The organism is Aliiroseovarius sp. S1339, from assembly GCF_023195695.1.
Lineage (GTDB): Bacteria > Pseudomonadota > Alphaproteobacteria > Rhodobacterales > Rhodobacteraceae > Aliiroseovarius.
Map to the genome: position 1 here is coordinate 224,216 of NZ_JALPQG010000003.1, position 115,343 is coordinate 339,558.

Annotated in this window: 101 protein-coding genes, 2 tRNA genes and 1 riboswitch (2 of these 104 running past the window's edge); of the genes, 55 read left to right on the plus strand and 48 right to left on the minus strand. The window is 58.6% G+C overall.

Annotation, left to right across the window (positions count from 1 at the left end):
* The 5 genes from glgA to MUY35_RS05940 all read right to left on the minus strand — a co-directional run.
* Positions 1-524, minus strand: partial view of a glycogen synthase GlgA gene (glgA, locus tag MUY35_RS05920; protein ID WP_248364727.1) — the beginning only. It extends 919 nt beyond the left edge of the window; the window shows 524 of its 1,443 coding nt (coding positions 1-524); the start codon lies at positions 522-524; the stop codon falls past the left edge of the window.
* A gap of 1 nt (position 525) precedes the next feature.
* Positions 526-1,785: a glucose-1-phosphate adenylyltransferase gene (glgC, locus tag MUY35_RS05925; RefSeq protein WP_248364729.1), complete on the minus strand. Its 1,260-nt coding sequence runs from the start codon at positions 1,783-1,785 to the stop codon at positions 526-528.
* A gap of 36 nt (positions 1,786-1,821) precedes the next feature.
* Positions 1,822-4,020 (minus strand): 1,4-alpha-glucan branching protein GlgB, encoded by a 2,199-nt coding sequence (gene glgB, locus MUY35_RS05930; protein WP_248364732.1) that lies wholly within the window; start codon positions 4,018-4,020, stop codon positions 1,822-1,824.
* Positions 4,021-4,064: 44 nt separating this feature from the next.
* Complete coding sequence (locus tag MUY35_RS05935; RefSeq protein ID WP_248364735.1) at positions 4,065-6,458, minus strand: glycogen/starch/alpha-glucan phosphorylase; 2,394 nt, start codon at positions 6,456-6,458, stop codon at positions 4,065-4,067.
* A gap of 79 nt (positions 6,459-6,537) precedes the next feature.
* A complete protein-coding gene (locus MUY35_RS05940; RefSeq protein ID WP_248364737.1) occupies positions 6,538-7,467 on the minus strand; it encodes a carbohydrate kinase in 930 nt (309 codons plus the stop codon).
* A gap of 344 nt (positions 7,468-7,811) precedes the next feature.
* On the opposite strand from MUY35_RS05940, the gene iadA reads away from it, so the two are divergent.
* Genes iadA through MUY35_RS05960 form a run of 4 tightly spaced genes read left to right on the plus strand, consistent with a single transcriptional unit; the run spans position 7,812 to position 14,486 of the window.
* Positions 7,812-8,978, plus strand: a complete 1,167-nt coding sequence (iadA, locus tag MUY35_RS05945) for a beta-aspartyl-peptidase (protein ID WP_248364739.1) — start codon at positions 7,812-7,814, stop codon at positions 8,976-8,978.
* A gap of 45 nt (positions 8,979-9,023) precedes the next feature.
* Positions 9,024-9,899 carry a cyanophycinase gene (locus MUY35_RS05950; RefSeq protein WP_248364741.1) on the plus strand — a complete coding sequence of 292 codons (876 nt, stop codon included), beginning with the start codon at positions 9,024-9,026 and terminating at the stop codon, positions 9,897-9,899.
* A 37-nt stretch (positions 9,900-9,936) separates the two neighbouring features.
* Positions 9,937-12,738, plus strand: a complete 2,802-nt coding sequence (gene cphA, locus MUY35_RS05955; protein WP_248364743.1) for a cyanophycin synthetase — start codon at positions 9,937-9,939, stop codon at positions 12,736-12,738.
* 14 nt (positions 12,739-12,752) lie between these two features.
* A complete protein-coding gene (locus MUY35_RS05960; RefSeq protein ID WP_248364744.1) occupies positions 12,753-14,486 on the plus strand; it encodes a Mur ligase family protein in 1,734 nt (577 codons plus the stop codon).
* A gap of 30 nt (positions 14,487-14,516) precedes the next feature.
* Here the strand turns inward: MUY35_RS05960 and MUY35_RS05965 are convergent, their stop codons facing one another.
* The 3 genes from MUY35_RS05965 to MUY35_RS05975 form a co-directional block, all read right to left on the minus strand.
* Positions 14,517-15,347: an alpha/beta hydrolase gene (locus MUY35_RS05965; RefSeq protein WP_248364745.1), complete on the minus strand. Its 831-nt coding sequence runs from the start codon at positions 15,345-15,347 to the stop codon at positions 14,517-14,519.
* A gap of 3 nt (positions 15,348-15,350) precedes the next feature.
* On the minus strand, positions 15,351-16,973 hold the full coding sequence (locus MUY35_RS05970; RefSeq protein ID WP_248364746.1) for an alpha/beta fold hydrolase: 1,623 nt from the start codon (positions 16,971-16,973) through the stop codon (positions 15,351-15,353).
* A 194-nt stretch (positions 16,974-17,167) separates the two neighbouring features.
* Positions 17,168-17,254: transfer RNA gene (locus MUY35_RS05975), tRNA-Leu, on the minus strand.
* A gap of 141 nt (positions 17,255-17,395) precedes the next feature.
* Here MUY35_RS05975 and MUY35_RS05980 point away from each other — a divergent pair.
* The gene (locus MUY35_RS05980; protein WP_248364747.1) at positions 17,396-18,382 is read left to right on the plus strand and encodes a complex I NDUFA9 subunit family protein; all 987 of its coding nucleotides are present in this window, start codon (positions 17,396-17,398) and stop codon (positions 18,380-18,382) included.
* Positions 18,383-18,430: 48 nt separating this feature from the next.
* Here MUY35_RS05980 and MUY35_RS05985 read toward each other — a convergent pair whose 3' ends face one another.
* The gene (locus MUY35_RS05985) at positions 18,431-19,234 is read right to left on the minus strand and encodes an undecaprenyl-diphosphate phosphatase (protein ID WP_248364748.1); all 804 of its coding nucleotides are present in this window, start codon (positions 19,232-19,234) and stop codon (positions 18,431-18,433) included.
* A 220-nt stretch (positions 19,235-19,454) separates the two neighbouring features.
* Between MUY35_RS05985 and MUY35_RS05990 the strand changes: the two genes are divergently transcribed.
* From MUY35_RS05990 to queG, 6 genes are all read left to right on the plus strand, one after another.
* Entirely contained in the window at positions 19,455-20,888 is a 1,434-nt protein-coding gene (locus tag MUY35_RS05990; protein ID WP_248364749.1) for an NAD(P)-dependent oxidoreductase, read from the plus strand.
* A 4-nt stretch (positions 20,889-20,892) separates the two neighbouring features.
* Positions 20,893-21,321, plus strand: a complete 429-nt coding sequence (locus tag MUY35_RS05995) for a GFA family protein (protein WP_248364750.1) — start codon at positions 20,893-20,895, stop codon at positions 21,319-21,321.
* A complete protein-coding gene (gene gltB / locus MUY35_RS06000) occupies positions 21,318-25,856 on the plus strand; it encodes a glutamate synthase large subunit (RefSeq protein WP_248364752.1) in 4,539 nt (1,512 codons plus the stop codon). Before MUY35_RS05995 ends, gltB begins: the two co-directional genes overlap by 4 nt.
* 108 nt (positions 25,857-25,964) lie before the next feature.
* Positions 25,965-26,708, plus strand: a complete 744-nt coding sequence (gene mtgA / locus MUY35_RS06005) for a monofunctional biosynthetic peptidoglycan transglycosylase (RefSeq protein ID WP_248364753.1) — start codon at positions 25,965-25,967, stop codon at positions 26,706-26,708.
* A 54-nt stretch (positions 26,709-26,762) separates the two neighbouring features.
* Positions 26,763-27,428 (plus strand): glutathione S-transferase family protein, encoded by a 666-nt coding sequence (locus MUY35_RS06010; protein WP_248364754.1) that lies wholly within the window; start codon positions 26,763-26,765, stop codon positions 27,426-27,428.
* Positions 27,425-28,465, plus strand: coding sequence for a tRNA epoxyqueuosine(34) reductase QueG (gene queG, locus MUY35_RS06015; protein WP_248364755.1), 1,041 nt, complete (start codon positions 27,425-27,427; stop codon positions 28,463-28,465). The genes MUY35_RS06010 and queG overlap by 4 nt, the downstream gene beginning before the upstream one ends.
* Here queG and MUY35_RS06020 read toward each other — a convergent pair.
* Together MUY35_RS06020 and MUY35_RS06025 are read right to left on the minus strand one after the other, a co-directional pair.
* Positions 28,462-28,899 (minus strand): hypothetical protein, encoded by a 438-nt coding sequence (locus MUY35_RS06020; RefSeq protein ID WP_248364756.1) that lies wholly within the window; start codon positions 28,897-28,899, stop codon positions 28,462-28,464. The genes queG and MUY35_RS06020 overlap by 4 nt on opposite strands.
* A 65-nt stretch (positions 28,900-28,964) precedes the next feature.
* Positions 28,965-29,831, minus strand: coding sequence for a branched-chain amino acid aminotransferase (locus MUY35_RS06025; protein WP_248364757.1), 867 nt, complete (start codon positions 29,829-29,831; stop codon positions 28,965-28,967).
* Between the two features lie 177 nt (positions 29,832-30,008).
* On the opposite strand from MUY35_RS06025, the gene MUY35_RS06030 reads away from it, so the two are divergent.
* The 6 genes from MUY35_RS06030 (at position 30,009) to dxs (ending at position 35,251) form a co-directional block, all read left to right on the plus strand.
* Entirely contained in the window at positions 30,009-30,515 is a 507-nt protein-coding gene (locus MUY35_RS06030; RefSeq protein ID WP_248364758.1) for a MarR family transcriptional regulator, read from the plus strand.
* Positions 30,508-31,209 (plus strand): response regulator, encoded by a 702-nt coding sequence (locus MUY35_RS06035; RefSeq protein ID WP_248364760.1) that lies wholly within the window; start codon positions 30,508-30,510, stop codon positions 31,207-31,209. Before MUY35_RS06030 ends, MUY35_RS06035 begins: the two co-directional genes overlap by 8 nt.
* A 69-nt stretch (positions 31,210-31,278) precedes the next feature.
* The gene (locus tag MUY35_RS06040; RefSeq protein WP_248364762.1) at positions 31,279-32,214 is read left to right on the plus strand and encodes a histone deacetylase family protein; all 936 of its coding nucleotides are present in this window, start codon (positions 31,279-31,281) and stop codon (positions 32,212-32,214) included.
* A complete protein-coding gene (locus MUY35_RS06045; protein WP_248364763.1) occupies positions 32,211-32,453 on the plus strand; it encodes an exodeoxyribonuclease VII small subunit in 243 nt (80 codons plus the stop codon). The genes MUY35_RS06040 and MUY35_RS06045 overlap by 4 nt, the downstream gene beginning before the upstream one ends.
* A complete protein-coding gene (locus MUY35_RS06050) occupies positions 32,454-33,308 on the plus strand; it encodes a polyprenyl synthetase family protein (RefSeq protein WP_248364765.1) in 855 nt (284 codons plus the stop codon).
* A 14-nt stretch (positions 33,309-33,322) separates the two neighbouring features.
* Complete coding sequence (gene dxs / locus MUY35_RS06055) at positions 33,323-35,251, plus strand: 1-deoxy-D-xylulose-5-phosphate synthase (RefSeq protein WP_248364767.1); 1,929 nt, start codon at positions 33,323-33,325, stop codon at positions 35,249-35,251.
* Here the strand turns inward: dxs and MUY35_RS06060 are convergent.
* Positions 35,248-36,081, minus strand: a complete 834-nt coding sequence (locus MUY35_RS06060; RefSeq protein ID WP_248364769.1) for an SDR family oxidoreductase — start codon at positions 36,079-36,081, stop codon at positions 35,248-35,250. The two genes, dxs and MUY35_RS06060, sit on opposite strands and share 4 nt — an antisense overlap.
* Positions 36,082-36,175: 94 nt before the next feature.
* Between MUY35_RS06060 and ade the strand changes: the two genes are divergently transcribed.
* The 6 genes from ade to MUY35_RS06090 all read left to right on the plus strand — a co-directional run bounded on the left by ade (position 36,176) and on the right by MUY35_RS06090 (position 42,046).
* Positions 36,176-37,981, plus strand: coding sequence for an adenine deaminase (gene ade / locus MUY35_RS06065; protein WP_248364771.1), 1,806 nt, complete (start codon positions 36,176-36,178; stop codon positions 37,979-37,981).
* Complete coding sequence (locus MUY35_RS06070; protein ID WP_248364773.1) at positions 37,981-39,465, plus strand: AMP nucleosidase; 1,485 nt, start codon at positions 37,981-37,983, stop codon at positions 39,463-39,465. Before ade ends, MUY35_RS06070 begins: the two co-directional genes overlap by 1 nt.
* A 139-nt stretch (positions 39,466-39,604) precedes the next feature.
* Positions 39,605-39,892, plus strand: coding sequence for an HU family DNA-binding protein (locus tag MUY35_RS06075; protein ID WP_248364775.1), 288 nt, complete (start codon positions 39,605-39,607; stop codon positions 39,890-39,892).
* An 85-nt stretch (positions 39,893-39,977) separates the two neighbouring features.
* The gene (locus MUY35_RS06080) at positions 39,978-40,853 is read left to right on the plus strand and encodes a DMT family transporter (RefSeq protein WP_248364776.1); all 876 of its coding nucleotides are present in this window, start codon (positions 39,978-39,980) and stop codon (positions 40,851-40,853) included.
* Positions 40,854-40,910: 57 nt separating this feature from the next.
* On the plus strand, positions 40,911-41,624 hold the full coding sequence (locus tag MUY35_RS06085) for a cytochrome c biogenesis CcdA family protein (RefSeq protein WP_248364778.1): 714 nt from the start codon (positions 40,911-40,913) through the stop codon (positions 41,622-41,624).
* Positions 41,625-41,635: 11 nt separating this feature from the next.
* Positions 41,636-42,046, plus strand: coding sequence for a thioredoxin family protein (locus MUY35_RS06090; RefSeq protein WP_248364780.1), 411 nt, complete (start codon positions 41,636-41,638; stop codon positions 42,044-42,046).
* Between the two features lie 3 nt (positions 42,047-42,049).
* Here the strand turns inward: MUY35_RS06090 and aroC are convergent, their stop codons facing one another.
* Positions 42,050-43,156, minus strand: a complete 1,107-nt coding sequence (aroC, locus tag MUY35_RS06095) for a chorismate synthase (RefSeq protein WP_248364782.1) — start codon at positions 43,154-43,156, stop codon at positions 42,050-42,052.
* 63 nt (positions 43,157-43,219) lie between these two features.
* Positions 43,220-44,176, minus strand: coding sequence for a DMT family transporter (locus MUY35_RS06100; protein ID WP_248364783.1), 957 nt, complete (start codon positions 44,174-44,176; stop codon positions 43,220-43,222).
* A gap of 97 nt (positions 44,177-44,273) precedes the next feature.
* Positions 44,274-44,379: riboswitch (TPP riboswitch) on the plus strand.
* A 36-nt stretch (positions 44,380-44,415) separates the two neighbouring features.
* Between MUY35_RS06100 and MUY35_RS06105 the strand changes: the two genes are divergently transcribed.
* From MUY35_RS06105 to MUY35_RS06115, 3 genes are read left to right on the plus strand one after another with little or no spacing between them, the layout of a single operon-like run.
* On the plus strand, positions 44,416-45,402 hold the full coding sequence (locus MUY35_RS06105) for a thiamine ABC transporter substrate binding subunit (protein ID WP_248364784.1): 987 nt from the start codon (positions 44,416-44,418) through the stop codon (positions 45,400-45,402).
* A gap of 1 nt (position 45,403) precedes the next feature.
* Positions 45,404-46,972, plus strand: coding sequence for a thiamine/thiamine pyrophosphate ABC transporter permease ThiP (locus MUY35_RS06110; RefSeq protein ID WP_248364785.1), 1,569 nt, complete (start codon positions 45,404-45,406; stop codon positions 46,970-46,972).
* On the plus strand, positions 46,959-47,651 hold the full coding sequence (locus tag MUY35_RS06115) for an ATP-binding cassette domain-containing protein (protein ID WP_248364786.1): 693 nt from the start codon (positions 46,959-46,961) through the stop codon (positions 47,649-47,651). Before MUY35_RS06110 ends, MUY35_RS06115 begins: the two co-directional genes overlap by 14 nt.
* A gap of 69 nt (positions 47,652-47,720) precedes the next feature.
* On the opposite strand, the gene MUY35_RS06120 is transcribed toward MUY35_RS06115, so the two are convergent.
* The 7 genes from MUY35_RS06120 to dapF all read right to left on the minus strand — a co-directional run bounded on the left by MUY35_RS06120 (position 47,721) and on the right by dapF (position 53,713).
* Positions 47,721-48,518 (minus strand): cytochrome c1, encoded by a 798-nt coding sequence (locus tag MUY35_RS06120; protein WP_248364787.1) that lies wholly within the window; start codon positions 48,516-48,518, stop codon positions 47,721-47,723.
* Positions 48,519-48,535: 17 nt separating this feature from the next.
* A complete protein-coding gene (gene petB, locus MUY35_RS06125; protein ID WP_248364788.1) occupies positions 48,536-49,849 on the minus strand; it encodes a cytochrome b/b6 in 1,314 nt (437 codons plus the stop codon).
* 11 nt (positions 49,850-49,860) lie between these two features.
* Positions 49,861-50,424 (minus strand): ubiquinol-cytochrome c reductase iron-sulfur subunit, encoded by a 564-nt coding sequence (petA, locus tag MUY35_RS06130; RefSeq protein WP_248364790.1) that lies wholly within the window; start codon positions 50,422-50,424, stop codon positions 49,861-49,863.
* A gap of 219 nt (positions 50,425-50,643) precedes the next feature.
* Positions 50,644-51,246 carry a glutathione S-transferase gene (locus MUY35_RS06135; RefSeq protein WP_248364792.1) on the minus strand — a complete coding sequence of 201 codons (603 nt, stop codon included), beginning with the start codon at positions 51,244-51,246 and terminating at the stop codon, positions 50,644-50,646.
* A 3-nt stretch (positions 51,247-51,249) separates the two neighbouring features.
* On the minus strand, positions 51,250-51,528 hold the full coding sequence (locus tag MUY35_RS06140) for a hypothetical protein (RefSeq protein ID WP_248364793.1): 279 nt from the start codon (positions 51,526-51,528) through the stop codon (positions 51,250-51,252).
* Between the two features lie 84 nt (positions 51,529-51,612).
* Positions 51,613-52,875, minus strand: a complete 1,263-nt coding sequence (gene mtaB, locus MUY35_RS06145) for a tRNA (N(6)-L-threonylcarbamoyladenosine(37)-C(2))-methylthiotransferase MtaB (protein ID WP_248364794.1) — start codon at positions 52,873-52,875, stop codon at positions 51,613-51,615.
* 1 nt (position 52,876) lies between these two features.
* A complete protein-coding gene (gene dapF / locus MUY35_RS06150) occupies positions 52,877-53,713 on the minus strand; it encodes a diaminopimelate epimerase (protein ID WP_248364795.1) in 837 nt (278 codons plus the stop codon).
* A gap of 110 nt (positions 53,714-53,823) precedes the next feature.
* On the opposite strand from dapF, the gene MUY35_RS06155 reads away from it, so the two are divergent.
* A tRNA-Lys gene (locus tag MUY35_RS06155) sits at positions 53,824-53,899 on the plus strand.
* A 213-nt stretch (positions 53,900-54,112) separates the two neighbouring features.
* Here MUY35_RS06155 and MUY35_RS06160 read toward each other — a convergent pair.
* The 4 genes from MUY35_RS06160 to MUY35_RS06175 are packed head-to-tail and all read right to left on the minus strand — an operon-like array spanning position 54,113 to position 59,569.
* Positions 54,113-57,202 carry an efflux RND transporter permease subunit gene (locus MUY35_RS06160; RefSeq protein WP_248364796.1) on the minus strand — a complete coding sequence of 1,030 codons (3,090 nt, stop codon included), beginning with the start codon at positions 57,200-57,202 and terminating at the stop codon, positions 54,113-54,115.
* Positions 57,199-58,557, minus strand: coding sequence for a hypothetical protein (locus MUY35_RS06165; RefSeq protein ID WP_248364797.1), 1,359 nt, complete (start codon positions 58,555-58,557; stop codon positions 57,199-57,201). The genes MUY35_RS06160 and MUY35_RS06165 overlap by 4 nt, the downstream gene beginning before the upstream one ends.
* Entirely contained in the window at positions 58,554-59,162 is a 609-nt protein-coding gene (locus tag MUY35_RS06170) for a TetR/AcrR family transcriptional regulator (RefSeq protein ID WP_248364798.1), read from the minus strand. The genes MUY35_RS06165 and MUY35_RS06170 overlap by 4 nt, the downstream gene beginning before the upstream one ends.
* Entirely contained in the window at positions 59,159-59,569 is a 411-nt protein-coding gene (locus MUY35_RS06175; RefSeq protein WP_248364799.1) for a hypothetical protein, read from the minus strand. Before MUY35_RS06175 ends, MUY35_RS06170 begins: the two co-directional genes overlap by 4 nt.
* A gap of 220 nt (positions 59,570-59,789) precedes the next feature.
* Between MUY35_RS06175 and MUY35_RS06180 the strand changes: the two genes are divergently transcribed.
* The 11 genes from MUY35_RS06180 (at position 59,790) to MUY35_RS06230 (ending at position 70,844) form a co-directional block, all read left to right on the plus strand.
* Positions 59,790-61,346 (plus strand): ABC transporter substrate-binding protein, encoded by a 1,557-nt coding sequence (locus MUY35_RS06180; RefSeq protein WP_248364800.1) that lies wholly within the window; start codon positions 59,790-59,792, stop codon positions 61,344-61,346.
* Positions 61,347-61,482: 136 nt separating this feature from the next.
* Positions 61,483-62,463 carry an ABC transporter permease gene (locus MUY35_RS06185; protein WP_248364801.1) on the plus strand — a complete coding sequence of 327 codons (981 nt, stop codon included), beginning with the start codon at positions 61,483-61,485 and terminating at the stop codon, positions 62,461-62,463.
* Positions 62,460-63,410, plus strand: a complete 951-nt coding sequence (locus MUY35_RS06190; protein ID WP_248364802.1) for an ABC transporter permease — start codon at positions 62,460-62,462, stop codon at positions 63,408-63,410. Before MUY35_RS06185 ends, MUY35_RS06190 begins: the two co-directional genes overlap by 4 nt.
* Before the next feature lie 4 nt (positions 63,411-63,414).
* Positions 63,415-64,410: an ABC transporter ATP-binding protein gene (locus MUY35_RS06195; protein ID WP_248364803.1), complete on the plus strand. Its 996-nt coding sequence runs from the start codon at positions 63,415-63,417 to the stop codon at positions 64,408-64,410.
* Entirely contained in the window at positions 64,407-65,441 is a 1,035-nt protein-coding gene (locus tag MUY35_RS06200) for an oligopeptide/dipeptide ABC transporter ATP-binding protein (protein WP_248364804.1), read from the plus strand. The genes MUY35_RS06195 and MUY35_RS06200 overlap by 4 nt, the downstream gene beginning before the upstream one ends.
* A 26-nt stretch (positions 65,442-65,467) precedes the next feature.
* Positions 65,468-66,418, plus strand: coding sequence for a LysR family transcriptional regulator (locus MUY35_RS06205; protein ID WP_248364805.1), 951 nt, complete (start codon positions 65,468-65,470; stop codon positions 66,416-66,418).
* An 83-nt stretch (positions 66,419-66,501) separates the two neighbouring features.
* Complete coding sequence (locus MUY35_RS06210; RefSeq protein ID WP_248364806.1) at positions 66,502-66,831, plus strand: hypothetical protein; 330 nt, start codon at positions 66,502-66,504, stop codon at positions 66,829-66,831.
* A gap of 35 nt (positions 66,832-66,866) precedes the next feature.
* Positions 66,867-67,643 carry a hypothetical protein gene (locus MUY35_RS06215; RefSeq protein ID WP_248364807.1) on the plus strand — a complete coding sequence of 259 codons (777 nt, stop codon included), beginning with the start codon at positions 66,867-66,869 and terminating at the stop codon, positions 67,641-67,643.
* A complete protein-coding gene (locus MUY35_RS06220; protein ID WP_248364809.1) occupies positions 67,640-68,032 on the plus strand; it encodes a hypothetical protein in 393 nt (130 codons plus the stop codon). The genes MUY35_RS06215 and MUY35_RS06220 overlap by 4 nt, the downstream gene beginning before the upstream one ends.
* Positions 68,033-68,176: 144 nt before the next feature.
* Complete coding sequence (locus MUY35_RS06225; RefSeq protein WP_248364811.1) at positions 68,177-68,836, plus strand: sugar transferase; 660 nt, start codon at positions 68,177-68,179, stop codon at positions 68,834-68,836.
* Positions 68,837-68,879: 43 nt separating this feature from the next.
* Positions 68,880-70,844 carry an AAA family ATPase gene (locus MUY35_RS06230; RefSeq protein WP_248364813.1) on the plus strand — a complete coding sequence of 655 codons (1,965 nt, stop codon included), beginning with the start codon at positions 68,880-68,882 and terminating at the stop codon, positions 70,842-70,844.
* Here MUY35_RS06230 and MUY35_RS06235 read toward each other — a convergent pair.
* The 10 genes from MUY35_RS06235 to MUY35_RS06280 all read right to left on the minus strand — a co-directional run bounded on the left by MUY35_RS06235 (position 70,841) and on the right by MUY35_RS06280 (position 82,688).
* A complete protein-coding gene (locus MUY35_RS06235) occupies positions 70,841-72,208 on the minus strand; it encodes a polysaccharide biosynthesis/export family protein (RefSeq protein ID WP_248364815.1) in 1,368 nt (455 codons plus the stop codon). The two genes, MUY35_RS06230 and MUY35_RS06235, sit on opposite strands and share 4 nt — an antisense overlap.
* 162 nt (positions 72,209-72,370) lie before the next feature.
* Positions 72,371-73,522, minus strand: coding sequence for a glycosyltransferase family 4 protein (locus MUY35_RS06240; RefSeq protein ID WP_248364817.1), 1,152 nt, complete (start codon positions 73,520-73,522; stop codon positions 72,371-72,373).
* 9 nt (positions 73,523-73,531) lie between these two features.
* The gene (locus tag MUY35_RS06245; RefSeq protein WP_248364818.1) at positions 73,532-74,602 is read right to left on the minus strand and encodes an EpsG family protein; all 1,071 of its coding nucleotides are present in this window, start codon (positions 74,600-74,602) and stop codon (positions 73,532-73,534) included.
* A complete protein-coding gene (locus MUY35_RS06250; RefSeq protein WP_248364819.1) occupies positions 74,599-75,420 on the minus strand; it encodes a hypothetical protein in 822 nt (273 codons plus the stop codon). Before MUY35_RS06250 ends, MUY35_RS06245 begins: the two co-directional genes overlap by 4 nt.
* Positions 75,398-76,069 carry a haloacid dehalogenase-like hydrolase gene (locus MUY35_RS06255; RefSeq protein WP_248364820.1) on the minus strand — a complete coding sequence of 224 codons (672 nt, stop codon included), beginning with the start codon at positions 76,067-76,069 and terminating at the stop codon, positions 75,398-75,400. Before MUY35_RS06255 ends, MUY35_RS06250 begins: the two co-directional genes overlap by 23 nt.
* Positions 76,066-77,307, minus strand: coding sequence for a glycosyltransferase (locus MUY35_RS06260; RefSeq protein ID WP_248364821.1), 1,242 nt, complete (start codon positions 77,305-77,307; stop codon positions 76,066-76,068). The genes MUY35_RS06255 and MUY35_RS06260 overlap by 4 nt, the downstream gene beginning before the upstream one ends.
* Entirely contained in the window at positions 77,304-78,449 is a 1,146-nt protein-coding gene (locus MUY35_RS06265; protein WP_248364822.1) for a glycosyltransferase, read from the minus strand. The genes MUY35_RS06260 and MUY35_RS06265 overlap by 4 nt, the downstream gene beginning before the upstream one ends.
* A complete protein-coding gene (locus tag MUY35_RS06270; protein WP_248364823.1) occupies positions 78,446-80,245 on the minus strand; it encodes an ABC transporter ATP-binding protein in 1,800 nt (599 codons plus the stop codon). Before MUY35_RS06270 ends, MUY35_RS06265 begins: the two co-directional genes overlap by 4 nt.
* Positions 80,245-81,525 carry a Vi polysaccharide biosynthesis UDP-N-acetylglucosamine C-6 dehydrogenase TviB gene (gene tviB / locus MUY35_RS06275; RefSeq protein ID WP_248364825.1) on the minus strand — a complete coding sequence of 427 codons (1,281 nt, stop codon included), beginning with the start codon at positions 81,523-81,525 and terminating at the stop codon, positions 80,245-80,247. Before tviB ends, MUY35_RS06270 begins: the two co-directional genes overlap by 1 nt.
* A gap of 143 nt (positions 81,526-81,668) precedes the next feature.
* A complete protein-coding gene (locus MUY35_RS06280) occupies positions 81,669-82,688 on the minus strand; it encodes an SDR family NAD(P)-dependent oxidoreductase (protein ID WP_248364827.1) in 1,020 nt (339 codons plus the stop codon).
* A gap of 155 nt (positions 82,689-82,843) precedes the next feature.
* On the opposite strand from MUY35_RS06280, the gene ilvD reads away from it, so the two are divergent.
* Positions 82,844-84,679, plus strand: coding sequence for a dihydroxy-acid dehydratase (gene ilvD / locus MUY35_RS06285; protein ID WP_248364829.1), 1,836 nt, complete (start codon positions 82,844-82,846; stop codon positions 84,677-84,679).
* 49 nt (positions 84,680-84,728) lie between these two features.
* On the opposite strand, the gene MUY35_RS06290 is transcribed toward ilvD, so the two are convergent.
* Genes MUY35_RS06290 through MUY35_RS06300 form a run of 3 tightly spaced genes read right to left on the minus strand, consistent with a single transcriptional unit; the run spans position 84,729 to position 87,783 of the window.
* Positions 84,729-85,778 (minus strand): extracellular solute-binding protein, encoded by a 1,050-nt coding sequence (locus MUY35_RS06290; protein WP_248364830.1) that lies wholly within the window; start codon positions 85,776-85,778, stop codon positions 84,729-84,731.
* Positions 85,748-87,121, minus strand: a complete 1,374-nt coding sequence (locus MUY35_RS06295; protein ID WP_248364831.1) for a sensor histidine kinase — start codon at positions 87,119-87,121, stop codon at positions 85,748-85,750. The genes MUY35_RS06290 and MUY35_RS06295 overlap by 31 nt, the downstream gene beginning before the upstream one ends.
* Positions 87,118-87,783: a response regulator transcription factor gene (locus tag MUY35_RS06300; protein ID WP_248364832.1), complete on the minus strand. Its 666-nt coding sequence runs from the start codon at positions 87,781-87,783 to the stop codon at positions 87,118-87,120. The genes MUY35_RS06295 and MUY35_RS06300 overlap by 4 nt, the downstream gene beginning before the upstream one ends.
* Before the next feature lie 102 nt (positions 87,784-87,885).
* Between MUY35_RS06300 and MUY35_RS06305 the strand changes: the two genes are divergently transcribed.
* From MUY35_RS06305 to MUY35_RS06330, 6 genes are all read left to right on the plus strand, one after another.
* Positions 87,886-88,854: a tripartite tricarboxylate transporter substrate-binding protein gene (locus MUY35_RS06305; protein WP_248364833.1), complete on the plus strand. Its 969-nt coding sequence runs from the start codon at positions 87,886-87,888 to the stop codon at positions 88,852-88,854.
* Entirely contained in the window at positions 88,854-89,294 is a 441-nt protein-coding gene (locus MUY35_RS06310) for a tripartite tricarboxylate transporter TctB family protein (RefSeq protein ID WP_248364834.1), read from the plus strand. Before MUY35_RS06305 ends, MUY35_RS06310 begins: the two co-directional genes overlap by 1 nt.
* Before the next feature lie 10 nt (positions 89,295-89,304).
* Entirely contained in the window at positions 89,305-90,810 is a 1,506-nt protein-coding gene (locus MUY35_RS06315) for a tripartite tricarboxylate transporter permease (protein WP_248364835.1), read from the plus strand.
* Positions 90,810-92,159: an acyclic terpene utilization AtuA family protein gene (locus MUY35_RS06320; RefSeq protein WP_248364836.1), complete on the plus strand. Its 1,350-nt coding sequence runs from the start codon at positions 90,810-90,812 to the stop codon at positions 92,157-92,159. The genes MUY35_RS06315 and MUY35_RS06320 overlap by 1 nt, the downstream gene beginning before the upstream one ends.
* Entirely contained in the window at positions 92,156-92,458 is a 303-nt protein-coding gene (locus MUY35_RS06325) for a DUF4387 family protein (RefSeq protein ID WP_248364838.1), read from the plus strand. Before MUY35_RS06320 ends, MUY35_RS06325 begins: the two co-directional genes overlap by 4 nt.
* Before the next feature lie 80 nt (positions 92,459-92,538).
* Positions 92,539-93,210 carry a haloacid dehalogenase type II gene (locus tag MUY35_RS06330; protein ID WP_248364840.1) on the plus strand — a complete coding sequence of 224 codons (672 nt, stop codon included), beginning with the start codon at positions 92,539-92,541 and terminating at the stop codon, positions 93,208-93,210.
* On the opposite strand, the gene MUY35_RS06335 is transcribed toward MUY35_RS06330, so the two are convergent.
* Entirely contained in the window at positions 93,195-94,724 is a 1,530-nt protein-coding gene (locus tag MUY35_RS06335; RefSeq protein WP_248364842.1) for an alkaline phosphatase family protein, read from the minus strand. The two genes, MUY35_RS06330 and MUY35_RS06335, sit on opposite strands and share 16 nt — an antisense overlap.
* A 521-nt stretch (positions 94,725-95,245) precedes the next feature.
* Here MUY35_RS06335 and MUY35_RS06340 point away from each other — a divergent pair.
* The 4 genes from MUY35_RS06340 (at position 95,246) to MUY35_RS06355 (ending at position 99,811) form a co-directional block, all read left to right on the plus strand.
* A complete protein-coding gene (locus MUY35_RS06340; protein ID WP_248364843.1) occupies positions 95,246-96,379 on the plus strand; it encodes an extracellular solute-binding protein in 1,134 nt (377 codons plus the stop codon).
* Between the two features lie 124 nt (positions 96,380-96,503).
* Positions 96,504-97,616: an ABC transporter ATP-binding protein gene (locus tag MUY35_RS06345; RefSeq protein WP_248364845.1), complete on the plus strand. Its 1,113-nt coding sequence runs from the start codon at positions 96,504-96,506 to the stop codon at positions 97,614-97,616.
* A 12-nt stretch (positions 97,617-97,628) separates the two neighbouring features.
* Positions 97,629-98,549: an ABC transporter permease gene (locus MUY35_RS06350; protein WP_248364846.1), complete on the plus strand. Its 921-nt coding sequence runs from the start codon at positions 97,629-97,631 to the stop codon at positions 98,547-98,549.
* Positions 98,546-99,811 carry an ABC transporter permease gene (locus tag MUY35_RS06355; protein WP_248364847.1) on the plus strand — a complete coding sequence of 422 codons (1,266 nt, stop codon included), beginning with the start codon at positions 98,546-98,548 and terminating at the stop codon, positions 99,809-99,811. The genes MUY35_RS06350 and MUY35_RS06355 overlap by 4 nt, the downstream gene beginning before the upstream one ends.
* 140 nt (positions 99,812-99,951) lie before the next feature.
* Here MUY35_RS06355 and MUY35_RS06360 read toward each other — a convergent pair whose 3' ends face one another.
* The 5 genes from MUY35_RS06360 to MUY35_RS06380 form a co-directional block, all read right to left on the minus strand.
* Positions 99,952-101,910 (minus strand): M10 family metallopeptidase, encoded by a 1,959-nt coding sequence (locus MUY35_RS06360; protein ID WP_248364848.1) that lies wholly within the window; start codon positions 101,908-101,910, stop codon positions 99,952-99,954.
* Between the two features lie 198 nt (positions 101,911-102,108).
* Positions 102,109-104,256, minus strand: coding sequence for a polyribonucleotide nucleotidyltransferase (gene pnp / locus MUY35_RS06365; RefSeq protein ID WP_248364849.1), 2,148 nt, complete (start codon positions 104,254-104,256; stop codon positions 102,109-102,111).
* 205 nt (positions 104,257-104,461) lie between these two features.
* Entirely contained in the window at positions 104,462-105,202 is a 741-nt protein-coding gene (locus MUY35_RS06370) for a sterol desaturase family protein (protein ID WP_248364850.1), read from the minus strand.
* A 144-nt stretch (positions 105,203-105,346) separates the two neighbouring features.
* Positions 105,347-105,616 (minus strand): 30S ribosomal protein S15, encoded by a 270-nt coding sequence (gene rpsO / locus MUY35_RS06375; protein WP_248364921.1) that lies wholly within the window; start codon positions 105,614-105,616, stop codon positions 105,347-105,349.
* Between the two features lie 156 nt (positions 105,617-105,772).
* The gene (locus MUY35_RS06380; RefSeq protein ID WP_248364851.1) at positions 105,773-106,060 is read right to left on the minus strand and encodes a DUF5665 domain-containing protein; all 288 of its coding nucleotides are present in this window, start codon (positions 106,058-106,060) and stop codon (positions 105,773-105,775) included.
* A gap of 192 nt (positions 106,061-106,252) precedes the next feature.
* Here MUY35_RS06380 and MUY35_RS06385 point away from each other — a divergent pair, with 192 nt between their 5' ends.
* Positions 106,253-107,563 carry a hypothetical protein gene (locus MUY35_RS06385; RefSeq protein WP_248364852.1) on the plus strand — a complete coding sequence of 437 codons (1,311 nt, stop codon included), beginning with the start codon at positions 106,253-106,255 and terminating at the stop codon, positions 107,561-107,563.
* Positions 107,564-107,589: 26 nt separating this feature from the next.
* On the opposite strand, the gene MUY35_RS06390 is transcribed toward MUY35_RS06385, so the two are convergent.
* Positions 107,590-108,096 (minus strand): DUF1643 domain-containing protein, encoded by a 507-nt coding sequence (locus MUY35_RS06390; protein WP_248364853.1) that lies wholly within the window; start codon positions 108,094-108,096, stop codon positions 107,590-107,592.
* A 92-nt stretch (positions 108,097-108,188) separates the two neighbouring features.
* On the opposite strand from MUY35_RS06390, the gene deoA reads away from it, so the two are divergent.
* The gene (gene deoA, locus MUY35_RS06395) at positions 108,189-109,496 is read left to right on the plus strand and encodes a thymidine phosphorylase (RefSeq protein ID WP_248364854.1); all 1,308 of its coding nucleotides are present in this window, start codon (positions 108,189-108,191) and stop codon (positions 109,494-109,496) included.
* Here deoA and truB read toward each other — a convergent pair.
* Positions 109,486-110,391 carry a tRNA pseudouridine(55) synthase TruB gene (gene truB / locus MUY35_RS06400; protein ID WP_248364855.1) on the minus strand — a complete coding sequence of 302 codons (906 nt, stop codon included), beginning with the start codon at positions 110,389-110,391 and terminating at the stop codon, positions 109,486-109,488. The genes deoA and truB overlap by 11 nt on opposite strands.
* On the minus strand, positions 110,391-110,822 hold the full coding sequence (gene rbfA / locus MUY35_RS06405; RefSeq protein ID WP_248364856.1) for a 30S ribosome-binding factor RbfA: 432 nt from the start codon (positions 110,820-110,822) through the stop codon (positions 110,391-110,393). Before rbfA ends, truB begins: the two co-directional genes overlap by 1 nt.
* Before the next feature lie 94 nt (positions 110,823-110,916).
* On the opposite strand from rbfA, the gene dapB reads away from it, so the two are divergent.
* The gene (gene dapB / locus MUY35_RS06410) at positions 110,917-111,726 is read left to right on the plus strand and encodes a 4-hydroxy-tetrahydrodipicolinate reductase (RefSeq protein ID WP_248364857.1); all 810 of its coding nucleotides are present in this window, start codon (positions 110,917-110,919) and stop codon (positions 111,724-111,726) included.
* A 20-nt stretch (positions 111,727-111,746) separates the two neighbouring features.
* On the opposite strand, the gene MUY35_RS06415 is transcribed toward dapB, so the two are convergent.
* Positions 111,747-111,950 (minus strand): DUF1674 domain-containing protein, encoded by a 204-nt coding sequence (locus MUY35_RS06415; protein WP_248364858.1) that lies wholly within the window; start codon positions 111,948-111,950, stop codon positions 111,747-111,749.
* A gap of 69 nt (positions 111,951-112,019) precedes the next feature.
* On the opposite strand from MUY35_RS06415, the gene MUY35_RS06420 reads away from it, so the two are divergent.
* The 3 genes from MUY35_RS06420 to purH form a co-directional block, all read left to right on the plus strand.
* On the plus strand, positions 112,020-113,279 hold the full coding sequence (locus tag MUY35_RS06420; protein WP_248364859.1) for a transcription antitermination factor NusB: 1,260 nt from the start codon (positions 112,020-112,022) through the stop codon (positions 113,277-113,279).
* 118 nt (positions 113,280-113,397) lie between these two features.
* On the plus strand, positions 113,398-115,149 hold the full coding sequence (locus tag MUY35_RS06425) for a heparinase II/III family protein (protein ID WP_248364860.1): 1,752 nt from the start codon (positions 113,398-113,400) through the stop codon (positions 115,147-115,149).
* Positions 115,150-115,171: 22 nt separating this feature from the next.
* A protein-coding gene (purH, locus tag MUY35_RS06430) for a bifunctional phosphoribosylaminoimidazolecarboxamide formyltransferase/IMP cyclohydrolase (protein WP_248364861.1) crosses the window boundary here: on the plus strand, positions 115,172-115,343 show its 5' end (the start). Its footprint extends 1,418 nt past the window's final position; the window shows 172 of its 1,590 coding nt (coding positions 1-172); the start codon lies at positions 115,172-115,174; the stop codon falls past the right edge of the window.

Here is a 115,343-nt window from a genome sequence, read left to right on the forward strand (position 1 = left end):
CGCGTGGCGTCAAACACGCCCTGAAACGCGATGTTGTGAATGGTCATGACCACCGGTGGGCAAGCCTTGCCCGTTTGACGCAAGTAAGCAGGCACGAGCCCTGCCTGCCAATCATGTGCATTGACGACCTCGGGCATCCAGCCCCCAACACCGTCCGTTGCAACCTTAGCACCGGCGAATGACAACGCGGCAAAGCGCAAATCATTGTCCGACCAGTCCTGGCCATTAGGGCCCAGATAAATGCCGCCCGCGCGGTCATAAAGATGCGGTGCGACCAGCAAAAGCAGGTCAATCCCGGTTGCGGTCACTTCAACAATCTCAGCCGGACCGCCGAACAGGTCATCAAATTGGACCACCGTTTTTGCGTCCGACACCAAGGGGGCCAATTCAGGATAGGCCGGGATCAATACTTTGACGTTTGCGCCCGAATTGGCCAACACTTTTGGCACCGCACCGATTACATCGGCAAGGCCTCCGGTCTTGATGAACGGCGCGCATTCAGAGGCAACGAAAAGAATGTTCACATCACAGGTCCAGTTTATCAATCATCGGTTGGGTTATCAGGCAAACGCCATTCTGGGATCGCCGGAACCGCTTTGCATCCAGTTCGGCATCTTCACCAACAACCAAGTCACTAGGGATGATCACACCGCGATCAATCACAACGTTGCGCAGGCGCGCCTTTCGGTTGATTTCGACATAAGGCATGGCGACCACCCCTTCGAGCTGCGAAAACGAATGTGTGCGCACGCCGGTAAACATCAGACACCGATCAAGGGTGGAGCCGGAAATGATACAGCCGCCAGAGACCATGGACGATACCGCATGGCCGCGCCGCCCTTCTTCATTGTGAATGAACTTCGCGGGAGCGGTCAGTTCCGAATAGGTCCAGATCGGCCAAGTCGTATCATAAAGGTCCAGTTCCGGCTCGAAATCGGTCAGATCGATATTCGCCTGCCAAAACGCATCAATCGTCCCCACATCGCGCCAATAGGCTTGTTCCTCCATATCCGACCGCACGCACGAGCGGCTGAAGGGATGGGCGATGGCCTTGCCTTCTTTCACGATTTTGGGGATCACATCGCCGCCAAAATCATGACCGTAACCCGGCGTGGCCGCGCATTCTGCAAGCAGCTTAAAAAGGTATTCCGTCTCAAATACGTAGATGCCCATGCTTGCCAGCGCCATATCTGGGTGACCGGGCATCGCGGGCGGGTCGGCTGGTTTTTCGACGAAATCAAGGATGCGATCTTCGGTGTCGACCTTCATCACACCAAAACCGCTTGCCTCGGCGCGTGGAACTTCAATACAGCCGACCGTCACATCCGCACCACTTTCGACATGATGGTTGATCATCAGCGAATAGTCCTGCTTGTAGATATGGTCGCCCGCAAGGATCACGATGTATTTGGGCGCATAGCCCTTGATGATGTCTTCGTTTTGGGTGACCGCATCGGCGGTGCCCTTGTACCAATTCTCGTTATCGAGCTGTTGCGATGCCGGTAGAATGTCCAGAGATTCATTGCGCTCTTCGCGAAAGAAGCTCCAGCCGCGCTGCAAGTGCCGGATCAACGAATGGGCCTTGTACTGGGTCGCCACGCCGATGCGTCGGATACCCGAGTTGACGGCATTGGACAGCGGAAAGTCTATGATCCGACTTTTCCCACCAAAATACATCGCCGGCTTCGCGCGCCTGTCCGTCAGTTCGTAAAGTCGACTGCCGCGCCCTCCCGCCAAGACAAAGGCCATCGATTGTTGCGCCAGTCGCTGAGACTCTCGGTCCATGGTTTCCCTCCCGGTAAACAGTAAGAATAGTGTCGATCACTCGTCCTTTTTCAGCTCGAAAAATAGCGTTGATAGTGGCGGCAACGTCAAAGAAATGGAATGTGCGCGGCCTGATGCGGCGATTTGTTCGCTGTCGGCGGACCCCATGTTGCCCCGATCCCCACCACCGTAAATCGCGGCGTCGGTATTCAATCGTTCGATCCAATGCCCGGCTTGGGGAACCCCAATGCGCCGCCCTTGGCGTTCGACGGGGGTGAAGTTGCCGACCACCAGAACGGGCGGCGCATCCTTTGTCCCGTGTCGCACCCACGCGAGTATTGACTCGTCCGCCGCGCCGTCCTCGATCCATTCAAACCCCTCGGGTTTGCAATCCAGTTGGTGCAGGCCGGGGGTGCTGCGATAAAGTGTGTTCAAATCGCGGACCAATCGCTGCATCCCGCCATGCAGATCATTTTCGATCAGATGCCAGTCAAGTGACGCATCGTGGTTCCACTCTACCCCCTGCGCAAACTCGCATCCCATAAAGAGCAATTTTTTGCCGGGATGCCCCCACATGAACCCGTAATAGGCCCGCAGGTTGGCGAATTTTTCCAACCCATCGCCGGGCATCTTTTCGATCATCGACCCTTTGCCATGCACAACTTCGTCGTGGCTGATTGGCAGGATGAAATTTTCCGAAAAGGCATAGTGCAGCCCAAAGGTCATTTTGTGGTGATGATATTTGCGATGGATGGGGTCTTCGCTCATGTATGACAGCGTGTCGTTCATCCAGCCCATATTCCACTTATACCCAAAGCCAAGCCCGCCTTGGTCCGCCGGGCCGCTGACACCGGGAAAGGCTGTGCTTTCTTCTGCAATGGTCATGATGCCCGGCATTTCGCCATAGGCCACCGTGTTGGTACGTTGCAAAAACGCGATCGCTTCAAGGTTTTCGCGCCCGCCGTCCTTGTTAGGGACCCATTCGCCATCTTTACGTGAATAGTCCCGGTAAAGCATCGAGGCCACGGCATCCACGCGCAGACCATCGATGTGATGTTCTTTCAGCCAATAAAGACCATTTGCGACAAGATAGTTTGAGACTTCTCGCCGACCATAATTATAGACCAGCGTGTTCCAATCCGGGTGAAAGCCTTCCCGGCGATCTTGGTGTTCATAAAGCGGCGTGCCGTCAAACTTGCCCAAGCCATGTTGATCTTCCGGAAAATGGCCCGGAACCCAATCCAGGATCACGCCCAGATCGGCGGCGTGGCAGGCTTCAACGAACGCACGAAACTCTTCCAGTGTTCCGTGGCGAATGGTGGGCGCGTAAAGCCCGACCGGCTGATACCCCCACGAGCCGTCAAAGGGATATTCGGACACTGGCATCAGTTCGATATGGGTGAACCCCATGTCCTTTGCATATGCCACCAATTGTTCGGCATGTTCCTGATATGACAGCGGTCGATTGCCGTCGTCAGGTACGCGCCGCCAAGACCCAAGATGCACCTCATAGACAGAAATGGGTTGGTCAATGCGATGTAAAGCTTCGCGCTTGGTCATCCATTTCTTATCCGACCATTTGTGACCTTCGAGCGTGCGCACCACTGATGCGGTCTTTGGGGGGTGTTCTGCGCCAAACCCAAAGGGATCAGCCTTTTGGGGCAATAGATGACCGCTGGCGTCATGCAGTTCGTATTTGTACGGTTCGCCTTCGCCGATGTTCGGAACGAAGATTTCCCAAACCCCGGTCTGCCCGCGCTTGCGCATTGGATTGCGCCGACCGTCCCAGCCGTTGAAATCGCCAACAACCGCGACGCGTTTGGCATTGGGCGCCCAGACGGCAAAATGTGTGCCTAACGTTCCCTCATGGGTCATGACATGTGCGCCCAACACCTTCCAAAGGTTCAGATGCGCGCCTTCGCCAATCAGGTATTCGTCCATCTCGCCCAAAACAGGCCCATAGCGGTAGGGGTCGCCAGCCACCCAGCTGTGCCCGTCTTTGGTAATCCGCAGAACATAGGCAAACGCCTTTTTGCGCCGGGCCGCCTGCCCGACAAACACATCGGGCGCGTTTTCAGCGGGGGTCAGCGACATGATTTTGCGGTTGGTTTTGGCGTCCAGAACCTCGATCTTGGACGCGCCGGGGACAAAGGCGCGCACGACGAACTTGCCGTCGACCTCGTGCAGCCCCAAAACAGAGAACGGGTCGGAATGTTCACCGTCGTTGATTAGCTTTGCGTCAACTGGATCGATCATTGTGACAGCCCTTTCCGGAACTGGACCGCAGGTGTTGGTCAGTTTTACTTTAGCGACGTGACGTTCCAAATGTCCTTTGCATATCCAAGGATCGTGCGATCCGACGAAAACCACCCCATGCCGGCGGTGTTCAGCGCGGCCATCTTGGTCCAGCCTTCAACATCCTGATAGGCGGTATCAACCTTGCGCTGAGCGTCGAAATAGCTGTCGTAATCACAGGTCACTAGGAAATAGTCGTGATCATACAAGTTGCGCAGCAGGCCTTGATAGCGGTCCCTGTCACCGCCAGAAAACACACCGTCGGCGATTTGACCCAGAACGCGGGTCAAACCGGGGCTTGCCTGAATGGCTTTGCGTGCGAAGTCAGGTTGTTTGCGGCGCTTCACCACCTCTTCTGCGGTTAGGCCAAACAGGAAGAAGTTGTCAGCCCCGACATGTTCACGAATTTCGACATTTGCGCCATCAAGCGTACCAATTGTCGGGCTGCCGTTCAGGGACAGCTTCATGTTGCCCGTGCCTGACGCTTCTTTCCCGGCCGTCGATATCTGCTCTGACAGATCAGAGGCTGGAATAAGCATCTCTGCCATTGAGACGTTGTAGTTCTCAGGAAAAACCACCTGTAGATAGTCGCGGGTTACCTTGTCAGTATTGATCGTCTTGGCCACATCGTTGATCAAATGGATGATGGATTTGGCCATCACATATCCCGGCGCCGCCTTGCCGCCGAACAGTTTGACCCTTGGGGTCCAGTTGCCATGCGGATTGTCGCGGATGTCATTCCACAAGGCGACCGTTTCCAGAATGTTCAAAAGTTGGCGCTTGTATTCATGGATGCGCTTAATCTGCACGTCGAACATGGCGTTGGGGTCAATAACCGTGCCGTCGCGGGTCTTCAGCCATGCCGCAAGTTGTTGCTTGTTTTGGGCCTTCGCCGCACGGAAACGTTCTTGAAAACTGGCGTCATTCACATGGTCGCGCAATTCGGTCAGTCGTTCCAGATCATCTGGCCACCCGTCGCCGATTGTCTCGTTGATCAGATTGCGCAGCGGGGGGTTGCACGAATACAGCCAGCGGCGCGGCGTAACACCATTGGTCTGATTGATGATCCGGCCCGGATAGACTTTGTTCAGATCAGAAAACACCGTCTTCTTGACCAGATCAGAGTGAAGCGCTGAAACGCCATTGACGCAATGGGCCATGATAAACGCCAGCTCGCCCATCTTCACTTCGCCATCTTCGATGATCCGAATGTTGCTTCCGGAGACAAAGGCGTGGGTGTCCTGGATCATCTCGATAATCCGGTGGTGGCGCGGCAGGATGCGGGCGAACAACCCCTCTGGCCAGCGCTCAAGCGCTTCGGGCAAAAGCGTGTGATTGGTAAACCCAAGGCAGGCGCGTGCCGTTTCAATCGCCTTGTCCATCGGCATGGCGTGAACATCGGCCAGAAGCCGCACCAGTTCAGGCCCCGCAATGGCCGGATGGGTGTCGTTCAGTTGGATCGCAACATGATCCGCCAGATCGTCCAGCGCATAGCCTTCAGAAATCAGACGCCGCAACACGTCCTGAATGGATGCGGAGGTGAAAAAATACTCCTGCTTCAGCCGAAGCTCTTTGCCTTTGTCGGTGGTATCATCAGGATAAAGCACGCGCGAGATTGTACGGGCGAGGCTTTCTGGGGCATTCGCCGCCAGATAGTCACCTCTGTTAAAGCTCTCAAGATCAAAGAGTTTTTGCGGTTTTGCCGCCCAAAGTCGCAAGGTATTGGCCCATTTGCCTTTCCAGCCAATGATCGGCGTATCATAGGCCGAGGCAAGGACGGTTTCGTCTGGATGCCAAATGGTTTTGCCCTTTGTCTCGCTGACATAGCCGCCAAATCCAATCGGATACGAAACCTCTGGACGCTCGAATTCCCACGCGTGGCGTTGTGACAGCCAACCCTCAGCAGCTTCGACCTGTTCGCCGTCCTTAAAATGTTGCTCAAATAACCCGTGCTCATATCGGATGCCATAGCCATAGGCCGGGATCGCGAGCGTTGACATGCTATCAAGAAAACACGCTGCAAGGCGGCCCAGCCCACCATTGCCCAAGGCGGCGTCCGGTTCATCTGCCACGACCCGCTCGTAGTCTTGCCCCAACGCTTCCATTGCGTCGCGTGCCAGATCTTCAATGCCCAGATTGATGGCAACATCTTCGATCAAGCGCCCGATCAGGAACTCCATCGAAAGGTAATAGACCCGCTTTGAGTTACGGTCATAGGTTTCGCGGGTCGAGGCGAACCAGGGATCAACCACCAGATCCCTCATTGTCAGCGACAAGGACATGCGCCAGTCATAGACCGAGGCATGTTCGGCGTCCTTGCCGAGCGAGGTCTTCAGGTGGCGGCAAATGCTGTCTTTGAACACATTTACATCGACATTTGTCAGGGCGTCTTTCGGCATCACTATCGCTTTTCTGGGTTTTGGCAGCCTTACCATAAGGCGGCTACCAGGCGTCGGGTTGCAACTGCTTATTCTAGTGTCATTCGATCTCGTGCGCCCAAGGCGGGTTAGCGCCGGGTCGTGACACGGTAATTGCGGCCACTTTGGCACCATGTTCAAGCGCGCGTGTCAGATCGCCTGCCTCTATTGTCTTGATGCGGCTTCGGTCCAGCAGATGATTGTTCGCCAGGTCCGCCAAAAATCCGGCGTTGAACGTGTCGCCAGCACCAACTGTATCCGCGACTTTGACCTTTTTAACCGCAACTTCCACCATTTTATCATCGCCAAAAAAGGCGCAAGCCCCGGCGCTTCCGCGTGTCAGAACCACCACTTCTGGTCCTCTTTCGCGCAAAGCCTTTGCTTTCTCGATCTGGGTCAGGGGTCCGGGAACGATCCAATCCAGATCCTCGTCGGATACTTTTAGGATGTCGACGCAGGCGATCAAGTTATCAAGCCGTGCGCGATATCGCTTTTCGTTCGAAATGAAGTTTGCCCGAATATTCGGGTCAGCAACGATGACACGGCGACGGGATTCGCGCATTGCGAGGGCAAGATAGAAATCTGCGGCAGGTTCATTGATCAGGCTGATGCCACCAAAATACATCGCCTTCGCGGCCTGTGGGATGGTCGGCAAATCATTTGGGTCCAGCATTCTGCCAGCGGTGTTTTCGTCATAGAATACATACGTGGCATGCCCATCGGTCAGTTCGACGAAAGCCAAGGTCGTCGGGCGGTCAGAGAGTTGCACGAGGTCGGTGGCGACGTTACTTTTGTGCAGCTCGCCCAGAAGGATTTTTCCGAATAAGTCCGTCGAAATGCCGGATAAGAAGTCAGACCGAACGCCAAGGCGGCCCAGCGCAATGGCTGTGTTGAACACTGCCCCACCGGCATGCGGTTTGAAGGTTTGTTCGCCTGACCGATCAAGCGACGGGATCATATCAATCAAGGCTTCGCCACAACACACAATCATATTGTTGTCTTCCGTTTTTCAACCCAAAAGTCGGGCAGTTCCAGTCTCACAAGTGCGCGACGTATGCAGCGTCTGTGGATCAACGATCCAAGTTAATTTCTACAGGCGGCCTCTGTCCCGCGCTCCGGACCAAGCGAGGCCGAAGCTCAAAACTATCGGCAAAGGCGCGATTTGGCAAAGGCCGCCTTAGGATATCCGCGGCGCGGGCCAATTCATTCGAGAGCGACCTGCTTAAAGTCAAATGCAGGGCATCCACAACAGGATATCCCTAGTCCGCTTGCTGATTTGTGTTCTGAGCAACTAACCACTACTAGGAATACCTAAATTCCTTCAGGGCTCGACACGTGCTTACACTTCTAAAAAACGCTCACATTTTTGCTCCAACCCCTATGGGGCTTGGTCATATTCTAACTGCTGGCGAAAAAATCGTCTATCTGGGTGCCGAACTGCCAGAGCTGGCGGCGCCCTTGGATGTTGCCGTGCATGACGTGGCCGGGGCAGCCGTTGTGCCGGGTTTCATCGACGGTCACGCCCATATTACCGGGGGTGGCGGCGAAACCGGGCCGTCAAGCCGTGTACCGCCGATGGTTCTGTCGTCCTTCACGCGTGCGGGCGTGACCTCGGTGGTTGGGGTGCTAGGAACCGACGACCTGACGCGCAACACGCAAACGCTGGTCACGCAGGCCTATGGTCTGCGCGAAGAAGGGTTGTCGGCGTGGTGTCATACGGGCGGCTATCACGTGCCTTTGACCACGCTGACGGGCTCAGCGCGCGGCGATATCGTCTTTCTGGATCCGGTGATCGGCGTGGGGGAGCTTGCGATCAGTGACCATCGCTCTAGCCAGCCGACGCTGGACGAGTTCATGCGCATCGCCAGTGAAGCGCATGTGGCGGGTCTGATGACCGGTAAGGCGGGGATTGTGCATTGCCATATGGGTGATGGCGACCGTGGGCTGGCGATGTTGGAGCAGACGATCAAAACCTGCGAAATTCCGGCCCGTGTGTTCAACCCGACCCATGTGAATCGCAACAAGCCGCTGTTTGATCAGGCTGTCGCGTTGGCGCGGCACGGCTGCTATATTGACGCGACCGCGTTTCCAGATGGGCATGTCGAACCCGGCATTTCTGCCGCTGACGCTTATTTGCAGTTCAAAGCTGCGGGTTGCCGGACGGATCGTTTCACCATCAGCTCTGACGGTGGCGGCTGTCTGCCCGCCTTTGATCGCGACGGCAATCTGACCCGTTTTGGTGTCGGCTTGTCACAAACATTGCCAGATACGTTGGCAGAGTTGGCGCGCGCAGGCGTTGAGTTGGGCGAAGCCCTAGCACCGCTGACCAGCAACGTGGCCGACCTGCTGAAGCTGCGCCAAAAAGGTCGACTGGCGGTCGGTATGGACGCCGATATTCTTGTGCTTGAAGCTGATCTGCGTGTGCGCGATGTCATGGCGCGCGGCGCATGGCATGTCCGCGACCACAATGCGGTTCGCTTGGGCACCTACGAAGAAATGTAAGCCCCTTCGGGTCACGATAAAAATTAGAAAAGAAAGAACAGCAACATGTGCCCAGCACCAGTGTCAGAGGATTTAGACCGCGGATACATCATTCCCATTGGCGGGGGCGAGGATCGGGTCAAGGAAATGCAAATCCACCGGAAGTTCGTTGAGCTTTCGGGCGGAGAGGACGCGGATATTGTGGTCATTCCCACGGCCTCTATGCTGGAGAAAACAGGCCCGGACTATCACCGGATATTTTCTGATCTGGGGGCGGGTCAGGTCGAGTTCTTGCCAATCTCGCGCCGGGCAGACTGTGACAACCCTGATTTTGCCGGGATGCTGGACCGGGCGACCGGCATATTCATGACCGGGGGTAATCAATTACGTCTGTCCGCCATTCTGGGCGGCACGCTGGTGGCGCAAAAGATTCGTCGTCGCAATGCAGAGGGCGTTCCGATTGCAGGCACCTCGGCCGGGGCATCGATCATGTCCGAGCACATGATCGCAGGGGGCAGCAGCAATTCGGGGCCAGCTGAAGGAAATATCACCTTGGCGCCCGGAATGGGGCTGACCAATGCGGTGATTATCGACCAGCACTTTACCCAGCGCAATCGGCTTGGCCGCTTGTTAACCGCCTCGTCTTACAACCCTTTTCTGATCGGGCTTGGGGTCGACGAAGATACGGCGGCCTTCATCGGGCCCGACAATGTGTTGGAGGTTGTGGGCAGCGGAACCGTGACGGTTGTTGATGCCAACCACCTGACTCATTCCTCAATGTGGGACGCGCGCGAGGGCGAGGCGATTAGCCTTCTGGGCCTTCGCCTTGACGTTCTTGGTGAAGGATGCCGTTATGATCTGATTGGACGCCTTGCTTATCCGCCGGATGAACACGTGGCGTTCTGCACCCTTCCGGTGCCAAATGACGCAGATAGCGCGTGAGCCGGGGGAAATAACAAGCTTTCGAACGGGGGAACGCATGAAGATAATCTCAACCAATGTATTTGTCGGCCCAAATGTCTGGGCAAGCTTTCCGGTCATCCGACACGTCATTGATTTGGGATTTCTCGAAAACTGGCCGTCGGCGAAAATCGGGCCCGACTATATTGATCACTTGGTCGAGGCGCTACCCGGCCTAGAAGAACATGGCTGTTCCTATCGCGAGCCGGGAGGATTTATTCGCCGCCTGCGCGAGGATGAGGGCACTTGGCTGGGCCACGTTCTGGAACATTGCGCGCTGGAAATTCAGGGCGTCGCCGGAACCGATGTGTCGTTCGGCCGTACCCGTTCGACCGGCGAGCCGGGCCACTACAACATGGTTTACCAATACCGCCAGCGCGATGTTGGGCTGGCTGCCGGGGAATTGGCGATCCGCCTGTTGATGCATCTGCTGCCGCAATCGCTGAAAGATCAGGCCGACTATAAATTCGATCCCGATTTCGACTGGGAAGATGAATTGCGCACCTTCGTCTTGCGTGCGCAGCGCAAGGAATTTGGCCCTTCAACCGGGTCGCTGGTCAAGGCCGCCGAAGAACGCGACATTCCGTGGATTCGCCTGAACGAACATTCATTGGTTCAGTTCGGCCATGGCAAATACCAAAAGCGTATTCAGGCCACGATCACCTCGGAAACCAAGCATATCGCCGTCGAGATTTCCTGCGACAAGGAAGACACCCACAACCTTCTGAACGATCTTGGCCTGCCCGTACCGCTTCAACGCATGGTCTATAGCGAACGCGAAGCGATCCGCGCCGCGCGCAGCATTGGCCACCCGGTTGTCGTGAAGCCGCTGGACGCCAATCACGGACGCGGCGTGTCGATCAACCTCAATACCGACGAAGAAGTCGCCGCAGGCTTTGAAGAAGCCAAGCTGCATTCCAAAAGCCGCGCAATTCTGGTCGAAAGCTTTGTCACCGGGTTTGACCACCGGATGCTCGTGGTGAACAACAAGCTAGAAGCGGTTGCCAAGCGCGTTCCGGGCCACGTCATCGGAGATGGCAAAAACACAATCGCCGGGCTGGTCGATATCGTAAACGAAGACCCGCGACGCGGTATTGGTCACGAAAAAGTACTGACCCATCTTGAGCTGGACACCCAGGCCAACAGGCTGCTGGCTGAGGCTGGGCATGACGCCGAAACCGTGTTGCCCAAGGGCGAGGTGTTTTTCCTGCGTTCGACCGCCAACCTGTCAACTGGCGGCACCGCTATCGATATGACCGATGTGGTGCATCCCGACAACCGCGACATGGCCGAACGTGCGATCAAAGCGGTCGGTCTGGATGTTGGCGGCGTCGATTTTCTGATTGATGACATCACCAAATCCTACAAGGAAATCGGCGGCGCGATCGTCGAGGTGAACGCAGCCCCCGGCTTCCGTATGCACGTGGCACCTTCAGAAGGGCAGCCGCGCGATGTCTCGGGCCGGGTGATCGACATGTTGTTCCCGGTTGGCGAAGAAAGCCGCATTCCGATTGCTGCGATCACCGGGACCAACGGGAAAACGACGACCGCGCGGATGCTGGGCCATATCATGAAGACCAGCGGAAAGGTCGTTGGCATGACCTCGACCGATGGGGTTTATGTGGACGGTAAACTGAGTGTCAAAGGTGACATGACCGGCCCGAAATCGGCGCAGATTGTATTGCGCGATCCATCGGTGGATTTTGCGGTGATGGAAACCGCGCGCGGCGGGTTGGTGCGGGCCGGGCTTGGATACAATCGCTCGGACGTGGCGGCCTGTTTGAACGTGTCTGCTGATCACCTTGGTCTGGGCGGGATCGACACCGTCGAAGATCTGGCGGTCGTGAAACGCGTGGTGGTGGAAAGTGCCACTGACACGGCGGTCTTGAACGCAGACGATATCAACTGTTTGAAGATGGCCGATTATGCCGATGTCGAGACGATTTTCTACGTCACCACCAACCCGGCCCACACGCTTGTAAAAGAACACATCAAGGCCGGGGGCAAGGCGATCGTGCTGGAAAGCGGCATGAATGGCGACATGCTGACGATCTACGACCACGGGTTGCATATGCCCGTTCTGTGGTCGCATCTGATTCCCGCGGCGCTGGAAGGCAAGGCGATGTTCAACGTGCAAAACGCGATGTTCGCCGCCGCGATGGCCTATAGTTTTGGCGTTGATCTGGACAATATCCGTCATGGGTTGCGGACATTTGACACCAGCTATTTCCAAGCGCCGGGCCGAATGAACGTCTATGACGAATATCCGTTCAAGGTCATTCTGGACTACGCCCATAACCCGGCGGCGATCGGGGCTATGACCGGGTTGTCCGACCAACTTGACGTGAAGAACCGCCGTATTGTCGTGGCCGCCATGCCGGGGGATCGGCGTGACGAAGATATCATCGACAGCGCCCGGATATTGGCTGGACACTTTGACCACTACATCTGCAAGGCGGATGACCGACGTCGCGGGCGCGGACCTGACGAAGTGCCCCAGATGATCAAGGCCGAACTGATGCGTCAAGGCGTGGCCGAAAGCGCGATCAGTGTCATTCCGGACGAGGTTGAAGCGGTGGACACCGGGCTTGAGATGGCTGAACCGGGCGATCTTTTGGTGATCCTTGGCGATGACAGCGCGCGGTGTTGGAAGCAGATCATCTATCACAATGCGGACGAAGCCGGTGATGAGACGCACGCGACCACCACAACGCCGGCGACAGCGATAGAATTTGAAGAGATGTTCGAAACCCAACAAAAGCTGGTCCGCGATGAACGCGGCGTGCGCTTGGCGCGCGAAGTCTCCGAAGACGCTGATTGATCGGGGGGCGGGCGATGGACCGGATCGAAGAACTGGAAAACGCGCTTGATATTCCCTGCGCGCAGTCGGACCATATTCGCGTGGATGATGTCCGCCGCCTGACCGGGCCGGGGCTTTTGTGGGATTATCCCGGCGCAGTGATCGACATATTCTTTGAGGATGACAGCGGCGACCGCATCGTCGCTTTGTGGCAAACCCATGCCCGACGGGTGCTGGACGCGCTGGGCTGGCAAGCGCAACACCTCACCTCGCGCCGGTTTCAGGGGGGCGTTAACCTCGCCATATCGGCGCCGATGGATCAGTTATATTCCTCAATCTTCGCGGCGCAGACGGCTTGGCATTTCTGCGCCGCTGATCTGCTGGGCGAGGCGCCCGGCGATTTCGACAGCAGGATCGCCGATGTCGCCGCCGTGATGGAGAAAGAGAAGAACCCGCCATTGATCGCGCTGATCGCCGCGGCGGATGCGCATGGTGTGGATATCCTGTGTGATGACGACGAAATTTCGATAGGGCATGGCATCGGTAGCAAGGTCTGGCCTGTGGATGCCCTGCCGCAACCAGATCAAGTCGATTGGGCCGCACTTCACGACGTGCCGATCGCGTTTATCACTGGCACCAATGGCAAAACTACGACCACCCGGCTGTGCGCCGCCATAGTCAAAGCGGCTGGCAAGGTTGGCGGCCTGACCTCGACCGATTTTGTGCGGGTGGGTGATGATATTCTGGATCGCGGGGATTATTCCGGGCCCGGCGGCGCGCGCATGTTGTTGCGCGACCCGCGGCTCGAGGTCGCCTGTCTTGAGGTGGCACGCGGCGGCATACTGCGCCGCGGATTGCCAACCAGACGCGCCCGCGTGGCCGTCGTGACAAATGTCGCCAATGACCATCTGGGGCAATACGGCGTGAACACGGTTCCGGAACTGGCGCAGGCGAAGTTTGCGGTGCACAGGACGTTGGCCGAGGATGGTGTGCTGGTTCTGAACGCCGACGACGCCTTTGTCGTTGCTGAAGCCGCCAACACGGCGGCGACAATCTGGTGGGTGTCCTTGGACTCCGAAAACCTGCAGGTGAAAAGCGCCCGAGACAATGGCGATCCCTGCGCCTATTTGCGCGACGACGCGTTGGTATTCTTTGACGGACAGTCGGAACAGGCGATGATTTCTGTGGCGGAGGTGCCGATCACGATGAACGGGGCCGCGAAATACAATGTCTCGAACGTGTTGGAAGCGATCTGTGCCGCGAAAGCAATGGACCTGTCGGACGATGCCATCTGCAAGGGTTTGTCAACTTTCAGGCCTGATCCGAAGGACAACCCCGGTCGTTGCAACGAATTTGCACATAACGGCGCACGGGTGTTCGTGGATTTCGCCCACAACCCGCATTCGATTGCAGCGGTCTGCGAGGCCTTGTCGAGCCTGCCCGCCAAGCGCCGCTTCATCATGCTCAGCCACGCTGGCGACAGGTCGGATCAGGACATACAGGACCTGACTTTGACGGCCTTGCAATTTCAGCCAGACATTGTGGTTACCGCCGAACTGGCGGGCTATCTGCGCGGTCGTGAACTGGGCGACGTGCCCAACTTGATTGAAAAAGCCGCCATTGGGGCGGGGTTAAGCGCGGACCAAATGCAAGGCGCCGATAGCCCAACGCAGGGCGTGCGCATGATCATGGATCAGTTGCAACCAGGAGATCTGGCGTTGTTGCTTGTCTTGTCGGAACGCGATGAGGTGTTCGAACTTCTGGCATAGTCGGTTGCCGTCCGACCGACCCGGCGCATCTTACCCGTCCAGAAATGCTCCGATAGTCACGCCCACATCGTGCCGTTGCGTGTACATCAGCAGGTGGCCAGCCGAATATACCTCTAACCGGGCGGATTGCATCATATTGGCCAACAAGATTTGGTTGGTGATCGGGATCAACGCGTCGTACTTCCCCGCAATGATCAGTGCTTTCTGCGGCAGGCTACGCAGCCATGGCAGACTGGTCCAGCTGCACATCGCGCGCACTTGCGAGAAATAGCCCTCTGGGCTGGGCGCGATGGCATGCTTGGAATACTCGCGGAAGTCGTCGGGCGCGAAGATCGCTTCGCCACCATACATCAGGGGGCCGATAAAGTTACCATAGGCTTTGCTCATATACCGCATGGGGAACATGATTTCGGACAGGGCGATCGGAGTGCCCCACCAACTGCCAATTCCGCCGGCCGAGGTGATGGCAAGCACCAGTTTGCGCACCCGGTCTGGTGCATCAAAAGCCATTTGTTGCGCCAGTGAGCCGCCCCATGAAATGCCCAGGATGTCGAAACGGTCTATCTTGAGCTGATCCATAATCTGCATCGCGAAGGCAGCATAATCCGGGATCGTGGAGATGTCGTCGACCATCGGTGTGCGCCCGATACCCGGCATGTCAAACGCGACGACAGTGCGATCTTCCAACTCGTCAATCAGCGGCAAAAGCACTTCCATCGACTGGCCAAGCCCGTTGCAGACCAGCAAGGGCGGCTCGTCATTCGAGCCTTCGCGCAGCAGATACCGCACGAGCGTGTTGCCGATCTTGATGGCTTGAAATGTTATTTCGGGGTGCGGATTTTTGACGTTCAGATCTTTCATATCCTACACGCCCTCCAGCACATAGGTGCCGGGTGCCGGGTCCATTGGCGTATAGGTTTTGTTGCCAAGCGCCTTCGGTTTGGGGCCGCGTTCGGCGGCGTTGTGGGTGTCGAGCCAGTCCAGCCAATGCGGCCACCAGCTGCCATCGGTCAGCTTAGCCGTCTCGTGCCAGTTGTCCGCATCCCCACCTGTTTTGCCGCCGGTCCAGAATTTGCGGCGGGTCTTAGCGGGGTGGTTGATCACCGTGCCGGACACGTGCCCGCCGGTGGTCAGCACGAACTCGGTCGGGCCGGACACCAGCTTGGTCGCTGTAAAGGACGTTTTCCACGGCACGATATGGTCGCCGTCGGCGGCAAGGAAATAGCACGGCAGGTCGATGTTATGCGTATCAACCGGGACGCCGCACAAGGTAAGCGCTCCGGGCTTTTTCAGCTTGTTCGCGATATACATTTCTTCAACGAAATAGCTGTACCATTTCGCCGGCAGGTTCGAGGTATCGGCGTTCCAATACAGCACATCGAACGGCGCAGGCGATTTGCCCATCAGGTAATTGGAGACGACGAAGTTCCAGATCGACTCGTTCACATGCAGCATCGCCATCGCATTGGCAATGTCGCGGCCCGGTGCGACTTTCTCGGCTTTCAGGCGTTGGTTATAGGCTTCGACCTGCGGCTGGTCGATGAACACCTTGATCTGACCCGGATCGGAAAAGTCGATCAGCGATGACAGGAATGTCGCGGTGCCCAGCTTGGCTTTCAGGTCCTTGGGCATCACCGCAAGGGCCGCCGTCAACATCGTGCCGCCATTGCACCAGCCCAAAATGTCGATCGCGTTGGATTTGCTGACCGCGGATGTAACCTTCACCGCTTCAAATATCCCGTCTTCGATGTAATCATCCCAGCTGTGATCGCCCATCTCTGGCCCCGGATTGCGCCATGCGATGGTGTAAACGCTCTGCCCTTGTTCCAGCAGATAGCGGATCATCGACTTCTTTTCGTTCAGGTCAAAGATGTAGAATTTGTTGACGCAGGGTGGCACGATCAGGATCGGCGCTTTGCGCGTCTTGGCAGTCATCGGCTCGTATTGGATCAGCTCGATCAATTCGTTGCGGAAGATCACCGAACCGGGGGTTGTGGCAAGGTTCTTGCCCACCTCGAACGCTTCTTCGTCGGTGGTGGAGATATAGCCCTTCTCAAGGTCCGCCAGAAGGTTTTGATAGCCATCAAGCAGGCTCTGCCCACCGGTTTCCTTGGCAAGCTGCTGGGCTTCGGGGTTGGTCAGTAGAAAGTTGGACGGCGCCATGTTGTCTGCTGCAACGCGGGCATAAAAGCTTAGTTTTTGCTGTTCTTGATCTGGCAAATTCGCCTTATCGGCCATATCAACCATGGCTTTGGCGGTCAGCTCGTAAGAATGGCGCAGGATTGGGAAAATCCCTTCATCCCATGCCTCGGCCCCGAACCGGCGATCGCGCGTCTCATCGGCGGCGTCTTCACCATGCAGCGCAGTGCCCAGCCAAAGCTTTGCCATGTCGCTTTGGTATCTCAGCATCGTGTTCGTCCACTCTGCAAAGGCGGGGCCTTCGGTTTTACTCATAGCTTCAAACAGCTTGAAGAGATCTTTGGACATGTTCCGCGCCTTTCCGGTTTCGAAGCGTTCGCGTGCGACCCTCTCAGCGAAATGCTTCACGAATTTTGCAAGCACCGCGATTGCACGCAGTTTTTTGTAGCAGTGGAAGGGAAAATAAAGAAGCAGGTCGCACAAATAGTGCGGTGCTGCCTGACCTGACGTCGGCGCAAAGGTGTTGCGATATTTGAGAGAAATGGTGCCCAGAAGAGGACTCGAACCTCCACGTCCATACGGACACTAGCACCTGAAGCTAGCGCGTCTACCAATTCCGCCATCTGGGCACGGTTGGTCAGGCCGCGATGTAAAGTGACCTGCTGGGACTGTCAACTGCAATCCGCGGGGTTTTCAAGAATTCGGTTTGCACCTTGCTCTGAGCGCCGCGGAAAGCTATTCAAACCATAAGGTTTTCAAGGAGAGCTACCATGTCCAAGCTTGTCACCATCTATGGCGGTTCTGGCTTTGTCGGGCGCTATATTGCGCGCCGCATGGCCATGCAGGGGTGGCGTGTGCGCGTCGCTGTTCGCCGGCCAAACGAAGCCCTGTTCGTGCGACCCTATGGCGTCGTCGGGCAGGTCGAGCCGGTTTTGTGCAACATCCGCGATGACGCGTCGGTGCGCGATGCGATGATCGGTGCGGATGCGGTGGTCAACTGCGTTGGTGTCCTGAACTCAATCGGCAAAAACAACTTTGACGCCGTTCACCATGAAGGTGCTGAGCGTATCGCACGGATTGCAGCGGAGCAGGGCGTGGGGCAGTTGGTCCAACTGTCGGCGATTGGTGCGGATGCAGACAGCAACAGCGAATATGCGCAGACCAAAGCGCAGGGCGAAGCAGGCGTTTTGGCTGCGTTTCCCGATGCCGTTATCCTGCGCCCCTCGGTGATCTTTGGTCACGAGGACGAGTTCTTTAACCGCTTTGCTGGCATGACCCGCTTTGGGCCGATCCTTCCTATTACCGGTGGCGACACGCGTTTTCAGCCGGTTTTTGTGGATGATGTGGCCGCCGCCGCCGAAAAAGCCGTTCTTGGGGAAGCTAAGCCGGGCATTTACGAGCTTGGCGGGCCGGAAGTCGAAACCCTGCGTGAATCGATTGACCGGATGCTGGACGTGGTTCAGCGTCGTCGGGCTGTGATCAACCTGCCCTTTGGGATTGCCAAGTTGCAGGCTGCGATCTTTGATTTCATTCAATGGATTTCAGGCGGCTTGATCAAATCGCCACTGACGCGCGATCAGGTGCGCTCGCTGGCGCATGACAACGTCGTCGCGGATGACGCCAAAGGGTTCGCTGATCTGGGGATTACCCCGACGGCGATGGAGGCGATCTTACCGGATTACCTCTGGCGCTTCCGTCACAATGGTCAGTTCGCGGCCATTCAGGATTCGGCAAAGAACCTGCGCACCAACGGTTAGGCTCGGTTGCGCGAGGTCGGGAAAGGCGCGGCATCGACCGCGCCTTTTTCATAAATAGGCAATGCCCAACAGCACGACGCCCAAGGCGATTCGATAGATCACGTAGGGCGTGAAGCTGACGGACCGCAGCAAGCGCATCATCAGGCTGAGCGCCAAAAGCGCCGACACAAAGGCCAGCACCGCAGCAATGGCACCGTCCTTGGCAACTTGAAGGTTGGCGGTTGCCGCGACCTCGGCCCCCAGCAGGACACCGGATGCGAAGATGGTGGGGATCGACATGAGCATGGACAGCTTTGCCGCGTCAGGACGTTCGTATCCAAGCGCGCGGGCACCCGAAATCGTGGCACCCGACCGTGATGTGCCGGGAATCAGCGCCAGCGCTTGCCAAAGCCCCATGATAATCGCGTCGCGCAGCATCCAGTCATCGGCTCTTTTTTCGGCCGGGCCTTTCTGGTCGACCCAATACAGGACCAGCCCGAACAAGATCATGGTCCATGCAATGACCTTGACCGACCGCATGGCATCATCCAGCCCCGAAAGTTTCAGCAGAAGGCCAAATCCAATCGCCGGTATGGTCGCAATTGCCAGCAGGAAGGCGAGCTTCGCGCCGGGCGTGTCGATCCGCCCGGTCAACATGCGTGGAATACCGGCCAGCCCCATGCGGACGTCGGCCCAAAAGAACAGCACCACCGCGCCCAACGTCCCCAAATGCACGGCCACGTCGATGGTTTGCCCTTGATCCGGCAGGCCGGTCAGGTGGGGAATCAAGGCAAGGTGTCCAGAGGATGAAACCGGCAGAAACTCGGTGATTCCCTGTATCACTGCGACAAGAAACAGATGGGCAAGGGTCATGTGCGGCTTTCTAAAATGGGTTGCTGGGCAAGCTAAACCAGCGGTCTGGAAAGGGAAGAGCGATAAAGGGGAAGTATATATGACCTAAAAATTGAAAATAATTGCGCATCGGGGAGGTTTTCTGTTATATAAACTACATAAAGGTCAGATATACTGTCTTTTATTTCGTCCAAACCCCAATTAGAAGCTCAGGTTCGAGCTAATTTGACGGAGAGCCAGGATGGCAAAGCAGCCGATGTTGAAATTCGTGAGTGTCGAGCGGGATATGCCCGAAAAACGCGCCGCCGAGGCGCGGCGTGAAGACTTCCACGAAATCTATGCCGAATATGCCGCCCAAAAGGCCGCCGAGCAAGCCAGCCGGTGCAGCCAATGTGGTGTGCCATATTGCCAGTCGCACTGCCCGTTGCACAACAATATTCCCGACTGGTTGCACATGACAGCCACAGGCCGTCTGAAAGAAGCTTATGAACTGAGCCAATCCACCAACACCTTTCCGGAAATCTGTGGTCGCATCTGCCCGCAGGACCGTCTGTGCGAAGGCAATTGTGTGATCGAACAATCAGGACATGGCACTGTCACCATCGGCGCGGTTGAAAAATATATCACTGACACGGCGTGGGACAATGGATGGGTCGAACCGATCACACCCTCTGCCGCGCGCGACGAAAGTGTTGCGATCATCGGCTCGGGGCCGGGTGGTTTGGCCGCCGCCGATGTTCTGGTGCGCGCCGGGGTCAAGGTAACGGTCTATGATCGTCACGACCGCGCGGGTGGTTTGATGACCTATGGCATTCCCGGCTTTAAATTAGAAAAAGACATCGTCATGCGGCGCGTCAAGTTGCTAGAAGATGCAGGCGTTGAATTCGTTTTGAATTGCAATGTTGGCGAAGACCTCAGCTTTCAGGATATCCGCGCAAAACACGATGCGGTCCTGCTGGCAACCGGAGTTTACAAAGGCCGTGATCTGTCCGGTCCGGGCGCGGGTGGCAAAGGGATCGTCCCGGCGCTTGACTACCTGACATGTTCGAACAAGCTAAGCTTCGGCGACACTGTGCCAGAATTCGAAAGCGGAGAGCTGAACGCAGAGGGCAAAGAAGTCGTTGTCATCGGTGGTGGCGACACCGCGATGGACTGCGTGCGCACAGCGATCCGTCAGGGCGCGAAATCGGTCAAATGCCTTTATCGGCGTGACCGCGCGAATATGCCCGGATCGCAACGTGAAACACAAAACGCCGAAGAAGAGGGTGTGGAATTCGTCTGGCTCACCGCCCCGAAGGGTTTTGTCGGCGACCCCGTCACCGACGTGATGGTGCAGAAAATGCGCCTTGGTGCGCCCGATGCCACGGGCCGTCGCAGCCCAGAAGTGATCGAAGGTGCGGATTACACCGAAAACGCTGATCTGGTCATCAAAGCACTTGGGTTTGAGCCCGAAGACCTGCCCACGCTTTGGGGCGAAAAGGACCTTGTCGTGACCCGCTGGGGCACGGTCAAAGCCGCATTCGAGACACATCAGACCGATCTGGATGGCGTCTGGGCCGTAGGTGACATCGTGCGCGGTGCGTCGCTGGTCGTTTGGGCCATTCGCGACGGGCGGGAAGCCGGGGCGAACATTTTGGAACATCTGAGCCTGGCGGCTCGGATCGCAGCGGAGTAAAGCGATGAACGGACATTGCCTATGCGGAGCGGTTCAGCTTTCGTTTGAGCCAAAAGCCCCGGAACTTCATGCCTGCCACTGCGATATGTGTCGCCGCTGGGCTGGCTCTGCCTTTGTCGAAATTGATGTCGAACCCGGCACGCTTGAAGTCGAGGGCCCGGTGAAAGCGTTTGCGTCATCCGATTGGGCAGAACGCGCGTGGTGCGACACCTGCGGCACAACGCTTTGGTATCATCTGACCTTGCCGGGACATGACGATTTTTATGCCATCTCGGCAGGGTTGGTCGACGACATGGGCGGTCTGTCGATGACGAAAGAAATTTACATAGATCGAAAGCCAGACGGGTTTGCCTTTGCGGGCAATCACGTCACGCAAACAAAAGCCGAAGTAGAGGCACAATTTGCCTCCTTCGCGGAAGGAGAACCGGAATGACGAAATATGATGCCGATTGGGTCCGCCGCGAGGAAGCCAAACGCAAGTTCATGAGCGAACACAGCCTGTATCGCGAAGAAGACGAACACAGCTCGTGTGGTGTTGGTCTGGTCGTGTCGATTGAAGGCAAGGCGTCGCGCGCTGTTGTCGAGGCAGGGATCGCCGCGCTGAAGGCCATCTGGCACCGTGGCGCTGTTGACGCAGACGGCAAGACGGGTGACGGTGCGGGTATCCATGTTCAGATCCCGGTTCCGTTCTTCCATGACCAGATCCGTCGCACTGGGCACGAGCCGCGTGAAGATCAGTTGATTGCCGTTGGCCAAGTGTTCCTGCCACGCACCGATTTCGGCGCGCAAGAAGCGTGTCGGACCATTGTTGAATCCGAAATTCTGCGTTTGGGCTATCACATCTATGGCTGGCGCCACGTCCCGGTGGACATCACCTGCCTTGGTGAAAAAGCCAACGCCACACGGCCCGAGATTGAACAGATCATGATCTCGAACTCGAAAGGCGTGGACGAAGACACGTTCGAACGCGAGCTTTACGTGATCCGCCGTCGGATCGAAAAAGCCGTGGCAAGCGCACATATCAACGGGCTTTATATTGCGTCGCTCAGCTGCCGCTCGATCATCTATAAAGGCATGATGCTGGCCGAGCAGGTGGCCGAATTTTACCCCGATTTGATGGACGAACGGTTCACGTCGACCTTCGCGATTTATCACCAGCGTTATTCGACCAACACGTTCCCCCAATGGTGGTTGGCGCAGCCGTTCCGGATGCTGGCCCATAACGGCGAGATCAATACGCTTAAGGGCAACCTGAACTGGATGAAAAGCCACGAGATCCGCATGGCCTCCAGCGCCTTTGGTGATCTGGCGGAAGATATCAAACCGATCGTTCCGGGTGGGTCGTCAGACTCGGCGGCTTTGGATGCAGTGTTTGAGGTGCTTGTGCGCGCAGGCCGCTCGGCCCCGATGGCGAAAACCATGCTGGTGCCGGAAAGCTGGTCCAAGCAGGCGGTCGAACTGCCCGAGGCCTGGAAAGACATGTATTCCTATTGCAACTCGGTGATGGAGCCGTGGGACGGCCCCGCCGCTTTGGCGATGACAGATGGTCGTTGGGTCTGTGCGGGGCTTGACCGCAACGGCTTGCGCCCTATGCGTTATGTTGTGACAGGCGACGGTCTTGTGATTGCTGGTTCCGAGGCTGGCATGGTGCCGATTGACGAAGCAGGTATTGTGGAAAAAGGCGCGCTTGGGCCGGGGCAACTTCTGGCTGTCGATACGGTTGACGGCAAGCTGTATCACGATACCGAAATTAAGAACAAATTGGCGGATTCGCGACCCTTTGGCGAATGGGTCGGCAAGATCAATGATCTGGGCGAAGGCTTTACCGAGGTCGAAGAAAAGCCGGTCTATTCCGGTGACGAACTGCGTCGCCGTCAGTTGGCCGCCGGCTATACCTTGGAAGAGCTGGAACAGATCCTTGCGCCGATGGCCGAGGATGGGAAAGAAGCGCTGGCCTCAATGGGTGATGATACGCCCTCGGCTGTTCTTTCGACGAAATACCGCCCGCTTAGCCATTTTTTCCGCCAGAATTTCAGTCAGGTGACAAACCCGCCCATCGACTCGTTGCGCGAGTTCCGCGTGATGTCGTTGAAGACTCGGTTTGGCAACCTGAAGAACGTGCTGGACGAAAGCAGCGCACAGACCGAGATTATCGTGCTGGAAAGCCCCTTTGTTGGCAACGAACAGTTCGCAAAGATGACCGAAGTGTTCAACGCGCAGATGGTCGAGATTGACTGCACTTTCCCGGTTGGTGGTGACGAAGGCGCTTTGCGTATCGCGCTGGGCGAAATCCGTGCCAAAGCCGAAGATGCGGTGCGTTCGGGCGCCGGGCACCTTGTGCTTACCGATCAGGCTCAAGGCGAAAACCGTATCGCGATGCCGATGATCCTTGCGACATCCGCTGTCCACAGCTGGCTGGTCAAGAAAGGCCTGCGCACGTTCTGTTCGATCAATATCCGTTCGGCCGAATGTCTGGACCCGCATTATTTTGCTGTGCTTGTTGGCTGTGGCGCAACCACGGTGAACGCCTATCTGGCCGAGGATTCGCTGGCGGACCGGATTGATCGCGGTCTGTTGGACTGCACGTTGACCCAAGCTGTGCGCCGCTATCGCGAAGCGATTGATCAGGGTCTTTTGAAGATCATGGCGAAGATGGGAATCTCGGTCATCTCGTCCTATCGTGGCGGGCTGAACTTTGAAGCCGTTGGGCTAAGCCGCGCCACGGTTGCCGAATATTTCCCCGGTATGACCTCGCGTATTTCGGGCATTGGTGTGAACGGCATCCAAAAGAAATTGGAAGAAGTGCACGCCGCAGGTTTTGGCGGTGGTAATCAGGTCCTGCCGGTAGGTGGTTTCTATAAAGCCCGCCGGTCAGGTGAGACACACGCATGGGAAGCGCAGACCATGCACCTGTTGCAATCTGCCTGTGACAGTGCGTCGTTTCAGATGTGGAAGCAGTATTCAGCGCGGATGCGGGCCAATCCTCCGATCCATTTGCGCGATTTGCTGGACATCAAACCGTTGGGCAAGGAAGTCCCGATTGAAGAGGTCGAAAGCATTAACGCGATCCGCAAACGGTTCGTGACACCCGGCATGTCGCTGGGCGCGTTGTCGCCCGAGGCGCATAAGACGCTGAATGTTGCGATGAACCGCATCGGCGCCAAGTCGGATTCGGGCGAGGGCGGCGAAGACCCCGCACACTTCCATCCGGAACCGAATGGTGACAACCCGTCAGCCAAGATCAAGCAGGTGGCGTCGGGCCGTTTCGGTGTGACCGCCGAATATCTGAACCAGTGTGAAGAGTTGGAAATCAAGGTCGCCCAAGGTGCCAAACCCGGCGAGGGCGGGCAGTTGCCCGGCATGAAGGTCACGGACCTGATTGCGCGTCTGCGCCATTCGACCAAGGGTGTAACTCTGATTTCACCGCCGCCGCACCACGATATCTATTCGATCGAGGATCTGGCCCAGTTGATCTATGACCTCAAGCAGATCAACCCGCGCTGCAAGGTGACGGTGAAGCTGGTTGCGGCCTCGGGCGTTGGTACGATTGCCGCGGGTGTGGCGAAGGCCAAGGCCGACGTGATCCTGATTTCGGGCCACAATGGTGGCACAGGCGCGTCGCCGGCGACCTCGATCAAATTCGCGGGACTGCCGTGGGAAATGGGTCTGACCGAAGCGCACCAAGTGTTGGCGATGAACAACCTGCGCGACCGTGTGACGTTGCGCACCGATGGTGGTCTGCGCACCGGTCGTGACATCGTCATGGCTGCGATGATGGGGGCTGAGGAATACGGCATCGGCACCGCCGCCCTGATCGCGATGGGCTGTATCATGGTGCGTCAGTGCCAGTCGAACACCTGCCCCGTGGGCGTCTGCACGCAGGATGAAGACCTACGCAAGAAGTTCACCGGCAGCGCGGACAAGGTGGTCAACCTGATCACCTTCTATGCGCAGGAAGTGCGCGAGATCCTCGCCTCGATCGGTGCGCGGTCGCTGGATGAGGTGATCGGGCGTGCTGATCTGCTGAGCCAGGTCAGCCGTGGTTCGGCACATCTGGATGACCTTGACCTGAACCCGCTTCTGCTGGTCGTCGATGGCGCGGATAAGATTGTGTACAACCGCAATCGCGACCGGAATCCGGTGCCTGATACGCTGGATGCAGAAATCGTGCGCGACGCGCATCGCTTCCTTGAAGATGGCGAGAAGATGCAGCTTTCCTATACGGTGCAGAATACGCACCGGACGGTCGGCACGCGCATTTCTAGCCATATCGTTAAACGGTTTGGCATGCGCAACAGCCTGCAACCTGACCACCTGACGGTGAAGCTGCAAGGCTCGGCCGGACAGTCTCTGGGGGCGTTCGCCGCTCCGGGCTTGAAGATCGAGGTGTCGGGCGACGCCAACGATTATGTCGGCAAAGGCCTGTCTGGTGGCACGATTGTGGTGCGCCCGCCGCTGTCCAGCCCGTTAGTGGCCTGTGAAAATACGATCATCGGCAACACGGTGCTTTATGGTGCAACGGACGGCTACCTGTTTGCCGCTGGGCGTGCGGGCGAACGTTTCGCCGTGCGAAACTCTGGCGCGCATGTGGTGATCGAAGGCTGTGGCTCGAACGGGTGCGAGTATATGACCGGCGGTGTCGCGGTGATCCTTGGGTCCATCGGGTCCAACTTTGGCGCGGGTATGACGGGCGGCATGGCCTATCTGTATGACCCCGATGGCGTTGCGCAGAAATACATGAACATGGAAAGCCTTGTGACCAACCCGGTCACAGTCGACCATTGGGAAGCCCAGCTAAAATCGCTGATCGAACGCCACGCCGAAGAAACCCGCAGCCTGTTGGCGACGGAAATCCTGCGGCATTGGGATCTTGAGAAAGGTAACTTCCTTCAGGTCTGCCCGATTGAGATGCTGGAAAGACTGCCCGCGCCGCTGAGCCATGAGGCGGACGCCATACTGGCAGAGTAACACCAGACAAAAGCACAAGCGCCCGCCTCATCGGTGGGCGCTTTGTTTTGCACCCATCGCCATCCCGCGCGCCTTGACCGGATCGCCGCATCATGGTCTGAAAGATGCGTGGCACGAGCAGCAAAAAAAAAGAAGCCAGCGGGCAAAAGAAAGGCGCAAAAGAAAAAGCGCCTAAAGCTTCATCCCATCGCGTGGATCAGGCTTTGGTTAAAGCGTGCGCTTCTGGCGGTCATTGCGTTCTTTGCGCTGGGCATTGTGGGCTATGCGTTCGTCAATCCCCCCACCACCCCCCACATTATTGGGGAAAAAATGCGTCTGGGTTGGGCTGATCACCAATGGGTTGATCTGGACGAGGTCGCACCTGTTATGGCGCGCTCGGTCGTGGCGGCAGAGGATGCGAATTTTTGCCAGCACTGGGGCTTTGATATGCGCGCCATCCGGGCCGCGATTGACGCCGGCGGCGCGCGGGGGGCCTCGACGCTGACCCAGCAAGTCGTCAAGAACGTTTATCTTTGGCACGGGCGGTCCTGGCCGCGCAAGGTGTTGGAGGCCAGCTTCACGCCCTTTGTCGAACTGTTCTGGTCCAAACGACGTATCGTCGAGGTCTATTTGAACATTGCCGAATTTGATGAAGGGGTGTTTGGCGTGGAGGCCGCGGCGCATCATTATTTCGGCGTTGGCCCGGATAAGCTAACAGCGGTGCAGGCCGCGCGTCTGGCGGCGTTACTGCCCAATCCCAAGGAGCGTTCGGCCTCTCGTCCATCGCCATTTGTGCGCAAACGCGCGCAATCGATCCTTGACGGGGCGGCTACGATCCGCGCGGATGGGCGTGCTTCTTGTTTCGAGGATTGATCCCAAGGCGCAAAAGCGGCAATACGGGACAAAGAAAGAATTCTGATAAACGCCATGAACCGACTTTTTCACGTCCCCCTGTCCCCGTTTTGCCGCAAGGTGCGCCTGTCGCTTGCCGAAAAGAAGATCGAGGTCGAACTGGTCGAGGAAAAGTATTGGGAGCGCAGCAAAGATTTTCTGCTTCGTAACCCGGCTGGCAAAGTGCCGATCCTGAAGATGGACGGCAAGCTGCTAAGTGAAAGCGGCCCGATCTGCGAATATATCGAAGAACGCCACCCAACGCCGGCCTTGCTGCCCACCGACCCCGAAGGTCGGTATGAAGTGCGCCGTCTGGTCAGTTGGTTTGACGACAAGTTCCATAACGAAGTCACCGCAAACCTGCTTTACGAGCGGGTCAACAAAAAGGTGATGGGGGCGGGCTATCCAGAAAGTCGCAACATCAAGGCCGGGGCGAAGGCGATCAAGTATCACCTTGACTATATGGATTGGTTGTTGGAACAGCGCCGCTGGCTTGCTGGCAATGCGATGACGCTTGCCGATTTTGCTGCGGCTGCCCATCTGTCGTCACTGGATTATATCAATGACGTGGACTGGAACCGGAACGAGAACGTGCGCGAATGGTATGCCAAGATAAAATCACGCCCCGCGTTCCGGTCGATCCTTGCCGATCAGATCCCCGGCTTTCCGCAGCCTCCGCACTATTCGGACCTTGATTTTTGACCGCCGAGATACGGCAGGCCATCATCGACACAGCCCAGAACGAAGGGTTCGCGCAGCTCGGGTTCTGCCGCCCTGACTCTGTGCCCGAAATTGCAAACCGGCTGGAATCCTTTGTGGCACAAGGTCGCCACGGCGATATGGGATGGATGGGCGATCGGATGAACTGGCGGGGAAATCCTGCTGCTTTGTGGCCAGAGTCCCGCACCGTCATCATGCTGGCCGAACCCTATACGCCTGCGCATGATCCGATGCAGGTGGTGGGGATGCCCGACCGCGCGGCCATCAGCGTTTATGCGCAAAACCGCGACTACCACGATATCGTCAAAAAACGCCTGAAACGGGTGGGGCGATGGATGATCGACAGTTTCGGTGGCGAGATCAAAGTGTTCGTAGATACCGCCCCGGTGATGGAAAAACCCCTTGCCGCGGCCGCCGGGCTGGGCTGGCAGGGCAAACATACGAACCTTCTGTCACGAGAGCTTGGAAGCTGGTTTTTCCTTGGCGCGATCTTCACCACGCTTGAGTTGCCGACCGACCGACCGGCGGATGAGAATTGCGGGTCTTGCACCGCGTGTCTGGACGCCTGCCCGACAGACGCGTTCCCCGCGCCGTTCCAACTGGATGCGCGCCGATGCATTTCTTATCTGACAATCGAGCATAAGGGCCCGGTCGACGAACCGCTCAGGTCGCAATTGGGCAATCACATTTACGGCTGCGATGATTGCCTGGCTGCCTGCCCTTGGAACAAGTTCGCAGTCGAGGCGTCCGAGATGCGGTATGCGGCACGCGCAGACCTCGTTGCCCCCCGGCTTGCCGAGTTGACTGGGTTCGACGATGCGGGCTTCCGGGCGCACTTTTCTGGCAATCCGATCAAACGCATCGGGTTGTCGCGGTTTTTGCGTAATGTGCTTTATGCCATCGGCAATTCGGATGATCCGGCATTACTGCCCCATGCGCAGGCGCATACAGAAAACGACGATGCAGTCGTGTCGGATGCCGCGCGCTGGGCTGTTGGAAAGCTGTCCAGCCGCGACTAGTCGCTCGTCGGCGCGGACGGGCGGGCTGCGAGCATATAAAATGCTGCGATTGCGGCGTTTACGCCTTTGACAGCCCTAGCTTTCTTAAACGGTCCGATACGCGAGGCACCGACCTCATAGGTGACCGACGTGCCTTGGTTTGGCGCGTCAGTGACGATCGCATGTAAATCGACGTTTTTGATGTCAAACGCTTGAATCAGCGATTGCCTAAAGGTGTCGCTTGATTGGGCTTCAGTTATCCCGTCCCATCGGACATGTGCGATGATGTCGGCCCGCCTGCCTTCGTCCTGTTTGTCCCGGTCTGCCTTGGTGACGCCGAGGGGGCGAAACGTCGGGTCTTTGGTATACGAATACCACCCTAGCGCCGCCGCACCGGGAAGTGCGACCACACAGATGATCACCACCAACAAAATTACCCCGCGGCGTGCGAACATGCCCGGCTCCTACCCCGTTTTGTTGGCAGGATAGGGCGGGCACGTTCACGAAGTGTTAATGCGCGTTAGCTGCGCACCAGTTTTTCATAGCTTTCCGCGATGTCGCGGGTCAGGGCGCCCACTTCGAAGGTGTGTTCGCCGATCTGGCCGACAGGGGTCACTTCAGCGGCGGAACCGGTCAGCCAGCATTGCTCAAAGCCTTCCAGTTCTTCCGGCATGATATGGCGTTCGTGCACCGTGACACCTTTCTCTTGCAACATACCAATAACCGTTTGGCGCGTCAGGCCGTTCAGGATCGCATCTGGCAGCGGCGTATGCACTTCACCGTCTTTCACGAAAAAGACGTTGGCACCGGTCGCTTCGGCCACATAGCCGCGATAGTCCATGAACAGCGCGTCCGAGCAGCCTTTGGCTTCGGCAGCATGCTTTGACATGGTGCAGATCATGTAAAGACCGGCGGCCTTGGCGGCGGTCGGGATGGTTTCAGGCGACGGGCGCTTCCACTTCGCGATGTCCAGCTTGGCACCTTGCATCTTGGCGTCACCGTAATAGTCGCCCCAAGCCCAGGCCGCGACGGCCATCCGCACCGGATTGCGCGCGGACGAGACTCCCATATCTTCGCCCGCCCCACGCCACGCCACGACACGCACATAGGCGTTGGTCAGGTTGTTTGCCTCAACCACGGCCTGCTTTGCGGCTTCGATTTCGTCAACGGTATAGGGGATCGGCATATCCATCATCTCGCCCGACTTCAAAAGCCGTTCAGAATGCTTGCGCGACAAGAAGATCTTGCCGTCATACAAGCGCTCGCCTTCAAATACCGACGAGGCATAATGCAGCGCGTGGCTTAGGATGTGGATGTTTGCGTCACGCCATTCGACCAACTGGCCGTCCATCCAGATTTTACCGTCACGGTCATCATATCCGCTCATGTCCCAGTCCTTTCCAGTTCGTCGCCCGCAGGCCTGTTTGCGAAAGTTGCGCAGATTAGGTCCGGTTCGGATATAAAATTACGCAAAATCAGCATTTCGCTAACAATTGATTCTTGGAAAGTCAACAACACTGACATAAAACTAGTTCCTGTAACATGAATTGTGATGAGGTCGGCAATGGCGGACATGCAGACACCGGGCGGGCAATCGCTGCTATTTCTGACCGATGAACAGTTGCGCAAGGGCATCGAGGCGATGTTCTTTGCCTATCGCGGATTTACCGCCGACCCGGACCGCATCCTTGATCAATATCGGCTTGGCCGCGCGCATCATCGCGCGCTGCATTTTATCAGCCGGGCGCCGGGCACAACGGTGAACAATCTTCTGTCCATTTTGGGCGTGACCAAGCAGTCTCTAAACAGGGTTCTGCGCACATTGATCGACGACGGGTTGGTTGAAAGCCGTGTTGGCACGCGTGACAAGCGTGAGCGGCACTTGTTTTTGACGGAAAGCGGCGCTGCGCTTGAGCAGGAATTGTCCACTGCCCAACGCGAACGTATGCGACAGGCCTATCGCGAGGCGGGGCCAGAGGCGGTGCAGGGTTTTCGCTCTGTGCTGGAAGCCATGATGGACCCCGAGTTGCGACGCCACTTTAACCGGGCAAAGGATGAACGTGATGAGTGATCTGGCCGAAGCGCATCTTCTTATCGTTGATGATGATGAACGCATTCGCAGACTATTGCAGAAATACCTGATCCGGCAGGGGTTTTGGGTCAGTGCGGCGCGCGATGCAGCCCATGCGCGACGCCTGCTTGAGGGGTTGGATTTCGACATGATCGTCATGGATGTGATGATGCCGGGCGAAGACGGGATCAGCCTGACCCGATCGCTGCGCGAGACTTTGGCGACGCCGATCCTGTTGCTGACGGCAAAAGGCGATACCGAGGATCGGATCAAGGGGCTGGAAGCGGGCGCGGATGACTATTTGGCAAAACCGTTTGAGCCCAAAGAGCTGCTGTTGCGCATCAACGCCATTTTGCGCCGCATGCCGACGACCACGGAAGAGGTCGCGCCGAAAGTGCTGAACCTGGGCGAAAAATACTATGACACGGAACGAGGCGAGTTGTGGCATGGCGAACAGCTTGTGCGTCTGACCGCGACCGAAGCGCAACTGATGAAAATTTTTTCGACGACCCCCGGCGATGCGGTCAGTCGCACGTCGCTGGTCGAACAATTGGGTCGCGATCAGGGGCAAGCGCAGGAACGGGCGGTGGATGTGCAGATCACTCGGCTGCGCCGCAAGCTGGAAGCTGACCCCAAGCAGCCGCGTTATTTGCAGACGGTGCGGGGTGCGGGATACATGCTTGCGCCGGATTGATTGTGAGGGCGCGATTGCCCGATCAGACATCGGCTTGTTGTGCCGTCCGTATTGTCCTAGCGTCGCGCCATGACAACTTTGCTATACACACACCCGGTCTGCCTTGAACATGTAACGCCGCCGGGCCACCCCGAACAAGTTGCGCGGCTGGAGGCTATCGAAGCCGCGCTGTCTGTGCCTGGCTTTGCCGCGCTTGATCGCCGGACTGCACCGATGGGAACGGTGGATCATGTGCGCCTTGGGCATTCGCGCCGATATTTTGAGAAACTTGATGACGCCGCGCCGGTCGAAGGCTGGGCACAGCTGGATGGCGATACGTTCATGGCCCCCGGCTCGCTGGAGGCTGCGTTTCGCGCCATTGGGGCGAATGTGGCTGCAATAGACACTATTTTGGCAGGTGAGGCGCAAAATGCCTTCGTCGCCTGTCGTCCGCCCGGCCATCATGCCGAAAAGGCGACCCCGATGGGGTTCTGTCTGTTTTCCACCGTCGCCATCGCCGCGCGCCATGCGGCCGAGCATCATGGGCTTGACCGGATTGCTGTGCTGGATTTCGACGTACATCACGGGAACGGGACGCAGGACGTGCTGTGGCATGAATCGCGGGTGCGGTTTGTGTCGTCTCACCAGATGCCGCTTTATCCCGGTTCGGGCGGGCTGCACCAGAAGGGCGCGTTCGGGCAGATTTTCAACATGCCCTTGGAAGAGGCGACCGGCGGCGAGGTCATGCAAGAGGCGTGGGAGAATGCGTTTTCCGCTGTGTTAGAGCCTTATGAGCCGCAACTGGTGCTCGTATCGGCTGGGTTCGACGCCCATCGCCGTGACCCGCTGGCGGGGCTTCAATGGGAAACCGAGGACTTCGCGTGGATGGCGCATCGGATTTGCGATCTGGCGGATAAATGCTGTGATGGCCGGGTGGTATCGTCGCTTGAGGGCGGTTATGATCTGCAGGCCCTCGGCGACAGTGTCGGGGCCTATGTAAACGTGATGATGGAGCGAGGCGCATGAGCGATAAACCCGTAGGCGAGATGAGTTTTGAAGAGGCCATGCGTGCGCTGGAAGCCGTGGTCGGCCAGTTGGAGCGCGGCGACGTGGCGCTTGAGGATTCGATCAAGCTCTATGAACGTGGGGCCGAATTGAAGGCGCGCTGCGAGACGAAGTTGAAAGAGGCCGAAGAAAAGGTCGCTGCCATCACGCTTGATCCCAATGGAACCCCGATCGGGGCAACGCCCGTCGAAGGGCTGTAAATGTTCGCCGAACGGCTGACGGAAACCCGTGCACTGGCGCGTGCCTGTCTGCACGGGGCCATCCGCGACGGCGGCGTTCTGGCAGAGCCGATGCGCTATGCAACTGGCGGCGGCAAAGGATTGCGTGGGTTTCTGGTGATGGAATCTGCTCGGCTTCACGGCGTTGGGGACGCGCGATCTGTTTGGCCCGCCGCCGCGATCGAGGCCATTCATGCCTATTCTCTGGTGCATGATGATCTGCCTTGCATGGACAACGACGATCTGCGTCGTGGCCTGCCCACCGTTCACAAGAAATGGGACGAGGCGACGGCAGTTCTGGTCGGTGACGCCTTGCAAAGCTTAGCGTTCGAGCTGATCACCAATGATGCGGTTGGTGACGCGCGGGTGGGGTTGGTCGCAACGCTGGCGCGGGCGGCGGGGCAAGTGGGGATGGTGCACGGACAAGCTCTGGACATCGCCGCCGAAACTGCTGCGGACCCGTTGACGCTGGACGAGATTACCACGCTTCAGGCTGGCAAAACCGGGGCGTTGATCCGCTGGTCTGCCGAGGCCGGGGCGCTGTTGGCGGGGCTAGACCCCAAACCAATGCGCGATTACGCGGCCGCTTTGGGTCTGGCCTTTCAGATTGCAGATGACATTTTGGATGTCGAAGGCGACGCACGTGCTGTCGGTAAGGCCGTCGGCAAGGATGCCGACGCTGGCAAGGCCACTTTCGTGTCTTTGTTGGGTCTGCAAGCGGCGAAAACCCGCGCAACCGAACTTGTGGAACAGGCCTGTGACGCTTTAGCGCCGTATGGTGAGGATCCCGAAACCTTGCGGGAAGCCGCCCGTTTCGTTATCCAGCGCGACAGATAGGCAGCGGGGCGAATATGGCCGACACACCCGAAACACCCATTCTGGACCGCGTGACGGTTCCGGCAGATATGAAATCGCTGTCTGATCGCGAGATTTTGGCGCTGGCCAAGGAAGTGCGGGCCGAGACGATTTCGGCTGTGTCCGAAACTGGCGGCCATCTGGGGGCTGGGCTTGGTGTTGTCGAACTGACAGTGGCGTTGCACGCGGTGTTTGATACGCCGCGCGACCGGATCATCTGGGACGTGGGCCACCAATGCTATCCGCACAAAATTCTGACCGGACGGCGCGACCGTATCCGCACCTTGCGTTGCGAAGGTGGGTTGTCGGGCTTCACCAAGCGCTCGGAAAGCCCGTTTGACCCGTTCGGGGCTGGGCACAGCTCGACCTCGATCTCGGCGGCATTGGGCTTTGCGGTGGCGCGCGATCTTGGGGGTGCACCAGAACATGGGATCGGCGATGCGATTGCCGTCATTGGCGACGGATCAATGTCCGCCGGGATGGCGTTCGAGGCGATGAACAATGCAGGCCATTTGGGGCGCCGCTTGTTTGTGATCCTGAATGACAACGAAATGTCGATTGCTCCGCCCGTGGGTGCGATGTCGAACTATCTCAGCCGCCTTTACGCGGGCGAACCGTTTCAGGAGTTGAAAGCTGCTGCCAAGGGCGCAGTTAGCCTGCTGCCCGAGCCGCTCCAAGAAGGCGCGCGCCGGGCCAAGGAAATGGTCAAGTCGATGACCGTCGGCGGCACACTATTTGAAGAACTTGGCTTTTCCTATGTCGGTCCGATTGATGGGCATGACATGGAAAGCCTGCTGTCGATCCTGCGCACGGTTCATGATCGCGCGACCGGACCGATGCTGATCCATGTGATCACCAAGAAGGGCAAAGGCTATGCACCGGCTGAGGCTGCACGCGATCGCGGCCATGCCACCGCCAAGTTCGATGTGGCAAGCGGCAGGCAGCACAAGGCACCGTCGAATGCGCCCAGCTATACCTCGGTGTTTGGCAAGACGCTGGTCGATCTGGCCGGGAAAGACGACAAGGTTTGTGCCGTGACGGCAGCCATGCCGGATGGCACCGGATTGAACCTGATGGCGGAACGCTATCCGTCGCGGTGCTTTGACGTGGGCATTGCCGAACAGCACGGCGTGACCTTTTCGGCGGCGCTGGCCGCCGGCGGCATGAAGCCCTTCTGCGCGATGTATTCGACCTTCCTTCAGCGTGGTTATGATCAGGTTGTGCACGATGTGGCGGTCCAGCGTCTGCCTGTGCGCTTTGCCATCGACCGCGCCGGTCTGGTCGGGGCCGATGGTGCGACCCATGCCGGCGCATATGACATCGCTTTCATGTCTAACCTGCCCGGAATGGTCGTCATGGCCGCCGCAGACGAGGCCGAATTGATGCACATGGTCGCCACCGCGCATTCCATCAATGACGGCCCGTCCGCCTTCCGCTATCCGCGTGGTGAAGGTGTTGGGGTTGATCTGCCCGAACAGGGCGAGGTGCTGGAAATCGGCAAAGGGCGCATGATCCGTGAAGGGTCGCGTGTGGCGATCCTGTCGTTTGGCACGCGTCTTTCCGAGGTTGAGAAAGCCGCCGAAAAGCTCGACGCGCGTGGTATCACGCCAACGATTGCCGACGCCCGTTTTGCCAAGCCGCTGGATCGCGACCTGATCCTGAAGCTGGCAGCAGACCACGAAGCGCTGATTACCATTGAAGAAGGCGCAATTGGCGGCTTCGGCAGCCATGTCGCGCAGCTTTTGGCGGAAGAGGGCGCGTTCGACGCCGGCCTTAAATACCGATCTATGGTGCTGCCCGACACGTTCATCGACCACGCCAGCCCGGCCCGGATGTATGAAGAGGCCAAACTGTCCGCCAAAGATATCGAAGCGAAAGTGCTGGATGTCCTAGGCGTGGCGCAGATCGGCGAAAAGCGGGCCTAACCCTCAGCTTTTAGCAGCGCGGCAAGGCCCTCGCGATATGTCGGGTAAAGCAGCTTAACGCCAAGTTCGCCCTTGATCCGATCGTTACGCACCCGTTTGCTTTCCGCATAGAAACTGCGCGCCATGGGCGTCATCTCGGCGGTCTCATAGTCTTCTGCGGGCGGGTGTGGCAGGCCCAGAAGGTCTGCGGCGTGGGACAGCACATCCTCGGGTGGGGCGGCAAGGTCGTCACAGACGTTGTAGATGCGACCCGGATTAGGGGTAGCGATGGACGCTGCAAGCACTTGCGCGATGTCATCCACATGGATGCGCGAAAAGACCTGATTTTCTTTGATGATCCGCCGTGCCGCGCCGCGCCGCACTTTTGCAAATGGCCCCCGACCGGGGCCATAGATGCCAGCAAGCCGAAAGATATGCAGGGGCAGACCGGTGTCAGCGGCAAGTTCTTGCCACGCGGCTTCTGCCTTGACCCTTTGTTGCCCGCGCTTTGTGGACGGCGACAGGGCTGTGTCCTCGCTGACCCAACCACCACCGTGATCGCCGTAAACCCCTGTGGTTGACAGGTAACCGACCCACTGAAGTTGCGGCGCGATGCGGGCAATATCGTCTCTAACCTGGCGTAATACCGGGTCTCCATCTGCGCCAGGTCCAGCAGAAATCAACAGATGCGTGGTGCGCGACAACGCCGGGCCAATGTCGCCGCCCGGCCATTGAATGACGCCCTCGCCGGGCTCGCGCGAGGTGCCAATGATGGTGAAATCACCGCCCAATTTCCGCGCCAATGCGCGTGCAGAGTAGCCAAAGCCGAAGATGAAAAGCGTCTTATCCATGTGCGCAGTATCGCTGTGCAGACCTGATTGGAAAGCGCAAATTTCCGGGTGTTTTGGGGGTTGCGCTAACATTGGAAATTTGAACAATGGGTCAATGGAAAAACCAGCTATCAAAACTTGGTCAGAATGCGCCGCCCGCCTTGTCGCGGTGGCCGCAGGACGCGAACCCGCCGATCTGGTGATCCGGGGCGGGCGCGTGGTAAATGTTCACAGCCGCGAGGTGCTGGACGGCTGGCAGGTCGCCATTGCCGATGGCCGATTTGCCTATGTCGGGCCCGACGCTAGTCACTGTATTGGCGACACGACAGAGGTGATCGAGGCCGATGGCCAACACCTGATCCCCGGCCTGTGTGACGCGCATATGCATATCGAAAGCGGGATGCTGACACCTGCTGAATTCGCCCGTGCCGTGATCCCACATGGCACGACGACAATGTTCACCGACCCCCACGAGATCGCGAATGTGATGGGGCTTGAGGGCGTGAAATTGATGCATGATGAGGCTCTAATGCAGCCCGTTAACATCTTTACGCAGATGCCGTCCTGCGCACCGTCTGCACCGGGATTAGAGACGACTGGCTATGAGATCACGCCCGAGGATGTGGCCGAGGCGATGGAATGGCCGGGCATCATCGGGCTGGGTGAGATGATGAATTTCCCCGGCGTGGTGAACGGTGATGCAAAAATGCTGGCCGAGATTGCAGCGACGCAGGTTGCGGGCAAAACCGTGGGCGGGCATTATGCCAGCCCCGATCTTGGCCCCGCGTTTCATGCCTATGCGGCGGGTGGCCCGGCGGATGATCACGAAGGCACGTGCGAGGCGGACGCCATTGCGCGGGTGCGCCAAGGGATGCGGTCGATGATGCGGCTGGGATCTGCCTGGTATGACATTGAAACCCAGATCACGGCGGTCACGGAAAAGGGTCTGGACCCGCGCAACTTCATCCTTTGCACGGATGATTGCCACTCGGGCACGCTGGTCAATGACGGCCATATGAACCGCGTGGTGCGTCACGCGATTTCCTGCGGGTGTGATCCGCTCATCGCGCTGCAAATGGCGACGATCAACACGGCCACGCATTTCGGGTTAGAGCGTGAATTAGGCTCTATTACACCCGGAAGGCGGGCAGATGTCATCCTGACCGATGATCTGACGACGCTGCCGATCAACCGCGTGATCGCGCGCGGCGTGACAGTGGCCGAGGGCGGAGAGGTCACGGTTGAGTGCCCGCATCTGGACTGGCCCGAATATGCACGCAAGACCGTCCATCTGGGCAAAACGCTCGGGGCTGCTGATTTCGAGATCACGGCCCCAGAGGGCGCAAACTCGATCCGGGCCAAGGTCATTGGTGTGGTGGAAAATCAGGCGCCAACCAAAGCACTGGTCCGCGATCTTGGCATCGCGGATGGGTTGGTGCAAATGGATGAAACGCAGGATGTTTGTCAGATCGCCCTTGTTGAACGCCACCGTGCAACGGGTGACGTGGTCAACGGGCTGGTATCGGGCTTTGGGTATCAAGGCCGGATGGCGATTGCGTCGACCGTCGCGCATGACAGCCACCATATGATCGTCGTCGGCACCAGCCGCGAAGATATGGCGCTGGCCGCGAACCGTCTAGGCGAGGTTGGCGGCGGCATCACCGTGTTCAAGGACGGCGAAGAGCTGGCTTTGGTCGAGCTTCCGGTCGCGGGCCTGATGTCGGACGCGCCAGCGAAAGAGGTCGCAGCGAAAGCGGATGCGATGGTCGAAGCCATGGCCGCCTGTGGCTGCACATTGAACAACGCCTATATGCAACATTCGCTTCTGGCGCTTGTTGTCATCCCCGAGTTACGCATTTCTGATCTGGGTCTTGTGGACGTGACCCGATTTGAACTGACCAACCTGATTGAGGAGCATTGATGCCTGCTAACGGACACTCCATTCCTGTGATTACGCCCCCAAGCGGCGCGCATGAAACGTTCACTGACGCCAAGGCTGCCGTTCGGCGGCTGAAAGAGCTGTATGATCAAGCTTGCACATTTTTGTGCGAGACGTTTGAGCAGTCAGTCTCTGGCGATCAACCCGACACGCGGTTTCGCGCCTTTTACCCTGAGATCAGCCTGACCACGACCAGCCACGCGCAAATCGACACGCGTCTGAGTTTTGGCCACGTTTCCGCGCCGGGCACTTACAGCACCACAATCACGCGCCCGGACCTGTTCGAAAACTATTTAATCCAGCAAATATCGCTGTTGTTCGAACATCATGGCGTCGCGGTTTGGATCGGCCTCTCAGATACGCCGATCCCGGTGCACTTTGCTGTGGCAAATGAACCAGACATAACCGTACCACAAGAAGGTGCGATGAGCTTCCCGCTGCGCGACGTGTTTGACGTGCCCGACCTGTCCAGCACCAATGATGACATCGTAAATGGTGTCGCGCAGATCGGTGAAAACGGTGCGGGTCCGCTTGCGCCGTTCACTGCGCAGCGGGTGGATTATTCGCTCGCGCGCCTGTCGCATTATACTGCAACCAAGCCCGAAGATTTCCAAAACTACGTTCTGTTCACCAACTATCAGTTCTATGTTGAAGAGTTCGAAGCCTTTGCACGCCAGATGCTGGCCGATCCGAACAGCGGCTATAATGCGTTTGTCGGACCCGGACACCACGAAATTACAACACACGATCAAGTGTTGCCGGTGCTGGAAAAGCTGCCCCAAATGCCATCCTATCACCTGAAACGGGTGGATGGATCCGGCGTTACTCTGGTGAATATCGGGGTGGGACCATCTAATGCGAAAACGGCGACCGACCACATTGCGGTTCTGCGCCCTCATGCTTGGTTGATGGTCGGCCATTGCGCGGGGCTTCGCAACAGCCAGCGGCTGGGTGACTTTGTGCTGGCGCATGCCTATCTGCGCGAAGACAAGGTTCTGGATGATGATCTGCCCCTTTGGGTGCCGATCCCGCCACTTGCCGAAATCCAGATTGCGCTGGAACAGGCCGTTGCCGAAGTGACCGAGCTAAAGGGGTACGAGCTGAAGCGTATCATGCGGACTGGCACCGTCGCGACGCTTGATAACCGCAACTGGGAACTTCGGGACCAGTCGGGGCCGGTGCAACGGCTAAGCCAGTCGCGCGCGATTGCGTTGGATATGGAAAGTGCGACCATTGCCGCCAACGGGTTTCGCTTCCGCGTGCCCTATGGCACGCTGCTGTGTGTGTCCGACAAACCGCTGCACGGAGAGCTGAAATTGCCCGGTATGGCATCCGATTTTTACAAGTCACAGGTGTCACGCCATCTGCTTATTGGGATACAGGCGATGGAAACTTTACGCGATATGCCGATCGAGCGAATCCACAGTCGGAAACTCAGAAGCTTCGAAGAGACTGCCTTCCTTTAGGGAAGGTAGGGCAAAAACAGGCAAAAAAGCGCTATTTATTGGGGAAAGGGGCGCAACAAATCGTTGTGTCCCCCCGCTACATACAGTTAAATGCGCCCAATGAAGCCCAACAAATGGGTAAATGTGAGGAGTGTATTATATGTCGAAACCTATGACGAAGACCCAACTGGTCGCTGCTTTGGCCGAAGAAATGGGCTCGGACAAGAAATCGGCGTCGAGCGCGCTGGACGGTGTTATCAACATCATCACCAAAGAAGTTTCTGGTGGTGGCGCTGTGACCCTTCCGGGTGTTGGCAAGATTTACTGCCGCGAGCGTCCCGCACGCATGGTGCGCAACCCCGCCACCGGCGAGCAGATCCACAAAGATGCCGACAAGGTCGTGAAGATGACCATTGCGAAGGCTTTGAAAGACAGCGTGAACGGCTGATCTTGGTGCCTTCGGGGCTTGTCCCCGGACACGAATTCGGAAAGGGTCGCCCAAGTGGCGGCCCTTTTCTTTTGCCGGAGGTGACATGGATCTGCGCGCGATTCTGATGGGGCTGGGTTTTGCCCTGATGTGGAGTTCGGCCTTCACGTCCGCGCGCATCATCGTGGCGGACGCGCCCCCGCTCTCTTCTCTGGCTCTGCGTTTTCTGATTTCTGGCCTGCTTGCCGTGATCATTGCACGCGCCCTTGGGCAAAGCTGGAAATTGACCCGCAACCAGTGGCGGGCGGTGATCATCTTCGGCGTCTGCCAGAACGCGCTGTATCTGGGTCTGAATTTCGTGGCCATGCAATGGATCGAAGCCGGATTGGCGTCGATCATCGCCTCGACCATGCCCCTGATGGTGGCCTTGGCGGGGTGGATCCTGATGGGTGACAGGATGCGCCCGCTGGCGATGGTCGGGCTGTTGGCGGGGATGATTGGTGTCGCCCTGATCATGGGGTCGCGGTTGTCTGGCGGCGTTGATGTGACCGGCGTGGTGCTTTGCTTTATCGCCGCCGCCGCCCTGACTGCCGCCACTTTGGCCGTGCGCACAGCCTCGTCCGGCGGCAATCTGATGATGATCGTCGGCTTGCAAATGTTTGTGGGGTCCGCCGTGCTGGCCGTCGTCGCCCTGTTTCTGGAAAGCCCGGCGTTCGAACCCAGCCTGCGCTTGGGTCTTGCGTTCACCTATACCGTCCTTGTGCCCGGCGTGCTGGCCACTTGGGTCTGGTTCGCGCTGGTGGGTCGCATAGGCGCGGTGAAGGCAGCAACCTTCCATTTCCTCAACCCGTTCTTTGGCGTCGCAATTGCCTGGCTCTTGCTGGGTGAAGCGCTGACCACCACCGATTTTATCGGTGTTGCCATCATCACGTTTGGCATCCTTGCGGTGCAGCTTTCGAAACAAAACCCCACACAGACGTGAAGGCGCGCGTTGCCATCGTGAGATGACATTTGCGGCCATTTCCATAGGTTTGATGCCATGGAGCTTTTGTTCGGATATCTTGCGGGCCTGCTGACCCTGATTAACCCGTGCGTCTTGCCGGTGTTGCCGATTGTGCTGGCGACAGCGCTGCAAGCCAGCCGTTACGGACCCCTCGCGGTTGCAGCAGGGATGAGCGTGTCTTTCGTCACGCTGGGCCTTGTCGTCACCGTGGCAGGCTATTCGATTGGCCTGACCGAAGACATGGTCGCGCGTGGCGGCGCGATCTTGATGGTCGCTTTCGGGCTTATCCTTATGACGCCCGTCTTGTCAGAGCGATTTGCAACAGCAACCACAGGCGTGTCCGCCCACGCCGATACAAGTTTTGACGATGTCGACCGCTCAAGCCTTGGTGGGCAATTCCTTGGTGGCATGTTGCTGGGTGCGGTTTGGAGCCCCTGTATCGGCCCGACGCTTGGCGGCGCAATCTCGCTGGCGTCACAAGGCAAAAGCATTCCTTGGGCGGCCGCAATCATGGTCGCGTTTGCACTGGGCGTGTCGACCATCATCATTGCGCTGGGCTATGGCGCGCGGTCTGCGATCATGCGCAGACAGGCTCTAATGCGCCGGATTGCGCAGAAATCCCGCCCCATCATGGGGGCGATCTTTCTGGCCGTCGGTCTGGCGATCCTGTTCCGTTTTCACCATGTCGTTGAAGCCTGGGCGGTGAACGCCCTGCCAGCTTGGCTAAACGATCTTTCCGTATCCCTTTGAAGGAGACCCCAATGAAACGCCGTGACTTTCTAACTCTGACCGCCGCTGCGGCCTTTGCACCACTGACCCTGCGCGCCGCGATTGCCGACTATGCGCCGGGTCTTGTGACCAAGGCTCTTGAGAATGGTGAAACCGTCTTTCTGGACTTCAAAGCCAGTTGGTGCAGCACCTGTGCGGCACAGGAGCGTGTGATCAATGCGCTTTTGGAAGAAAACCCGGCTTACGACCAATCCATCACCTTCATCAATGTTGACTGGGACGAACACGGGAAGTCCGAGCTTGCGAAATCCCTGCGTATCCCGCGGCGTTCGACACTTGTTGTGCTGAAAGGCAATCAGGAACTTGGGCGGATCGTGGCGGGCACCTCGGTGTCTGATATCAAGGCGCTGATGGATACGGCGCTTTCAGCGGCGACGGCTTAAGCCTTATCCGATCTTGCCGCGCACGCCTTCGCCCATCTGGGCGCGGTGCAGCATGACGTGATCAAGGATGACACAAGCCGCCATCGCCTCGCCCACGGGCACGGCGCGAATGCCAACACAAGGGTCGTGACGGCCCTTGGTGGTAACCTCGATCGGCTCGCCTGACTTGGTGATCGACTGGCGTGGAGTCAGGATCGAACTGGTTGGCTTCACGGCAAAGCGCACGACAATGTCCTGACCGCTTGAGATACCGCCCAGAATGCCGCCTGCGTGGTTCGAGTTGAAGAGAGGGCCGTCCGGTCCCATCGAAATCTCGTCCGCGTTCTCGGTCCCTCGCAGCCCCGCAGCCGCCATGCCTTCGCCGATCTCAACACCCTTGACGGCGTTGATCGACATCATCGCAGCGGCCAGATCAGTGTCTAACTTGGCGTAAATCGGGGCACCAAGGCCAGCAGGGGCGCCGCGCACGACGACCTCGACCGCCGCGCCGACGCTGTCGTTTTCTTTGGTGCGCAGGTGCTGCAGGTAATCTTCCCATTCCTGCACAGCCGTATTGTCGGGCAGCCAGAATGGGTTTTGGTCAATCGCGTCCCAGTCGAACTTCTCACGATCCAGATGCAAAGCGCCCATCTGGGTCATGTAGCCCTTGATCTGAAGCCCCGGCAGCAGCGTCTTCAGCGCCTCACGCGCCACGCCACCAGCGGCCACACGGGCTGCCGTTTCGCGGGCGGACGAGCGTCCGCCGCCGCGCGGGTCGCGGATACCATATTTCTGCCAATAGGTGATGTCGGCATGACCGGGGCGGAAGGTCTTTTCGATCTCGCCATAGTCTTTCGAGCGCTGATCGGTGTTTTCGATCATCAACTGAATGGGCGTGCCAGTGGTCTGACCCTCATACACACCCGACAGGATGCGCACCTGATCGGGTTCGTTGCGCTGGGTCATGTTCTTGTTCTGACCGGGCCGGCGTTTGTCGAGCCAGACCTGTATCATCTCAGCCTCCAGCGGCACGCCCGGAGGGCAGCCATCGACCGTCGCACCCAATGCAGGTCCGTGGCTTTCACCCCATGTGGTGACGCGGAAGATATGACCAAAACTGTTCATCGACATGCGCAGGCTCCTTCGTTGCAAGCGTGATAGCGAAGGCCCGCGCGAAAGGGAAGCGCATCGGCGTCAGGTCTGTTCGCGGCGGTGTTTGGGTTTCGGGCTGGGACCAGCGTCATAGCGCGGGTTGGGGTCTCGCAAAATCGGGTTGCGTTTGGACACCGATGGGCGGCTTTCGCGCCACACAATGAATATCCCTGAGGCAATGATAACCGACGCACCCACACCCACCCACATGTCGGGCAGTTCCTCAAAGAACAGCGCGCCAAACAGGGTTGCCCACAGGATTTGGCTGTATTGGCTGGGCGCCACCACCGCGGCGGGTGCGGCACGATAGGCTGCAATGATCATTACCTGTGCACCGACGGACAACACGCCGAGGCTGGCAAACATGCCCAGTTCTGCAACTTCCATTGGGCGATAGACGAACGGCAAAACAAGCGCCATGAACAGGATCGACGACAGCATGGGATACAGGATCATCACGGCCGTGCGTTCTTCGCCACCGATCTTGCGCATGATGACGGACCCAAGGCTGGAACAGAACGCCGCGATCAAGGCGCAGATATGGCCGAACGAGATCTGCGTGACGCCGGGCCTGAGCACGATCAGAACGCCGATCAGGCCGACCACGACCGCAGCCCATCGCTGCGCCCGCACCGTTTCACCCAGCACAAGCGCGGACATCGCGGTGATCAGAAGGGGGGTGGCGAACAGCAGGGCATAGACCTCGGCCAATGGCAGGACCGTGAAGGCGTAGAAGGCTGTGGACATGGCCAGAACCGATGTGGCCGACCGCAGAAGGATCAGCCACGGGTGACGTGGGCGGAAGTTGTCCACTTGTCGATCCGCCAGCATCAGGACCGACATCGGCACAAACGCAAAGAGCATCGCGAAGAAGATGATCTGAAACACTGAAAAGTTCACGCCGAGTGTCTTGATGACAGCATCGTGAGTGGCGAAAACGGCGAAGGCGGCGAAGGCAAAGCCCAGCCCCCTGGCGGGTGTATTTTGTGCGTTCGGCATGGAACGGCTCCGATATAGCGGTGTTAGCGTTCACATCGCCGATCAAACCCCCAACGTCAAGGGGGGCTTGCCAAGCCGGGGCAAACCCGTCAGGAATGGCCCCACCTCGGGGTGCCAGATCAAACTGGCTGAGATGCAAGACTTGCGAACCCGTAGAACCTGAACCGGCTAGAACCGGCGGAGGGAAGGTAATTTGGTCGCCCCAAATGCCACTCCGTTCGGCGCATTTGGAGGATACCATGAAAAAGACCCTTTCATTTGTTGCAGGACTTGCACTGATGGCCCATTCGGCCGCAGCGGATACGCCCGTGCTTCAAGTCTATGCACCTGATTATTTCGCCTCGGAATGGGGGCCCGGCCCCGGCATCGAGCAGGGGTTCGAGGCCCAGTGCGACTGCGACCTGCAGTTCATCACCGGCGACGTTCTGCCCCGTATCCTGTTAGAAGGTGAACGCACCGACGCCGACGTTGTGATCGGTCTGAATACGGATGTAACGGCGCGTGCGCGGGCCTCTGGCTTGTTTGCTGCGCACGAGCAGGACACCAGCGCCCTGACGATGCCGGTCGCGTGGACCGACGATGTCTTCCTGCCGTTTAATTTCAGCTACATGGCCTTCATCTTTGACAACACCAAGATGGAAACACCGCCCGCCAGTTTTGAAGCGCTGCTGGACATGCCCGATGACGTTAAGATTGTCATTCAGGACCCGCGCAGCTCGATCTCTGGTCTGGCGCTGCTGCTTTGGGTCAAGTCGATCTATGGTGACAAGGCCCCCGAGGCTTGGGAGCGTTTGGCCCCAAAAATCCTGACGGTGACGCAGGGCTGGTCGCAAGCTTACGGAATGTTCACGGATGGCGAGGCTGACATGGTTCTGTCCTACACCACCTCGCCTGCCTATCACATCATCGCCGAGGACGACATGACCAAGTCTGCGGCGATATTTGAAGAAGGGCATTATCTGTTTGTGGAAATGGCGGCGAAGCTCAAGACCACAGATCAGCCCGAACTGGCAGACGCCTTTCTTGACTATGTGCTGACCGAGGAATTCCAGACGGCAATCGCGACATCGAACTGGTCGTATCCGTCGAAACTGGATGCCTCTCTGTTGCCTGAAAAGTTCAACCTGCTGGGTGTGCCGCAAAAGGCGATCTTCTATTCGGAAGACGAGGCTGAAGCGTTGCGCAAGCCTGCGTTGGACGAGTGGCTGACGGCGTTCTCAAAATAAAATGGCACAGTCGGGCCGTATAAGTCGCCCCGCTTGGCTGTCGCACTGGCCCGGCCTTGTGGCCGCACTGCTACTGGTGGTGTTGGTGTTCGGCACCCTTTTGGCGGTGGCGCTGCGGGCGGAAGGCGGGCGGGGATTGGGGCCAGCGGACTGGGCCGCAATCCGTTTTACCCTATGGCAAGCGGTTTTGTCGGCGGGCGTCAGCGTTGTGCTAGCCATTCCGGTCGCACGGGCGCTGGCGCGACGCAGTTTCACGGGGCGCACGGCGCTTGTCACACTGTTGGGTGCGCCGTTCATCCTGCCGATCATCGTTGTCGTGCTGGGTCTGATCGCGGTTTTTGGGAACAAAGGGATCATCAGCATAACGCTGAGTGTATTCGGGTTTGAGCCGATTTCGATCTATGGATACCACGGAGTCATTCTGGCCCATGTGTTCTTTAACCTGCCCCTGGCGACCCGGCTAATCCTGCAAGGCTGGTTGTCGATCCCGGCCGAGCGGTTTCGTCTGGCCGCATCCCTTGGCATGGGTCCGACCGACATCGCACGCCTATTGGAACGCCCGATGCTGCGTGAGGTAATACCGGGCGCGTTTCTGGTAATCTTCCTGATCTGCCTGACCTCCTTCGCCGTGGCTTTGACACTGGGTGGGGGGCCGCGCGCGACGACGGTTGAGCTTGCGATCTATGAAGCCTTTAAGTTCGATTTCAACCTTGGCCGCGCCGCACTTCTGGCGCTGATACAATTTGCGATGGGGGCAGGTGGGGCGCTGATCGCGTTTCGGATAGCCATGCCCGGCGATATGGGCACCGGGCTTGATCGCGCGGTGCAGCGTTGGGACGACAGCCCGATCCAACGCGTGATGGATGTTGTGTTCATCACATTGGCCAGTTTGTTTCTGTTGCTGCCGTTAATGATGGTGGTGCTGAATGGTGTGCCGGGTCTGTTGTCGCTGCCCCCTTCAGTGTTTCAGGCTGCGATACGGTCACTTGTTGTAGCGCTGGGGTCGGCGTTCTTGACCCTGACGCTGGCGATGTCGATTGCGGCACTGGTTGTCCAGCGGGGGGCGTGGTTGGTCGAAGGCTTAGGGTATCTGACCATTGCAGCGTCGCCGTTGGTTGTTGGAACGGGGTTGTTTCTGATTCTGTTTCCCTTCGTAAAGCCGTCGGACCTTGCGCTGCCGGTCACGGCCCTTGTGAATGCCGCGATGAGCCTGCCCTTTGCCCTGCGCGCCTTGGTGCCTGCACTGACCAGTGTTGAACGGGACTATGGCGCGCTGGCGGATGGGCTGGGGCTGCATGGGCTTACTCGCGTGCGCCTATTGTGGTTGCCGCGTATGCGCCAGCCGATCGGCTTTGCGCTTGGTCTGGCGGCGGCCTTGTCGATGGGCGATCTTGGCGTCATTGCAATGTTCGCCGATTCACAGGGTGTTACGCTTCCTTTGCAGCTTTATCGCTTGATGGGGGCGTACCGGATGGAGGACGCAGCGGCAGCTGCTGTGCTTCTACTCGGCCTGTCGCTTTTGCTGTTCTGGATATTTGACCGCGGAGGTCGCGTGAATGCTGACACTTGAAGATACATGGGTTGATATGGGAGACTTCACGCTCGCCGCGGACCTTAGCGTGCCAGAGGGGCGGCGCGTCGCCGTGTTGGGGCCGTCAGGCGCGGGCAAGTCGACCTTGCTGGCGATGATTGCAGGGTTCCAGCCGCTGACGCGTGGCCGTGTGATGTGGCGCGGTGCGCCGATGACCGATGATCCGGCGGCGCGCCCGATCAGCATGGTGTTTCAGGACAACAACCTGTTTCCGCACCTGACGGTCACGCAAAATGTCGGCTTGGGGCTGCGGCCCGATTTGCGGTTGACGCGTGAGGATCGCAATCGGGTAGAGGCCGCGCTAGCTCGCGTAGGGTTGACGGGCAAAGGCGCGCGCAAGCCTGCGCAATTGTCAGGCGGCCAGATCGCGCGTGTGGCGCTTGCACGGGTCTTGCTGCGTGATCGCCCGATACTGTTGCTGGATGAACCCTTTGACGCGTTGGGACCAGCGCTGAGGGCTGAAATGTTAGACTTGGTTGGCGAATTGGCACGCGAGACGAAGGCCACGCTTCTGATGGTCAGCCACAACCCCGAAGATGCTCGGGTGATGTCGGATGATGTAATTCTGGTGGTCGATGGGCGCGCGTATGCTCCGGTACCGACTGCACAGATTTTTGACAACCCGCCAGACGCCTTGCGCGATTATCTGGGTAGGTAAGACCAACCAGTCCCGCGAAGCAGAAAAGGGCGCCCGAAGGCGCCCTTTGTTGTTCAGAGTTAACTGGAATTACAGGTCCAGATGTTTGCCCTTATGCGGCGCCCAGATCTTCTTGTTGGTCAGATACAGCAGCGATGTCAGCAGCACCAACAGCAAGACCGAGACGAAGCCAGCTTGTTTGCGGGCCATCATCTTGGGCTCGGCAGTCCACATCAGGAAGGCGGAAAGGTCTTCAGCAATGTGGTGGGCAGAATTGTTGTGCCCATCGTCATACTCGACGCTTTCATCTTCGATCTGCGGAGGCATCGACACCCAGCCGCCCGGGAAGGCGGTGTTGCCATAAAGCACGCTGCCAGCCACTTCTTGTTCTTCACCGGTGAACCCGGTCAGGAAGCTGGCGATGTATTCCGCGCCACCGATACCGCGGAATAGCTGGTTCAGACCTGTGCCAGCGGGACCGTGGAAGCCCGCGCGGGCTTTGGCCATCAGCGACAGGTCAGGGCCCATGCCTTCACCCGACACGGTCGGGAAGAAGTCCGCCGGTATGGCCGGGCGATCTTCGTCTAGCTCTGCGTCATAGACCGAGAAGTTTTCGGCAGCATAGGCGCGCACTTCGTCTTCGGTGAAGTTCGGGCCACCTTCGTCAGCCAGCGAACGCAAGGGTACGTAACGCAGACCGTGGCAGGCCGAACAGACCTCGGTATAGACTTTCAGGCCGCGACGCAGCTGTTCTTGGTCATATTTGCCGAAGGGACCTTCGAACGAGAAGGCGATGTCTTCGATGTGACCTTCGTCGCCAGCTGCCAACGCACCACCAGTGGTGAGCGCCAGCGCGATGACGGCGGATGTTGCGAGTTTCTTGATCATTGATCCTCGATCCTTTCTCACTCGGCTGCGCCGGGATAGTGGGCGTTGAAGTCTTCCTCGATGGTGGCCGGTGGCGTCGTGGGTTTTTCAAACAGACCCAGAAGCGGCAGGATGACCAGGAAGTATGCGAACCAGTAGGTCGCGCCAATCAGCGAAATCCAGTCATGCGGGAATTCCGTGTCGCGTGCCCCGACCCACATCAGAACGATGAAGTCGATGATCAGCAGACGGAACCACCACTTGAACGCTGGACGATACTGGCCCGAACGAACCGATGAGGTGTCGAGCCACGGCACCAGAGCCATCACGAAGATGGAGCCGAACATGGCCAGCACACCGAAGAACTTCGCATCGACGATACCGCCGGTCAGGAAGCTTGCAGCTTGCACGGCCCAAACGTCGGCGGTGAAGGCACGCAGGATCGCGTAGAAGGGCAGGTAATACCATTCCGGAACGATGTGTGCAGGCGTCGATAGCGGGTTCGCTTCGATATAGTTGTCGGGGTGACCCAGATAGTTGGGCATGAAGCCGACAATGGCGAAGAAGATGATCAGCACGATGCCAAGGCCAACCAGGTCTTTGATGACGAAGTAGGGCCAGAACGGCAGGGTGTCTTTCTCGGCTTCTTCTTTCGACCCGGTGCGTACGTCAACACCGGTCGGGTTGTTGTTGCCCGTGGTGTGGAAGGCCCAGATGTGAACGGCAACAAGCGCTGCGATCACGAAGGGCAGCAGATAGTGCAGCGAGAAGAAGCGGTTCAGCGTGGCGTTGTCGACAGCCGGGCCGCCCAGAAGCCATGTTTGCAGGCCTTCACCGATGAACGGGATCGCCCCGAACAAGCCGGTGATAACCGTGGCACCCCAGAAGGACATCTGACCCCAAGGTAGAACATAGCCAAGGAAGCCGGTCGCCATCATCATAAGGTAGATCAGCATACCGATGATCCACGTCACTTCGCGTGGTGCTTTGTAAGAACCGTAGAACAGGCCGCGGAAGATGTGGATATAAACCGCCACAAAGAACAGCGACGCGCCGTTGGAATGAACATAGCGCAGCATATGCCCGCCGTTCACGTTACGCATGATGTGTTCGATAGACGCAAAGGCCATATCGACATGCGGTGTGTAGTGCATCACCAGAATGATGCCTGTCACAATTTGCATCACCAGACAGAAGGTCAGCACGATGCCCCAGATCCACCACCAGTTCAGGTTCTTGGGCGTGGGGATCATCAGCGTATCATATAGCAGACCAACGACGGGAAGCCGTTTGTTCAGCCATTTTTCGAACCCCGACTTGGGTTCGTAATGATCATGAGGAATTCCGGACATATAAGCCTCCCTTAGCCCAGTTTGATCGTCGTTTCGTCGACAAACTCGGCGACGGGAACGGGCAGGTTTTCGGGTGCGGGACCCTTACGGATACGACCAGATGCGTCGTAATGCGAACCGTGGCATGGGCAATACCAGCCACCGTAGTCACCAGCGCCATCACCCAAAGGCACGCAGCCCAAGTGGGTGCAGACACCCATCATGACCAGCCATTCGCCCTTTTCGTCCATTGTGCGGTTTTCGTCGGCAGCGGAAAGTGTCGCATCCCGGTTGTCGTTGCGTGCGAGGCTATCTGGCAGAGAGGCTTCGTCATCGGCGCGGGCGGCGGCGATTTCTTCGTCGTTGCGGCGACGGATGAAAACCGGCTTGCCCAGCCATTTCACGGTGATTTGGCTGCCAACTTCAACGCCCGAGATATCCACACGGATCGAGCTGAGCGCTTTCACGTCAGCCGAGGGGTTCATCTGGTTGACCATTGGCCAAACTGCGGCACCGGCCGTAACGGCTGCGGCACCACCTGTTGCATAATAAAGGAAGTCCCGGCGGGATCCTTGGTGGTCGTCGGCTTGTGACAAGAGCGCATCTCCCTAGCTAGGTCGCAGAATTGCAACCGACACGACAGTAGACCGCCCAAAAGAGCAGTCCGTTTCGCGGCTGTTTATCCAAGGAATTGCGCCCCGTCCAGAAGTCATTAGGGCGCAGGCGCGGCTTTTCAAGGTTATGTTGCCGCATGTCAGCGCGCATAGTGTGGGAAAACCCGGCCAGATCGAGCTGCGTTTTGCGGTTTGAGCGACTCAGCTAGGGGTCGTGGCCTTAAAGCTGTCGCGGGCAGAAAACACGGCGAACCAATCGTCCAATGCATCACGCCCTTTGCGCCATTCACGGTCCGCGTGGCGAAAGTCGAGGTACCCCAACGCGCAGGCGACAGAAATTTGCGCCATATCCAAAGGGCCGGACAGATGGCTTATCCAGCGGGTGTTCAAGGCGTCAAGCGCACCTTCGATCTTACCCCATTGTGCGTCCATCCAGCCGCCAAACTGCATGTCTTCAGGGCGGCAACGGTTTTCATAGACCATCAAGACGCCTGCATCCATGATGGCGTCGCCCGTTGCCTCAAGGGTCAGAACCTCCCAGATGCGGTCATCGGGGTAAAGATTGCTTCCGGCGCGCGCATCCAGAAACCGTGTCACAACGCGACTGTCATAAAGCGTCGGCCCGTCGCTGCGGATAAGCGCTGGGATTTTTGACATCGGGTTGGCTGCAGTCAATTGTGGGTTTGGGTCGGTTGGCGAGGACACGACCTCAACCAGCTCAACACCGTCCTGCTGGCCCGTTTCCAGAATCATCATCCGAACTTTGCGCGCGAATGGCGATGCGGGCGAATAGATGAGCTGCATGGATCAGACCTTCCGAAAACGGATACGGGTCAGGCTAACGGCGTCAATCTCGATTCCGGGGCCATCCGTGCCAAGTCGAATCACACGCCGCACGCGTGCGGTGGCGTTCATCTGCTCGTTGTCACGGTGGGCGGTCATGCCTTCAGGGGCATCATCCAATGCATCTTCGTGACGCTGATCGCGCCGCCCAGGTTCGATAGAACGGGCAAAAGCATAAGTAGCAACAGCAACAGTGCCATAACGGATGGCAAAGGCCGCAATAGGGGCAAGCGGTAGGGGCATGTGATCCTCCTTCACATTAAATGTAGGGGCGAGGGGGCCGCATGTCCACTTTTCCCGTCAAAACGGCAGTCAATCGCCGATGAATCAGACCACCAGCCGGTGGTCGTCAATTCTGGTTGCGGTGGCTGTGACGATGGAGCCTTCTACCTGCGCGGTCTGAAAACTGACCTCGGCAAACTGTTCGGTCCGCCCCATATTGGGATTTTCCATCAGGATGCGGTGTTCTTGTCCAAGTTGGGCGGTCAGGTGCTGGTGGGCTTGTGCGTCACCGGCCGCGCGCAGGCGCGCGGCGCGCTCTTTGATGATCGTTCCGTTGATCTGCGTGGGAATCTTTGCCGCCGGGGTGCCTTCACGTTTCGAATAAGGAAAGACGTGCAGCCATGTCAGGTCGCAATCTTCAACCAATTTCAGGCTGTTTTCGAAATGGGCGTCAGTTTCGGTCGGGAAGCCCGCAATGATATCGGCCCCGAACGTAATGTCAGGCCGAAGCCGCCGCGCTTCTTCACAAAAGGCAATGGCGTCGTCGCGCAGGTGGCGGCGTTTCATCCGTTTTAGGATCAGATCGTCGCCGTGCTGTAAGCTCAGGTGCAAATGCGGCATCAGGCGCGGCTCAGAGGCGATGGCCAGCATCAGGTTGTCGTCCGCTTCAATGGAGTCGATCGAACTGATGCGCAGGCGTGGCAGGTCCGGCACAAGGCGCAGGATACGCATGATCAAATCACCCAAACGCGGCTCGCCCGGCAGGTCTGCCCCCCAACTGGTCAGGTCCACGCCGGTCAGCACGACCTCGTTGAAGCCCTTGTCCACAAGGCGCTTGATTTGCTCGACAATGACGCCAGCGGGCACGCTGCGCGAATTGCCCCGGCCATAGGGGATAATGCAGAAGGTACAGCGGTGGTCGCAACCGTTTTGTACCTGAACATAGGCGCGGGAGCGGGTGCCGAACCCATCAATCAGATGGCTGGCGGTTTCCGTCACGGACATGATGTCGTTGACCTGCACACGCTCGGTTTCGCCGATCAGATCAGGGGCAAGGCCCGCCCAAGTCGCGGGTTCCATCTTTTCGTGGTTGCCGATCACGGCGTCCACTTCGTCCATGGCCGCGAAGGTTTCAGGCTCGGTCTGTGCCGCGCAACCGGTGACGATCACCTTGGCGTCGGGGTTTTCGCGGCGCAGTTTGCGGATTTCCTGACGGGCTTTGCGCACAGCCTCGGCGGTGACGGCACATGTGTTCACCACAACAGCGCTTTCAACGCCCGCCTCGTCAGCAAGCCGCTTCATCGCCTCGGTCTCATAGGCGTTCAGGCGACAGCCCAGCGTCGCGAAAACAGGGGGAGTTGTGGCCATGCTACAGCCCCTTCAGGAAGGCGGGCGTAAGTTGGCCATTGTAAACAAAGGCTGTCGGTCCGGTCATCCAGACCCCATCGTCGCGCCAGTCAATGGTTAGCCAACCGCCATCTAGCTCCATCCGCACGCGCTTGTCGGTCAGGCCGCGCTGATGCGCTGCAATGGCGGTCGCACACGCACCTGATCCGCAGGCCAGCGTAATCCCGGTGCCGCGTTCCCAGACGCGCATTCTGATCTCGTCTCGGGCGCGGATTTCGGCAAACTCTACATTGGTGGCTTGCGGAAACAGTGGGTCGTGTTCGATGCGCGGGCCGATGGCCGCGACATCCACCGCGTCGGCATCCCCGACGAAGAAAACACAATGCGGGTTGCCCATTCCGACAGCAGCGGGGTCGCCGTCTAGCGGCAGGTGGGCCGTATCGACGTTATGAGACAAAGGCACCTCGTCCCAAGCCAATTGCGGCGTACCCATGTTCACTGAGACTTGATCGCCATCAGTTCGAGCCTCGAGAATGCCGCGCGCGGTGCGGATGGTCAGGGCGGTATTGCCGGTCTCGTCCATCAAATACCGCGCCACGCAGCGCGTAGCATTGCCACAAGCCCCCGCGCGACTGCCGTCTGCGTTCCAGAAATCAAGGTCGATATCGGCGGCGTCCGAGCTTCGGATATCGGCCAGTTGGTCGAACCCGACACCCCGGTTCCTGTCGCCCAGCCCAGCCGCCAATTCGCGTGTCACCACGGCATCTTTCCCCCGTGAATCGATGATCACGAAGTCATTGCCCGCCCCATGCCATTTCATGAAGTCGAGTGCTTGGGTTTTTGTGCCGTCAGATGCCATAACGCGCGATATAAGCCCTTGTTAAAACTTTTGCCAGAGTTCGAACAGATTCCGCGGAAATTGGGGTTGACCTGCTAAACTGGCAGCTATAGTCACCGCGCTCATAGTGTGGGCCGTTAGCTCAGTTGGTAGAGCAACTGACTTTTAATCAGTAGGTCGATGGTTCGAACCCATCACGGCTCACCACTTTCACCTCAAGTATCCGGGTGCTGCGAGCCGTGCCGAAAGGCGCGGCTTTCGTGTTTCTGTTGGTCGGAAACCAAACGGAAGCAATCGGAACACCGTGGCAAGCCGGATACGACTAAGCGTTGGAATCAGTTTGTATCTTTCGCCTGTGGTGGGCATCGTCACCGAACAGCGGTTTGAGTTGGTGCCCGGGCATTCGATCTTTCAACCCTTTCACATCTTCGCCAGAGTGCTCAATTTGAGGTCATCCAGAATGGCGTAAATTGCTGGCAGCACGAACAGCACGACGAGGCTGGCGCTGAGCAGGCCAAACACCAGACTGGAAACCAACGGAATCAGAATCTGCGCTTGCAGGCTGGTTTCCGTCAGGATCGGCAAAAGCCCTGCGGTGGTCGTGGTGGTGGTCAGAAAGATCGCCCTGAACCGCGCCCGCGCAGCCAGCGCGGCCGCTTGCGACACGTTTGCAGTGCCTTCGTGTTCGTGTTTGATGAAATCTACCAGCAGGATCGAGTTGTTGACCACAACCCCGGCCAGCGCGACGAAACCCAACATGCTGGGCATCGAGAAATCCAGTCCCATCGCCATATGGCCAAAGATCGCGCCAGGCAATGACAGTGGAATAACCAGCATCACCACGATCGGTTCAACATAGGATCGGAACAGGAAGCTGAGCAGCAGGAACACGCCCAGAAGTCCGATTACGAACCCTTTGAGCATGGATTGCTGCGTTTTGCCCGCCTCGGCGTTCTGACCTTCGACGTCAAGTGTGACGGTTGGGTGGCGTTGCAGAAGGCCCGGTACGAACCGGGTCATCGTATCACCGACAATGGCGCTCGCGTTTGCTGTGCGGGTGTCGATTGAGCCTTGCACGGTCACGCTGCGCACGCCGTCTTCGCGGTTGATCCGGCTGTATCCCTGACCGATCTCGACATCAGCCACGACCGTCAGCGGCACGTAAGAACCATCGGCACGGGTCACGTTGAAACCGTCAAACACATCACGGCTGCCGCGTTCTCGTGCGCCGAATTGGGCGGTGACCTCAACCAAGCTGCCTTCGATCTGCATTTCGCTGATCGTGCTGCCAAGATAGGCCGCCCTAAGCTGGTCTGCGACCATCGCCGCAGTGATCCCCATTGGTCCGGCAGCATCCTTCAGCGTGATGCGCATTTCACGCTTGCCCGGACGCAGGTCATCCAGGATCGAGGTCACGCCCTGATATTGCCACAGCCAGTCCTGCAGTTCGACCGATGCCGCCTTAAGCGCCTCCAGATCATCGCCTTTCAGGTGCAGGTCAATCGCGATCCCGGCGGGGCCGATGGTGCTTTCGGCATATTTCAAACTGATCACATCGGGCACGGGTCCGACGGTGTCGCGCCAAAGCTCCATGATTTCATCCGGTGTGCTGACCCGGTCAGCGGAGGGCAGAAGATCAACGCTGAGCGTGACTACATGCGCGCCAGTTTCAAATGCGTCCCGATTCAGGCCGTAAAAGACGGAAGTATGGCGGATCAGGGTCGCGCTTTCGGGTTGTTCGGGTGTCAGGGTGGTGTTCACCTCGTCCAGACCGTCCTGCAACTGGGATATGACTTGTTCGGTGCGTGACAGGGGTGTGCCTTGCGGCAGCAGAACCCGCGCGACAATTGTATCGCCATCCAGTTCGGGGAAGGCGGTGAATTTCAGATACCCGCCAGCCAACATGCTTGCCGAAATCAACAGCACCGACAGGCTAAGACCCGCGACGACATACCGCCAACGGATGCACAGATCGACAAGCGGCCCGACAAGGCGGTCGCGGGTCCAGTCCACCGCGCTTTCAACGCGCGCCCGGATGCCGGTGTCGTGGGTGGACACCTCGAGGCTGTGTATCAGGTGGTGGGGCAGGATCAGAAACGCCTCGACCAGAGATACCATCAGGACGAACAGCATCACCACCGGCACGACCCGCAGCACCGCGCCCAGATCGCCAGACAGAAACGCGAGCGAGCCGAAGATCATCGCGGTTGTGCCAAACGAGGCAAGCACGTTGGGGAACACCTGCGTTGCGCCTTCGACGGCGGCATCCAGCGCGCTTCGGCCCTTTTCGCGCAGGCGGGCGATGTTTTCGGCAATGACAATGGCGTCGTCCATCAGCAGCCCGATTACGATCAACAGGCCCAGTGTTGTCATCAGGTTCAGCGAATAGCCGATCAATCCCATCAACGCGACGCCACCCATGAACGACACCGGCAGTCCCATCGCGACCCAGAACGAAAACCGGAAACCGAAGAACAGCCACAGCACAAGGAACACAAGCGCCAGCCCTTGCAGCCCGTTGACCACCACCAATGTCAGCCTGTCACGCACGACCGAAACGCCGTCGGCGGTGATCGCAAGCGTCACGCCGGGCGGGGCCTGCGCGCGTTCAGCGTCAAGAAACGCCTTCAACGCGTCCATGGTGCGCAGGCTGTCATCCGCGCGGGTCTTGGTGATGTCTAGGATCGCGGCAGGTCGGCCATCGAACAAGATCACGTCATCGTCCAGCGCAAACCCTTCCGAAATATCGGCGATATCACCCAGCCGGACCTGTCCGCCTTGCGCGGAGGAGCGAACGATCAAAGCAGCCAAAGTGCTGGTGTCGCGCCGTTCTTCGGCAACGCGCACCAGAAGGGTCTCATTGGTCGCCTCTATACTACCGGCGGGCAGGTCCAAACTTCCTGCCTGAATGGCGCGCGCGATGTCCGCGACCGAGACTCCGAATTTCTGCAGGTCGCCAGGGTGCAGGTCGATTTGCAATTCGCGGGTGGAAAAGCCGCGGATGTCGACCTTGGGAATACCGCCCCAACGCAACATGCCGGTGCGAACCTGTTCGGCGTAGTCCTTCAGATCCGTGCGCATCTCTGGCCCGGTGATGGCGACTGAGGCGACGAAATCGGTCAGGCCCAGAGGTCTGACCGTGGCGGCCTCGGCCCGATCAGGGAAATCGGTGATTGCGTCAACTTCTGACTTCACGTCCGCGACAAAGGCTTGGAAGTCGTCGCCTTCGCGCATCTTCACCACGGCACGCGCAGAGTTTTCGCGCGCTTCACAAGACTGCCGGTCGATGCCCGTTACAGCGTTCATCGCGTTTTCAATTCGCTCGCAAATGGCGGTCTCGACTTCCTCTGGGCGGGCGCCGGGATAGGGCACGCTGATCTCGACCTCGCTTGGGGTGGCGCGGGGGAAGGTTTCGCGCAGCAGCGTGGGGCTGACGAACAGACCAGCCGCTAGGAACAGGATCATCAGAAGGTTGGCGATGGTCGGGTGCGCCGCGAAGAAACGGATCATTGTGCTGCGTCCTCGACCATCAAGCGGTTCATCAATTCGGTGTCCGGGTGCAGGTCCAACAATGCGCCTTCGATCACAGGATTAGGAGGGCTGAGGACAATCTGGCTGCCTTCGCCAATTTCATCGCCCAACATGGCGATCGCGCCTTGCACCAGTTGCGGCGTGACCGGAACGATGCGCAGCCGGTTGTCGGCCTCGGCAAGAAAAATCTGCCCGTCGCGCAAAGCACTGCGCGGCACGACGATGCCGGAAACTGGCTCGGAGCTGAGCACGACATCCACAAACATGCCCTTGGTCAGGGGCGGACGGTTGCCGTTGCCGGACTGACCATAGGCGTTGTTCACCTGTACCACCACGCCGACAGTGCCGGTTTTGGGGTCAATGCCGTCACTGATACGGTCAACCTGGGCAGGCCAGGTCACGACCTCGTCGCCCAGTCGCAATCGCACCAGCGCGTTCAAGCCCAATTCATGCAGCGTTTCGGTCATCCTTGACGGGTCCAACGGCAACGTTGCCGTGCCGCGTTGGCCAGACCGCACAAGGGTGCGAAAGCTGTCCATCGACACCTGAACGACGACTTCGGCCTGATCAACTCCGTCAAGCGTGGCGGCGGCTTGACCGGCTTTTAGAAATTGCCCGACCTCAACCGAATGGGTGGCCACCCGCGCAATGAATGGCACCGTCATTTCGCTGCGTACAAGGTTCCGTTGCGCGGTGGCAAGGTTTGTTCGATAGAGCGCGATCTGTTCGGTCTGCACCGCACGCTGGGTCGGTAGCAGCGCAAGCGTGCCGTCGATGCCTTGCACCTTTTGACGCTGCGCCAGATGCGCTGACCGTGCAGCGTCGCGGGCGGTTTGCGTTATGGTGCCTGCGGTGAACAATTTATCGGCCCGGGCCAGATCGGCTGCCTTTACGGCCAGCGCTTCACGCTCGATCTCTAGGGCGGCGCGTTGGTTCGCCTCGGATATGTCCAGTTCAGCCAAGCGCGCTTCGGCGGCGCGAATGTTGGCATTGGCTTGTGCGATGGCAAGGTTGAAATCTGTCGGTGACAGCCGCAGCAACACCGAACCTGCGGGCAATATCTGCCCGTCACGCAACGCGGGGTTTACATAGTCGACGGTGCCGCCAACCTCGGCGATGGCTTGAAATGTGCGGGCGGGCGCAACAACACCAAAACCGACAAGCGTAGGGGCAATTTGCCGGGTTTCGGCGGCAACCACACGCACCGCGCTGGCGCGTTCGGCAAGCTCTATTCGTTCCGGCGGGGCCTTGTTTGATATCACGTAGGCCAGAATAGCTGCGCCGATCAAAGCAATGGGAAGGGTGATCAGGGCCAATTTCAAACCGGTTTTCATGGCTGGCTTCCTTCGGGTTCAAACAGCGATAATTGGAGGTCAAGAAGGCGTGTTCCTTCTTGCACAAGGGGGGTTGGGTCGCGTGTCACGATCAGGCGCAATACCAAGCTTTGGATTATTCCGACCAGCAAGGTCACACCGTCTTCGGTGCGCAAATCGGGGCGAAGCTTCCCCGCCGTGCGCAGTTTTTCGAGGCAGAGCGCCAATGCGTTGCGTAAACTGCTCATCGCCGCCTGAATGCGACGGCGAGTATCCGTCAGCCTGCCGGTCGGATCACGGGTCACCATAATTTCCGGCAGGGCCGGGAATTCTGTAACCAGATGCAGGTGGCGCAGAACCATGCCGCGAAGGGCTTCTAAAGGCGGCGTGTCTGGCAGGTTGCCCTGAGCAGTGTTTTCGGAAATCCGGGCGCACAGCGTTTCTGTGATGGCCTGCCAGATATCTTCTTTCTTAGGAAAGTGTTTGTAAATTGCCGGTTGCGTCAAACCAAGTCGCCCGGCGATCTTGCCGGTTGTCACGTGGTCAGGTCCGACTTCGAACGCCAAGTCCAAGGTCGCGGTCAGGATTTCGGCCTTGCGATCATCGGAGGATTTGCGGGCCTTCATGGCTGCTTGACCCCCCGGCGCATTACCAGCGCGATTGCTGTCCAGAACGAGAACCGGAGGGCCAAGGCACCGACGGTGCGCATCTCAAACGCGCTGCCGCTTAGTATGGCGAGGATGAACCCTAGGATGGCGATCGCGGTCGCTGCTGCGATCAATCCAGCAAGTCGGATTGCCCAGCCCTTGCCCAGCCACAAACCAACAGCCGCTGCAATGTATGCAAAGCCTGCCAGAAAGTTGAACCAGACGACGAAGCCGATGTAGTTGCCCGCCATATCCCGTGCCTCTGCAGGGCCAAAAAGCACGTTGCCGCCGGAAAAGACCGTCATCACGCCAAAGATCAGTGCCAAAACGGCAATTGGTTTTGACCAACGAAGTGGCGTGGATTGCTGTGGGGTTTGGGTGTTCATCGGGTGCCTCGCTTGCAAGGTTATAGTTCTATAACTACACGCGATGCCGTTGGGTTTCAATACCGAACTGGCGTAACTACCGGCAGAACTCTGTCGCCCCGTGGCCGACAGAGTTTCGCGCATCTCATGCGTCCGCTGCATTGGCTATTCGATTTGAGCATTTGCGCTTGTGGCCGACACAGGGCTAGCGTCGCCGTCACAAACACAGGGGAGTAATTCAATGACGAAATTTGTCAGAAGCCTGACGGCTGCGGCCGTCGTGGCGACAATGGCGTCGGCAGCATTTGCCGAGAATACCGTGCGCGTTGCCTATGACGCCGATCCGGTATCGCTGGATCCGCACGAACAGCTTTCGGGTGGCACGCTTCAATTGTCGCATATGGTCTTTGACCCGCTGGTGCGCTGGACGCAGGATCTTCAGTTCGAAGCACGCCTTGCTGAAAGCTGGGAGCAGATCGACGACACCACCATGCGTTTCAAGCTGAAAAGCGGTGTGAAGTTCCACAGCGGCAACATGCTGACCGCGAAAGACGTGGACTGGACCTTTGATCGTCTGAAGCAAAGTGACGACTTCAAAGGAATTTTTGCACAGTTCACCGATGTTGAAGTCATCGACGACATGACCTTCGACCTGAAAACATCCGAGCCTTATCCGTTGGTGCTGCACACCGCGACGTACATCTTCCCGATGGACAGCGCGTTTTACACAGGCGAAACCGATGATGGCAAAGACAAGGCTGAAATCGTCAAGCACGGTGACAGCTTCGCGTCGCGCAACGTGTCGGGCACTGGCCCCTACACCATCAGCGAACGTGAGCAGGGCGTGAAAGTCGTGTTCAACCGTTTTGCGGATTACTGGGACACCGACAGCAAAGGCAACGTGGACACAATCGTCCTGACCCCGATCAAAGAAGACCCGACCCGTGTAGCCGCGCTTCTGTCGGGCGACGTTGATTTCATCGCGCCGGTTCCGCCGACCGATCTGCAACGTGTGGCCGATGCCGAAGGCGTTGACCTGATCACCATGGCAGGCACCCGGATCATCACGTTTCAGATGAACCAGGATCGTGTCGAGGCGTTCAAGGATGCACGCGTTCGTCAGGCGATTGACTATGCCGTGAACAACGCCGGTATTGTTGACCGCATCATGCGTGGCTTCGGTACCGTTGGTGCGCAAGCAAGCCCTGCAGGCTATCTGGGCCACGACCCGGCTTTGACACCGCGTTTCGACGTGGAAAAAGCCAAGGCTCTGATGGCAGAGGCTGGTTATGCCGATGGCTTCTCGATCACCATGATGGCGCCGAACAACCGCTATGTGAACGACGACAAGATCGCACAGGCTGTTGCGTCGATGCTGGCACAGATCAACATCAAAGTTGACCTGCAAACCATGCCGAAAGCGCAATACTGGCCCGCGTTTGATGAACGTGCGGCTGATATGATGATGATCGGCTGGCATGCGGACACGGAAGATTCTGCAAACTTCCACCAGTTCCTGTCGGCTTGTCCTGATGAGGCGACTGGCAACGGTCAGTATAACTCGGGAGCTTACTGCAACGAGGAAGCTGATGCGCTGATGATCGCCACGAATACGGAAACCGACCAAGCAAAACGCGGCGAAATGCTGAAAAAGCTGGAAGGCATTCTGTATGAAGAGGCCGCCTTCATCCCGCTGCACTGGCAGAACCTGGCTTGGGGTTCAAAGGCTGGCATGAACACGGGTGAAATCGTGAACGCGCTGAACTTCCCCTATTTCGGTGACTTGGTCGTCGAATAAGGAAAACAGCAACCGGGCTGGTGCATGTCACTGGCCCGGTTTGCACTTTGGTTGCGCTTTGATTGCCTGAACGGCTTGTCTTCGGCTTGTCAGCCTGACCCGCGCGACACAACCTCTATCGAATAAGGTAGTTCTGATGTTTGCCTATCTCGTGAAGCGAGTTTTTCAGGCGATAGCGGTGATGTTCGTCATCTCGTTGATCGCGTTTGCCATCCAAGGCAATCTTGGCGACCCATTGCGTGAGCTGGTTGGTCAGTCGGTGTCAGAAGAGGTTCGCCAGCAGTTGCGCGACGAGTTGGGCCTGAATGACAGTTTTATGACCCAATACCTGCGCTTTGCCGGCAATGCGCTTCAGGGCGATCTGGGCACGTCCTACTTTTTCAAAGAGCCGGCGCTTGATGTGATCATGAAGAAACTGCCCGCCACGCTAGAGCTGGTGCTGGGCGCCACGATCATCATCATCGGCCTATCCATTCCGCTTGGCGTTTATACTGCGATCAAACCGGACTCGATCCTGAGCCGCATTATCATGGGCCTGTCGATCATCGGTATTTCGGTGCCCGTGTTCCTGACCGCCATCCTGATGATCTTTGTCTTTTCGGTCAATTACGGATGGTTCCCGTCTTTTGGGCGCGGTGACGTCGTGCATGTCTGGGGCTATTGGGAAACCAACTTTGCAACAGCCGATGGCTGGATGCACATCATTCTGCCGTCAATCGCGCTGGCGTCGATCATGTTGCCGTTGTTTGTGCGGCTGATCCGGGCCGAGATGATGGAAGTGCTGCAATCGGAATACGTGAAATACGCGGTCGCCAAAGGTATCAGACCGTGGCGCATCTATTTCGTGCACGCGCTGAAAAATACGCTTCTGCCGGTGATTACGGTGGGCGGTGTGCAAATCGGCACCATGGTGGCCTATACCATCCTGACCGAGACCGTGTTCCAGTGGCCGGGCATGGGCTTCATGTTCCTTGAAGCTGTGAACCGCGTCGACACCCCGCTGATCGTCGCCTATCTGATCGTGGTCGGCTTCATCTTCGTGGTGACCAACACAATCGTCGATCTGATCTATGGCTTGGTCAACCCGACCGTAAATCTGGCGAGGATGGGCGCATGAGTACCGAGACGATTTCCCCGAATATGGAACCCTCGCGTTGGTCAAAGATCGTGAATTCGAACATGGCCTACAGCTTTCGGCGCAACCCGGTGGCGATGGTCAGTATGGTCATATTCCTGTTGATCGCAGGCGCGGCCTTCCTGTCGCCGTTGATCGCGCCATACGACCCTTATGATCCCGCGCAGATTAACATCATGAATTCCGAATATCCGCCGGCGTGGATTGATGGCGCGTTGCCCGAGTTCGTTCTTGGCACAGATGATCAGGGCCGCGATCTGTGGTCCACGATCCTGTATGGCACGCGCCTTTCGTTGCTGATCGGTATCTGCGCCGTCGCGTTGCAGGCCTTCCTTGGTATCTCGATCGGCCTGATTGCAGGCTATATCGGCGGGCGCTTGGACAGCTTGCTGATGCGGATGGCAGACATTCAACTATCGTTCTCGACGTTGATGGTTGCGATTATCTTTCTGGCCGTCACGCAGGCGATGTTCGGGACGGAGGTGTTTAACAGATATGCGGTGTTCTTTCTGATTGCGGTGATCGGCGTGGCTGAATGGCCGCAATATGCACGGACCGTGCGGGCAACCGTGTTGGCTGAAAAGAAGAAAGAATATGTCGACAGCGCGCGCGTGCTGGGATTTGGCCCCGGACGGATCATGGTGCGCCACATCCTGCCAAATTCACTGTCGCCGATCTTCGTCATCTCGACGGTGCAGGTGGCCAACGCGATCATTTCGGAAGCCTCGCTTAGCTTTCTTGGCTTGGGTATGCCGCCCAGCCAACCGTCACTTGGGTCGCTGATCTCGTCCGGGTTCGACTATATCTTCTCGGGCAGCTGGTGGATCACCGTGATCCCCGGTGTTGTGCTGGTTGTTCTGGTGCTGGTGATTAACCTGCTGGGTGATTGGATGCGCGATGTCCTGAACCCGAAACTTTATAAGGGGTAACGCGATGTCATTGCTTTCCGTTCGCGACCTGACCGTCAAATTCGCCATGCGCGACGAAACCGTGACCGCCTTGAACGGCATCTCGTTCGATGTGGCCAAGGGGGAACGTCTGGGCATTGTTGGCGAAAGTGGCGCGGGTAAGTCAATCACCGGCTTTGCGTTGATGAAGCTGATCAGTCGCCCCGGCTATGTGGATCGCGGCGAGATCCTGCTTGACGGTGAAGACGTCGTCAAGATGAGCGACCAGCGCCTGCGCGAATTGCGCGGCGACAAGATGTCGATGATCTTTCAGGACCCAATGGTGACGCTGAACCCGGTTTTAACAATCGGCCAACAGATGGTCGAAACGCTGCTGGCGCATCGCAAGCTCAGCCGGGAAGAGGCGCGTCAGATCGCCATCGTGAAGCTGCGCGAGGTCTATATTAACTCTCCGGAAGAGCGTTTGGACCAATACCCCCATGAGCTGTCTGGCGGGATGCGCCAGCGGATTATCATCGCAATCGCGCTTCTGCTGGACCCGGAACTGATTATCGCGGACGAGCCGACGACGGCGTTGGATGTGACCATTCAGGCCGACATTATGGAACTGCTGTTGGAGTTGTGTCAGTCCAACAAGGTCGGCCTGATCCTGATCACCCATGACCTTGGCGTCGTCAGTCAGATGACCGAACGCACCTTGGTCATGTATGCAGGCCGCATCATTGAAGCCGGGCGAACCCGCGAGATTATTAACGACCCGCAGCACCCCTATACGCAAGGGCTGATCAACGCCTTGCCGCAACAGACCCTGCCGGGACACAAGCTGCGCCAAATTCCGGGCAACATGCCGTCGCTCACGAACATTCCGCCCGGATGCCCTTTCAATCCCCGGTGCGAATACGCAACCGACCTGTGCCGCACGCGGATACCCGAAATTGCCCAATACGGTGAGGTTCAGGTCGCTTGCCACGAGGTTCAACGGCTTCAGGCCGAAGGCGAGCGACAGGAGCAGAACGCATGAAAGACATGAATGTTCGGACCCCGCTGGTCGAAATCAAGGGGCTGGAAAAACAGTTCGACCTTGATCAGGGCTGGCTTGAAACGCTCAAGTTTCGGAACGGTCGCATCACCCGCGAAAAGCGCGCTGTGCATGCGGTTAATAACGTGACGCTGGATGTAAACCGGGGCGAGGCACTATGCGTCGTTGGTGAAAGCGGTTGCGGTAAATCCACCGTCGCGCGCTTGGTTGCGGGCTTGCTGACCCCGACCAGCGGCGAGATCCACTATGACGGATCGCGCATCGACGATTTGTCACGCGCCCAGATGCAGCCATTGCGCAATAGAATTCAGATGATCTTTCAGAACCCTTATGCGTCGCTAAACCCGCGCATGACCATTCGCCAAGCGTTGGAAGAACCTGTTCGCCACCACAACCCCTCGTTTTCGGCGGCAGAAGTGCGTGAAAAGGTGACCGAGGTGATGATGTCTGTGGGTGTCGATCCCACGTGGGCCAAGCGATACCCGCACGAATTTTCCGGCGGCCAGCGCCAACGGATCGCCATTGCGCGCGCGTTGACCGTGGACCCTGAGTTCATCATCGCGGACGAGCCGATCAGCGCGCTGGACGTCTCTATCCAGGCGCAGGTTCTGAACCTGATGCTGGAGGCCAAGGAAAGTCGCGGGCTGACCTATCTGTTCATCACCCATGATCTGAGCGTCGTTGAACATTTCGGCACACGGGTTGCGGTGCTGTATCTTGGATCGGTTTGTGAAGTCGCTGACACGGCCACCCTGTTTTCCAATCCAAAACACCCCTATACTCGGGCTTTGTTGTCCGCGGTGCCGCAGCTGAAGGACGATCGACCGAACCATATCCGCCTGAAAGGTGAGATACCGACGCCGATCAACATGCCGCAAGGTTGCCCCTTCCAAAGTCGCTGCGCGTTTGCGAATAACAGATGTGATAGTGAAAAGCCGAAAGCCATTCACCAGCCCGACGGCAGCCTCGTGGCGTGCCACGCAGTCGAGGAAAATCGGTTGGACGAAGGGTGACCGGCGCCTGATTTGGATCTGCGTCTTTGGATATTATCTGGCTCCGAGATTTTGAAGCATTGGTCGCGTACAAGAATTTTTCGCGCGCGGCGGAAGATCGCAATGTAAGCCAACCGGCTTTCTCGCGGCGCATTCGTGCGCTGGAGAATGAGATTGGCGTGCGTCTGATCAACCGCGAAATCCTGCCCTTGGCGCTGACGCCAGCGGGCGAGGTGTTTCTGTCGCAAGCCCGCATTATGTTGCGCACCTATGAAGCGACGATCGAACGGTGCCAGACCATTGATGCGGCCAGCGAGAATGTCATTCGCTTCGCCACGTCGCAATCGCTTTACATGACGCATTACAAGAACCTGATCGCGCCTCTGGTCAGCAAAGGTGGCGTGGATACGGATTTGAACTCGACCTCGTGGGCGGCGGATCAATTTGTCAGCGCGCTTCAGCAAAGCTATTGCGATGTCATCCTGACCTATTGGCACCCGTCGATGGATTTCCTTGGCCCGCTTGAGGTGGCGAACTTCGAACATCTGACGCTGTCGTCGGATCGCTTCATCCCGGTGTCCCGCACAAAGGCAGACGGAAAGGCCGAGTTTATTTTTAAGGCAGGCAGCAAGGATGCGATGCCGCTTTTGTCTTATGGGGCGGTGTCTGCATTACGCGCGGTACAGGACTTCGTAGTAGAAAAAGCCATCACGCCGCAAAAGATGCTGGTCGTGAACCAAAACGCATTGGCCAACAGTGTGAAAGCCATGATTCTTGAGGGTTTTGGCATTGGGTGGCTGCCGCTGAGCCTGTGCAAGACCGAGTTGGCCGACGGTCGGTTGGCCATTGTCGACGAAAGGCTTGCGACCGATCTTGAGGTGCGCATCTACCGTGACCCGAAGAACAGAAAGGGCACGCTGGACGGTTTGTGGACGCAATTGCTGGAAAATCAGCCGTCGCGCGTGCGGCCGCGACCGAGCACAGGCGCACCGCTGTAGCCGCATTGGTTAACAGAACTTTGCGCCGACGTTCGGGCGGGTTAGCCCCTCTCAACCCAGTATCCATAGGACTCTGACGATCCGTGACCGCCGTCGATCTGTTCGGCATGGCGGTGATCAACGTGCGAAACTGTCAGGAGCATATGATGACCAACCCCTTCGAAAACCGCTCGCTTTCCCTGCGTGGACCCGCAACCGATATGGCACCCGTCGCCCCCTCTGACGCCGTGGACCTTAGCAATGTAGCCGTCGCACTTTATGTCGAAACGGGCGGCGCGGTTGCGTTTGTCTCTGTTGGCGGGCACAGCCGGACGGTTATGGTGGGTGACAATGCGATTTTGCCTGTTGGGGTTAGCCGCGTGTTGGCAACCGGGACAACGGCCACCGGTATTCATGCCTTTGTGCTCGTCTAATGATGGGGCTGGGTTATGATATTCCGGCGCTTGCGATGCGCCGACCTGCGGGGTCCGCGCCGACCCCGTTTTCACCCTTGGCTTTGTCGCCGTCCGTCTTTTTCGACCCGTCGCAGACGGGCGGACTGTTTCAAGATGCGGCCGCCACATTGGCCGTAACTGCCGACAGCCAACCGGTCGGGCTTTGGCAGGATTTGTCCCCCAACGGCCATGATCTGTCGCAGGCGGTTAGCGCGGCACGACCGACGTATCGCACCGATGGCACCGCCCATTGGATCGAGGCCGACGGTGTCGATGATGGATTGCTGACCGCCGCTGTTTTTGACGTGAAGAACCCGGTCACGATGGTTCTGGGCTATCAGATGCTGTCGAATTCGGGCACGGCGCGTGTCAATATTGCTGAGATCAGCAAGACAAGCACGAACGGCATGTCGGTTGGCGTGCGGCCGAATATTGACCGCTTGCAGTATTACAGCCGCATGGCGCAGCAGGGGGTGTCGGCCACCAATGTTGCGTCGCCCTCAATCTGGGGAGATCACGAAAAGCACGTCGTGACGGTTCAAGCAGTCGCTGGGCATGTCACGGCGCGGTTGGACGGTGCGGTCGTTATCGACACCGCCCAGAATCTGACAACTCAGTCGGTCGCAGCGCAACCGCTTCGCGTTGGACTGGGCAAGGTGACAGGTAGTATTCCGGGCGCATTTCGCCTGTTTGGTTTGCAGGTTTGGGCAGCAGAGGCGGCACTACCCAATGCGACGCAGGTCTCGGATCTTGAAGCGTGGTTGGCGAGTCGGATGGGAGTGTCCATATGAGCATCCGTATCACCATTGCCTGCCCCGAAAACATGATTGCCGAGGCAAACCAATTCGCGTTGTGTATCGGCAGCACGCCCGCAGATGCCCAGACATTTGGCAGCGCGACATGGGAAGATGGGCAGGGCGAGCGTTACGCGTTGGCGTCCCTTCTTGCCGGGCCGCAGTTTGCGCAGACCGCCGCAGAACCGCTGCGCGCGCCGGACCATACCGAACACGCAGATGTCACGGCGGCGGCGTTTGCGCAATCCGCGCTGCGCATCTGGTCGCCGCTGTCACCGGGCAGTTTTCCCAGCCTTAGCGCTGACCGGTTGATCGCGGTTATCGGGCTTGACGCAGGGTTGGCGATACCATTGCTTGGCCTGTCCCCCGTGCCGATCGAAGATTAGATATCCAATCTCTGCCCGCTCATTTTGTGGGCAGAGAGACCACCCCATTTCATGTGGCGTTCGAATTGTTTTGCAGTTTATTCAAATCGTGATAACAACCTAGAGGTGATATAAAGAGGCAATTGCGCAACCATGAGGCATCTCATGTCTGATTTCGGCACGACTCCCGGCCAGATGAACGGTTTGGACCCAACGCAGGCAATGCCTCGCGTTTTTACGCCGGTCGGTTATGCCGTCGGAAAACGTGCCTTTGACATCCTTTTCTGCCTGCTTCTTCTTCCGATCCTGTGCGCAGTTGCGTTTTTCCTTTTGCTGGCAAACAGGGTTGTCAATCCGGGACCGATCTTGTTCATGCAACCCCGGATGGGTCGAAACTGTGCCCCATTCATGGCGTATAAATTTCGCACAATGACGCCATCGGCCCGGATGCGGCGTGCGAATGATCCGCTGGAACAAGAGCGGATCACCTGTCTGGGCGCGACTTTGCGACAAAGCCGCCTTGACGAACTTCCCCAGATTATCAACGTCCTGCGTGGAGAGATGAGCCTGATCGGCCCACGCCCCGACTGCTACGACCACGCGATTACTTTTCTGCGCGATATTCCCGGCTACAGGGATCGTCATGCCGTTCTGCCGGGTATCAGCGGCTTTGCGCAGACCGAAATCGGCTATGCCGAAGGTACCGCCGCCACGGTCAAAAAGGTCGAGGCTGACTTGCATTACATCGCCAATCGCAGCCTGCGTTTTGAGGCTTGGATCTTCTGGCGCACGCTGGTGACCGTCATCGGACGCGCTGGGCGATAGCGGGGCAAGCAACCATGGTCACATATTTTTCGAGGGTCTTTGAATGAACATACGGCACGGGTTTTCCGGCCCTTACGGCTCTGCTGCGCAGAACAGGCTTGCGCCTGCAAAGGATCTGGATCTTTTGCACATTGGGCGGGTACTCTGGCGGGGTCGCGCGACGATCGTTGCGCTGGGCATGGTTGGTCTGCTGCTGGGTGCAATTTACAGTTTTGGCATTGCCCGGCCCAAATATGCAGCGACGGCTTTGCTTGTGTTGCAACAGCCACGCGACCCGATAATGGACCGGAACAGCGATATACAGGCATTGTCGTCCGATCTGTCAGACATGAATACCGAACTGCACATCATCCGGTCACGAGGTTTGGTTCGGGGGTTGGTTGAGCAACTTGACCTGACACGTGATGCGGAGTTCAACCCGGCGCTGCGGTCGGGCATGGGTTTTCTGCCCAACGCGAGCAACGGACCCTTGGCTGCGGCGGACACAGACGCCGATGAGCGGGTGTTGCGTAATGTCCAGAACGCAATCTCGGCGCGGGTCCAGCGGAACACGCGCATTTTTTCGATTTCTGCAACCTCGGAAGATCGAAACAAGGCCGCGCAAATGGCCAATGCACTCGCCGCGCTTTACCTTCAGGATCAGGTGGAAACCAAGTTTTCTGCGGCCGAGGACGCGGTCACGTGGCTGTCTGATCGCGTGGGTGTGTTGCAGCAAGAGCTGGCGGCGCGTGAAGAAGCTGTTGCGGCGATGAGTGCGCGAATGGCTCTGACCTCGGTCGAGGGGCTGGCGATCGCGAACGCCAGATTGAAAGATGCGCGTGCGCGATTGAATGGTTTGCAACGCAACGCGGCTATGGATCAGGTCAAGGGGCAGAGCAACACGACGCAGCAGCGGCTGGAATTGCAAAAGGCGGCGCTACAACGCTCGATCATCGAATTGGAAAGCGCTGTCGCGGCGCAGGGGGCCGATCTGACTCAATTGCAACAGCTTGAGCGCGAAGCGCAGGCGACGCGCGTTCTGTATGAAACGCTTCTATCGCGCCTGAAAGAAGCCAGCGCGCTTGGCGGGCTGCAACAGGCAGATGCGCGCGTGCTGTCGGCGGCGTCAGTGGGAACGTATCAGTCACTCCAGAAAGGGTTGATCATGCTTCTGTCGATGCTGGCCGGTATGTTTGCGGCAGGCATCTATGTTTTGTCAAAGCAGTTCCTCCATGCTGGATTTCGCACGGCAGACGAGTTGGAGCAGGCCACAGGCAAGCCCGTATTGGGCCAAATCCCCGTCATTCCTGTCGAAGATCGCAGCGAATTGGTGCCGTTTTTGGCCGATCACCCGACCGCTGCTGTGGTTGAGGCTGTTCGCAACCTACGTACCTCGCTTTTAATGTCGAACATTGACCAGCCGCCGCAAGTAATTCTGACAGCCTCGGCTATGCCGGGCGAGGGGAAGACCACGCAGGCTGTCGCGCTTGCGCAGAACCTAGCCGGGCTGGGCAAACGCGTTCTGCTGATCGAAGGTGACATTCGTCGTCGCACTCTGACGCAATATGTTGCGGACGCGCCCGAACGCGGGATCGTTTCCGTTTTGGCAGGCGATTTGTCTTTGTCAGACGGCGCGCACCACGTTCCCGCATTGGGCGCAGATGTTTTGTTGGGGGAAGTCACGCAAACCAGCGCGGCAGACATCTTTGCCTCGCGCCGGTTTGAAGAGCTGATGAAAGAAGCCCGCGCGGCCTATGACATGATTGTCATAGATAGCCCGCCGGTGCTTGTGGTGCCGGACGCACGGGTGATCGCCCGTCATGCGGATGCGATTATCTTCATGGTGGCATGGGACAAGACGACCCGCCGACAGGTTGGCGAAGGGTTGAGGCAGTTCCAAATGGCAAATTGCGCGGTCACCGGGCTGGTGTTGTCGCAGGTCAGGCCGGGCGAAATGGCGCGCTATGGATATGGAGACGCCAACCCGGTCTATGCTGGGTTTGGCGACGGCTATTATGGTGCAACCTAAGGCACGCCGCTATCGCCATTGACCGACTTGTTGATCAAGATCGGGAAGGCCTGTTCGAGGGCGCGCGACCACTTGGTGATCGGTTGTTCTTCGATGAACACAATGTCGTTGGGGCGCATCTGCATCCGGGTGGCCAGCGTGATATTTATGACGTTGGTGGCATCCAGATGCCAGGCCGTGACCTTGGTTTCATCCGCGCCAGTGCCGGGGCGAATGACATAGATCTGCGCCGGGTCACCGGTTTTTGTATCAAACCCGCCTTCATCATAAAGCACATCCGCAAGGCTGGCTTGTCGCCCATAGGGCAGTGCCACGCGACCCTGCTGCGCGACCTCGCCAGCCAAATAGACATAGTCGCGTTTCTCTGCGCCCAGCTCGCGGCGGGCGGCAAAATTTGTGCGTTGCTCGTCCAGTGCGTCGCGGTTTACGGACATTTCCGCTTCAAGTTCCGAGATTGCCTGAAGGCGCGCACCGCGTTTCAGGCCAATCGCAGCGATTTGCATTTCGTAAGAGGCCATCGCTCGGTCCAAGTTATAGTTTTCGTCAACATAGATTGCGTCACCCGGCAGCAGGGTTAGGTTGCGGGCTTTGGCATCTGATCGAAGGGTCGCGGCGGGCAGCTGATAAAGCGTTCCATCGCGATACAGCCGAACCGCCGTTGTATCCACGTCGCTGGCCGTGACGCCCCCCGCATGGGCCAGTGCGTCGCCAAGGCGCAGTGGTTTCAGGGTGATGGGCGCAAGGCCCGCCCGCGCGACTTTGCCACCAATCGCGACATGCTGTGAATTGAACTCGGTGATTTCCAAGCTGAAGGCCGGGTCGACATTCTTGGCGACAAGGGCTTGGAACAGAGCGTCCTCGGCGTCCTCCAGCGTCTTTCCGGCGACCGCGACTTGCCCGATGTCTGGTAGAGCGATCATGCCATTGTCACGCACGGTAAACCCTTTCCGTTGGGTCTGCGAGGTCAGAAGCCCGCCGAGCTCCTCAATCGTGCTGGCCGCCCCTTTGGTGACCAGCATTACGACATCCCCGACGCCGATTTGATATCGGGGCGGGGCCACCTGTGCGGGCAGCTTGGTGGTGATCTTTTGGCGCGATTGGTCAGGGCTGGCTGGCATGTCCGGTAACGCCCCCGCGCCGCGCAGGCCCGACCCGCTGGCAATTGAATGAAACGCATCGGGCAAGTCCAAAGGGCTATAGGGTGCGCGGTTCGCCTGCTTTACCGAGCTTGCGGTGATTGGCACCACCTTCACGTCCAGCCCAGCCGCTTGGCTTTGCACAGTAGGGCTGTGATAGGTCACGCCGCAGCCCGACATAAGTAGGCTTGTGCCAAGAAAAAGTGCGCGCAATCCGCTGTGGTGCATAATGTCCTCCGTCCGTCTGATCGGTGGATCAGAGCATTTGGTTAATACATATCAAAATTGCAAATAATCAACATTAAAAACCCTTAGGTTGTATGTGAGAAATGTACGGTAGACCCATAGTGTTGCCAATTTGCGGCGTGATGAGTGTTGCAAGGTTTGCGGCTAAGCGCGCAAGCGGATCGCTGGTTGTGCTGTCGACTGGGTCAAGCCCGGCGTCAGGTCAGAAATGGCGGCCAAGTAGGCGTCGACCACGATCGACTGGTCGTATTCGCGCTGCATCTTGTCCCGCCCAGCGCGCCCCATGGCGGTGCGGGCATCGGTGGGCATGTTCGCGAAATCCTCCATCGTTTGGCGAAGGCTTTCGACATCGCGCGCTTTGCACAACAGGCCCGAAACACCGTCATTCACCACATGCCGACAGCCCGGCACATCGGTGGCGATCAGGGGGCGGGCCATGCTTGCGGCTTCCAGCAATGTGCGGGGCGCACCTTCGCGGTAGGACGGCAGCACCACGCAATCTGCCTGCGTAATGAACGGGCGCACGTCGGTGTGCTCGCTAAGATGCTCGATGATGCCGTCCTTGACCCAGCGATCCAGATCAGCGGCCCCAAGAGCCGACCGGTTTGCTGCCCCAACCGGGCCAAGAATCTGAAACCGCACATTATCGCGCCGGGCCCGCATTTGTTGCGCGGCTAGGACATATTCCGCCACGCCCTTATCGCGCAAGAGGCGCGAGATCATCAGAAAAACGGTGTCTTGACTGGCGGGCAGTGGCGTCGGTGCAAAATGGATCAGATCAACACCAGAGCCCGGCAGAAGGCGTGGTTGATCAGCCGTTATCAGCCGTCGTTTCAGAAACAGATCGCGGTCGTCTGGGTTTTGAAAAAATAAGATTGGCAGGTCCCGGAACGCAAACCGATACAAAGTTTCCACCACCAGTCTAAGCGTCCCGCCCGACAGAAACCCGGTTCCAAGGCCCGAGATGTTAGGCAGAAACGGGATTCCCAGACGTTTTGCTGCGACCGCGCCGAAGATGTTGTTTTTCACCGTGTAGCTTAGGATCACATCCGGCCGCAGCGTTGAGAAATGGCGCGCAAACCGGCCCACCAATTTGGCATCTTGGCGCGGCGACAGACCTTGCACGTCTATTTGCAGATCAGTCACATCGCATCCCATGGCGCGCAGCGCCTCGGTGGATTTGTCCAGCGGGGCCAGAACGGTGACGTGGTGGCCTTGGCGTAACAACGCCTCGATAATTGGGCGACGGAAATTCAGGGCGTTCCACGCGGCGTTGACGGTTAGAAGAACTCTCATAGGCAAACCTCAATTCGGGAACTGGTAAATCTCGGGCAATGCGAAAAGCCAGTTGTCATAGGGCAGATAGCAGTAATGGAAATGGGTCGAGAAAACGGTCCAGACGGTCAGCATCGACAGCAGAACGGCGTAAAGTGCAGCGGACAGGATCGCGCCTGATCGACCTAGCGCAAGAAACGGGATGCGGGCGAAAATCACGGCCTGAAGCGGGACGAGGTAATATCCAAGCCGGTCTGCAATCACGCTTGAGACGCCGACCAGCGGCAGGGCAGCCAACATCATCAACGCACCCAATACGACGATCCGGTGATCGCTCGAGAATCGAGCACACCATGCGGGGCGCAGGGCTACGAAATACAAGATCGCGGTCAGTGTCAAAAGCCCGGCGCGATACAGCGCGCCGTGGGCGTCGACCCCGCTGTTGACATAGCGCGATATCGCAAGTTGCGCACCGTCACCGCTTGCCAAAAGAAGCACTCCTGGCACGGCGAGTGCGAGCGATGCCAGCACCCGCGCTTTGATCCAATCTCGCCCGACCAAAGGGGCCATCAAAAGGAAAACACCGGCGCTGGCGTGACAGCCGGTAGCGACTAGCGCATGAAGGCTGAAGGCCACAGCCCGACCTTTGCTGAACGCGGCGAAGGCCATGCACATCATCCCAATGGCTGCGGCCTGCCGGATGCCGGACATGGGCATGTTGATGATTAGAACGGGAAACAGAAGGATCAGAAAACCCAGCCTGTCGGGCTGCTGTCGCGCCAACATATGCACACCCGCAAAGAAGATCACAGCCGAGGCGACGTTCAGCCACGGATACCCCAAGCCCAACTGCCCAACCAATTGAACCAACGCCCACCACAGCGGCTCGCGGTGGGACAGGGCGTCGGCAAGGCCAAGGTCCAACTGGATCAGGAAGTGACGATAATAGCCGTTCCAGTCGCACCCGACCTCAAGCCGGAATGCGACGAAAGCGAACAGGGCTGCCAGCACGATAGGATAGGTTTGATCGCGCAGGCGGGGGTGGCGGGCCAGCAAAAGGCGAAGCAAAATAAGCGTAACGAAAATGGCAACATAGATCACGGCTGCATTGCGCCCTGCCTGCGCCAGCGTGGGGCCGTTGCCCGCACAACATAGATGATTTGCACCAACACCGCCCAGAGAAGGCAGACCATCGGTGCAGGCTCGGCGGTCAGGATTGACAGCAAAGCGACCAAAGGAAGGACCGCGATATAGGCTTTTAGGTGATAGCTGCGCGCCTTGCGTTCGGGCAGCGACAGGCGACCTTTTGCATCCAGATATGTCAAAAATCGCGGAAGGCTAAACAGCAAAAGCGCTGTGGCAAGGACGATCAGGATTGCGACTGTGTCTTCTTTGACAATCAATATCGGCAGCACGGGCAGCGAGAATCTGAACAGGGACAACTGCATGAAAGTATAGAACTTAAGCTCGACCGCGCGCAGTGTGTTGTGGGCGACCAATGCTGCAAGAAGGGCAGCGATGGCGGCCCAGAAAAGCCCGGATGCTGCGACACTCAACCCCACGGCTGCTGCCAGAACGACCCCAAGGCGAACCACGACGAAAGCCAAGACGAAACCGAAGGAAGGGTCGTGGTCAACCCGCCGTCTGGGGGTTGCATCGTGGCGCAGCCCGATAGTGTCATTGGCCAGATAACCGACCTCGTAGATGCAGATGAAGGCGGCATATCCCAACAGATAGGTCATTGTTGCCGCACCAACAGGCAGATCACCCAGAAGCGCCACAAGGATCACCCCCGGCACCCACGCGGTCAGCGCGTTGACGACGAAGTCACGCGGCCAGTGGTAGCGGGATAGGAACGCATAGCCGAACGGGGCAAGCAGGATCAGGCACTGAGGCTTAGTGGCAAAGGATGTCGGCATCCCAATCCCTCATCCATTTGCGGGGGGTGCCGGGTGCGACCAACACAGCGGGCTTTGCCACGGCGACCAAATCTTGGTCCGACTTATTGTCGGTGATCACGGCAAAATGGACCTTATCAAGCGAGGTGTTCAGATACACCTCGACCGCCTTGCGTTTCTGACCGGTCAGATCGTGCGACAACCGACCGGTCAGACGGCCCGCGCGCACCCTTGGTTGCGAGGCGATGCAGGGCAGATCAAGCTGGCGGGCAATCTCTTCAATCACGGGCGCAATCGCGTTGGACACCAGCACAGGTTTCCATCCCGCCGCGCGCATTTGATCGACGCGGGCATGGGTGGCCAGAATGGCGTGTCTGGGCAGATGGTCGGTCACATACCGTGTCGCCGACGCTTGGACCGAGGTCAGGCTTTCGCCCCGAAGGCTTGCCAGAACAAGGGCGCGGTGGGCGTCAAAGCCGGTCAGTTTGGCAATCACCACCAGCCCGGTCCGCAGTATGCCTTTGCGACGAGACAAAGCCGTCAGAATTGCGTGTCGCCAACGGTGGCCCCGGCGGGCGTGGTGGAAGATCACCAAGCCCGCCGTTGTGTTGGTGTCATAAAGCGTGCCGCAAACGTCGACAGCCAGAATGCGCGGCTTGGGGGCCTTCATGCGGCCTGCCTTTCGGCGTTGAACATGCGATAAAGCGCATCATACTGGTCGCAGGCCCGATCCAGCGAAAACCGTCCGGCGGCATGGGCGCGGATGACGGCGCGCGGCGCAAAGGGCGCGGATGCGATGGTGCGCGCCGCGTGTTCGATAGCGGCTGTGTCATGATGTGCCAGCACCAGGCCGAACCGGCGGTCGGGCAAGATGCTGGTGATGTCACCAATGCCCGTGTTGCTGATCACCGGAAGGCCGCAGGACAGGTATTCGCCAACCTTGGTGGCGGACACGCCAAGGCTGGACTTGGTCGCGATCCGAAAGGACAGGCCGATGTCGGCACCATTTAGCAACGCAGGCACGTCGTCATGAGGCACGCGGCGGCAGGTCAAATCTGCTGGGTTCAGTGTGACGCCCAGTTTCTGCGCTGCTGTGACATGCTGGTCGATACTGTGGTTGCCGATCAACAAAAGCCGGGCCCGCATCCCCAGCGCCTGAAGGGCCGCGAGCAAGCGATAGGTCGTGCCCATCTGGTATAGCGGTCCAGCTGATCCAAGATGTGCCAACACCACGTCCTTTGCCGAAAAGCCGAGCTCCAGTCGCGTTTGCGCCCGCGCGACCTTGTCTGGCCGAAACCGATCCTGATCAACGCTGCAAGGAATGACGCTGGTCACCGACCCGGCCGAGGGGCGGCGCGTGGCGATCACCGACTTTGCGTCATTGGTCAGGGCGACAATCGCAGTTGCGCCGTTGATTGCCCTTGTTTCCAGCTTGCGAAAGTGGCGCGCAATGCTGCGCCCCACCGGGCCTTGCCAGATGCCCGCTTCACAACGTTCGTCCACCCAAAACCCGCGCATGTCGAACACGTAAGGCAGGCCGCGTCGTTCGGCGATAGGCAGCACGGCGCCCAGCGGCATGTAGCTGCGGCAATGGATCAGATCCGGTTGGAAGGTTTCGACCAACCTGTCCAGGCGGCTTTGCATCAGGGTGGGAATCGCGAACCGCTCAAGCTTCCCGGCAAGTGGCGATATGCGGCGGGTGATTGGGCTGTGAACGATGCCGGCGCGCGCCAGCCGAGGGGCAACGCTGGCTTCATACTCGTCTTGGTGCGACGGGTGCTCGACTGACAGACAGGCGATTTCATGGCCGCGTGCTGACAGACCTTCAAGATAGGGCAGCACTTGCGCGGTGCCGATGTGGTCTGACAATCCGTTGTTGGTGACGAAGATCGAACGAGTGGCGCTCATGATGTTCCTACTGTGTTTGAAAAATGCTGGTTAGGAAGAAGGGTATGAAATTTTTGCACCGCGACCGATGGGGCGAAGTCTTTGGCGCGGCGGCGCGACGTGTCTGGGTCGTGCGGCGCGTGCAGGGCAGCGGCCATCGCTTGGGCCAAGGCGGCTGCGTCTTGAACCGGGACCAGTGTGCCGCATTTGCCGTTCGACAGAATTTCGGCCGGGCCATGCGGGCAGTCGGTCGCGACGACCGGCAGCCCGTGTGACAGCGCCTCGACGATGACATTCGCAAAACCTTCGCTGCGCGAGCAAAGCGCGAACAGATCGGCCGTTGCGTAATACGCCCCGGTGTCGGAGCTGAAGCCGGGCAAGGTCACGCGCTGAGCCAGATCAAGCGACTGGACAATTTCCGTTAGCATCGCGAGGTCCGGCCCATCGCCAAGGATCACAAGCTCTGCGTCGCAGCCTTGATCCAAAAGGTGTCGGAAGGCGTGCAGCAGGGTCGGAAAATCCTTTTGCCACCGCAGACTGCCGACCGACAAGACCCGGTGCTGGGCCTTTGCGGGCCAATCAGCCCGACCGGTTGGGGTGGTAGGTGGTGCAATCGGATTATGGATCACCGTCACCGAGTGGTTTGGCAGCAGCCCCAACGTCTCAAGATCGCGGGCGGCCCCGGTCGAGACCGAGACATTGGCCTGTGCCAGCGGATAGGTCGCGCGGATGCTCGTGCGCAGGGCAAGGCGGTGCGGGAAGCCCTTACTGGCATATTGATCCGACAGCGTTGCGTGGTCGGTCGTGATGACAGGCACCTTCATGCCACGCGCCGCCCAAACGGCAATGCTGGTCAGGGGCCACATGGCGGGGATCAATGCGAACGGCTCGTTTTGGCGTAGCCAGCGCCGTAATGGCGACGCGACGCCGCGCAGTCGGTCGGCTTTTAGGTTCGTGACGGGGAAGCCAGCGTTCTGTGCTTGGTCCAACAATTCGCCTTCGGCCCGCGCCAGAAGGAAATGCGGCGCATAGCCTAGGTTCGCGAACTCGGACGCGAGGGTCAGCATGACACGTTCCGCCCCACCACCGCGCAGGTCTGGCAGTAGAAACGCCAGCTTTGGTGAGGTTTGGGGGTCCGGTTGCAAAGGATGCGCGTGTTTCATGCCGCGACCCCGGCCAAGGCGCGAAACCCGTCATGTTTTGCGATCAGTTGGGCATAGCTGCCACTGGCCGCGATGCGGCCTTCTTCTAACACTACGATCTTGTCACATGCCTCGACCGTGGAAATACGGTGGGCGATCATCACAATTGTTTTCTGCCCCTGAAGCCCGGCAATCGCCTTCATCACTTCGCGTTCTGTTGTAGTGTCTAGCGCGCTTGTCGCCTCGTCAAACACCAGAATGTCGGGGTCGTGATACAGGGCGCGGGCGATGCCGATGCGCTGGCGTTGTCCGCCAGACAGCCGCACACCACTTTCGCCAGTAGGGGTGTCGTAGCCATCGGGAAGCTGCGTTCCGACGAAGTGATCCAGTTGCGCCATCCGGGCGCATTCGGCGATGCGCTGCATGTCGATCTGCGCGCGTGGCGTGCCAAGGGCGATGTTCTCGGCGATGGTGGTGTCGGCCAGAAAGATCGACTGCGGCACATAGCCGATTGAGGCTTGCCAGCCCTTAACGTTGGCCGCGGTGATCGGCGCGCCATCGACGCTAATCCGCCCGGATTGTGGGGTCAGAAGACCCAGAAGCAGGTCGATCAACGTGGTCTTGCCCGCCCCGGTGCTGCCGACGATGCCAACGGACGAACCCGCCGGGATGGTCAGGGACAGATCGCAAAGGCTGCGCGTCGTGTCATCATAGGAATAGCTGACGTTCGTCACCTCCAGCGCCTTGGTCAGGCGTATTGGCTGCACGTTCCCGGCTTGGGGCGTGGTATCCGGCAAGGCTTGCATGTCGTTGAACAGAACATCCACAGCGCCAGCGCCGAAGCGAAGCTCGACCATCGCGCGGTAAATGCCCTGCACGGATGGCAACATCCGGTAGCCCGCAAAGGTATAGACGCCAAGTTTCGGCAGGATCGCGGCGGTGCTGGCGTTGGGGCCGAGGGTTGCCAGCAGGGCGACGCACAGAAGTAACATGCCGCCAAAGCCGATGGCCTCGACCAGATATTTCGGCACCTGACCCAACACGAGGTTGGCGGCTTGCATCCGCGACACCTCGATAGATGGAGCGCGGAAATGGCGGATATAGGCGTCTTCTTTGCCAAGGACACGGATGTCCTTGATGCCGCCCAACGCTTCGCGCGCGATGGTGTATCGTGCCTCGTCGGCGGCCACGCGGCGGGCGCTGTTGCGGGTGACAAGGCGGCGGATGGTCAGGAAGATCAGCGTATAGGCCGTGCCCAGAATGGCCATGGCGGCGAAGGCAATAATCGGGTCCATGACGATCAGAAAGCCCAGCATCGCCATCAACGTCACAAGGGATGTGGTCAGCCGCAAGACCGGGGCCAGCGCGAACATGGTGACTTGTTCGACCTCGGACAGGATGTTCTTCGCCATCTCACCCGTATGACGCCCCAGAAAGAACGCATAAGGCTGACGCAGGTAACGGGTGATCAACCGCGTGCCAAGGCTGTGGCGGCGCATCTGGACAAACCGCGTCATCGCATATTCCCCCGCGCTGCGGATCAGCGCGCCGCTGATAAGAAAGGCGAAGGTGACAAGCGCCAGTGCGAGCAGGAAACTGTGGTGATCGGTGAACCCGCCCCATTGATAGGCGGCGGACAGGTAGGAGTTCGTCTGCACAAGGCCGGGGTCCGACAGGGCCAGAAAGAACGGAAAGACCGAGGCGACGCCGATCACCTCGAATACCGCCATGATCAGCGCGAGGCCCAGCACCAGCGTGCCGCGCCTGCGTTCGCGCGGGGTCAGAAGTGACCAGAGTTTGCGGAGCGTCCCGGTCATCACAGCCGCAAATCCGCCATTTCGCGCGGAAGCGCGGATTTGATGTCATAGATCACCGATAGGTTTTTGGCATAGCCGTTGATCCACCCCGACGGGCGATCCAGATAGGCGCGGTGCGGCACTGCCAGCATCACGCCGTCATAGCAGTGCGCTGCGGGGTCCGGAGTCAGATCGATATCATACTCCGCGCGGGCTGTGACGGGGTCGGCATAGGGGTCGTGGATATCCACTTGAACGCCATAATCGCGCAGTTCCTCCAGGATATCGACGACACGCGTGTTGCGCAGATCGGGGCAGTTTTCCTTGAAGGTCAGCCCAAGGATCAGCACCCGCGACTTGGCGACATGGATCCCCTTGCGCATCATCGACTTGATCATCTGCCCGGCGACATAGGCGCCCATGCCGTCATTGATCCGGCGGCCCGACAGGATCACCTGCGGGTGATAGCCAATTTCCTCTGCCTTGTGGGTCAGGTAATAAGGATCAACGCCAATGCAGTGACCGCCCACCAGCCCCGGCTGAAAGGGCAGGAAATTCCACTTGGTGCCCGCCGCTTGCAACACCGCGCCGGTGTCGATGCCCAACCGGTTGAAGATGATCGCAAGCTCGTTCACCAGGCTGATGTTCAGATCGCGCTGGGTATTTTCGATCACCTTGGCGGCTTCGGCCACGCGGATGCTTTCGGCCTTGTAGGTGCCCGCCGTGATGATCTGGGCATAAAGCGCGTCGATGCGGTCGGCGGCATCGGGGGTCGAGCCAGAGGTCACTTTCACAATCGTCGGCAGCCGGTGGTCGCGGTCGCCCGGATTGATCCTTTCCGGGCTGTAGCCGACGAAGAAATCGCGGTTGAAGGTCAGGCCCGAGATGGCTTCGAGGATCGGAACGCAGACCTCTTCCGTAGCCCCCGGATAGACCGTGCTTTCATAGATGACGGTGTCGCCTGCCGACAGCGCCCGGCCCACGGTTTCGCTGGCGCGTCGCAGGGGTGTCAGGTCGGGCCGGTTATGGGCGTCGATGGGGGTGGGCACGGTCACGACGAAGATGTTGGCTTTCGCCAGCGCGTCCGGGTTGTTGCTGAAAGTCAGATGGCGCGCATTGGACAGGTCGTTCGTTGTTACTTCTTCCGTGCGGTCGATGCCGGATTGCAAGTCGCCAACGCGGGCAGCGTCGATGTCAAATCCGATAACCGGACGCTTCTTGCCGAACTCGACCGCTAGGGGCAGGCCGACATAGCCCAACCCGATCACCGCGATCTGTCCCACGTCCGGAAAGTCTTTCATCGCCTAATGCGTCCGTTATCCATCCACAACACAACCATTGCGGGTGTAACATTGCGTAAATTTCCGTTAAAAGAAAGCTAAAATTCAACCTAGGGGGGTAAAATAGGACAAAGAATACTGTCTGGCCCCGCAAACGCAGTATATCAGACCTTATAATAGTCCAGATACCACGCCACGAAGCTGTTTACCCCATCGCGAAAATCAGTGGCGGGGCGATAACCTGTAAGCCGTTGCAGCAGCGTTGCATCCGCCCAAGTGGCGGGCACGTCGCCCATCTGCATCTCCATATAGTTGCGCTGGGCTTTCCGGCCCAAAGCATCCTCGATCGTATCGACGAAATCCAGCAAACGCACCTTGTCGGAGTTTCCGACATTCACCACGCGATAGGGTGCGGCGGGCGACAGGCTGTCGCCATCCTCAATCTCGTCCGGGCTGTTAGGGCGCACAGGGGGGGTGTCGATCAACAGGCGGATACCGCGCACCAAATCTTCGACATAGGTGAAGTCCCGGTACATGTCGCCATTGTTGTAAATGTCGATGGGCGTGTCTTCGATGATCCCCTTGGTGAACTTGAACAACGCCATGTCGGGGCGTCCCCAAGGGCCATAGACGGTGAAGAAGCGAAACATCGTTGTCGGCAGGTCCCAAAGATGGGCATAGCTGTGCGCCATGCTTTCATTGGCCTTCTTGGTGGCGGCATAGATGGTCAGCTGCGTGTCGGCCTTTTCCGTTTCGATGAACGGCATGTCGGTGTTTGCGCCGTACACCGAACTGGTCGAGGCCATCAGCAAGTGATCGACCTTGTGGCGGCGCGCGGCCTCCATCACGTTGAAGGTGCCGATCACGTTGCTGTCCAGATAGGCGCGGGGGTTCTCAAGGCTGTAACGCACGCCCGCCTGAGCGGCGAGGTGGACGATCACGTCCGGCTCAAATTCGTCGACGACCGTGTCCAGCAGCGCCTGATCTTCCAGCATCCCTTCGGTCATGGTGAAGTCGGCATTCTGCAACAGCATTTGGTGGCGGCGCTGTTTCAATGTCACATCGTAGTAGTCCGTCATCCCATCATAGCCATGCACGCGGAACCCCTCGGCCAGCAGAAGATTGGACAGGTGATAGCCGATAAACCCGGCGGACCCGGTGACCAAAACTTTGCGTTGCGCCATGGAAAATTGCCTTTCTGGGTGTCGTTCTGGTCGCTTCTAACGTGGTGAACGGGCAGCGCCAAGCCCGATCGTGACGTGCCAATCTGCGCTGGCGTCATCGCGCGTGGAATGGTAATCCGCTTTCTGAACCAGACTTCAGCAAAGGTGGGGACCGCATGCCTGCTTACAGATCCAGAACTTCGACCCATGGCCGCAATATGGCCGGTGCCCGTGGCCTTTGGCGCGCGACCGGCATGACCGATGATGATTTCGGCAAGCCGATCGTCGCGATCGTCAACAGCTTCACCCAGTTCGTGCCGGGTCACGTCCACCTGAAAGACTTGGGCCAGATGGTCGCGCGCGAGGTCGAGGCCGCAGGCGGTGTTGCCAAGGAATTCAACACCATCGCCGTTGATGACGGTATCGCCATGGGCCATGACGGGATGCTGTATTCGCTGCCGTCGCGCGAAGTGATCGCCGATAGCGTCGAATACATGGTTAACGCGCATTGTGCGGATGCGATGGTTTGCATTTCGAACTGCGACAAGATCACGCCGGGCATGCTGATGGCGGCAATGCGCCTGAACATCCCGGCAATTTTCGTGTCCGGCGGTCCGATGGAGGCCGGCAAGATCGACATTGCCGACCTTGATATGGACAAGATCGACCTTGTCGACGCGATGGTCGCTGCCGCCAGCGAAGACCTGACGGATGAGCAGGTTCAGCATATCGAAGAAAACGCCTGCCCGACCTGCGGGTCGTGTTCGGGGATGTTCACCGCGAACTCGATGAACTGTCTGGCCGAGGCGCTGGGCTTGGCGCTGCCCGGCAACGGCTCGACACTTGCGACCCACGCGGACCGGAAACACCTGTTTCTGGAAGCCGGGCGCAAGATCGTCGAGATCACCAAGCGTCATTACGTGAACGAAGAAAAAGGCCTGCTGCCGCGCGAGATCGCCACGTTTGATGCGTTCGAGAATGCCATGTCGCTGGATATTGCGATGGGCGGATCGACCAACACGGTTCTGCACTTGCTGGCCATCGCCCACGAAGGCGAGGTCGATTTCACCATGAAAGACATGGACCGACTCAGCCGCCATGTGCCCTGCCTGTGTAAGGTTTCGCCCAATATTGCCAATGTTCATATGGAAGACGTGCACCGCGCCGGCGGCATCTTCTCGATCCTGGGCGAGCTGCATCGGGCCGGGCTTCTGCATGGCGATTGTTCGACTGTGCACACAGCAACGATGGCCGAAGCGATTGCGAAGTGGGACATCACGATTGCCAACAACCCCGAGGCGGAAAGCCTGTTCAAGGCGGCTCCGGGTGGCGTGCGCACGACGCAGGCGTTCAGCCAGTCGAACCGATACAAGGAACTCGACACCGACCGCGAAGGCGGCGTGATCCGGTCAAGGAAACACGCGTTCAGTGAAGATGGCGGTCTGGCTGTTCTGTTTGGCAACATCGCGCTGGATGGCTGCATCGTGAAAACGGCGGGCGTGGATGCAAGCATCCTGAAGTTCACCGGCACTGCGCATGTCTGCGAAAGTCAGGACGCGGCGGTCAGTGACATTCTAACTGGCAAGGTCAAGGAAGGCGATGTCGTCGTCATCCGCTACGAAGGGCCGCGCGGTGGGCCGGGTATGCAGGAAATGTTGTATCCGACCAGCTATCTGAAATCGAAGGGGTTAGGCAAAGCCTGTGCGCTTTTGACCGACGGGCGCTTTTCTGGCGGCACCTCGGGCCTGTCAATCGGCCACGTTTCGCCGGAAGCCGCCGAAGGCGGCGCGATCGGGCTGGTCCAGCAAGGCGACAAGATCGAGATCGACATCCCCAACCGCACGATCAATCTAGCCGTGTCGGACGACGAACTGGCCACGCGCCGCGCCGCGCAGGACGAAAAAGGCTGGCACCCCGCCCAGCCGCGCAAGCGCAAAGTGTCGAAGGCATTGAAAGCCTATGCGATGCTGGCGTCTTCTGCCGCCAAGGGCGCGGTGCGCATGATCGACTGATCCGCAACCAGAAAGAACTGAGAAGGGCAGGGGAAACCTCTGCCCTTTTTCAATTCTGGAGCAACGAATTCTCCCAGTTGCGCAGGAAACTCTGCCGTTTCAGGCTGTCCAGAAACACCAAAAGACCCGGTCCAAACCGGATGGGTCTAAGCGACGGGTTCGCCCGCAGCGCGGCCGCATCAATAGCAGGCAGGCCGGAGGCGTCGACCAGATCCTGCCGCGCATTCAACTCAAGAAGAAAATCCAGCATCGCGCGGGCTTCATCCGGATTTTCGGCGGACTGTGGGATCAGGACAGTGCGCGACATGACGTTCACATAATCGCTCATCTCGATAATCTGGAAGCCGCCGGTGCTTTTGAGTTGCGCCGCCGCATAGCTGCCCAGCACGTTATATGCCAAGGCCAGCTTACCTGATGCCACGTCCCGGATCATGTCGCTTGAGCAGCAGTAGAGCTCCGCATCCAAGCGCCCCATCACCTCCATCAACCGCCAGAACGCGTCTGAGTTTCGGCTGTCCTGCGTCGCCATCAAATAGCCGAAACCGGATCGGCGCACGTCATAGGTGCCGATCTTGCCCTGAAACCTCTCGGGGTTGTCGCGCAGCAAGGCAATCAACTCGTCGCGGCTTTGCGGGGCGTCATCGTCGCCGAAGAAATTGTCCGACACGACAAGAACAGCAGGTTCCTGCGTGAACGCGAAAAGCTGGTCGCGCCAGCTGGCCCATATGGGCAGATTGGTGGCTGTTTGGGGCGTGTGATTTTGTGCGAACCCGTCATTGGCGAGTTTGGTCTGCAAGTCCATCGCGGAGGATATCGCAAGGTCGAACGCCGCCCCTTCGTCGTAAAGCGCTTCCATCAGGTCGGTGGTGCCGGTCACGGTGTAGTCAATCGTCACCCCCGGTCGGCTGGCCTGAAAGGCGCGGATGATTGGGTCGAATACATCAAGATCGGCGGTCGAGATAACGTTGATCCGCGCTAGTTCAGACGTGGCCTCATAAAGCCTGCGATCTTCGACCTCGAAGCTCATCGCGACGCTTGCCGACATGATCAGCGCCACCAGCGCCGCCATTAACCGCGCGGAAATACCAGCGAAACACATGCGCCTTCTCCCTTCTTATTGGTGGAGATTTCCAACCGCCCGCCATGGGCTTTTGCGACCTCGTCCGCGATGGTCAAGCCAAGGCCCGACCCCACGATGTCGCCCACATTCGCGCCGCGCGTATAACGGGTGGTCAGGCCGGACAGATCCGTGTCACCAAACCCCCGCCCCTGATCGGTGAACGACAGGGTGATGTTGTCATCCAACGCCACGCGGGCGGTGATATCGCTGTAGTCCGGGGAGTATTTGATCGCGTTGTCGAGGATGTTTTGAAGTGCTGCTTGCAGCAAGATACCATCGCCCGTGAAGGCCACGGGGTCCGTGCCCGTGTCGCGCCGGATCGCGATGTCTTTTAGGTCAGCCGTGGGGCCAAGCCGGTCGCAGGTCTCCTCCATCAACCCCCGCAAATCCAGCGCGTCTTGCGCCAGGCTGTCGGCACGAAACGTCACCATTGCGTGGTCCAACATCTGGCCCGCGGACCGCGAACTTTCGTCAATGGCGCGGATCATTTCGCGGATGGCTTGCTTGTGTTCAGGCTTGTTCAGCTTGCGATGCGTGATCTCGGCCTGCGCGCGCACGGTGGCAAGCGGTGTGCGCACACGGTGGGCGGCTTCGGCGATGAAATCTTCGGTGCGTGACAGGGACGATCTGAGCCGCGCCATGAAAGAATTCAGCGCATTGATCAGCGGCACCAGCTCATCCGGGGCATTTGCTTTCACCGGGCGCAGATCATTGGGGCCGCGCCGTGTGACCGACCCCGTCATGCGGGTGATCGGGGCCAGTGCCGACCCAGCGGCCCACAGGCTGAGCGCCGTTGCCAGCAGGAAGAACCCGACACCAATCCCGGTGGCCGTCGCGGTGATCTGGCGCGAAATAGCGGCAAGCCCCTGGCGCGTTTGCGCGACCGTCACCACGACCTGAGCGGCGTTTGTGCCGGTGCCAACGGGGCGGATGACCGACGCCGCGCGGATCTCGTCCCCGCGATAATCGAGCGTCTCGAAACTGGGCGCGCTGAGGCGTGGTGGCACCTCTGGCTGCGGCAGGTCGCCATAGCCGGTCAGTGTTTTTCCCTCGGACACGACCCGGTAAAACACGCGATCCTCGTTGATCGACCCCAGCATCGACAGCGCCGAATAAGGCAGGTCGAGCGTCACGTGACCACCTTCACTGCGCAAACTGTCGGCAATGGCCGTAGCGGACGCTGACAAGATATCATCCTGCGTGCCTTCGGCCGCCCGTTCGGCCACGCCGCGCACGACCAAAAAGAACGCCAGCGACAGCACAGCCGCGACAAGGGCTAGCTGGATGAAAAGCCGCCTGCGGATGGATCCGAGTATCCTCACCGCGCGACCATCCGATAGCCTAGCCCGCGGACGGTTTCGATTTTTGCGCCTGATCCTTCAAGGCGCTTGCGCAACCTACCCACATAGACCTCAATCGCGTTCTCTGATGCTTCATCAGACAGCGAAAACAGCCGGTCGATCAGGTGGGTTTTTGAGAAAACCTGACCGGGGGCTGCGAAGAACACCTCAAGCAGGCGGAGTTCGCGATTGCGCAGGGGCACGGTTTCGCCGTCAAACCGCAACTCTCCTTTGGTCGAATCAAGTGTGGTCTCTTCGAAGGTCACTGCGTTGTCCGCAGCCCCGCCCTGACGCCTGAGAACGGCGCGCACGCGGGCTTCCAACTCGGAAAAGTCGAAGGGTTTGACGATGTAATCATCTGCGCCAAGATCCAAGAGGCCCACGCGGTCGGATACGGCAGACCGGGCGGTAATGACGATCACTGGGGTGCGTTTTTCGGCTTGTCTTTGACGTTCCAGAAAATCGCGCCCGTCCCCATCGGGCAGCATTATATCCAGCAAAATCAGGTCGTAATCGGCAACAGCCGTCAGGTCGCCAGCGTCGGCAAGGGTGCCGGCATGGTCGACCGCATGGCCGTCCAGTTGCAGCCGCTCGACCACGACGCCCGCCAGCTTTGGATTGTCCTCGATCAGAAGGAACCGCATTCGTTGCCCTTTTTTTGTGGTGCGTGACAGGTTGGTGTCAGGTTCAGGCGATTGGGTCTGAGCATGGGCGGGTGTAACGCCCCTGTCAAATGGGAGGAACTAATGACAAAACGTCTTTTCAAGGCGCTGGCAACCAGTGCCGTATTGGGCCTTGGTGCCACGACCGCAGCAACCGCTGCTGAGTGTATTGCACCGGCCAACCCCGGCGGTGGCTGGGACTTCACCTGCCGTCAAATCGGCAAAATCATGTTTGATATTGGTGCTGTGGATAAACCTGTTCAGGTCACCAATATGGCAGGCGCCGGTGGCGGCCTTGCCTTCAACCACGTTGTGTCAGAGCGCAACGAAGATGCCGACCTTATTGTCGCGGCGTCGTCGGCGACCTCGACCCGTCTCGCGCAGAACGCTTATGCCGGAATGACGGCTGATCAGGTGCGGTTTGTTGGTGCCATCGGTGCTGACCCCGGCGTGATCGTTGTGGCCGCAGACAGCCCCTATCAGTCGCTGACCGATCTGGTCGACGCCGTGAAGGCCGAGCCGGGTTCGATCGCGTTTGCGGGTGGGTCTGCAGTTGGTGGCTTTGACCACCTGAAACCGCTGATGATCCTGCAACGTGCTGGCGTCACGGACGTGACGGCTGTGAAATACATCGGTGTTGACGGTGGCGCGGATGCGATCACCCAAACCGTTGGTGGTTTCACCCAAGCGATGTCGGGCGATATGTCCGAGGTTGTGGGCTTCCTGAAATCTGGCGACGTACGCGCGATTGCGGTTCTGACCGAAGAACGCGTGCCGGGCTTTGAGGATATCCCCACCGCGAAAGAGCAAGGCATCGACGTTGTTGCCGTGAACTGGCGTGGCCTTTATGTGCCCAAGGGCATCAGCGATGATGACTTCAACATGTGGGCCGAGCGTCTGCAGAAGGTTGCCGACAGCGCTGAATGGCAAGAAGCCATGGTCGCAAACGGTCTTGCCCCCTTCACAAAAGTTGGTGGTGACTTCCAGTCTTATGTCGATGGTGTCGTGGCTGAAATCCGCGCGCTCTCGAAAGAGATCGGGGTGATCCAGTAATGGCATCTGACCGTATCTTCGGAGCGGTCGTGACCCTGGTGGCGCTGGCATATGTTGCCAGCGCCACACAGATCCAGTCCAGCTTCATGGCGGATCCGGTGGGGCCAAAGACCTTTCCAATCCTGATCGGCTGCGTTGCGGCGCTGTGCGGGATCATCGTGGCCCTGAAACCCGACCCTGATCCGGACTGGCCAGTGCTGGCCACCTTCGGATCGCTTGGCTTGGCCGTGGTTGTTCTGGTTGGATACGCCTATGCGCTAAAGCCGCTGGGCTTTCTGATCCCAACCGCGATCACCGCTAGCATCCTAAGCTATCAGATCGAGCCGCGCGCAGGTCGCGCCGTGCTTGCCGGGATTGGCCTGTCTGTCGGCTTGTTCCTGATCTTCAAATTCGCGCTGGGCCTTGGGCTTGTTCCCTTCCCCAAATCGCTGACCGGCTGAGGGCACCCATATGGAACTTCTATCAAATCTTGCGATCGGCTTCGAAATCGCGCTGTCGCCTTATACGCTGATGTTGGCCGTGATTGGCTGTTTCATCGGCACGATCATCGGCGCGCTGCCGGGCCTTGGCCCGTCGAACGGCGTGGCGATCCTGATCCCGCTGACGTTCACGATGGGGCTGGATGCTACATCGGCGCTGGTTCTTATGACGTCCGTTTATTACGGCGCCATGTATGGCGGGCGGATCAGTTCGATCCTGCTGAATATTCCGGGCGACGAGCCTGCGCTGATGACCACGCTCGATGGTTATCCCATGGCGAAAGCGGGCCGGGCTGGTGACGCGCTGGTTCTGTCGGGTGTAGCGTCCTTCGTTGGTGCGTTTCTGGCGACCATCGGCCTGATGCTTTTGGCGCCCATGCTGGCGCGCGTGGCGTTTCTGTTTGGCCCCGCCGAGTATTTCGCGCTCTACCTGCTGGCCTTTGCCACGCTTGGCGGAATGGCGTCCAACAACCAAGCCAAGGCGGCGATTGCGTCGTGCATCGGCTTGGGCATCGCGATGATCGGGGTGGACAACAACTCTGGCCTGCCGCGTCTGACGGGTGGCAACATGCACCTGTTTGACGGCATCGACTTCCTTGTTGCCATCGTCGGCCTGTTCGCCATTGCCGAGGTGTTTTTCTTCATCGAAAGCCACGGCAAGAACACGTCCATCGGCGTGAAGCTTGAAAAGGTGACGATCCCGGTCAAGGATATCATGGAGTCCGGTTGGACCATGCTCCGGTCATCTGTCGTCGGTTTCATCGCCGGTGTTCTGCCCGGTGCAGGTGCATCGCTTGGCAGTTTCCTGGCCTATATGAGCGAGAAATCCATTGCCGGCGAAAAAGGCGGCTTCGGCACGGGTGTTCCCAAAGGTGTCGCCGCCCCCGAAGCGGGTAACAACGCCGCCGCTGGTGGCGCGCTGGTTCCCATGCTGACGCTCGGTGTGCCGGGGTCTGGCACCACGGCCGTTTTGCTGGCACTTCTGATGACGCTGAACATCACCCCCGGCCCGATGCTGTTCACCGAACGACCCGAGGTCGTCTGGGGCCTGATCGCATCGCTTCTGATCGCAAACTTCGTGCTGCTTTTGATGAACGTGCCGATGGTGAAGATCTTTGTGAAAGTCTTGCAGGTTCCACCATGGGTGCTTCTGCCCGGTGTCACGATGATCAGCTTTGTCGGCATCTATTCCCTGTCGGGCAGCTATTTCGATCTGGTCTTGATGGTGGGCTTTGGGGCACTGGGATACGTCCTGCGCAAGCTTGACGTGCCGACCGTGCCGATCATCCTTGGTATCCTTCTGGGCGGCCATATGGAGGACGCGCTGCGCCGCGCCATGGTGCTGTCGGGCGGCGAATGGCAGTTCCTGTTCTCGTCCAAGATTTCCATTGGATTGTGGGTGGTCGCTGTCGTGGGCTTCGTCGCCCCGATGTTCCTGCGCAATGTCCTGAAGAAACCGCAAAGGATTACCGACTGATGGTCAAAGTGCTAATCCCCTCGGGTGCGTTGGGTCTGGGATATGACCGCGATGCGCTGGCCCGAGGGATCGCTGAGCGGCCAGATATCATTGCGATTGATGGGGGCTCGACAGATTCGGGCCCCCATTACCTTGGCACCGGCGCCTCGAAATATTCGCGCGGCTCGACCAAGGCGGAATGGGCTGAACTGATGGCGGCACAGGCGGAGGCTGGTGTGCCGTTGGTTATCGGAACCGCTGGCACCTGCGGGGCAGATGATGCGGTTGATTGGCTGGTGGACATCACCCGCGAGATTGCCCGTGAGCGCGGCCAGACGTTAAAACTTGCGGTGCTGAAAAGCGGGCAGGATGGCGATGCGATGGCGGCGGCGCTAGAGGGTGGGCGGATCACGCCGCTGGCCCCCGCGCCCGAGATTTCGGCGGACCTGTTGCGCGACTGCACGAACATCGTGGCGCTGGCGGGAGCTGAACAGATACAGGCCGCGCTGGACACAGGTGCGGATATCGTGATTGCGGGGCGCACGACGGATACCGCCATCATCTCGGCCCTGCCCTTGGCACGAGGCTGTCATCCCGGCGGGGTGTGGCACGGCGCCAAGATCGGCGAATGCGGTGCGCTGGCGACGACAAGCCCCAACACCGGCACCATCCTGATTGATTTCGATGCCGAGGGCTTCACCATTACCCCGATGGGCAAGGATGCCCGCGCAACCCCGCGCACGGTGTCGGCGCATATGCTGTATGAAAACAGCGACCCTTACCGGCTGTATGAGCCCGGCGGGTATCTGGACGTCACAGGCGCTGAGTATGAAGCACTGGATGATCGCCGCGTGCGAGTGACGGGCAGCGAATGGGTCGTGACCCAACCTTACACCGTGAAGCTGGAAGGTGCGCGGCGGGCGGGATTTCAAACCGTGTCGCTGGTTCTGGTGCGTGACGCGCACTACGTCGAGAACATCCGCGCTTGGGTCGATGATATCCACGCCAAATGCACCGCCAAAGCCAAGGCGCGCGTCGGTGGGGACTTCCAGACCGAACTGCGGATTATCGGCGCCGACGCCACGCTTGGCCCACTAGACACCAATGCGAAGCGCGGAACCGAACTTGGCGTGATGGGCATTGTCACTGCCGAAACCGAGGCTTTGTCGCGCGAAGTCGCGAAGATGCTGAACCCCTATCTTCTGCACCACCCGCTGACCGAACAGGAAGAAATGCCGACCTTCGCCTTTCCCTTCTCGCCGCCTGAAATGCCGCGTGGTGCGGTTTATGAGTTCTGCCTGAACCATGTGCTTGCGCTGGACGATCCCATGGACGTCTTCCGCTTGAGCATTGAGGAGATCGGCACATGACGGCCCTGAAAAACATCGCCGACAAAGTGCGGTCGAAAAACGCTGGTCCCTTCTGGCTGACCCTCGATGTTTTCTGCGGCACGGCGGAAGCGTTCGCGCGCATCTCCTCCGGGCTGGATACGGGCTTGGTCGCGGACATGTTCAAGGCCGATCCCGCCACGCTGAAACGGTTCGATATGCCTGAGTTGAACGTGGTGAAATTCAGTATGCCGCGCCCCGCCGTGCAGGGCACGCACGCCGACCGCGACATGCACGGCGCCAGTTTCGCGGTGCTGCTGGGCGAGATTGAGATCAGATAGCGCCGGTGCTGACAAACTTCCTTTCTGATGGGTCGCGGTGCCGCTAGGCTGTGCGGGCTACACCAAGGAAAGGCCACCCCATGACCATCAAAGCCATCGCGTTCGATGCCTATGGCACGCTGCTGGATGTTTATTCCGTCGGTGCTTTGGCGGAAAAGTTGTTTCCCGGCAAGGGCGCGGCCATCGCCATCACGTGGCGTGACAAGCAGATCGAATACACCCGGCTGCGCACCATGTGTGACAGGTTCGTCGATTTCTGGCAGGTGACGGGTGATGCGCTGGACTATGCGTGCGACGCGCAAGGTGTTGACCTGACAGCCGACGCCAGAACCGCGCTGATGGCGGAATATGAAGAGCTGACGGCCTTCGCCGAAAACCATGCAGCCCTGACCCGGCTTCAGGACGCTGGCATGCCAATGGCGGTCTTGACCAATGGCAGCGCGGGGATGATTGCAGCTGCTTTGAAAGCCGCCAAACTGGCGGGGTTCTTTGATCATGTGTTGAGTGTGGACAGCGTGCAAAAGTTCAAGACAGCGCCCGAAGTCTATCAGATGGGACCGGATGCCTTTGGCTGTGCGGCCAGCGAGATCCTGTTCGTGTCCTCGAACTGTTGGGACATTTGCGGGGCGACATGGTTTGGGTATCACACGATCTGGCTGAACCGTTATGACCAGCCGATGGAACGTCTGGGGGTTGAGCCGAGTGCGCGTGGGAAAACGCTGACAGATGTGGCAGATTATCTGTTGGGCTGATGGCGGCTTTGCCGTTTGGGGCCATCATTGGTGATCGTGTCGAGTGACAGCGTGTGATCCATGTTCCGCATCCGGTGGCGCAGCATCTGGCGGGTGAGCCGCGCAAGGTCGGACGCAAAGGCGGGATCTTCTGCGACGTTCTCCATCTCGCCCTTACCGTGGTGGTCGAACAGCAGTGGGGGCAGATCAGCGGCGAATTCGACCAGCGTAAAGCGGTCATCCCGCAGGATGCCAAGGGACGAATTGCTGGTGTCGGTGCCAAGGCGTTTTTCCCAAAGCGTTAGCGCCTCCGGCTCGCTGAAATCCAGTTCCGAGAAGGAATAGTCGCGCCAGTCATCGGGCGTTTCGCCGTTTAGAAACGGCAGCAGGGATCGCCCATCCATCGAATTTGGCACCTCTTGTCCGACCCAGTCGAGGATCGTTGGCGTGAGGTCGATTGACTCGGTTGGGGCATCCACGTCTTGGCCAGCCTTGCCGCCCGGCGCGCGGATGATCAGCGGCGTGTGATAGGCCGCGTCATAGACCGAGTGTTTGCCCCAGGCGTGGTGGTCGCCCAGCATCTCTGCGTGGTCGGCGGTTACGATCAGCAAGGTATCGTCCCACTGGCCGCTTTCTTTCAGGAAAGACATCACGCGCCCGATATGGTGGTCCACTTCGGTGGCCAGCCCAAGATAGACGGATCGCAGAGTCTGGATGGTGTCGTCCGTCGGTGTGACCCCGGAACAGCCAATGACAAAGCTCGCAATCGGCGCGTTGTCCAGCGCGGGGCCAAAGAAGGGATGAACCGCGGCCTCGTCCTTGCGGGTGCCGATGCGTGTGGGCAAGGGCAGGGACGTGGGGTCATACATGTCGTTATAGGGCGCGGGCGCGACTAGCGGTGGGTGCGGGCGAATATAGGTCAGATGAGCAAACCAGTCTTCGTCCGCATAGGCGGGCATCGTGTCCAGAAACCGGTTTGTCAGGAAGGCAGTATCGCTGTCTTCGGCCTTATAGACAGCGGGCGCATTCAGGCGTGATCCATCACCGCCGGGGATGTAGAGCTGCCAGTAACTGTCCCACGTATAGCCTTTGCTCAGCAGGTAGGAACGCCATGGGTAAGACATCTCTAACCGCATTTCGACTTGCTCGGCGAACCCTGCCATCGGAAATTCATAGGTCTGCATGGCGGGATCGGTGGGCGCCTGGACGCGCGGGTCGTGCGACGTGTCGGTATAGCCAAACAGCATCGGTAGATAGCCCGCCTTGCGCATTTCGCTGGCAATTGTCGGGGTGTCGTGGCGCAAGGGCGTCCCATTTCGCACCGACCGATGGTTCATCGCGTATTGGCCCGTCAGAATCGATGCTCGCGACGGGCCGCACGGGTTGGTGACAGAAAAGTGGCGGTTGAAGGTCACGGCCTCGGCCATCAACGCGCGCATGTTGGGCAGATCAACGTGATCTGCCAGCGCCCCATGCAGGCAATCAGCCCGCAACTGGTCGATGATGATGAAAAGAACATTGCGCCGTTCACTCATGCTGTCATTCCCGATTTGCGTCTCCAACCATCGGCTCGCATCTACCGCGATGCCTGCCCCAACTTGCGTGTTGAAGTTTGGCGAATTCCCTCATGCCAGCAAGTTTTTTCTGTGCCGTGCATGTCGAGGCGTGATGAAGCAGCGCACCGCTAATCAACCAGAAGACGGCGGTTTGGTGAAAAAGAGTTGATTGGCAAAGTGTTGACAGAAGCAGCTATGGCGCATGACACTTGGCTGATCATCTCAGCGCTGCATGTCATGGAAAACGATTCTTTCTTGATTGATGATCCACCTGCGCGCCGAGGTTGGCACTCCAAATATGGGGTGCAGAAGTGGGGGTAAACAGATATTCCAAGAGTTTCTTGCGGGGGAACTGTCTGCCGCCAGAACCGTGCCAATGGCCGTGGTTGCAAACTGGACTGATCAGGCGCTATCAGCTGGCGCTATTTCGGGTCGGGATAATGACAAACACTGTGAGCACAAAACAAAAAAACAGAAAATAAATCCAACGGGAGAATAACATGACAACTGATACCAAATTCAGCCGCCGGTCTGTGCTGAAGGGGGCGACCACTATGGGCGCTGCCGCCCTTGCCTCGCCGCTTTATGTGAAAAGCGCACTGGCGTCGTCGGGTGAGGTCAACATCCTGATGTGGTCGGATTATCTGCCGCCCGAGTTTATCGCGGGCTTTGAAGCGGAAACCGGCATCAAGGTAAATTATACCGGGATCGGATCCAACGAAGAAATCATCAACAAGATGAAGGCGACTAAGGGTCAGGGCTTCGATATCATCTCGCCGACGAATAACCGGTCGCTTCAGTGGGGGCCGCTTGAGCTTCTGCAACCGTTCGACCTGGCAAAGGTCAATGTCGACGCAGTGAACCCTGCAATGGCCAAAATCGGCACGGACGCATGGAACTTCGGGGATGCAGGCGCCCATTGGCTGCCGCATATCTGGGGCACCGAGGGCATCGCATATCGCACCGATTTGTGGCTGCCTGCTGGTGATGCGCCAAGCTACGGCGACGTATGGTCGGAAGAAAACGCTGGCAAGACCATGGGCCGCGCGCATTCGATGATGCTGGGTGCTGGCCTGTATATGGAAGCCTCGGGCGAGATGGAGCCGGGCTCGATCTGGTCGGCTTATGAAGACGAAGAAACCATGCGCAAGGTTTGGGGTCAGGTCACCGATTGGTGCGTTGCTCGCAAGGACCGCATCAAGCTGATCTGGAACGACGCCGACACGCAGAAAAACGGCCTTCTGAACGAAGGTGTCGTGGTTGGTCAAACATGGGACGGCCCGCCGCTGGCGTTGAAATCTGCGGGTGAACCTGTGCATTATCAAGCGCCGGTCGAAGGTGCGATGGCATGGGTTGACGGCATGTCGATGCCGGTCGGTGCCGAGAACATGGACCAGATCTATGCCTTCATTGAGTATGCCTATCGTCAGGAGCCTGCGGGCGTTGCGATTGACAGCCATGGCTATAACTCGCCCGTTCTTGGGGCGGACACCTATTCGGGTGACACCTACAAGAAAAACTTCTCGGAAGCCTATCCGGGTGAAAGCCTGGCCAACCTGAACCCATGGCCTGCCGAAGCACCTTGGTATGCCGATGTGCGGACCGAGTTCGTCAACAAGTTCAAGAGCGCCTGATCGCCTTGAAACAGCGTTCCCCTGCCTGTGGGCGGGGGAGCGTCACACATCAGACTGAAACGTTGAACACGGAGCCGCGCCCCGCAAGAAGGGTGTGACCAATCCGTGCATGGGGAGAAGCCATATGAGTGCCGGAGTAGGCGTCGATCTCGAAAATCTGTGGATCCGCTTTGGGGATTTCGTCGCCGTGCGCGACGCGAATGTGCACATCAAGGGGGGCGATTTCTTTTCGTTCCTTGGGCCGTCGGGCTGTGGCAAGACCACCATCCTGCGCGCTGTGTCCGGGTTTCTTGAACCCAGCGAAGGCAATGTGCTGATTGGCGGCAACAACATGAAGGGCATCGGGCCGAACAAGCGCCCGACGGCTTTGATCTTCCAGAACCTTGCCCTGTTCCCGCTGATGAAGGTGTGGGAGAATATCTCGTTCTCGATGGAAATTGCGGGCGCGTCTGCCAAGGAACGTCGCAAGCGTGCCGATGAATTGCTGGACATGATTGCCCTGTCTGACCAAGGTGACAAACTGCCCAGCGAGCTTTCCGGCGGCCAACGTCAACGCGTGGCGATTGCCCGCGCACTGTGTGCTGAACCCGATGTATTGCTGCTGGACGAACCATTGTCCGCGCTTGATCTGAAGCTGCGCCAACACATGCGCACCGAACTGCGCGAAATTCAAAAGCGGGTGGGCATCACTTTCATCTACATCACTCACGACCAAGGCGAGGCGCTGACCATGTCAGACGACATCGCCGTGATGCGGGCTGGCGTGATCGACCAAATCGGCGACGGCAAGTCGATTTACAACGACCCGGCCACCGCCTTTGCGGCCTCTTTTGTCGGCGAGAATAACGTATTCCGTGGCACGGTGCTTGAGGTCAATGGCAACGAAGCGTTGATCCGCACCAACCGCTCGGGCGACCTGCGCTCGCGCATTTCGACTGCGAATTTGGGCAAGATGAATGTGGGCGATGACGCGATGATGTTCATCCGTCCCGAAGCGCTGGACCTTGCCCCGACAGGGACCAAGGGTGAAAACTTCGTCACCGCGCAAGTGACCCATGAAGAATTCGAGGGCAACACCTTCAACATCTTCATGGAAGGTGACGGCGGCAAGGAAATCAAAGTCGCGATCCCCAATCACGGTCAATCCTTCGACGATCACACCGGGCAAGCCATGACGCTGGAATACGAGGTCGACAACGCTGTTGCCGTCCCCGCCGGCGAACTGGCCGCGGAATAGGGAGCGTCAGTCATGCCGAGTTTCCTGAAAGACTTCTTCAATCGGAACGGCACGTTGATGGGGTCGTTGATGCTGGGTCTGGTCCTGTTCTGGACCGTCGGTCTGATCATCCTGCCGCAACTGTCGATGCTCGATTTCTCGTTCCGTCCGAACCTGCCCCCGCCTGAAATTGGTGGGCCAAAGGATGTCTATACGCTTGAGAACTACAAGTATCTGGTCTTCGGACCGGAAGGGGGTAGTCAGGATTACAACGCAGTCGACCTGAAGGTCTTTTTCCGCACTCTGGTCGCCGCTGTCTGCGTGACCATCTTCAACCTGATCCTGTGTTATCCGATCGCGTATTATCTGGGCCAGACCAAGGGCAATCACATCCGTATCCTCGCCCTGATGCTGATTATCCCCTATTGGATCAACGAAATTTTGCGCGCCTTTGCGCTGCGGATCATCTTTGGCGAAAGCGGGGTGCTGAACACTATTCTGGTCGGCTCCGGGATATTCGACACGCCGTTTGACTTCATCCGCAACGATATTGCGCTCTATGCCGGTCTTGGATACGCCTATATCCTGCTGATGATCTTCCCGATCTACAACGTGATCGAAAGCCTTGATCACAACCAGATCGAGGCCGCGCGCGACCTTGGCGCCCCTTGGTGGCGCATTCACAAACGCGTTGTGATCCCTTATGCCAAGCCCGGCATCAGTTCGGGCTGCACGATGGTCTTCATGCTGTCTGCCGGGGCACTGGCCGCGCCGCAGATCCTTGGCGGGCCATCCAGTCTGTGGTTCACCCAGCTGATTTACCAGCAGTTCAATGACAATAGCGACTGGCCACAAGGCGCGGCCTATGCGGTAGTGCTTCTGGTGACCTGTATCCTTCTGGTCCTTGCGGTCATGCGGCTGTTCAAGGTGAACATGGGGGATATCGGCAAATGAACAATTCCATTATCCGTATCTCGATCTGGGTCTATCTGGCGATCTTCTTTATCTATCTGCTGGGCCCGCTCGTGATCATGTCGATCACCGCGTTCAACTCGCCCAGCTTTCCGCGCGCCACCCCTTGGGAATGCTTGACCTTCGAATGGTTCTCGGCCCTGTTTCAGGACGAGCGCATCCTGAACGGCATCAAGAACTCGATCCTTGTTGGGATCGGCACGATCATCCTGTCGGTGTCGATGGGTCTGGCCGGCGCGCTGATGCTAACGCAAATCTGGCCCAAACTGCGCGCGACCTATTATACGATCATCATCGCGCCGATCCTGATCCCCGGCGTGGTGCTTGGTATCTCGACACTGGTGTTCTGGGACCGCATCAACCGGATGCTGGGTCTGGGGGCGGATAGCTTCCTGTCAAATGGCCTGTTTCTGACCATCATCGGTCAGTCCACCTTCATCGCCAGCTATTGCATGTTGGTCCTGGTGGCGCGTCTGCAACGCTATGACCTGGCCCTGACCGAAGCCGCATTGGATTTGGGCGCAACCCATGCCCAAGCATTTCGCAAGATCCTTCTGCCCTTCATGCGTCCGGCGCTGGCATCGGCGGCGGTGCTGGCGTTTCTGGCCTCGTTCGAGAACTACAACACCACCACATTCACCTTCGGCGAATACCCGACGCTGACGATCGAACTGGCGCAGAAAGTGCGCTATGGCATTACGCCTGCGATCTCGGCTTTGGCGTTCATGATCGTTGTGCTGACCGTCTTTGCGGCCCTGTTCAACGAGGCCAACATCAAGCGCAAGGAGGTCATCGCCAAAGCGCGAAAAGAAGGTGCGACGGTTGGCGATGTGACCGGCGGCGTCAAACTGCCCGGTTTCTTCACCGGTAATGCAGCCGCCGTCACGTTGGTGGTCTTTGCTGTCGCGACCATCGCGGTGATCGGCACCGCGACGGTTTATAGCCCGAAGCAGTGTATCGCTGATCTGCAAGAACAGAAGCGTTTGGAAACCAGTCAGCGCATTCAGGAACTGCGTGATCAACGTGCTAAGGATGCCGCAGAGAAGGCAGCAGCCGAAGGCAAAAGCGAGGGGGCAGTGACAGCGCCCAAGCCGTCGAACAACTCAGGCTTTGGCGGTGTGTTTGCGCCGGGAACTTTGCAGAACGAAGAAGAAAGCTCGGCACCTGCAGATGCTGCCCCGTCTAACAATTCCGGGTTCGGAGGCGTGTTCAACCCGGACAACATAGGAAGTGGTGGCGAGTAACAGCACCATTCCGCAACGCGTGAAAACGGTAAGGCCTGATTGCCGCGATCATAATGCGCCCCTTGGCTATGACCCCAAGGGGCGCATTGTGATCATTTGTACGCGGTATTGCAGGATTTGCGCGCGGCGCGACGGGCAAATCAGAAGAAAAAGATATCATCGACCAATGCGTTGGGGTCTGTGAGGCCCAAAAGCGTCAGCGTATCGCCATTGTCGAAGGTTATGGTGGTATTGTTGCCATTGCTGACCGCGTTGGATGCAAGGAAACTCGCAACATTCGACGTTGATACCAGTGAGCTGTCGATCTCTAGCAAATCGCCTTGTGCATCCGAGAAATCCCAGATGACGTCGTCACCGTCATTGAAGATGAACGTGTCGCCGCCCGGTCCACCGATCAGGACATCGTGCCCCAATCCACCATTGAGACGGTCCCCCGACGCTTCGCCGTTTAAGCGGTCGTTGCCGGCACCACCTCTCAGCACGTCCCTCCCGTTGCCGCCCGCCATCAGGTCATCGCCATCCCCACCCGAGATCAGGTCGTTTCCTGAGTTGCCAATCAGCGCATCGTTTCCGTCGTCGCCGTAAATTCTGTCGGCCCCGCCGCCGCCCGAAATGAGATCTCGATCGGCTCCGCCGTATATCGTGTCGATACCATGCTCACCATAAATCCTGTCGGCGCCTGCATCTCCGCGCAGGGTGTCATTGTCAAAGCCACCGAGGATCTTGTCATCACCTTCCCCACCGTGAATGACGTCATGTCCGCGCTCTCCAAGCAGGGCGTCATTGCCGTCGCCCCCATAGATCGTGTCGGACCCATTGCCGCCGCGAATGATATCCCAGCCGGTGTCGCCGAAAATGGTGTCTACATCGTGTTGGCCATAAATCGCGTCTGACCCGGCACCGCCGCGGAGTTCATCAATCCCGAAGCCCCCATAGATTTTGTCTTTGCCGTCGCCGCCTTGCACGACGTCATTGCCCTGTTCGCCGAACAGCGCGTCGTTCCCGTCTTGACCATAGATTGTGTCGGATCCGTTGCCGCCTTTGATGACATCCCAACCCTGATCGCCAAAAAGCCTATCCGCGCCATGAAGCCCAAAGATGCTGTCTGACCCGGCACCGCCCATGAGCTGGTTTGCAAAGGCATTCCCAATGATCTTGTCGGCGCCGGACCCGCCGGTTGCATTTTCGATGAATGTGGCACGCTCAATATGTACATTGTTGGCTTTGCCGTAGACGCTTGAAAAATATCCTGGCCTCAAATCGATATTCTGATTCTTGCCGGTGTTCGAAAAGTCCACCGTATCAATGCCGCCCTGGTCGTAAATCGTCATAGTCATCGCAGGCAGCAGGGACGAGAACTCTGAAGCCGGACCTTCGGCGTTAGAATCGCGACCCCAGATCGTGTTGCCAGTATTGACCCTGTCGCTGCCCGATGGCTGCCCATAGAGCCTGTGCATCGCAATGATATCTGCGGCCATTGGTGTCAGGACATAGGCATGCGAGGCATTGACGTTCGGGTTTTCCGTTTGCGAAAAGTAGGACATCACGCTCATTTGCCAACTGTCATTGGCAAATTTGGCATCCTGCGGAAATGTCGCCGAGCCGTTGTAGTTTCCCGCATGCCCCAGCCCAAGTGCATGACCAATCTCATGCAAATAGGTTTGGTAGCTATAGCTATTCAGGTTGTAGTCGTCGCCACTGATCCACCAGCTGGGAATGTTTACGTCTGCCCGGACGATGTCATTGGATCCATTGATATAGGTGACAGCATAAGCGCCCGACGTATCGCTTTGCGCAAACCGTATGTCGGCGAAACTGCTATTGCTGGCGACAAACGCGATACCCGTAACGGCTGACCAGGCATCAAGCGCTTTTTCAGCGAACCACTTGCCAGAGTTGGAAATCCCGTTGGTGTTGTAATACAGCGTTCGGCTGGCGTTCAGGTCGAACGAAACCCCTTGAGGCTGGCCAAAGTGCTTCGCGAACCCATGTGTAAGTTGAACTGAAAAGTCACCGGGCGATACACGGGGCAAAGCATATTGTATCTGCTGGCCACCTGCCGAACCGCCCCCAAAACCTAGAAACCCTGTATTCTGCATCGCCTACTAACCCTTTTTTAAAATGCGCGGTTCTCTTTTGGTATCCAATTGGCACGACAATAAGGCAATTCTTGGTAATGGTGCAAATAAGTTAATGAAGATTGATTTTCTGGATCGAAGTCACACAACGCCATGAAATCGAAAGAAAAAAGCCCCGGCGTTTCCACCGGGGCTTTCCAATTTCAAACGATCAGCGACTTATGCGTCTTCGTCTTTTTTCTTCTGCTCAGGAGCGATCTCTTCGCCGGTTTCCTGATCGACGATTTTCATCGACAGGCGCACCTTGCCGCGATCGTCAAAGCCCAGAAGCTTGACTTTCACTTCCTGGCCTTCTTTCAGAACGTCCGAAGGGTGGTTCAGGCGGCGGTTTTCGATCTGGCTGACATGCACAAGGCCGTCGCGCTTGCCGAAGAAGTTCACGAAGGCACCGAAATCGACGATCTTCACGACCTTACCGGTATAGATCGCGCCTTCTTCCGGCTCTGCCACGATCGCGTGGATCATGTCATAGGCCTTCTGGATGGCGTCGCCATTGGGCGATGCGATCTTGATCACGCCGTCGTCGTTGATGTCGACCTTCGCGCCCGACACTTCCACGATCTCGCGGATGACCTTACCGCCCGAGCCGATCACTTCACGGATCTTGTCGGTGGGCACGTTCATCGTCTCGATGCGGGGTGCGTGAGCCGAAAACTCGGCGCGGCCAGCGGACAGGGCTTTGTTCATCTCTTCCAAGATATGCAGACGGCCTTGTTTGGCTTGCGCCAGGGCTTTCTCCATGATCTCGGGCGTGATGCCTGCAACCTTGATGTCCATCTGCAGCGACGTGATACCGTCTTCGGTGCCCGCCACTTTGAAGTCCATGTCGCCCAAGTGATCTTCGTCACCCAAGATGTCGGTCAGAACAGCGTAGGAACCGTCATCTTCCAGAATCAAGCCCATGGCCACACCGGCAACCGGTGCTTTCAGCGGCACGGCCGCGTCCATCATGGACAGCGAACCACCACAGACCGACGCCATCGAGGACGAGCCGTTCGACTCGGTGATCTCGGAGACAACGCGGATGGTGTAGGGGAAGTCGGTGGCCGACGGCAGAACCGCCTGCAACGCACGCCAAGCCAGCTTGCCGTGACCGATTTCGCGACGACCGGTGAAGCCGAAGCGACCCACTTCGCCGACCGAATAGGGCGGGAAGTTATAGTGCAGCATGAAGTTCGACTTGTAGGTGCCGGTCAGCGCGTCGATCATTTGCTCGTCGTCGCCGGTGCCCAGAGTGGTCACGACCAGACCCTGTGTTTCACCGCGGGTGAACAGGGCTGAACCGTGCGTCCGGGGCAGAATACCTGCTTCCGATACGATCGGGCGCACGGTGTCCAGTGCGCGGCCATCGATACGCTTGCCGGTTTTCACCACGTCGCCACGCACAACCGAGCTTTCCAGCTTTTTCAGCGCGGAACCGAGGTTTTGGTCTTCCTGCTGCTCTTCGCTCAGGGATGCGATGATTTCGTCTTTGGCGGAAGACAGCGCCGCAACGCGTTCCTGCTTGTCGGTGTTGCCGTAAGCTGCGCGGATTTTGTCCTCGCCAGCCGCTTTCACAGCGGCGTAAAGGTCCGAATAGTCAGCAGGCTGATAGTCGAATGGCTCTTTCGCAGCAGCTTCGGCCAGATCAATGATCAAGTCGATGACCGGCTGAATTTGCTGGTGCGCAAAGTTCACGGCACCCAGCATTTCGGCCTCAGTCAGCTCGTAGGCTTCCGACTCAACCATCATCACGGCGTCTTTTGTGCCAGCAACTACAAGGTCCAGACGTTGGTCGGGATTGTTGCGCAGCTGATGCATGTCGTCGCAAGTCGGGTTCAGGATGTATTCGCCATCCTCATAACCCACGCGAGCTGCCGCAATCGGACCCATGAAGGGCGCGCCTGAAATGGTCAGCGCCGCCGAGGCCGCGATCATCGCCACGATGTCGGGATCGTTGACAAGGTCGTGGCTCAGCACGGTGCAGATCACCAGAACTTCGTTCTTGAAGCCGGGGACGAACAGCGGGCGGATCGGGCGGTCGATCAGACGCGATGTCAGCGTCTCTTTTTCCGTCGGGCGCGCTTCGCGTTTGAAGAAGCCACCGGGGATTTTACCGGCTGCATAGTATTTTTCATTATAGTGAACCGTCAGCGGGAAGAAGTCCTGACCGGGCTTCTGTTCCTTCGCGAAGGTTACGTTGGCCATAACCGAAGTTTCGCCCAAAGTGGCGATAACCGAGCCGTCAGCCTGACGGGCAACTTTGCCCGTTTCCAGAGTGAGGGTTTCTTCGCCCCACTCAATCGATTTTGTCGTTACGTCAAACATTATGTTTTCCTAGTTGGAAGCACTCCCGGCCCTCCGGGTCTTCCGTTTTCATGGCGGCCCCATTGCCGCCGACCCCTCTACCTTGTCATGCGCCGGGGTCGAAGCGTCACGTCTCAGATGGGCGGTCCATATAGGAAAAACGGGTGTTTGGAAACAGGATTGTTTGCGCACACAGGCCCGCGGGGCGCCCGATGCGATACTACGCCTATTGGGTATGCGAGGCCTGCTGCCGGGTCAGCTTGCCGCGCGGGACCTTGGTGATCCCAAATGCCTTGCGCGCCGTGACCAATCGCAGGTCTTCCGGGTCCATCCCCAGCGACAGGATTGTGTCGCGGTCATAGCGTTCGCGGGCTATGGCAGGGTCGTGTTTGGTGCCAAAAAGACGATCAATCCAGTTCATCCCAAAGCTGACGTGATATGTCGCTTCGTGATCCTGAAAGTGGTGGGCTAGATGGGTGCGCGTGACACGTTGCCCGAACCAGCCTTTTCGCACGTTCACATGGGCCAACGTGTGGCAGTATTCATAGAAAGTGTAAGCACTGACCGATCCAACGAACAATGCGACATAGGCTGTCAGAACTGCGGTGCCAAACCCAAGAAACGGCCACAGGATCAGGCTGTGGATGAAAAGCGAGATCATGGCAAACCGCACCGGATACCAGTGATCGCCGCCAGTGAAATACTCGGCATCATTCGGGAATTCATGGTGGCCGATGTGGCTGCGATACAGCTCGTTAAAAACGCCTTGATCGGTGGGCGGCTCACGATGGAACAGGAAGCGGTGCATAGCGTATTCGACGAAAAACTGCGCGAATACCCCATAGACAATTGCCAAAACCAGCCATGGTGAGAACCAATAGATAAGAGCAGCAACGCCAACGAGCCAGAACGGAAGCAGCCTGTGCAGGCTGCCCATATTGACCAGAATGGCAAGTGTGGCTTTCATCTTCATCCTCCCTTGATCCGCGAAGCATGGGCAATCCTTAGCCGTGCAATCAAGCGAAACGCGACGTAAAGGGGCTTTAGAAGGGACGTGCCAACGAAAAAGGGGCTGCAAAACAGCCCCTTCATCAAGTCTATCGAACGACGCTTAGCGGCGCAGGCCGAGGCGTTTGATCAGGTCCTGATAACGGGCCTCATCTTTCGCGCGGGCGTAGTCCAAAAGTTTACGACGCAGAGCAACCATTTTCAAAAGGCCACGGCGACCGTGGTTATCTTTTTTGTGGGTTTTGAAATGCTCGGTCAGGGTCGCGATGCGCGAGGACAGGATTGCAACCTGTACTTCAGGCGAACCTGTGTCACCTTCTTTGGTGCCGAACTCTTTGATCAGACGTGTTTTTTCTTCAGGTGTAATCGACATCGGGGTCTCCTTTAAAAGGTTAGAGTTGATGGCGCAGGCCGGGATGTCGTCCAGCAAGGCCCATGGAGATATCCGGCCACAGAATGTGATCGAATGCGGGCGTATAGGAAGATTCCCCCCTAAACGCAAAGGAAAAGTGCAAAACCGATTGTGGGATTATTGCAGCTGCATTTCATCAATGATCTGCTGGGCCCAATCGCCAAGGACCGGAATGAAGTCAATTGATGCAAGCATGAACGCCAGGATCGAAACCAGAAGCGAGGCCCCCAGCACTGACCCAAGACCGAAGGCAAGTCCGCGATACAGTTGAAACAACCCCAATTTCCAGAGGCTGTCGTGCAGCCGGATGAACCGGTGGTTGTTCATGCGTTCGACTTCGGCGCGCAAAGCGCGGACTTCGAAAGACAGTGCTTCTTCGCGTTCGGCCAACTTGTTTTCGGTCATGTCCCACTGCCTTTGCAATCTAATGCCGCACTTGTGTTAACCATTTGTTAATAAATCATTAACTTAAGTTTGTTACTACTTTTTCATAGGAGTTTGAAGCCAGAGCGCTACAATCGCAAGCGGTAGTCATTGGTTGCGCGTTTTGTTGCGTCGGCCGCGCTCAATCGCGCTTTTAGGGAAGCGAGCTGTTATATGTTGTTTTCGTTACTATTTCTTGGCCTTCTTCCAGTTGCCTTCATGGCCGAAAGCTTTGCAGAAGACCCTTTTGAGGACCCAGATGATGATGCTGCGGGGAATGGTACGGAACCAGCCCCACCATCTGGAAATGGCGATTTCATCGCTGTGGACGTGCCCGGCGATGGCGGCGTCAGTGACAATTCTGACGTGCTGACGCCAAACACCGACGATCAATTGATACCCGGTCAAAGTATTGGCGATACAGATGAGGTTCTAACACCCAATAACGGTTTGGGTGACGGCGCGACGCCTCATCACGAGGCCTCGTTGCTGGATCGCCTTTTGGCAACGGAAACAGATTCGCATTATGGACGCGAAGATCTGGGCAACTTTCTTGGCGACTTGAACGAGACGATCCTCACAGATTCTGGCGATCACGCTGAGCTGCCCGATGACAATGCCGACGACGTCGGGTCGGGGTCGATTGACGACTTCCACGGCTCGCCCATCGTGCAGTCGGGTGATGGATCGGCAGTTGACGTGCTCGATGGCGGCGATGGCGATGACACTCTGATGGCGGGCGACGGGGCCGCGTACCTGTTCGGCAACGACGGAGATGATGCCATAATGGCGGGCGGCGGTGTGCTGGCGGCGTTTGGCGGTGACGGTGAGGACATGCTGGATGGCTCGCATAGCCTTGATAGCTTTCTGGATGGCGGCGTCGGCGACGATACGCTGCTGGGTGGCGACGGCGACGATCAACTGTTTGGCGGCGTCCACGAAGACCCTGAAGGCTCGGGGGATCGCGTGTCTGACGACGACCTGCTCGCCGGCGGTGCTGGCAATGACCAACTGCATGGCGGCTATGGCGCAGACATTCTGACGGGCGGGGATGGTAACGACACGCTCAACCATCTGGGCCATGCGATGGAACGCAGCGGCGCTGAGCTTCATGATTTCGACTGGCACATTGATGGAGATCAGGACCGATTGGATGGTGGTCTGGGCGATGACACTCTGATCATGGACCGCGCCGACATCGCAACCGGTGGCGATGGCGAAGACGTGTTCTGGATCTATTCAGACGCCGAGGCGGGCGAGGATTACGCCGAGGTCACAGATTTCGTACCGGGTCAGGATTTTCTTCGGGTGTCGCTGGACCCAAATCAAGCAATTGGTGATCTGGACTATGACGTTCATCCGTCCGATACCGGTGAAGATGGTATCGTCACCGTCAATGGCGAGGTTATCGCCATCCTAAAGGGCGCACCGGGTGCGACCACGCACGATATCTATGTCGAAGTGACACCGGTCGTTTTCCGTTAACGTGCGAGCGATAGGGGTCGGTCAGGTCAGAACCAGGGTTCTGGCTGCTGAGTATATGCGATGTATAGCGGGTGCTTGGGATGACCGTCTTTGGTCAGGCCCAGATGATGAACCGGCTTGCTGGTTTGGCGCAGCAAGGCCTCGACCTTAGCGCCGCGAGCCAGATGCGCCCCGTGGGTTCCCCAGCCGCAAATGATTTGATCAGCCCAAGGACAGCTGTCCAGAATGGCGGCGTCATTCGCGGGCCCAACCGGCTCTGCCGCCGCGCGCATATTGCGTGGGTCCGTATCGCGCCAGGCAAAAATATTCGTCACCCGAAACGCCCCGAACCCCAGAGTGCGCGCACGCCGTTCGCACCGTTCTACCGTCGGGTCGTTCTGAACTTCGGTCGCGGTGGATGGGTTCAGCATGATGAACAGCGCTTTGCGACCCGCCGGATCCCATACACGCGTCAACTGGTAACGATATTTCTGGCAGTCCGAATAGACGGCCGTTGATTGGGCATCGCCCTTCTGAAACTCACGCGTAATCATGCCCGCGTTTTGGACCTGACGCGTCTATTTGGCAAGCCCTTGCACCGTGCTGCAATTGGACCGACACTGACAGCCTACAGAAAGGTCACGCCATGCTGATAGCCGAGATCATCCGCAAGAAACGCGACGCGCAGGTTTTGAACTCTGACGAGATCGCCCAGATGGTGCGCGGCATATCCGACGAAGGCGCAAGTGATGCACAGGTTGCCGCCTTTGCAATGGCGGTGCTGTTGAACGGAATGGAACGGCAGGAAGCTGCCGCGCTAACCTTGGCGATGCGCGACAGTGGGGACGTGTTTGACTGGTCTGATCTGCCCGGTCCTGTGGTCGACAAGCATTCGACGGGCGGCGTTGGCGATAATGTCAGCCTGATGCTTGCCCCGATTGTCGCAGCTTGCGGGTGCTATGTGCCGATGATTTCGGGCCGTGGTCTTGGCCACACGGGAGGGACATTGGACAAGATGGAGTCCATCCCCGGCTATGTCGCGACGCCGGATAATAGCCTTTTCTCGAAGGTCGTGAACCAGGTTGGCTGCGCCATCATTGGTCAGACGTCTCACCTGGCCCCGGCGGACAAGCGCTTCTATGGCATCCGTGACGTGACCGCGACGGTCGAAAGCATCCCGCTGATTACGGCGTCGATCCTGTCCAAAAAGCTGGCGGCCGGGTTGGGATCGCTGGTGATGGACGTCAAGTTCGGCAATGGGGCCTTCATGTCGGATTTCGACAAAGCGCGCGATCTGGCGGTGTCGATCACAGGTGTCGCCCGTGCGGCGGGATTGCCGTGTCATGCGCTTTTGACGGACATGAACCAACCGCTTGCGGACGCTGCAGGTAATGCGGTCGAAGTCGTGAACGCCGTTGAGTTTTTGACTGGCGCGCGCCGCGAAACTCGACTGGCCGAGGTCGTCATTGCCTTGTGCGGAGAGATGTTGGTGACCGCAGGGCTTCAATCCGACCGCTTGAAAGCAGTGGAAACGGCGATGGCGGCGTTGGAAGATGGGCGCGCTGCGGAGCGGTTTGGCCAGATGGTCACGGCGTTGGGAGGCCCCTCCGATTTCGTCGAGAATTATGCGGCACATTTGCCGGAGGCGGCATTGCAGCGCGATATTTTGGCCCCCCATACCGGCTTTGTAAACGCAATCGACACACGCGATATCGGGTTGGCTGTGGTGGAACTTGGCGGAGGTCGCAGGATCTCGTCCGACAAAGTGAACCCGGCGGTTGGTCTAACGCGCCTTGCGCCGCTGGGCGCAAAAGTTGAAAAAGGTGACCCGATTGCGGTGGTCCATGCCGATAGCAAGGACGCGGCTGATCTGGCGCAGGCTCAGCTATTGGCGGCCTATTCGATTGGCGACCGGCCTGAGGCGCAGCCGGTGGTGCGCGATATTATTGATTGAACACGCGTGACGGGTGCAATTCACCTGCGCGATAGATACCGACGGCAACAGCCTTACAGCCGTGGGATGCCCATGCCTCGTCGCCATATTCTACGTCTGATGCGATCACCATGCCGGGGTTGCCGTGGCGCAGACGGGTCGCGCCCTCGTCCGTCGCCTTAAGCTCGGGCAGATCTTGCAACCCTTCTTCAAGCGGGCGCAAATAGGCGTCCAGCTCACCTGTTTTCGCCAGCTTCTCGACCAGTTCAAGGCTGACACCATCGTCGCAGTCGAACGGCCCGGACCAGATGCGGCGCAGCTCGCGGACATGGCCGTGGCAGCCCAACACCTCGCCCAGATCACGCGCGATTGAGCGCACATAGCCACCCTTGCCGCAGGTCATCTCTAACGTGACGTGATCTGCGTCGGGCCGGTCCAGCATCACCAATTCCTCGACCCAGAGGGGACGAGCGGCAATTTCGACATCTTCGCCGTCGCGGGCAAGTTTATAGGCGCGTTCGCCGTCGATCTTCACCGCAGAAAACTTCGGCGGCACCTGCATGATCTGTCCGGTGAACTGGCCCAATGCAGCTTGAATGTCTTCATCCGACGGGCGCGCAGCGCTTTCGGCGATCACCTCGCCTTCGGTGTCATCGGTATTGGTCGCCTGACCAAGACGGACGGTGAACACATAGGCTTTCAGCGCGTCGGTGATGTAGGGCACCGTCTTGGTGGCTTCGCCCAGCGCCACGGCCAGAACACCGGTGGCTTCGGGGTCCAGCGTGCCGGCGTGACCTGCCTTCTTGGCATCCATCGCCCAGCGGACTTTGTTGACCACGGCGTTCGAACTGACACCGGCGGGCTTGTCCACGACCAGCCAGCCGTGAATGTCCCGCCCCTTTTTGCGGCGTCCCATCAGGTGTCCTCCGACCCGTCCTCGTCGTCTTCGACTTTAGGTTTCAGGTCGCGCTGAACGCTTTCCTGAGACAGCAGGCGGTGGGTGTGGTCCATCTGGTCGAAGGTCTCGTCCACCATGAAGCGCAGGTCTGGCGTGTGTTTGATCTTCAACGCTTTGCCTAAGATACGACGCAGCTCGCCTTTGTTGCGGGCCAGCGCTTTGATCGCCAGATCACCATCCTTGCCACCCAAGGGCAGGGCGAACACGGTGGCGATGCTGAGGTCAGAGGTCACGCGCACCTCGCCAATTGTGATCGACATGCGCCCAAGGTCGGGGTCGTGTACATCGCCACGCATCAATGCTTCGGACAGGGTCCGGCGGATCAGCTCGGCGATGCGCAGCTGTCGCTGCGTTGGGCCGGCTGTGTCATGAAATCGGTTCTTTGCCATAGGGGCCATTTATGCCCGATTGCGCGCCTTCGCAACAGGGCTTTGCCAAGATAGGGCAAGCGCGCTAGACAGCGATGAAGCGAAGGAGACGAAGATGAGCGATTTGCCGGGCATAGTTGTGATGGGGGCATCGGGCCGGATGGGCCAGATGTTGATCCAAGAAATCAACGCGAACAAGGGCGCACGGCTGGTTGGTGCGTTGGAGCGTCCGGGGCATGATTGGGTTGGCAATGATGTTGGCATCTGCATGGGCGGTCAGGCGCTGGGCGTCATCGTGTCCGATGATCCGCTGGAGACAATGGCCAAAGCGCAGGCAGTCATAGATTTCACCGCGCCCGCCGCAACCGTCGCGATGGCCGAGATCGCGGCACAAGCACGGGCCGTTCATGTGATTGGCACGACCGGGCTTAGCGACGATGATTTGGCAAAGCTGGCCCTTGCCGGGCGGCATGCCACCATCGTGCGCGCGGGCAACATGAGCCTTGGGGTCAATCTTCTGGTCCAATTGACTCGCAAAGTGGCCGAGGCGCTGGACGAAGATTTCGACATCGAGATCATCGAGGCGCATCACCATCACAAGGTCGACGCTCCATCAGGCACCGCCCTGATGCTGGGCGAGGCTGCGGCGGCCGGTCGCGGCGTCGATCTGGGCGATGCGTCAGACCGGGGTCGTGATGGCATCACAGGCGCGCGCAAAAAGGGTGACATCGGGTTTCACGCCGTGCGCGGCGGCGACATTGTGGGCGAACATGACGTGATGTTTGCCGCCCCCGGAGAGCGTATTGTATTGCGTCACCTAGCTACCGACCGCGCGATCTTTGCCCGCGGGGCGGTGAAGGCCGCGCTTTGGGGGCAGGGCAAGAAACCCGGCGAATACGATATGATGGATGTGTTGGGGCTGTAACCCGAGCGGTGGCTGGCCGATCAAAAGTCGATCGCGATGCCCTTCTTTTCCCAATCGCCATAGCGGACCGGCTCAGGCCCGTCGCGGCCTCCGAGTTCTGTCGGGCGAGTTTTGGCCTCTGCCTCTGTCTTCTTACGGCGTTCCGCGGCTTCGGCCAGGGCGCGCTTGGCGGCGGGCGGCAGGTCGCGCTGCTCGGTCTGGGGCTTTGATGGCGTGTCGGACATAGGCCTGATCCTTGTGGCTTTCTGTGCCATGATATAGGTCGCGCGCAGATGAAACGCAAAGGGGCAGCGATGAGCGACGCCGTGGACCCGCGACATATCGCGGTGGATTTGTTGGGGGACGTGCTGGACGAGCATCGCTTGCTGTCCGAAGCATTGCCGAAACGGCTGGCGAAAGTTGCCCCCGAAGACCGCGCCCGCGCCCAACGTTTGACCCTGCTTGCGCTTCGAAACATGGATCGTGCTGACCGCATGTTGGGGCCGCATATGAAAAAGCGTCCGCCCGCGCGGGTTCTGAACACTCTGCGGCTAGGCGTGGCCGAGATCTGCACGGGCGGGGCCGCGCATGGCGTCGTGAACGATTTGGTCGGCGTGACTCGCGCAGGTCGCGAAACCGAGCGGCTGGCCGGTTTGGTCAACGCCGTTTTACGCAAGGTGGCGGACGAGGCTGATAAATGGGACAGCTTGCCGGTCCCGCGGCTGCCAAAATGGCTGCGCAAACCGCTGATCGCCGATTATGGCAAGGCACAGGTCGAAGCGATAGAGGCTGTGCAGGCGAAGGCGCCTCCGCTTGATCTGACCGCGAAGGGGGACGCTGCGGAGCTGGCGAAACGGCTTGGCGGAACGCTGTTGCCGACCGGATCGGTGCGGTTGCAGGACGCCGGGCAAGTGACGGCGCTGAACGGGTATGACGCGGGGGAATGGTGGGTGCAGGATGCATCGGCGGCTTTGCCTGCAAGGGTGCTTGCGCCGGATGCGGGTGCGCGGGTGCTAGATATGTGTGCCGCGCCCGGTGGCAAGACCATGCAGCTTGCGGCGACCGGGGCGGATGTGACGGCGCTGGACGTGTCCGAGGTGCGGATGAAGCGCGTGGCTGAAAACCTTGCACGCACCGGGCTAAAGGCGACGTTGGTCGTTGGCGACGCGCTGGAATTTGACGAGCCTCAGTTTGACGCAATCCTGCTGGACGCCCCCTGCACTGCGACCGGAACGATCCGCAGGCACCCCGATCTGCCCCACGCCAAGGATGGCAGCGACTTTCCCGGCCTGTTTGAGTTGCAGGAATATTTGATTGACCGCGCCATCGGGCTCTTGAAGCCGGGCGGGCGTCTGGTCTTTTGCACCTGTAGTCTGCTGATTGATGAGGGAGAGGAACAGGTGCGCGATGCGCTAACTCGCCACCCAGACGTGCAAGTCGAACTGGACGCGCTGCGCGTGCCGGGGGTCGAGGACGCCTGGATCGGGTCAGAAGGTCTGCGCATTATGCCAAATTTCCGGGCTGAGCTGGGTGGGATGGACGGGTTCTTCATCACCGCATTGCGGAAATCCTGAATCAGGTCACGGCAATTCACCGATGACTCTCGTCAAGCGTGTCTGTATGCTTCGCTGAAAGCCCCCATCAGAGGGGCGGTAGTTCAACGCAGTTGAATGATTGAGGCGAGGCGTCCCCGTGGTGCATCAAGATGGCTTCTCTGGGTTCAAAACCCGTTTTGCGAATCGCTTTCAGGCGAAGCGCGCGGCGCGTGCGCGTCCTGCGACCGGCTTTGTTTCCCAACCAGAACCCCGCACCATCGGCGCTTATGCGCGCGGCAAGCAGTTGATCGCGGGCAACTATCTGTTCGCCGGTCATCTTGTGAATGCGCCGAACTCTGGTCTGTGGGACGTGACGCCGCCCAGTCAGGGTTTTTCTGAAGAAACGCAGGGTTTTGTCTGGCTGGATGATCTGGCCAGCGTCGGCGACAGCGAGGCGCGCAAACGGGCGCAAGCTTGGGTCTTGGGCTGGATCGATCAGTATGGCCGCGGCGTTGGCGATGGCTGGACACCCGACCTGACGGGTCGGCGGTTGATCCGCTGGATCAACCACGCCATTTTCCTGATCGCCGGAATGGATTCCGACCAAAGCCGCGCGTTTTTCCGCTCGCTCGGTCAGCAAACTATTTTTTTGTCGCGCCGGTGGCATGCGGCCACGCCGGGCTTGCCTCGGTTTGAGGCGCTGACCGGGTTGATCTATGCCGGGCTGGGGCTTGAGGGGATGGAACGTCACGTTGCCCCCGCCGTGAAAGCGCTTGCGCGGGAATGTGCCGAACAGATTGACGGTGAAGGTGGAATTCCCACCCGCAACCCGGAAGAATTACTGGATGTGTTCACGCTTCTGAACTGGGCCGCGCTGGCCTTGTCGGAAAGTGGTCGCCAAGCGGCGGCGGCCCATGTGGGCGCGATTGAACGGATCGCGCCGACCTTGCGCGCACTTAGACATGCCGATGGCGGGCTGGCGCGGTTTCATGGCGGCGGGCGTGGGCTGCAGGGGCGTCTGGATCACGCGCTGGCCACGTCGGGCGTGCGTGCTGGGCCTGCGACCGGACTTTCGATGGGCTACACCCGGCTTAGCGCGGGGCGAACAAGTTTAATCGTCGACACAGCCCCCCCTCCGACGGGGATGGCATCTGCCAACGCCCATGCGTCGACCCTTGCGTTCGAGCTGACCTCGGGCAGGCGGCCTTTGGTGGTGAATTGCGGGTGTGGCGCGCATTTCGGAGCCGAGTGGCACAAGGCGGGTCGGGCGACGCCGTCACATTCCGTGTTGGGTTTGGCGGGTCTGTCATCCTCGCGGCTAGGGGCGGCGCGCAATTACGGTGGCGGGGCCAAGGTTTTTCTGACCTCGACCCCGGCAAAGGTTCATTTGCAACGCTTGGAGGAACCCAGCGGCACCGGTGTCGTGGCAGCGCATGATGGCTATGTAAAAAGCCACGGTCTGACCCATATGCGGCGCATCGAAATGGCCGACAACGGGCGCGGTGTGTCGGGCGAGGATACGCTTGCCGCTGTTTCTGATGCAGATCAGGTCCAGTTTGATCGCGCGATGGACCAAGTGTCGCTGCAGGGTATCCCCTACAGTGTTCGTTTTCACTTGCATCCAGATGTGGATGCAACGCTTGATTTGGGTGGAACGGCGGTGTCGATGGCGCTTCGGTCCGGCGAGATTTGGGTGTTTCGGTTCGAAGGCCGCGGCGAATTGGCGTTGGAAAGCAGCGTTTATTTAGAAAAGACGCGTTTGAAGCCCCGGAAAACAAAACAAGTGGTTCTATCTGGCGTCGCAATGGATTATGCGACACGCATCCGCTGGACGCTGGCTAAGGCGCAGGAAACCCCCTCGGTTTTGCGTGACCTTGAAAGCGGCGACGCGGCGGAGCTGCCAAGTTAAACGCCAAGGGGGCCAAAGAGCCATGACCGACCTTCATCCCGTGCGCCGCGCGCTGATTTCCGTATCCGACAAGACCGGCCTGATTGATCTGGGCAAATCATTGGAAGAGCGCGGGATTGAAATCCTGTCGACTGGTGGTTCTGCCAAGGTATTGCGCGACGCCGGTGTGTCCGTGAAAGATGTGGCCGACATCA

Coding starts and splice junctions, on each gene's coding strand:
- MUY35_RS06420 (WP_248364859.1), top strand. CDS start 112,020: ATGAGCGACGCCGTGGACCCGCGACATATCGCGGTGGATTTGTTGGGG.
- MUY35_RS06305 (WP_248364833.1), top strand. CDS start 87,886: ATGACAAAACGTCTTTTCAAGGCGCTGGCAACCAGTGCCGTATTGGGC.
- dapF (WP_248364795.1), bottom strand. CDS start 53,713: ATGGCATCTGACGGCACAAAAACCCAAGCACTCGACTTCATGAAATGG.
- gltB (WP_248364752.1), top strand. CDS start 21,318: ATGACGAAATATGATGCCGATTGGGTCCGCCGCGAGGAAGCCAAACGC.
- MUY35_RS06315 (WP_248364835.1), top strand. CDS start 89,305: ATGGAACTTCTATCAAATCTTGCGATCGGCTTCGAAATCGCGCTGTCG.
- tviB (WP_248364825.1), bottom strand. CDS start 81,525: ATGAAAGACTTTCCGGACGTGGGACAGATCGCGGTGATCGGGTTGGGC.
- MUY35_RS06320 (WP_248364836.1), top strand. CDS start 90,810: ATGGTCAAAGTGCTAATCCCCTCGGGTGCGTTGGGTCTGGGATATGAC.
- MUY35_RS06270 (WP_248364823.1), bottom strand. CDS start 80,245: ATGACCGGGACGCTCCGCAAACTCTGGTCACTTCTGACCCCGCGCGAA.
- ilvD (WP_248364829.1), top strand. CDS start 82,844: ATGCCTGCTTACAGATCCAGAACTTCGACCCATGGCCGCAATATGGCC.
- MUY35_RS06350 (WP_248364846.1), top strand. CDS start 97,629: ATGCCGAGTTTCCTGAAAGACTTCTTCAATCGGAACGGCACGTTGATG.
- MUY35_RS06050 (WP_248364765.1), top strand. CDS start 32,454: ATGTTCGCCGAACGGCTGACGGAAACCCGTGCACTGGCGCGTGCCTGT.
- MUY35_RS06135 (WP_248364792.1), bottom strand. CDS start 51,246: ATGCAGCTCATCTATTCGCCCGCATCGCCATTCGCGCGCAAAGTTCGG.
- MUY35_RS06105 (WP_248364784.1), top strand. CDS start 44,416: ATGAAAAAGACCCTTTCATTTGTTGCAGGACTTGCACTGATGGCCCAT.
- MUY35_RS06385 (WP_248364852.1), top strand. CDS start 106,253: ATGTTGTTTTCGTTACTATTTCTTGGCCTTCTTCCAGTTGCCTTCATG.
- MUY35_RS05970 (WP_248364746.1), bottom strand. CDS start 16,973: ATGTCCAAAGATCTCTTCAAGCTGTTTGAAGCTATGAGTAAAACCGAA.
- MUY35_RS06215 (WP_248364807.1), top strand. CDS start 66,867: ATGCGCCGACCTGCGGGGTCCGCGCCGACCCCGTTTTCACCCTTGGCT.
- MUY35_RS06360 (WP_248364848.1), bottom strand. CDS start 101,910: ATGCAGAATACAGGGTTTCTAGGTTTTGGGGGCGGTTCGGCAGGTGGC.
- MUY35_RS06260 (WP_248364821.1), bottom strand. CDS start 77,307: ATGAGCGCCACTCGTTCGATCTTCGTCACCAACAACGGATTGTCAGAC.
- glgC (WP_248364729.1), bottom strand. CDS start 1,785: ATGGACCGAGAGTCTCAGCGACTGGCGCAACAATCGATGGCCTTTGTC.
- MUY35_RS06300 (WP_248364832.1), bottom strand. CDS start 87,783: ATGCGGTTCCTTCTGATCGAGGACAATCCAAAGCTGGCGGGCGTCGTG.
- MUY35_RS05995 (WP_248364750.1), top strand. CDS start 20,893: ATGAACGGACATTGCCTATGCGGAGCGGTTCAGCTTTCGTTTGAGCCA.
- MUY35_RS05965 (WP_248364745.1), bottom strand. CDS start 15,347: ATGAAAGATCTGAACGTCAAAAATCCGCACCCCGAAATAACATTTCAA.
- MUY35_RS06020 (WP_248364756.1), bottom strand. CDS start 28,899: ATGTTCGCACGCCGCGGGGTAATTTTGTTGGTGGTGATCATCTGTGTG.
- MUY35_RS06290 (WP_248364830.1), bottom strand. CDS start 85,778: ATGTGTTTCGCTGGTATTTCCGCGCGGTTAATGGCGGCGCTGGTGGCG.
- MUY35_RS05985 (WP_248364748.1), bottom strand. CDS start 19,234: ATGACCCTTGCCCATCTGTTTCTTGTCGCAGTGATACAGGGAATCACC.
- MUY35_RS05940 (WP_248364737.1), bottom strand. CDS start 7,467: ATGATTGTGTGTTGTGGCGAAGCCTTGATTGATATGATCCCGTCGCTT.
- MUY35_RS06045 (WP_248364763.1), top strand. CDS start 32,211: ATGAGCGATAAACCCGTAGGCGAGATGAGTTTTGAAGAGGCCATGCGT.
- MUY35_RS06110 (WP_248364785.1), top strand. CDS start 45,404: ATGGCACAGTCGGGCCGTATAAGTCGCCCCGCTTGGCTGTCGCACTGG.
- MUY35_RS06185 (WP_248364801.1), top strand. CDS start 61,483: ATGTTTGCCTATCTCGTGAAGCGAGTTTTTCAGGCGATAGCGGTGATG.
- MUY35_RS06070 (WP_248364773.1), top strand. CDS start 37,981: ATGCCTGCTAACGGACACTCCATTCCTGTGATTACGCCCCCAAGCGGC.
- MUY35_RS06170 (WP_248364798.1), bottom strand. CDS start 59,162: ATGAAGGCCCGCAAATCCTCCGATGATCGCAAGGCCGAAATCCTGACC.
- dxs (WP_248364767.1), top strand. CDS start 33,323: ATGGCCGACACACCCGAAACACCCATTCTGGACCGCGTGACGGTTCCG.
- ade (WP_248364771.1), top strand. CDS start 36,176: ATGGAAAAACCAGCTATCAAAACTTGGTCAGAATGCGCCGCCCGCCTT.
- MUY35_RS06230 (WP_248364813.1), top strand. CDS start 68,880: ATGAACATACGGCACGGGTTTTCCGGCCCTTACGGCTCTGCTGCGCAG.
- MUY35_RS05935 (WP_248364735.1), bottom strand. CDS start 6,458: ATGCCGAAAGACGCCCTGACAAATGTCGATGTAAATGTGTTCAAAGAC.
- MUY35_RS06325 (WP_248364838.1), top strand. CDS start 92,156: ATGACGGCCCTGAAAAACATCGCCGACAAAGTGCGGTCGAAAAACGCT.
- MUY35_RS06030 (WP_248364758.1), top strand. CDS start 30,009: ATGGCGGACATGCAGACACCGGGCGGGCAATCGCTGCTATTTCTGACC.
- MUY35_RS06235 (WP_248364815.1), bottom strand. CDS start 72,208: ATGCACCACAGCGGATTGCGCGCACTTTTTCTTGGCACAAGCCTACTT.
- truB (WP_248364855.1), bottom strand. CDS start 110,391: ATGGGACGCCGCAAAAAGGGGCGGGACATTCACGGCTGGCTGGTCGTG.
- MUY35_RS06115 (WP_248364786.1), top strand. CDS start 46,959: ATGCTGACACTTGAAGATACATGGGTTGATATGGGAGACTTCACGCTC.
- MUY35_RS06310 (WP_248364834.1), top strand. CDS start 88,854: ATGGCATCTGACCGTATCTTCGGAGCGGTCGTGACCCTGGTGGCGCTG.
- dapB (WP_248364857.1), top strand. CDS start 110,917: ATGAGCGATTTGCCGGGCATAGTTGTGATGGGGGCATCGGGCCGGATG.
- MUY35_RS06085 (WP_248364778.1), top strand. CDS start 40,911: ATGGAGCTTTTGTTCGGATATCTTGCGGGCCTGCTGACCCTGATTAAC.
- MUY35_RS06220 (WP_248364809.1), top strand. CDS start 67,640: ATGAGCATCCGTATCACCATTGCCTGCCCCGAAAACATGATTGCCGAG.
- MUY35_RS06035 (WP_248364760.1), top strand. CDS start 30,508: ATGAGTGATCTGGCCGAAGCGCATCTTCTTATCGTTGATGATGATGAA.
- MUY35_RS06025 (WP_248364757.1), bottom strand. CDS start 29,831: ATGAGCGGATATGATGACCGTGACGGTAAAATCTGGATGGACGGCCAG.
- rpsO (WP_248364921.1), bottom strand. CDS start 105,616: ATGTCGATTACACCTGAAGAAAAAACACGTCTGATCAAAGAGTTCGGC.
- MUY35_RS06280 (WP_248364827.1), bottom strand. CDS start 82,688: ATGGCGCAACGCAAAGTTTTGGTCACCGGGTCCGCCGGGTTTATCGGC.
- rbfA (WP_248364856.1), bottom strand. CDS start 110,822: ATGGCAAAGAACCGATTTCATGACACAGCCGGCCCAACGCAGCGACAG.
- petB (WP_248364788.1), bottom strand. CDS start 49,849: ATGTCCGGAATTCCTCATGATCATTACGAACCCAAGTCGGGGTTCGAA.
- MUY35_RS06355 (WP_248364847.1), top strand. CDS start 98,546: ATGAACAATTCCATTATCCGTATCTCGATCTGGGTCTATCTGGCGATC.
- MUY35_RS06330 (WP_248364840.1), top strand. CDS start 92,539: ATGACCATCAAAGCCATCGCGTTCGATGCCTATGGCACGCTGCTGGAT.
- MUY35_RS06190 (WP_248364802.1), top strand. CDS start 62,460: ATGAGTACCGAGACGATTTCCCCGAATATGGAACCCTCGCGTTGGTCA.
- MUY35_RS06225 (WP_248364811.1), top strand. CDS start 68,177: ATGTCTGATTTCGGCACGACTCCCGGCCAGATGAACGGTTTGGACCCA.
- MUY35_RS06345 (WP_248364845.1), top strand. CDS start 96,504: ATGAGTGCCGGAGTAGGCGTCGATCTCGAAAATCTGTGGATCCGCTTT.
- MUY35_RS06120 (WP_248364787.1), bottom strand. CDS start 48,518: ATGATCAAGAAACTCGCAACATCCGCCGTCATCGCGCTGGCGCTCACC.
- MUY35_RS06180 (WP_248364800.1), top strand. CDS start 59,790: ATGACGAAATTTGTCAGAAGCCTGACGGCTGCGGCCGTCGTGGCGACA.
- MUY35_RS06100 (WP_248364783.1), bottom strand. CDS start 44,176: ATGCCGAACGCACAAAATACACCCGCCAGGGGGCTGGGCTTTGCCTTC.
- MUY35_RS06240 (WP_248364817.1), bottom strand. CDS start 73,522: ATGAGAGTTCTTCTAACCGTCAACGCCGCGTGGAACGCCCTGAATTTC.
- MUY35_RS06090 (WP_248364780.1), top strand. CDS start 41,636: ATGAAACGCCGTGACTTTCTAACTCTGACCGCCGCTGCGGCCTTTGCA.
- MUY35_RS05960 (WP_248364744.1), top strand. CDS start 12,753: ATGGACCGGATCGAAGAACTGGAAAACGCGCTTGATATTCCCTGCGCG.
- pnp (WP_248364849.1), bottom strand. CDS start 104,256: ATGTTTGACGTAACGACAAAATCGATTGAGTGGGGCGAAGAAACCCTC.
- mtaB (WP_248364794.1), bottom strand. CDS start 52,875: ATGGCCACAACTCCCCCTGTTTTCGCGACGCTGGGCTGTCGCCTGAAC.
- MUY35_RS06075 (WP_248364775.1), top strand. CDS start 39,605: ATGTCGAAACCTATGACGAAGACCCAACTGGTCGCTGCTTTGGCCGAA.
- MUY35_RS06165 (WP_248364797.1), bottom strand. CDS start 58,557: ATGAAAACCGGTTTGAAATTGGCCCTGATCACCCTTCCCATTGCTTTG.
- aroC (WP_248364782.1), bottom strand. CDS start 43,156: ATGTCGATGAACAGTTTTGGTCATATCTTCCGCGTCACCACATGGGGT.
- MUY35_RS06380 (WP_248364851.1), bottom strand. CDS start 106,060: ATGACCGAAAACAAGTTGGCCGAACGCGAAGAAGCACTGTCTTTCGAA.
- MUY35_RS06250 (WP_248364819.1), bottom strand. CDS start 75,420: ATGCCGACATCCTTTGCCACTAAGCCTCAGTGCCTGATCCTGCTTGCC.
- deoA (WP_248364854.1), top strand. CDS start 108,189: ATGCTGATAGCCGAGATCATCCGCAAGAAACGCGACGCGCAGGTTTTG.
- MUY35_RS06335 (WP_248364842.1), bottom strand. CDS start 94,724: ATGAGTGAACGGCGCAATGTTCTTTTCATCATCATCGACCAGTTGCGG.
- MUY35_RS06060 (WP_248364769.1), bottom strand. CDS start 36,081: ATGGATAAGACGCTTTTCATCTTCGGCTTTGGCTACTCTGCACGCGCA.
- MUY35_RS06160 (WP_248364796.1), bottom strand. CDS start 57,202: ATGATCCGTTTCTTCGCGGCGCACCCGACCATCGCCAACCTTCTGATG.
- MUY35_RS06370 (WP_248364850.1), bottom strand. CDS start 105,202: ATGAAAGCCACACTTGCCATTCTGGTCAATATGGGCAGCCTGCACAGG.
- MUY35_RS05980 (WP_248364747.1), top strand. CDS start 17,396: ATGTCCAAGCTTGTCACCATCTATGGCGGTTCTGGCTTTGTCGGGCGC.
- MUY35_RS06080 (WP_248364776.1), top strand. CDS start 39,978: ATGGATCTGCGCGCGATTCTGATGGGGCTGGGTTTTGCCCTGATGTGG.
- MUY35_RS06415 (WP_248364858.1), bottom strand. CDS start 111,950: ATGTCCGACACGCCATCAAAGCCCCAGACCGAGCAGCGCGACCTGCCG.
- MUY35_RS05990 (WP_248364749.1), top strand. CDS start 19,455: ATGGCAAAGCAGCCGATGTTGAAATTCGTGAGTGTCGAGCGGGATATG.
- MUY35_RS06040 (WP_248364762.1), top strand. CDS start 31,279: ATGACAACTTTGCTATACACACACCCGGTCTGCCTTGAACATGTAACG.
- MUY35_RS06265 (WP_248364822.1), bottom strand. CDS start 78,449: ATGAAACACGCGCATCCTTTGCAACCGGACCCCCAAACCTCACCAAAG.
- MUY35_RS06340 (WP_248364843.1), top strand. CDS start 95,246: ATGACAACTGATACCAAATTCAGCCGCCGGTCTGTGCTGAAGGGGGCG.
- MUY35_RS06390 (WP_248364853.1), bottom strand. CDS start 108,096: ATGATTACGCGTGAGTTTCAGAAGGGCGATGCCCAATCAACGGCCGTC.
- MUY35_RS06175 (WP_248364799.1), bottom strand. CDS start 59,569: ATGAACACCCAAACCCCACAGCAATCCACGCCACTTCGTTGGTCAAAA.
- cphA (WP_248364743.1), top strand. CDS start 9,937: ATGAAGATAATCTCAACCAATGTATTTGTCGGCCCAAATGTCTGGGCA.
- MUY35_RS06255 (WP_248364820.1), bottom strand. CDS start 76,069: ATGAAGGCCCCCAAGCCGCGCATTCTGGCTGTCGACGTTTGCGGCACG.
- MUY35_RS06195 (WP_248364803.1), top strand. CDS start 63,415: ATGTCATTGCTTTCCGTTCGCGACCTGACCGTCAAATTCGCCATGCGC.
- MUY35_RS05950 (WP_248364741.1), top strand. CDS start 9,024: ATGTGCCCAGCACCAGTGTCAGAGGATTTAGACCGCGGATACATCATT.
- MUY35_RS06200 (WP_248364804.1), top strand. CDS start 64,407: ATGAAAGACATGAATGTTCGGACCCCGCTGGTCGAAATCAAGGGGCTG.
- MUY35_RS06140 (WP_248364793.1), bottom strand. CDS start 51,528: ATGCCCCTACCGCTTGCCCCTATTGCGGCCTTTGCCATCCGTTATGGC.
- glgB (WP_248364732.1), bottom strand. CDS start 4,020: ATGATCGATCCAGTTGACGCAAAGCTAATCAACGACGGTGAACATTCC.
- MUY35_RS06010 (WP_248364754.1), top strand. CDS start 26,763: ATGAACCGACTTTTTCACGTCCCCCTGTCCCCGTTTTGCCGCAAGGTG.